The 114,124-nt window shown below is 71.8% G+C and carries 104 protein-coding genes (2 of these 104 only partly in view); 31 read left to right on the forward strand and 73 right to left on the reverse strand.

The genetic code is table 11. The features are described from left to right. The 3 genes from OG408_RS09520 to OG408_RS09530 form a co-directional block, all read right to left on the reverse strand. Positions 1-900, reverse strand: partial view of a Tox-REase-5 domain-containing protein gene (locus tag OG408_RS09520; protein WP_266777269.1) — the beginning only. Its footprint begins 1,665 nt before the window's first position; the window shows 900 of its 2,565 coding nt (coding positions 1-900); the start codon lies at positions 898-900; the stop codon falls past the left edge of the window. Positions 901-1,050: 150 nt separating this feature from the next. After that, entirely contained in the window at positions 1,051-1,512 is a 462-nt protein-coding gene (locus tag OG408_RS09525; RefSeq protein ID WP_326669343.1) for a GNAT family N-acetyltransferase, read from the reverse strand. Between the two features lie 20 nt (positions 1,513-1,532). Next, positions 1,533-2,504, reverse strand: coding sequence for a GlxA family transcriptional regulator (locus OG408_RS09530; protein WP_326669344.1), 972 nt, complete (start codon positions 2,502-2,504; stop codon positions 1,533-1,535). A 70-nt stretch (positions 2,505-2,574) separates the two neighbouring features. On the opposite strand from OG408_RS09530, the gene OG408_RS09535 reads away from it, so the two are divergent. Next, positions 2,575-4,023, forward strand: coding sequence for an MFS transporter (locus OG408_RS09535; protein WP_326669346.1), 1,449 nt, complete (start codon positions 2,575-2,577; stop codon positions 4,021-4,023). Positions 4,024-4,121: 98 nt separating this feature from the next. Here OG408_RS09535 and OG408_RS09540 read toward each other — a convergent pair whose 3' ends face one another. Further along, a complete protein-coding gene (locus tag OG408_RS09540) occupies positions 4,122-4,850 on the reverse strand; it encodes a hypothetical protein (RefSeq protein ID WP_266777277.1) in 729 nt (242 codons plus the stop codon). A gap of 139 nt (positions 4,851-4,989) precedes the next feature. Between OG408_RS09540 and OG408_RS09545 the strand changes: the two genes are divergently transcribed. Next, positions 4,990-5,676, forward strand: a complete 687-nt coding sequence (locus OG408_RS09545; protein ID WP_266777279.1) for a hypothetical protein — start codon at positions 4,990-4,992, stop codon at positions 5,674-5,676. Positions 5,677-5,748: 72 nt separating this feature from the next. On the opposite strand, the gene OG408_RS09550 is transcribed toward OG408_RS09545, so the two are convergent. Together OG408_RS09550 and OG408_RS09555 are read right to left on the reverse strand one after the other, a co-directional pair. Next, positions 5,749-6,360: a DUF1349 domain-containing protein gene (locus OG408_RS09550; RefSeq protein ID WP_266777281.1), complete on the reverse strand. Its 612-nt coding sequence runs from the start codon at positions 6,358-6,360 to the stop codon at positions 5,749-5,751. Then, positions 6,357-7,877, reverse strand: a complete 1,521-nt coding sequence (locus tag OG408_RS09555; RefSeq protein WP_266777283.1) for an aldehyde dehydrogenase (NADP(+)) — start codon at positions 7,875-7,877, stop codon at positions 6,357-6,359. The genes OG408_RS09550 and OG408_RS09555 overlap by 4 nt, the downstream gene beginning before the upstream one ends. Positions 7,878-8,032: 155 nt before the next feature. Between OG408_RS09555 and OG408_RS09560 the strand changes: the two genes are divergently transcribed. From OG408_RS09560 to OG408_RS09600, 9 genes are all read left to right on the forward strand, one after another. After that, positions 8,033-8,803, forward strand: a complete 771-nt coding sequence (locus OG408_RS09560) for an IclR family transcriptional regulator (protein WP_219569419.1) — start codon at positions 8,033-8,035, stop codon at positions 8,801-8,803. A 529-nt stretch (positions 8,804-9,332) separates the two neighbouring features. Further along, positions 9,333-10,595 carry a phosphatase PAP2 family protein gene (locus OG408_RS09565; protein WP_266786062.1) on the forward strand — a complete coding sequence of 421 codons (1,263 nt, stop codon included), beginning with the start codon at positions 9,333-9,335 and terminating at the stop codon, positions 10,593-10,595. A 93-nt stretch (positions 10,596-10,688) separates the two neighbouring features. Then, positions 10,689-11,699, forward strand: a complete 1,011-nt coding sequence (locus OG408_RS09570) for a hypothetical protein (protein WP_326669349.1) — start codon at positions 10,689-10,691, stop codon at positions 11,697-11,699. After that, a complete protein-coding gene (locus OG408_RS09575; RefSeq protein ID WP_285573989.1) occupies positions 11,696-12,946 on the forward strand; it encodes a sensor histidine kinase in 1,251 nt (416 codons plus the stop codon). Before OG408_RS09570 ends, OG408_RS09575 begins: the two co-directional genes overlap by 4 nt. Beyond that, on the forward strand, positions 12,943-13,602 hold the full coding sequence (locus OG408_RS09580; RefSeq protein ID WP_266777292.1) for a response regulator transcription factor: 660 nt from the start codon (positions 12,943-12,945) through the stop codon (positions 13,600-13,602). Before OG408_RS09575 ends, OG408_RS09580 begins: the two co-directional genes overlap by 4 nt. 91 nt (positions 13,603-13,693) lie before the next feature. Then, the gene (locus OG408_RS09585) at positions 13,694-15,145 is read left to right on the forward strand and encodes a peptidoglycan D,D-transpeptidase FtsI family protein (protein WP_326669353.1); all 1,452 of its coding nucleotides are present in this window, start codon (positions 13,694-13,696) and stop codon (positions 15,143-15,145) included. A 236-nt stretch (positions 15,146-15,381) separates the two neighbouring features. Next, the gene (locus OG408_RS09590; protein ID WP_266777296.1) at positions 15,382-15,960 is read left to right on the forward strand and encodes a SigE family RNA polymerase sigma factor; all 579 of its coding nucleotides are present in this window, start codon (positions 15,382-15,384) and stop codon (positions 15,958-15,960) included. Beyond that, on the forward strand, positions 15,957-16,694 hold the full coding sequence (locus OG408_RS09595) for a hypothetical protein (protein WP_266777298.1): 738 nt from the start codon (positions 15,957-15,959) through the stop codon (positions 16,692-16,694). Before OG408_RS09590 ends, OG408_RS09595 begins: the two co-directional genes overlap by 4 nt. Before the next feature lie 104 nt (positions 16,695-16,798). Continuing rightward, entirely contained in the window at positions 16,799-17,647 is an 849-nt protein-coding gene (locus OG408_RS09600; RefSeq protein WP_266777300.1) for a pectate lyase, read from the forward strand. 72 nt (positions 17,648-17,719) lie between these two features. On the opposite strand, the gene OG408_RS09605 is transcribed toward OG408_RS09600, so the two are convergent. The 12 genes from OG408_RS09605 to OG408_RS09660 all read right to left on the reverse strand — a co-directional run bounded on the left by OG408_RS09605 (position 17,720) and on the right by OG408_RS09660 (position 31,578). After that, on the reverse strand, positions 17,720-18,826 hold the full coding sequence (locus OG408_RS09605; RefSeq protein WP_266777302.1) for a pectinesterase family protein: 1,107 nt from the start codon (positions 18,824-18,826) through the stop codon (positions 17,720-17,722). Positions 18,827-18,929: 103 nt separating this feature from the next. Beyond that, on the reverse strand, positions 18,930-20,267 hold the full coding sequence (locus tag OG408_RS09610) for a pectate lyase family protein (protein WP_266777304.1): 1,338 nt from the start codon (positions 20,265-20,267) through the stop codon (positions 18,930-18,932). A 65-nt stretch (positions 20,268-20,332) separates the two neighbouring features. Continuing rightward, on the reverse strand, positions 20,333-21,151 hold the full coding sequence (locus tag OG408_RS09615) for a rhamnogalacturonan acetylesterase (protein ID WP_266777306.1): 819 nt from the start codon (positions 21,149-21,151) through the stop codon (positions 20,333-20,335). Between the two features lie 153 nt (positions 21,152-21,304). Next, complete coding sequence (locus OG408_RS09620) at positions 21,305-22,639, reverse strand: ABC transporter substrate-binding protein (protein ID WP_266777308.1); 1,335 nt, start codon at positions 22,637-22,639, stop codon at positions 21,305-21,307. Beyond that, the gene (locus tag OG408_RS09625) at positions 22,636-24,279 is read right to left on the reverse strand and encodes a glycoside hydrolase family 43 protein (RefSeq protein ID WP_326669359.1); all 1,644 of its coding nucleotides are present in this window, start codon (positions 24,277-24,279) and stop codon (positions 22,636-22,638) included. Before OG408_RS09625 ends, OG408_RS09620 begins: the two co-directional genes overlap by 4 nt. Continuing rightward, positions 24,276-25,103, reverse strand: a complete 828-nt coding sequence (locus OG408_RS09630) for a PmoA family protein (RefSeq protein ID WP_266777312.1) — start codon at positions 25,101-25,103, stop codon at positions 24,276-24,278. The genes OG408_RS09625 and OG408_RS09630 overlap by 4 nt, the downstream gene beginning before the upstream one ends. Continuing rightward, positions 25,100-26,284: a Gfo/Idh/MocA family protein gene (locus OG408_RS09635; RefSeq protein ID WP_266777314.1), complete on the reverse strand. Its 1,185-nt coding sequence runs from the start codon at positions 26,282-26,284 to the stop codon at positions 25,100-25,102. Before OG408_RS09635 ends, OG408_RS09630 begins: the two co-directional genes overlap by 4 nt. A 5-nt stretch (positions 26,285-26,289) precedes the next feature. Further along, a complete protein-coding gene (locus OG408_RS09640) occupies positions 26,290-27,213 on the reverse strand; it encodes a carbohydrate ABC transporter permease (protein ID WP_326669361.1) in 924 nt (307 codons plus the stop codon). Further along, a complete protein-coding gene (locus OG408_RS09645; protein ID WP_266777318.1) occupies positions 27,210-28,139 on the reverse strand; it encodes a carbohydrate ABC transporter permease in 930 nt (309 codons plus the stop codon). The genes OG408_RS09640 and OG408_RS09645 overlap by 4 nt, the downstream gene beginning before the upstream one ends. A 126-nt stretch (positions 28,140-28,265) precedes the next feature. Next, entirely contained in the window at positions 28,266-29,993 is a 1,728-nt protein-coding gene (araD, locus tag OG408_RS09650) for an L-arabinonate dehydratase (protein WP_266777320.1), read from the reverse strand. Then, on the reverse strand, positions 29,990-30,892 hold the full coding sequence (locus OG408_RS09655) for a dihydrodipicolinate synthase family protein (RefSeq protein ID WP_266777322.1): 903 nt from the start codon (positions 30,890-30,892) through the stop codon (positions 29,990-29,992). The genes araD and OG408_RS09655 overlap by 4 nt, the downstream gene beginning before the upstream one ends. A gap of 29 nt (positions 30,893-30,921) precedes the next feature. Then, positions 30,922-31,578: a GntR family transcriptional regulator gene (locus OG408_RS09660; protein WP_266777324.1), complete on the reverse strand. Its 657-nt coding sequence runs from the start codon at positions 31,576-31,578 to the stop codon at positions 30,922-30,924. Positions 31,579-31,834: 256 nt separating this feature from the next. Between OG408_RS09660 and OG408_RS09665 the strand changes: the two genes are divergently transcribed. Continuing rightward, positions 31,835-33,055 carry an MFS transporter gene (locus OG408_RS09665; protein ID WP_326669365.1) on the forward strand — a complete coding sequence of 407 codons (1,221 nt, stop codon included), beginning with the start codon at positions 31,835-31,837 and terminating at the stop codon, positions 33,053-33,055. On the opposite strand, the gene OG408_RS09670 is transcribed toward OG408_RS09665, so the two are convergent. Together OG408_RS09670 and OG408_RS09675 are read right to left on the reverse strand one after the other, a co-directional pair. Continuing rightward, entirely contained in the window at positions 33,038-34,216 is a 1,179-nt protein-coding gene (locus OG408_RS09670; protein WP_326669367.1) for a hypothetical protein, read from the reverse strand. The genes OG408_RS09665 and OG408_RS09670 overlap by 18 nt on opposite strands. Continuing rightward, positions 34,213-35,154 carry a 5-dehydro-4-deoxyglucarate dehydratase gene (locus tag OG408_RS09675; RefSeq protein WP_266777330.1) on the reverse strand — a complete coding sequence of 314 codons (942 nt, stop codon included), beginning with the start codon at positions 35,152-35,154 and terminating at the stop codon, positions 34,213-34,215. The genes OG408_RS09670 and OG408_RS09675 overlap by 4 nt, the downstream gene beginning before the upstream one ends. 623 nt (positions 35,155-35,777) lie before the next feature. Between OG408_RS09675 and OG408_RS09680 the strand changes: the two genes are divergently transcribed. Both OG408_RS09680 and OG408_RS09685 read left to right on the forward strand, forming a co-directional pair. Then, a complete protein-coding gene (locus tag OG408_RS09680; protein ID WP_326669370.1) occupies positions 35,778-36,587 on the forward strand; it encodes an NAD-dependent epimerase/dehydratase family protein in 810 nt (269 codons plus the stop codon). A 77-nt stretch (positions 36,588-36,664) separates the two neighbouring features. Next, positions 36,665-37,885: a TerD family protein gene (locus OG408_RS09685; RefSeq protein WP_326669372.1), complete on the forward strand. Its 1,221-nt coding sequence runs from the start codon at positions 36,665-36,667 to the stop codon at positions 37,883-37,885. 100 nt (positions 37,886-37,985) lie between these two features. On the opposite strand, the gene OG408_RS09690 is transcribed toward OG408_RS09685, so the two are convergent. The 4 genes from OG408_RS09690 to OG408_RS09705 form a co-directional block, all read right to left on the reverse strand. Next, positions 37,986-38,216, reverse strand: a complete 231-nt coding sequence (locus OG408_RS09690; protein WP_037711258.1) for a hypothetical protein — start codon at positions 38,214-38,216, stop codon at positions 37,986-37,988. Between the two features lie 146 nt (positions 38,217-38,362). After that, positions 38,363-39,859: an alkaline phosphatase PhoX gene (locus OG408_RS09695; RefSeq protein WP_326674504.1), complete on the reverse strand. Its 1,497-nt coding sequence runs from the start codon at positions 39,857-39,859 to the stop codon at positions 38,363-38,365. 168 nt (positions 39,860-40,027) lie between these two features. Continuing rightward, entirely contained in the window at positions 40,028-41,512 is a 1,485-nt protein-coding gene (locus OG408_RS09700) for a hypothetical protein (RefSeq protein WP_326669374.1), read from the reverse strand. A 181-nt stretch (positions 41,513-41,693) separates the two neighbouring features. Next, positions 41,694-42,398 (reverse strand): antibiotic biosynthesis monooxygenase, encoded by a 705-nt coding sequence (locus tag OG408_RS09705; protein ID WP_326669376.1) that lies wholly within the window; start codon positions 42,396-42,398, stop codon positions 41,694-41,696. 136 nt (positions 42,399-42,534) lie between these two features. On the opposite strand from OG408_RS09705, the gene OG408_RS09710 reads away from it, so the two are divergent. The 3 genes from OG408_RS09710 to OG408_RS09720 are packed head-to-tail and all read left to right on the forward strand — an operon-like array spanning position 42,535 to position 44,965. After that, positions 42,535-43,656, forward strand: a complete 1,122-nt coding sequence (locus tag OG408_RS09710) for a lipid II:glycine glycyltransferase FemX (RefSeq protein WP_326669378.1) — start codon at positions 42,535-42,537, stop codon at positions 43,654-43,656. Positions 43,657-43,705: 49 nt separating this feature from the next. Continuing rightward, the gene (locus OG408_RS09715) at positions 43,706-44,491 is read left to right on the forward strand and encodes a phosphodiesterase (RefSeq protein WP_326669380.1); all 786 of its coding nucleotides are present in this window, start codon (positions 43,706-43,708) and stop codon (positions 44,489-44,491) included. Positions 44,492-44,524: 33 nt separating this feature from the next. Continuing rightward, positions 44,525-44,965, forward strand: coding sequence for a GNAT family N-acetyltransferase (locus OG408_RS09720; RefSeq protein WP_266786066.1), 441 nt, complete (start codon positions 44,525-44,527; stop codon positions 44,963-44,965). A gap of 18 nt (positions 44,966-44,983) precedes the next feature. Here the strand turns inward: OG408_RS09720 and OG408_RS09725 are convergent, their stop codons facing one another. Next, positions 44,984-45,655 carry a DUF4232 domain-containing protein gene (locus tag OG408_RS09725; protein WP_266777344.1) on the reverse strand — a complete coding sequence of 224 codons (672 nt, stop codon included), beginning with the start codon at positions 45,653-45,655 and terminating at the stop codon, positions 44,984-44,986. 141 nt (positions 45,656-45,796) lie between these two features. Here OG408_RS09725 and dapA point away from each other — a divergent pair, with 141 nt between their 5' ends. Beyond that, positions 45,797-46,690 (forward strand): 4-hydroxy-tetrahydrodipicolinate synthase, encoded by an 894-nt coding sequence (gene dapA / locus OG408_RS09730; protein WP_326669383.1) that lies wholly within the window; start codon positions 45,797-45,799, stop codon positions 46,688-46,690. On the opposite strand, the gene dapD is transcribed toward dapA, so the two are convergent. From dapD to OG408_RS09755, 5 genes are all read right to left on the reverse strand, one after another. Beyond that, positions 46,687-47,676, reverse strand: a complete 990-nt coding sequence (gene dapD / locus OG408_RS09735) for a 2,3,4,5-tetrahydropyridine-2,6-dicarboxylate N-succinyltransferase (protein ID WP_266777348.1) — start codon at positions 47,674-47,676, stop codon at positions 46,687-46,689. The genes dapA and dapD overlap by 4 nt on opposite strands. A 179-nt stretch (positions 47,677-47,855) precedes the next feature. Then, positions 47,856-48,731 carry a CU044_5270 family protein gene (locus OG408_RS09740; protein ID WP_326669385.1) on the reverse strand — a complete coding sequence of 292 codons (876 nt, stop codon included), beginning with the start codon at positions 48,729-48,731 and terminating at the stop codon, positions 47,856-47,858. Beyond that, on the reverse strand, positions 48,718-49,317 hold the full coding sequence (locus OG408_RS09745) for an RNA polymerase sigma factor (protein WP_285572634.1): 600 nt from the start codon (positions 49,315-49,317) through the stop codon (positions 48,718-48,720). Before OG408_RS09745 ends, OG408_RS09740 begins: the two co-directional genes overlap by 14 nt. A gap of 98 nt (positions 49,318-49,415) precedes the next feature. Beyond that, on the reverse strand, positions 49,416-49,952 hold the full coding sequence (locus OG408_RS09750) for a TetR/AcrR family transcriptional regulator (protein WP_266777354.1): 537 nt from the start codon (positions 49,950-49,952) through the stop codon (positions 49,416-49,418). Further along, entirely contained in the window at positions 49,952-50,272 is a 321-nt protein-coding gene (locus OG408_RS09755; protein ID WP_266777356.1) for a DMT family transporter, read from the reverse strand. The genes OG408_RS09750 and OG408_RS09755 overlap by 1 nt, the downstream gene beginning before the upstream one ends. A gap of 216 nt (positions 50,273-50,488) precedes the next feature. On the opposite strand from OG408_RS09755, the gene OG408_RS09760 reads away from it, so the two are divergent. After that, positions 50,489-51,508 (forward strand): DUF7847 domain-containing protein, encoded by a 1,020-nt coding sequence (locus tag OG408_RS09760; RefSeq protein WP_266777358.1) that lies wholly within the window; start codon positions 50,489-50,491, stop codon positions 51,506-51,508. A gap of 26 nt (positions 51,509-51,534) precedes the next feature. Here the strand turns inward: OG408_RS09760 and OG408_RS09765 are convergent, their stop codons facing one another. From OG408_RS09765 to OG408_RS09810, 10 genes are all read right to left on the reverse strand, one after another. Further along, on the reverse strand, positions 51,535-51,900 hold the full coding sequence (locus OG408_RS09765) for a VOC family protein (protein WP_266777360.1): 366 nt from the start codon (positions 51,898-51,900) through the stop codon (positions 51,535-51,537). A 65-nt stretch (positions 51,901-51,965) separates the two neighbouring features. After that, positions 51,966-53,360: a DUF3616 domain-containing protein gene (locus OG408_RS09770; RefSeq protein WP_285572629.1), complete on the reverse strand. Its 1,395-nt coding sequence runs from the start codon at positions 53,358-53,360 to the stop codon at positions 51,966-51,968. 150 nt (positions 53,361-53,510) lie between these two features. Further along, positions 53,511-53,849, reverse strand: a complete 339-nt coding sequence (locus tag OG408_RS09775; RefSeq protein ID WP_014156915.1) for a metal-sulfur cluster assembly factor — start codon at positions 53,847-53,849, stop codon at positions 53,511-53,513. After that, positions 53,846-54,301: a Fe-S cluster assembly sulfur transfer protein SufU gene (gene sufU, locus OG408_RS09780; RefSeq protein WP_024492621.1), complete on the reverse strand. Its 456-nt coding sequence runs from the start codon at positions 54,299-54,301 to the stop codon at positions 53,846-53,848. Before sufU ends, OG408_RS09775 begins: the two co-directional genes overlap by 4 nt. Before the next feature lie 21 nt (positions 54,302-54,322). Next, entirely contained in the window at positions 54,323-55,579 is a 1,257-nt protein-coding gene (locus OG408_RS09785) for a cysteine desulfurase (RefSeq protein ID WP_266777365.1), read from the reverse strand. Continuing rightward, positions 55,576-56,340 (reverse strand): Fe-S cluster assembly ATPase SufC, encoded by a 765-nt coding sequence (gene sufC, locus OG408_RS09790; RefSeq protein ID WP_266777367.1) that lies wholly within the window; start codon positions 56,338-56,340, stop codon positions 55,576-55,578. The genes OG408_RS09785 and sufC overlap by 4 nt, the downstream gene beginning before the upstream one ends. Positions 56,341-56,347: 7 nt before the next feature. Next, positions 56,348-56,665 (reverse strand): bifunctional 3-phenylpropionate/cinnamic acid dioxygenase ferredoxin subunit, encoded by a 318-nt coding sequence (locus tag OG408_RS09795; RefSeq protein ID WP_136328637.1) that lies wholly within the window; start codon positions 56,663-56,665, stop codon positions 56,348-56,350. Then, positions 56,665-57,846 (reverse strand): Fe-S cluster assembly protein SufD, encoded by a 1,182-nt coding sequence (gene sufD, locus OG408_RS09800; protein ID WP_266777370.1) that lies wholly within the window; start codon positions 57,844-57,846, stop codon positions 56,665-56,667. Before sufD ends, OG408_RS09795 begins: the two co-directional genes overlap by 1 nt. Before the next feature lie 64 nt (positions 57,847-57,910). Then, positions 57,911-59,332: a Fe-S cluster assembly protein SufB gene (gene sufB, locus OG408_RS09805; protein ID WP_266777372.1), complete on the reverse strand. Its 1,422-nt coding sequence runs from the start codon at positions 59,330-59,332 to the stop codon at positions 57,911-57,913. Beyond that, entirely contained in the window at positions 59,329-60,069 is a 741-nt protein-coding gene (locus tag OG408_RS09810; protein WP_266777374.1) for a helix-turn-helix transcriptional regulator, read from the reverse strand. Before OG408_RS09810 ends, sufB begins: the two co-directional genes overlap by 4 nt. A 136-nt stretch (positions 60,070-60,205) precedes the next feature. Here OG408_RS09810 and OG408_RS09815 point away from each other — a divergent pair, with 136 nt between their 5' ends. From OG408_RS09815 to OG408_RS09825, 3 genes are all read left to right on the forward strand, one after another. After that, positions 60,206-61,153, forward strand: coding sequence for an ABC transporter ATP-binding protein (locus OG408_RS09815; RefSeq protein WP_326669391.1), 948 nt, complete (start codon positions 60,206-60,208; stop codon positions 61,151-61,153). After that, positions 61,150-61,917, forward strand: coding sequence for an ABC transporter permease (locus OG408_RS09820; RefSeq protein ID WP_285572614.1), 768 nt, complete (start codon positions 61,150-61,152; stop codon positions 61,915-61,917). The genes OG408_RS09815 and OG408_RS09820 overlap by 4 nt, the downstream gene beginning before the upstream one ends. Positions 61,918-61,981: 64 nt before the next feature. Continuing rightward, entirely contained in the window at positions 61,982-62,995 is a 1,014-nt protein-coding gene (locus tag OG408_RS09825) for a COX15/CtaA family protein (protein ID WP_266777380.1), read from the forward strand. Positions 62,996-63,112: 117 nt separating this feature from the next. On the opposite strand, the gene OG408_RS09830 is transcribed toward OG408_RS09825, so the two are convergent. The 15 genes from OG408_RS09830 to OG408_RS09900 form a co-directional block, all read right to left on the reverse strand. Beyond that, positions 63,113-66,772: a discoidin domain-containing protein gene (locus OG408_RS09830; protein WP_442806127.1), complete on the reverse strand. Its 3,660-nt coding sequence runs from the start codon at positions 66,770-66,772 to the stop codon at positions 63,113-63,115. Positions 66,773-67,134: 362 nt separating this feature from the next. After that, the gene (locus tag OG408_RS09835) at positions 67,135-68,115 is read right to left on the reverse strand and encodes a sugar kinase (RefSeq protein ID WP_326669397.1); all 981 of its coding nucleotides are present in this window, start codon (positions 68,113-68,115) and stop codon (positions 67,135-67,137) included. Then, positions 68,112-68,981: an SMP-30/gluconolactonase/LRE family protein gene (locus tag OG408_RS09840; protein WP_326669399.1), complete on the reverse strand. Its 870-nt coding sequence runs from the start codon at positions 68,979-68,981 to the stop codon at positions 68,112-68,114. The genes OG408_RS09835 and OG408_RS09840 overlap by 4 nt, the downstream gene beginning before the upstream one ends. Beyond that, the gene (locus OG408_RS09845) at positions 68,978-69,619 is read right to left on the reverse strand and encodes a bifunctional 4-hydroxy-2-oxoglutarate aldolase/2-dehydro-3-deoxy-phosphogluconate aldolase (protein WP_266777388.1); all 642 of its coding nucleotides are present in this window, start codon (positions 69,617-69,619) and stop codon (positions 68,978-68,980) included. The genes OG408_RS09840 and OG408_RS09845 overlap by 4 nt, the downstream gene beginning before the upstream one ends. A gap of 15 nt (positions 69,620-69,634) precedes the next feature. Next, positions 69,635-70,423: a hypothetical protein gene (locus tag OG408_RS09850; RefSeq protein WP_326669401.1), complete on the reverse strand. Its 789-nt coding sequence runs from the start codon at positions 70,421-70,423 to the stop codon at positions 69,635-69,637. Positions 70,424-70,428: 5 nt separating this feature from the next. Continuing rightward, complete coding sequence (gene dgoD, locus OG408_RS09855) at positions 70,429-71,574, reverse strand: galactonate dehydratase (RefSeq protein WP_326669403.1); 1,146 nt, start codon at positions 71,572-71,574, stop codon at positions 70,429-70,431. After that, a complete protein-coding gene (locus OG408_RS09860; RefSeq protein ID WP_285572600.1) occupies positions 71,571-72,314 on the reverse strand; it encodes a FadR/GntR family transcriptional regulator in 744 nt (247 codons plus the stop codon). Before OG408_RS09860 ends, dgoD begins: the two co-directional genes overlap by 4 nt. Positions 72,315-72,357: 43 nt before the next feature. Beyond that, a complete protein-coding gene (locus tag OG408_RS09865) occupies positions 72,358-73,116 on the reverse strand; it encodes an SDR family NAD(P)-dependent oxidoreductase (protein WP_326669406.1) in 759 nt (252 codons plus the stop codon). Between the two features lie 70 nt (positions 73,117-73,186). Further along, on the reverse strand, positions 73,187-75,289 hold the full coding sequence (locus tag OG408_RS09870; protein ID WP_326669408.1) for an alpha-galactosidase: 2,103 nt from the start codon (positions 75,287-75,289) through the stop codon (positions 73,187-73,189). Continuing rightward, complete coding sequence (locus OG408_RS09875) at positions 75,286-76,152, reverse strand: carbohydrate ABC transporter permease (RefSeq protein WP_266777399.1); 867 nt, start codon at positions 76,150-76,152, stop codon at positions 75,286-75,288. Before OG408_RS09875 ends, OG408_RS09870 begins: the two co-directional genes overlap by 4 nt. Then, positions 76,149-77,087: a carbohydrate ABC transporter permease gene (locus OG408_RS09880; RefSeq protein WP_326669411.1), complete on the reverse strand. Its 939-nt coding sequence runs from the start codon at positions 77,085-77,087 to the stop codon at positions 76,149-76,151. The genes OG408_RS09875 and OG408_RS09880 overlap by 4 nt, the downstream gene beginning before the upstream one ends. A gap of 1 nt (position 77,088) precedes the next feature. Then, on the reverse strand, positions 77,089-78,378 hold the full coding sequence (locus tag OG408_RS09885) for an ABC transporter substrate-binding protein (protein WP_266777403.1): 1,290 nt from the start codon (positions 78,376-78,378) through the stop codon (positions 77,089-77,091). 161 nt (positions 78,379-78,539) lie between these two features. Continuing rightward, the gene (locus OG408_RS09890) at positions 78,540-80,651 is read right to left on the reverse strand and encodes a glycoside hydrolase family 27 protein (protein ID WP_326669414.1); all 2,112 of its coding nucleotides are present in this window, start codon (positions 80,649-80,651) and stop codon (positions 78,540-78,542) included. A gap of 264 nt (positions 80,652-80,915) precedes the next feature. Further along, a complete protein-coding gene (locus OG408_RS09895; protein ID WP_266777407.1) occupies positions 80,916-81,272 on the reverse strand; it encodes a hypothetical protein in 357 nt (118 codons plus the stop codon). 98 nt (positions 81,273-81,370) lie between these two features. Then, positions 81,371-82,324 (reverse strand): heme o synthase, encoded by a 954-nt coding sequence (locus tag OG408_RS09900; protein ID WP_266777409.1) that lies wholly within the window; start codon positions 82,322-82,324, stop codon positions 81,371-81,373. Positions 82,325-82,758: 434 nt separating this feature from the next. On the opposite strand from OG408_RS09900, the gene tkt reads away from it, so the two are divergent. The 6 genes from tkt to OG408_RS09930 all read left to right on the forward strand — a co-directional run bounded on the left by tkt (position 82,759) and on the right by OG408_RS09930 (position 89,810). Continuing rightward, a complete protein-coding gene (gene tkt / locus OG408_RS09905) occupies positions 82,759-84,861 on the forward strand; it encodes a transketolase (protein WP_285565398.1) in 2,103 nt (700 codons plus the stop codon). A 52-nt stretch (positions 84,862-84,913) separates the two neighbouring features. Continuing rightward, on the forward strand, positions 84,914-86,032 hold the full coding sequence (tal, locus tag OG408_RS09910; RefSeq protein ID WP_266777413.1) for a transaldolase: 1,119 nt from the start codon (positions 84,914-84,916) through the stop codon (positions 86,030-86,032). A gap of 5 nt (positions 86,033-86,037) precedes the next feature. Beyond that, positions 86,038-87,570 carry a glucose-6-phosphate dehydrogenase gene (zwf, locus tag OG408_RS09915; protein WP_266777415.1) on the forward strand — a complete coding sequence of 511 codons (1,533 nt, stop codon included), beginning with the start codon at positions 86,038-86,040 and terminating at the stop codon, positions 87,568-87,570. Then, positions 87,567-88,592 carry a glucose-6-phosphate dehydrogenase assembly protein OpcA gene (gene opcA, locus OG408_RS09920; RefSeq protein ID WP_266777417.1) on the forward strand — a complete coding sequence of 342 codons (1,026 nt, stop codon included), beginning with the start codon at positions 87,567-87,569 and terminating at the stop codon, positions 88,590-88,592. Before zwf ends, opcA begins: the two co-directional genes overlap by 4 nt. Beyond that, positions 88,589-89,374 carry a 6-phosphogluconolactonase gene (gene pgl, locus OG408_RS09925; RefSeq protein WP_266777419.1) on the forward strand — a complete coding sequence of 262 codons (786 nt, stop codon included), beginning with the start codon at positions 88,589-88,591 and terminating at the stop codon, positions 89,372-89,374. The genes opcA and pgl overlap by 4 nt, the downstream gene beginning before the upstream one ends. 79 nt (positions 89,375-89,453) lie before the next feature. After that, on the forward strand, positions 89,454-89,810 hold the full coding sequence (locus tag OG408_RS09930; protein WP_266777421.1) for a VOC family protein: 357 nt from the start codon (positions 89,454-89,456) through the stop codon (positions 89,808-89,810). 7 nt (positions 89,811-89,817) lie between these two features. On the opposite strand, the gene OG408_RS09935 is transcribed toward OG408_RS09930, so the two are convergent. From OG408_RS09935 to OG408_RS10000, 14 genes are all read right to left on the reverse strand, one after another. After that, complete coding sequence (locus tag OG408_RS09935; RefSeq protein ID WP_266777423.1) at positions 89,818-91,335, reverse strand: PH domain-containing protein; 1,518 nt, start codon at positions 91,333-91,335, stop codon at positions 89,818-89,820. After that, a complete protein-coding gene (locus OG408_RS09940) occupies positions 91,332-91,835 on the reverse strand; it encodes a PH domain-containing protein (RefSeq protein WP_326669424.1) in 504 nt (167 codons plus the stop codon). Before OG408_RS09940 ends, OG408_RS09935 begins: the two co-directional genes overlap by 4 nt. A gap of 4 nt (positions 91,836-91,839) precedes the next feature. Further along, positions 91,840-93,492 carry a glucose-6-phosphate isomerase gene (gene pgi / locus OG408_RS09945; RefSeq protein WP_285565396.1) on the reverse strand — a complete coding sequence of 551 codons (1,653 nt, stop codon included), beginning with the start codon at positions 93,490-93,492 and terminating at the stop codon, positions 91,840-91,842. A 172-nt stretch (positions 93,493-93,664) separates the two neighbouring features. Next, positions 93,665-94,000, reverse strand: coding sequence for an RNA polymerase-binding protein RbpA (locus OG408_RS09950; RefSeq protein WP_078622699.1), 336 nt, complete (start codon positions 93,998-94,000; stop codon positions 93,665-93,667). Positions 94,001-94,108: 108 nt separating this feature from the next. After that, positions 94,109-94,345 (reverse strand): preprotein translocase subunit SecG, encoded by a 237-nt coding sequence (gene secG / locus OG408_RS09955; protein WP_161207408.1) that lies wholly within the window; start codon positions 94,343-94,345, stop codon positions 94,109-94,111. Between the two features lie 109 nt (positions 94,346-94,454). Beyond that, a complete protein-coding gene (tpiA, locus tag OG408_RS09960; protein WP_285565395.1) occupies positions 94,455-95,243 on the reverse strand; it encodes a triose-phosphate isomerase in 789 nt (262 codons plus the stop codon). A gap of 6 nt (positions 95,244-95,249) precedes the next feature. Beyond that, positions 95,250-96,461 carry a phosphoglycerate kinase gene (locus OG408_RS09965; RefSeq protein ID WP_326669428.1) on the reverse strand — a complete coding sequence of 404 codons (1,212 nt, stop codon included), beginning with the start codon at positions 96,459-96,461 and terminating at the stop codon, positions 95,250-95,252. 108 nt (positions 96,462-96,569) lie between these two features. Further along, a complete protein-coding gene (gap, locus tag OG408_RS09970) occupies positions 96,570-97,580 on the reverse strand; it encodes a type I glyceraldehyde-3-phosphate dehydrogenase (protein ID WP_219573458.1) in 1,011 nt (336 codons plus the stop codon). A 258-nt stretch (positions 97,581-97,838) separates the two neighbouring features. Further along, positions 97,839-98,828, reverse strand: a complete 990-nt coding sequence (whiA, locus tag OG408_RS09975; protein WP_024494235.1) for a DNA-binding protein WhiA — start codon at positions 98,826-98,828, stop codon at positions 97,839-97,841. Then, positions 98,819-99,853: a gluconeogenesis factor YvcK family protein gene (locus OG408_RS09980; protein ID WP_266777440.1), complete on the reverse strand. Its 1,035-nt coding sequence runs from the start codon at positions 99,851-99,853 to the stop codon at positions 98,819-98,821. The genes whiA and OG408_RS09980 overlap by 10 nt, the downstream gene beginning before the upstream one ends. Beyond that, positions 99,850-100,830, reverse strand: a complete 981-nt coding sequence (gene rapZ / locus OG408_RS09985; protein ID WP_266777442.1) for an RNase adapter RapZ — start codon at positions 100,828-100,830, stop codon at positions 99,850-99,852. Before rapZ ends, OG408_RS09980 begins: the two co-directional genes overlap by 4 nt. Further along, positions 100,827-102,881, reverse strand: a complete 2,055-nt coding sequence (gene uvrC, locus OG408_RS09990; RefSeq protein WP_266777444.1) for an excinuclease ABC subunit UvrC — start codon at positions 102,879-102,881, stop codon at positions 100,827-100,829. The genes rapZ and uvrC overlap by 4 nt, the downstream gene beginning before the upstream one ends. A 124-nt stretch (positions 102,882-103,005) precedes the next feature. Continuing rightward, on the reverse strand, positions 103,006-103,908 hold the full coding sequence (locus OG408_RS09995) for a hypothetical protein (RefSeq protein WP_266777446.1): 903 nt from the start codon (positions 103,906-103,908) through the stop codon (positions 103,006-103,008). Positions 103,909-103,912: 4 nt separating this feature from the next. Then, positions 103,913-104,530 carry a papain-like cysteine protease family protein gene (locus OG408_RS10000; RefSeq protein ID WP_326669432.1) on the reverse strand — a complete coding sequence of 206 codons (618 nt, stop codon included), beginning with the start codon at positions 104,528-104,530 and terminating at the stop codon, positions 103,913-103,915. Between the two features lie 226 nt (positions 104,531-104,756). Here OG408_RS10000 and OG408_RS10005 point away from each other — a divergent pair, with 226 nt between their 5' ends. Further along, on the forward strand, positions 104,757-105,683 hold the full coding sequence (locus OG408_RS10005; RefSeq protein WP_266777450.1) for a hypothetical protein: 927 nt from the start codon (positions 104,757-104,759) through the stop codon (positions 105,681-105,683). Positions 105,684-105,759: 76 nt separating this feature from the next. On the opposite strand, the gene OG408_RS10010 is transcribed toward OG408_RS10005, so the two are convergent. Next, positions 105,760-106,188 carry a Rieske (2Fe-2S) protein gene (locus OG408_RS10010; protein ID WP_266777452.1) on the reverse strand — a complete coding sequence of 143 codons (429 nt, stop codon included), beginning with the start codon at positions 106,186-106,188 and terminating at the stop codon, positions 105,760-105,762. 278 nt (positions 106,189-106,466) lie between these two features. Then, positions 106,467-109,538, reverse strand: coding sequence for an excinuclease ABC subunit UvrA (uvrA, locus tag OG408_RS10015; RefSeq protein ID WP_326669435.1), 3,072 nt, complete (start codon positions 109,536-109,538; stop codon positions 106,467-106,469). A 175-nt stretch (positions 109,539-109,713) separates the two neighbouring features. Here uvrA and OG408_RS10020 point away from each other — a divergent pair, with 175 nt between their 5' ends. Together OG408_RS10020 and OG408_RS10025 are read left to right on the forward strand one after the other, a co-directional pair. Beyond that, on the forward strand, positions 109,714-110,403 hold the full coding sequence (locus tag OG408_RS10020; RefSeq protein WP_266777456.1) for a maleylpyruvate isomerase family mycothiol-dependent enzyme: 690 nt from the start codon (positions 109,714-109,716) through the stop codon (positions 110,401-110,403). 10 nt (positions 110,404-110,413) lie between these two features. Further along, positions 110,414-111,070, forward strand: a complete 657-nt coding sequence (locus OG408_RS10025) for an MBL fold metallo-hydrolase (RefSeq protein WP_266777458.1) — start codon at positions 110,414-110,416, stop codon at positions 111,068-111,070. A gap of 55 nt (positions 111,071-111,125) precedes the next feature. On the opposite strand, the gene OG408_RS10030 is transcribed toward OG408_RS10025, so the two are convergent. Together OG408_RS10030 and OG408_RS10035 are read right to left on the reverse strand one after the other, a co-directional pair. Then, on the reverse strand, positions 111,126-112,139 hold the full coding sequence (locus OG408_RS10030; protein ID WP_285565391.1) for a TerC family protein: 1,014 nt from the start codon (positions 112,137-112,139) through the stop codon (positions 111,126-111,128). A 263-nt stretch (positions 112,140-112,402) separates the two neighbouring features. After that, positions 112,403-114,124: the 3' portion of a TerD family protein gene (locus tag OG408_RS10035; RefSeq protein WP_326669437.1), read on the reverse strand. 234 nt of this gene lie beyond the right edge of the window; only the last 1,722 of its 1,956 coding nucleotides appear in the window; its start codon lies beyond the right edge, outside the window — the gene reads right to left on this strand; the stop codon is at positions 112,403-112,405.

Raw genomic sequence — 114,124 nt, forward strand, 5'->3', positions numbered from 1 at the left:
GTTCGCACCACCGGAACTGCCATCGGCGCCACCGGCGCCGCCGTTCGCACCCCCGGCCGCACCATTCGCACCACCGGCGCCGCCGTTCGCACCACCAGCGCCACCGTTGGCGCCGCCGTTCGCACCACCGGCGCCGCCGTTCTCGCCTCCCCCGTCCGCGCCGCCGACGACCGTGGCGCCCGCGTCGGCGCCCCCGGTCTCCGCGCCGCCCGCGGTCGCGCCGCCCGCGGAGTCGCCCGCGTTCACCGTTCCGCTGCCCTTGGCCGGGCAGGACGTGCCCGTGACGGAGCAGACGGCGGCCTGGAAGCGGTCCGCCATCGGGCCGCCCACGCCGCTCAGCAGCAACGCCACCACGATGGCCGCGACGAGCATGACCAGGCCCACGTACTCCAGGGCCGACTGTCCACGGTCGCGGCGCCACGTGATCATGTGCGGGAGCGAGAAGTCCGGCTTGTCCTCGCGTTCGCGCGCCGACAGGCGGAACCACGCGCGGCTGTCCGGCCGGCTCAGGAACACCAGGATCAGCACCGGCAGGAATATCTGGGTGAAGCCGTGCATCGACCCGTCGGCGGCGTTGGCCGCGCCACCGATGATCAACCACGCCTGTACGGCGACGAGTCCGCCCCAGACGCCCCGGCCACCGGTCCACACCCGCCGCGAGAGCAGCCAGCCCACGACACCGGGCACGGCCCCGTACAGCAGCAGCCCGACCACGACGCCGTCCAGCGCGTCGGCGGCGAGCGCGGACCCCGCCAGGCCGACGGCGCCCAGCAGGGTGGCGCCGAACAGCACATGCAGCAGCAGCCGTGCCGCCCCCATGGCGCGCGGCAGCTCACGGCGCCCCGCCCCGGGAGCGGGTCCTACGCCTCCGTACGCGGATATGCCACCTGTCGCAGACATGCTTCGCTCCCCAACCAGCACTGCCCGCAGGCAGAATGACGATTTCTCAGCCTACGGACCCGGGGCCGCGCCGTCATGGGCCCCAGGACCCAACCCGGGTCCCAGAGCCTCTGGGCCTGCGCCTGTCCGCACGGAGGAGCCGGGGCAGGGTCAGGGCAGAAGAATCAGCATCAGGTGGCTGCCCGTCCGGGAGCGGTCCGGGTCGGGTGTCCAGCCGCGCGCGGCGTAGAAGGCCTGGGCCCGGAGGTTGTGGACGAAGACCTCAAGCCGGGCCTCCGCCACCCCGTCCCGCCGCCAGGCGGCCACGCACGCGTCGTGCAGGGCGGTCCCGACCCCCTTGCGCCAGTGGGCCGGTGACACATGGAGCTGGCTGAGGTGCATCGCACCGTCGCGCGGGGCGTAGGCCGCGATGCCCGTGAGGGTCCCGTCCTGTTCGGCGCAGAGCACGGTGGCGTCCGCGCGGTCGATGGCGCGGGCCCAGCCGCCCCTGCTGCGGCCGGCCTCGCCCGCGTACTCCTCCTCGGGCAGGTGCCCGCTGTAGTACGTGGCCCGGGCCTCGGCGTGCAGGCGGACCATGGCGTCGAGATCGGCGGGGGTCGCGGTTCGGATCATGGTGGAGGGGACGCGCCCGTTCAGCCGGAGGTTGCGGCGGCGGCCACCCTGCTGAACGAGGTCCGGTAGGCGCTCGGCGTGAGGCCCAGCCTGCGCTGGATGTGCTGGCGCATCGAGTCGGCCGTGCCGAGGCCGCTCGCCCGCGCCACCTGGTCCATGGGAAGGGTGGTGGTCTCCAGGAGTTCCCTGGCCCGCTCGATGCGCTGGTGCAGGAGCCACTGGAGGGGGCTGAGGCCGGTCTCGGCGTGGAAGCGGCGCGAGAGCGTACGGATGGAGACGCCGCCGTTGCGGGCCAGGTCGGTCAGGGTCAGCGGCTCGTCGAGGTGCTGCATCGCCCAGGCGCGGGTGCCGGCGAACGAGACCCCGCGCTCGGGCGGCAGCGGGGTGTCGGTGAACTGCGTCTGCCCGCCCGGCCGCACGGGGGCGACGAGCGTGAGCCGGCCGACGTGGTTGGCGACGGCGGCCCCGTAGTCGGTACGGATGATGTGGAGGCACAGATCGATGCCGGCCGCGTATCCGGACGAGGTGAGGACCCGACCGTCCTGGACGAACAGGACGTCCTTCTGCAGGTCGACGGAAGGGTAGCGGTCGCCGAGTTCGCCGGTGTACGTCCAGTAGGTGGTGGCGGCCCGCCCGTCGAGAAGACCGGCCTCGGCGAGGGCGAAGGCGCCGGTGCAGATGGACGCGATGCGCCGGCCGTCGGCCGAGGCCCGGCGCAGGGCGGCCAGGATGCGCGGGTCGGGCTCCTCGCGCGAGCCGGCGCCCGCCAGGATCACCGTGTCGGCCGACTCGATGAGGCCGAGTCCGCCCTCGATCTGCACGTCGAGCCCGCCGCTGGTCCGGACGGGCCCGGGGTCCGGGGTGCAGTAGACCGTCTCGTATCCCGGCTCGCCGTCGATCTCGACCTTGCTGAACAGCATCTCGGGAATGGCGATGTTGAACATGGACACGGGCGGTGTGGAGATGACGACGACTCGGTGTGCGGGCGGCATGGCCAGAACCTCCGGAGGTATGGCATTCGGGCCACTACTCTATCCCGGCGCCGGCCGCGAGGCTGAGGTCATGCCCACAGAGAAGACCAGACAAGCTCCCGCGATCGGACCCGAGTTGAGCGCCCAGCGGCCCGCACCGGCCCCCGCGCTCACCCTCCTCGCCTCACTCCTCGGCTTCGCGCTGATCATGCTCGACGCCTCGGTGGTGAACGTGGCGCTCCCCTCGATGGGGGCGGACCTGGGCGGCGGAATGTCCGGGCTGCAGTGGGTGGTAGACGCGTACACGATCGCGTTCGCCGCGCTGCTGCTGTCCACCGGCGCGCTCTCCGACCGGATCGGCGCCACCCGCGCGTACACGCTCGGGATCGCGCTCTTCACCCTCGCGTCCGCCGCCTGCGGGCTGGCTCCGAACCTGCCTTCGCTCATCGGCTTCCGGGTGGTCCAGGGCGTGGCCGCGGCGATCGTGCTGCCGACGACGCTCGCCCTGGTCCGCCAGGCGTACACCGGTCCCGCGCAGCGCGGGCGTGCCGTGTCGCTGTGGGCGGCGGGCGGCACGACGGCCGCGGCGCTGGGCCCGGTCGTCGGCGGCGCGCTCACCACAGCCTGGGACTGGCGGGCCATCTTCTTCATCAACCTGCCGCTGGGCCTGTTCGCACTGGCGCTCACCTTCCGGCTGCCGCGTTCCCCGCGGCGCCCTGCCCCGCTGGACCTGCCCGGTCAGCTGACCGCCGTACTGACCCTGGCCGCCCTCGCCTTCGCCGTGATCGAGAAGGGACCGGTCGCCCTGACCGCCCTGGGCGTCGCGGTGGCCGGCCTGGCCGGCTTCCTCCGCATCGAGTCCCGCCACCCCCACCCGGTGGTGCCGCTCGGCCTCTTCCGCAACCGGACCGCGGCGGTGGCGGTCGCCGCCGGGTCCGCGCTCAGCCTGGCCTTCTACGGGATGATCTTCGTCTTCAGCATCTACTTCCAGCAGGTACGCGGCCAGTCGGCGCTGACCGCGGGGCTGATGTTCCTGCCGATGACCGGGCTGCTGGTGGTGGTGAACATCCTGTCCGGCAGGCTCGCGAACCGGTACGGCCCCCGGCTGCCGATGCTGACCGGCCAACTGGTCTCGGTGGCCGGCCTGTTGCTCCTGCTGTTCGTCGGCCCGGACACCTCGCTGGTCCTGACGGCCGTCCTCCTGGTGCCGCTGGCCCTGGGCGCGGGTCTGGCCCTGCCGCCGCTGACCGCGGCGATGATGGAGACCGTGCCGACCGAGCGGGCCGGGGTCGCCGCGGGCGTACTCAACGCCGCCCGCCAGGTCTCCGGCGGGCTGGGCGTGGCGGCGTTCGGCGCCCTGGTCGCGGGCGGCTTCGGGACGGGACTCCGTACGAGCCTGCTGATCAGCGCGGCCCTCCTCGCCCTCACCGCCCTGGCCACGACAAGGCTGCCGCGGGGCGTGGCACGGCAGGCGGCCCCGGCCGAGGTGGGCCGGCCTCGCGCGGATGCCGCCCCGGAGCCGTCCCGTACGCCCGCCTGAACGCCTCGGCGATGGTGAACTCCGGGGTGGGGCCGGTGCCTTGCGTGACCGTGCGGAAGCCGAAGGCGCCCGCACGGTCACGCAAGGCACCGGCCCCCTCAGGCGGTGAGCACGTCCCCGGCCCGGAAGGCCCGCACGGTGACGGAACCGGCCGGCTCCGCGCCCCGTACGAGATGCACCTGCCCGGCCCCGGCCACCACCGCACGGCCGTCGCCCCCCACGGTCAGCAGCGTGTTCTCGTCCAGGGCGACCCCGGAATCCGCGTCACCGCGGGCAACGGCTGCGACCAGGCGGGCGAGCGTCCCCCACTGGGCGGCGTGCACGTCGACGGTGTACGGGACGAGCCCGAGGCCGTCGCGGACCTCGATCTCCTCGATGTCCTCGGCGGCGTCGTCGGGGCACACCGGAACACCGCGGTCCAGCCACCCGCCGACCAGCGCCCGTCGTGCGGCGACGACGGCGCCGGCGGAGAAGCCCGCGTACGGCAGTGGGCGCACGTCCAGCGCCCGCCCCACGGCGGCCGCCACCGGTCCGAGCGCGTCCTGGTAGGCGGGCGTGAGACCGCCGCCGACCAGCAGCCCGTCCAGACCGGCGAGCGCCTCGGGCGCGAACACCCCGCCCACCGGCACGAACAGCGGCACCGGCCTGCACCGCGGCGCCACCCCGCGCAACACGGCGTCGTAGCGGGCGAACTGCTCCGCGCCGTCCCCCTCGTCGACCAGCAGACACCCCACCGCGCCCTCGTGCCCCGCCTCGGCGAGGAACGGCCCGTAGACGAGCGGTGCGACGTCCTCGTCCCAGCCGCCCCCGATCAGATGCACAGCCATGACGTGTTTCTCCCCCAATGGTTCGGCAGCCGGCCGACGGCAGGGTCTCACGGGCGGCGGCGCACGAGCGACGCCGAGGGCCGGAACAGACGGGAACGCGATCGACAACCGGCTCGCTCCTCCAGGACAATCAGCCGCCATGCCGAAGAACAGAGTCATGGTGCGCGCCCTGGTGGGCGTCCTGCTGCTCTCGAATGCCGTCCTGCTGGCGTTCCTGATCAGCTCCGACGCCTTCTCCGACGACGAGGTCGCGATAGGCGAGGCCGCTCCCCGGGACGGGACCATCGCCCTTCCCGAGATCGGGGACGGGGCGGTCCTGGACGCGAACCGGTGGCCGGACGCGTGCTCGTTCGTGAACCAGGAGGAGATCGAGGCCATCTTCCCCGGCGTCAAGGACATCGAGCACGAGAGCCGCGCGATCAGTTCCTCGTCGGTCAAGGACTTCGCCGCGGACTCCACGTGGAAGGCGAGTGACAGGGCCGGGTCCGGCCAGTGCCTCTACAGCATGCGGCTTCCCGGCGAGACCTACAGCGCCACCCAGTTCTGGGTCCGCATCGATGCCGTGGCCGACCCGGAACTGATCGTGCGCTACGCCGACCGCCTCGTGCCGGGAACCGGCACCAACCAGGGCGCGCAGGGCGCGGACCGCTGCGTCATCACGGGTCTCGCCGAAGGCAGTTGGAACTGCCGCAAGGGCCCGCTGCTGTTCACCGTGGGCGGGCAGACCACCGTGACCTTCAAGGGCAAGCCGGCCCCGGCGCCCTTCGTGTGGCGGGACGATGTGCTCCCCGAGTTCGTCCGGACCATCACCGCGAAGATCGAATAGACGATGCCCCCGCCTTCCTGTCGCGGAAGGCGGGGGCACCCCCGGCGTGCGGGTGCGCGGCTGTGCGCCCGGTCAGCTGCCGTCGCGGAGGTCGGCGATGCCCGTCGGGCGGTACGCGATCCGGTCGAAGGTGACCTCGCAGCCCTCGCCCGTGGGCGACTGCGCCAGGAAGCCGATGGACGCGGCGGCCGCCCGCTCCCGGTCTCCCAGGGCGAAGACGCGGACGAAGGTCCACTTCTCGCCGTCGGGTGAGGCGTGGCAGGCGAAGGCGTTGCCGGTGCGGCTCAGGCGCAGCCAGTAGGTGTCGCCGTCCACGACGAAGGAGTTGACGTCGTCGGAGTGGCCGCGGGTGACGACGGTGCAGATAGTGGGCCGGTCCGGGGAGAGCTCCAGGCAGATCTTGGCCCATTCGCGGTCGCCGACGTGGAGGTAGAGCACCCCCGCGTCGAAGGCACCGGCGAAGGCGACCTTGACCCGGGCGATCAGCTGGAAGTCGCCCTCGGGCGCGGCACCGAGCAGCCGGGGCGCGTCGCTGACGGAGTCGAGGCTCTCGCCGCCCGGCGGGACGAACCGGTCCTGGCGGGCGCCCGCGCGGCCGGTGAGGACGCCGGCCTCGTAGGCCCAGTCCGTCGCGGGTCCGAACGGCTCCAGGCCGAAGGGGAGTTCGGGCAGGTGCAGGGTCATGCGGGGTGTCCGTCCACGCGGCGGGGCAGGTTCTGGGGGTTGTCCTCGCGGAGTTCCGGCGGAAGCAGCGCCTCGGGGACCGTCTGGTAGCTGACCGGGCGCAGCCAGCGCTCGATCGCGGTGGCGCCGACCGAGGTGGAGGTGGAGGTGGTGGCCGGGTAGGGGCCCCCGTGGTGCTGGGCGGGGGCGACGGCGACACCGGTCGGCCAGCCGTTGACCAGGACGCGGCCGGCCAGCGGGGTGAGCGCGGCCAGGAGTCCTGCGGCGCTGCCGTCGGCCTCCTCGGTGGCGATCTGGAGGGTGGCGGTGAGGTTGCCGGGGAGCCGGGACAGCACCGCGGCGATCTCGTCCTCGGAGGTGTAGCGGGCGACGACGGTGACCGGGCCGAAGCACTCCTCCAGGAGCGCGTCGTGCGCGCCCTCGGTGGTGAGCAGCCGGGCCGGCACGGTCAGGAAGCCGGCCGCGACCGTGTGTTCGCTGCCCGCTCCGGGGGTGACCGGGGCTTCCACTTCGGGAAGTCCGGCGCGCTCGCGCACCCCCGCGAGGAAGGCGTCGCGCATCCGGTGGTCGAGGAGCACCCCGGCCTCGGTGTCGCTGACCGCTTCGGTGAGGGACTTCAGGAGCCGGTCGCCGGTCTCGCCCGCGGGGGCGAGGACGAAGCCGGGCTTGGTGCAGAACTGGCCCGCGCCCATGGTCATCGAGCCCGCGAGGCCCGCACCGATCTGCTCGCCGCGCTCGGCGGCGGCCGCCTCGGTGACGACGACGGGGTTGAGGGAGCCGAGTTCGCCGTGGAACGGGATGGGGGCGGGCCGGGCCGCCGCCGCGTCGAACAGGGCGCGGCCGCCGCGCACCGAGCCGGTGAAGCCGGCGGCGCCGACGAGGGGGTGCCTGACCAGTTCGACGCCCGCCTCGAAGCCGTGCACCAGGGTGACGACGTCCTCGGGCAGTCCGTGCTGCGCCGCGGCCCTGCGCAGCACGGAGGCGCACAGTTCGGAGGTCGCGGGGTGGTCGGGGTGGGCCTTGACGACGACCGGGCAGCCTGCCGCGAGGGCGCTCGCGGTGTCGCCGCCGGGTACGGAGAAGGCGAGCGGGAAGTTGCTGGCCGCGTAGACGGCGACGACGCCGAGCGGGATCTTGTAGCGCCGCAGGTCGGGCCACGGCGGGGTGCGGGTGGCGTCCGCGTGGTCGATGTGGATGTCGAGGTACGCGCCCTCGTCGACGACCTCGGCGAAGGCCCGCAGCTGGGCCGCGGTGCGGGCGAGTTCGCCGGTCAGCCGGGCCGGGCCGAGCGCCGTCTCGGCGTCGGCGGCCTCGATGACGTGTTCGCCGGCCTCGGTGAGCAGATCGGCCGCGGTGCGCAGGAACGCGGCGCGCACGGTGCGGTCGGCGAGGGAGCCGCGTACGGCGTGAGCGGCCCGGACCACGCGGTCGACCTCCTCCGCTGTAGCCTCCACCGCAACCTGCTCACGCGGGTTCCCGGTGCGGGGGTCGACGCTCCAGACTGGTGCTGCTGCCACCGTGTTTCCTTCCGCTCCACTGCCACACATCAGAAGTTGTTCGGTATTCTGAACAGAGTTCCTGATCGTGAATATGAAGCGACTCTATTTCCGGGCGTTCGGTGTTGGCAAGAAGTCGCAGGGTTTCGTAAGTGGGCTGGAAGGGGCGTAGGGCGATGTCGGTTGCCGAGTCTGGTGGGGCACAGGTCAAGTCCGCGGTACGGACGGTGGAGCTGCTGGAGTACTTCGCCGGGCGGCCGGGCATGCACTCGCTCGCCGCGGTGCAGGAAGCGGTCGGATACCCCAAGTCCAGCCTCTACATGCTGCTGCGCACCCTGGTCGAGCTGGGCTGGGTGGAGACGGACGCGACCGGGACCCGGTACGGGATCGGGGTGCGGGCGCTGCTGGTCGGCACCTCGTACATCGACGGCGACGAGGTGGTCGCGGCGGCCCGCCCCACCCTGGACCGGCTCTCCGACGACACCACGGAGACCATCCACCTCGCCCGTCTCGACGGGACGAACGTGGTGTACCTCGCCACCCGGCAGTCCCAGCACTACCTGCGCCCCTTCACCCGCGTCGGCCGCCGGCTGCCCGCGCACTCGACCTCGCTCGGCAAGGCCCTGCTGGCCACCCACAGCGACGAGCAGGTGCGCAAGATGCTGCCCGAGACGCTGCCCGCGCTCACCGAACACACCCTGACGGACCGGGAGAAGCTCATCGAGGAGCTGCACCTGATCCGCGAGCAGGGCTACGCCGTGGACCGCGAGGAGAACACGCTGGGGCTGCGCTGCTTCGGCGTCGCCGTCCCGTACCGCACCCCGGCCCGTGACGCCATCAGCTGCTCGGTGCCGGTCGCCCGGCTGACCCCCGCGCACGAACAGATGGTCAAGGACGCCCTGTTCGACGCGCGCGACCGGCTGACCCTCGCGACCCGGAGGCTCTGACCCTGGAAGCGGGTCTGCGCGAGGCGCGGGAGAGCGGCCTGCCGCTGTTCTCCGTCCGGATGTCCGGCCCCGAGCCGGTCCCCGCGTCCGCCTTCACCGGCGAGGGCCCCGGCGGCCGCCCCTGAGGCGGCGCGCGCCGGTCACCCCTGAAGCGGCGGGACCGCGCGGCGTGTGTCGTCGCTCACGGGTCCGCCCTGCGCCGACGGGCCCCGGCGGCCCCGACTCGCTTGTCCGGACGGCCGATCCGGACTGTCGGGCTCCGCCCCGGTCCGCCCTCGTACCGCCCGTGACCAGGGCCCCCGCGGACCGCTCCGATAACATGCTCGAATTCATGGGCGACCGCCCTCATCGCCCGCTCCGCACCGGAAAAACGTACGGTCCGACGCCAAGTGCGACCTATCCGACCACAACTAACAAATCGGCCAAACACTTGATACCTATAGCATCGCGGGTGTTTTCGCGAATAACCAGCCGAAATGCGTTCACCTCATGGCGTCGGCCGCAAGCGGCGCTGTGGGCCGCGGCGGCGGTGGTGGGCATCGGATTCCTCGTCGCCCTGGAATTCGCCGCACGCCACTACGGTCTGCCGGGACCCATCGCCAGCCAGGCGCGCGAGGTGATATTCGCCCCCGCCTCGGGGTTCCTGCTGTACGCCAGCATGGGGCTGATGCTGGTGGTGCTCACCTGGCGGCAGCGGTTCATCGCGGTGGGGACCGCGATCGGCATCGACCTCGTGATCCTGCTGGTGCGCTGGGTGGCCGACGCCCCGGTGACCCAGGGCCATCCCTTCGGGAACGGCGCGCTGTGGGTGATCCTGGGGTGCGCGGTGATCGCCGTCACACGCCGCACCGGTCGCGAACGCGTCCTGCTGCTCAAGGGCGTCGGACTGGGCCTGCTGCTGGTGACCGGCCGCAAGACCGGTGACACCTGGCTGCTCATCACCTCGAAGACCCGCCCGCTGGTGCTCGACCAGTACGTGGCGACCGCCGACCACGCGCTGGGCAACCCCTCGTGGCTGGTGGGCCGGATGGTCCGGGCGACCGGATCGTTCGGCGAGCACTTCCTCAACTCCGTCTACACCCAGCTCGCGGTGGCCGCGGTCGTCGTCGCGCTCTACCAGCTGCGCAACGTGGCGGACGAGCGCCGCTTCCCGTCCCACCACCTGGTGCGCACCTTCCTGGTGATAGGCCTCCTCGGACCGGCCATCTACATGATCTTCCCGGTCGTCGGACCGGTCTTCGCCTACGGCGCGGACGGCGGGCAGTGGGCCATGGCCAACATCTGGCCCGACACGATGCCGCCGCACGGCGTTCCGCAGCACATGCCGTTCGACGGCATCACCCCGCGCAACTGCATGCCCAGCCTGCACACGGCCTGGGCCACCACGATCTTCATCCACTCCCGCAAGGGCCCCTGGTACCTGCGGTTCGCGGGCGCGTTCTGGCTGGTCGCCACGCTCGCCGCGACACTGGGCTTCGGCTACCACTACGGCATCGACATCATCACCGGCGTGATCTTCACCGTCACGATCGAGACGGCCCTGCGCTCGCTCGAACGCGGCTGGGACCGGTCCGCGACCCGGCTGGTCGCCTACGGCACCACGGTCTTCGCCGCGATCCTGGTGGCCACCCGCTATCTGCCGACCCAACTGGGCGACCACCCGTGGCTGTCCGGCCCGCTGCTCATGCTCGCGACGGCCTCGGTGGTCTACGGGTACGTGCGGACCACCAGGCAGTGGGAACCGAAGGCGGCGCCGGTGCGCCGGCCGGAGCTGCAGCCCGAACTCGTCTGAGGTCTCCTCGGCGATCCGTCTCCGCCGCGCGGCGGAGACGGATCGTCGCCCGGCATGACGTGCCGGGAGCGGCCGCGCGGAAGCGTGGGTGTCATGACACAGACACCGCTCGCGCCGGCTCCCGCACCGGCGGCCCACCGTCTCCGCGCCGTGCTCCGCACCGTCGCGATCGTCGCCTGCCTGCCCTACATCGTCCTCAAGGCCGCCTGGATCTGCGGCAGTCACGTGGGGATTCCGTCCGGCAGCACACTCCTCGACCACCGCACCACGATGGCCGTCGCGAACGGTGCGTCGGTCCTGATGGACAGCGCGGTCGTGGTCATCGCCCTGCTGCTCACCCGGCCCTGGGGCCGGCGCGTACCCGCCTGGCTGCTCGTCCTGCCGATGTGGGTGGCGACCGGACTGCTGCTGCCGATCATGACCGGCTACCCGCTCCAACTGCTGGTCCAGGCCCTCGGCGGGACGGCCGCGAACAAGGGCGAGGCTAGCCGCCCCTTCCTGGACGAGTGGGTCTTCGGCGTCGTCTACACCGGCTTCATCATCCAGGGCCTGGCCCTCGGCACCCTGTTCGCGCTGTACGCAAGGGACCGCTGGGGCCACCTCTGGCAGGGCACACTGCGCGAACTCCCGGACAGCCCCACCGCTCCCGCGCTGCGGGCCGCCGCCGTCGCCGCCTCGCTGACCGCCCTGGTCCCCGGCACCCTGCACCTGCTCTGGGCCGCCGGGTCGACCACCGGCCTCTGCGAGGGCTGGATCGAGGACCGCACCAGCGGGACCCAGGTCCTCGACGCCGTCTACGTCCTCTTCGTCGTCGCCGCCGTCGCCGGAGCCCTGCTCCTCGCCTTCCGCCGCGACTCCGCGCTGCCGCTGCGGCTGCCGCTCGCCCTGGCCTGGGGCGGCTCCGGAACGACGGCCTGCTGGGGCGGCTGGATGAGCATCGCCTCGCTGGGCAACGTCGACGACCTCGCCGACCGGCCCACCGCCGCCATGGTGCTCGTCTACGCTGTGCAGATGCTGGTCGGGACGCTGGTGATGACCCTGGGCGCCTACTTCCTGGTGGAGCGCGCGGCGCGGACCCGGCCGCGCCCCGGCCACCGGACGTGACCCCGCTCATCGGGCGGCGGGCCCGGCTGCGCTGGCTGCACCTGATCATCGGCGGCGCCCTGCTGATGCCGTACTTCCTCGTCGGCACGGTCATCGTCGGCGCGTCCAGCCCGGACGCCGACGTCTTCACCTCACCGGTCAGCCAGCTGACCGCGTTCGCCTTCGCCCTGCCGATGGCCGCGGTCACCGCGCTCCTCCCGCTCGCCCGGCCGCTCTCGGCGGCCGTCGCCCGCGCCCTGTGCGGCCTGCCGCCGGACCGGCAGCTCGCCGACGGGCCGGCCAGGACCCGGCAGGCCCGGGTCCGCTCGGCCGCCTGGTTCACCCTGCACGTCATGCTCGGCGGCATCATCAGCGGCATGACGCTGGCTCTGACCCCGTTCGCGGTGGGGGTCATCGGGCTGCCGCTCCTCACGGCCGTGCGGGACTCGCCGGTGCGGGGCCTGCCCGAGGCGCTGGACCGGACCTGGGTGATCGCCCTGGCGCCGCTCGCCGGGATCGCGATGCTGGTGGCGCTGGCCTGCTGCGCGGCGGCGGCCGGGGCGCTGCTGGCGGACCGGGCGCCGGCGCTGCTCGGCCCGACGCCCGACGACCGGCTGGCCGCCGCCGAACGCCGCGCGGCCGGCCTCGCGGTCCGCAACCGGCTGGCCCGGGAACTGCACGACTCGGTCGGCCACGCGCTGAGCGCCGTCACCCTCCAGGCCGGCGCCGCCCGCCGGGTGCTGGACAGCGACCCGGAGTTCGTCCGGGCCGCGCTGACCGCGATCGAGGAGACGACGCGGCGCACGGTCGGCGAACTCGACACCGTCCTGGGCCTGCTGCGCAAGGACGACGGGACACCGGACACGGCGTCGGGGCCGGGGCTCGACGCGCTGGACGGACTGCTGGCGCACTGCGGGCTGCCCGTCTCCCGCACCACCGAGGGCGATCCGGGCGCCGTCCCCGCGGCGGTGTCGCGCGAGGCGTACCGGATCGTGCAGGAGGGGCTGAGCAACGCGCTGCGGCACGGCGGGCGCGGAAAGCCGGTGCGGCTGCGGATCACGGTCCGCGCCACGGAACTGGAGATCGTCATGACCAGCCCGCTGACCGGGCGGCCGCCGGTGGTGCGTCCCGGCGGCGGCCGCGGGCTGCGCGGCATCGCCGAACGGGCGGTCCTGCTCGGCGGCCGTACCGAGGCCGGAGAACACGAGGGCCACTGGCGGCTGACCGCCCTCGTCCCCCTGCACACCCCCGCACAGGAGCAGCGATGAGCACAACGGTCCGGATCGTCCTCGCCGACGACGAACGCATGGTCCGCACCGCCCTGCGGGTGATCCTGGACGCGGAGGAGGGACTGGAGGTCGTGGGCGAGGCGGCGACCGGCGCCGAGGCCGTCTCCGTGGTGCGCGCGCTGCGCCCCGACGTGGTGCTGATGGACGTGCGGATGCCGGAGACCGACGGGATCCGCGCCACCGAACAGATCCTGGCCACGCTCGACCCGGCGCCCCGCGTCGTCGTCGTCACCACCTTCGAGAACGACGCGTACGTGTACGAGGCCCTGCGGGCCGGGGCTGCGGGTTTCCTGCTGAAGCGGGCGGCGGCCGAGGACCTGGTGCAGGCGGTGCGCCTGGTCGCCCGCAGCGACTCGCTGCTCTTCCCCGCGGCGGTGCGGGGTCTGGCGGCCGAGTACGGGAAGCGGCAGCCGTCCGCCGCGCCGCGCTGGGCGGCCAGGCTCACCGACCGGGAGGCGGACGTGCTGCGGCTGATGGCGGCCGGGCTCACCAACGCGGAGATCGCCGCCCGGCTGCGGGTGGGCCCGGCGACGGCGAAGAGCCATGTGGCGGGCGTGCTGGCGAAGACCGGCACCCGCGACCGGACCCAGGCGGTCATCGCCGCGTACGAGTCGGGATTCATCACCCCGGGGTGACCCCGGCGGCCCGGCCGGCCTCGATGAGGAATGGGTGAGAAGCGGCACAACCGGGAACGGAGCGCGGCGTCCCGCTCGTCCCTCCAGCGGGATGAACAAGACGATCAGGCGCGCCTCGGTCTTCTCCCTGCTGCTGGTCCTCGCCCTTCTGGGGCGGGCGACCTGGGTGCAGGCGTACCAGGCCCGGGCGCTCGCAGACGACGACCACAACCGGCGGAACACCATCGCGCAGTACGCGCAGCCGCTCGGGGACATCATCGTGGCCGGCTCCCCGGTCACCGGATCGAAGAGGACGGAGGGCAGCGATCTCGCGTACAAGCGCAGCTACAAGGACGGCGACCTCTACTCGGCCGTCACCGGCTACAGCTCCCAGGCCTACGGCTCGACGCAGCTGGAGGGGATCTACAGCCATGTGCTGGACGGCACCGACGACCGGCTCAAGAACCCGCTGAACGCGCTGACCGGCAAGCAGAACGCACCCGGCAGTGTGCTCACGACGATCGACCCGGCCGTCCAGAAGGCGGCGGCCGACGCGCTCGGGGACGACAAGGGCGCGGCCGTCGCGATCGACCCGAAGAGCGGGCAGATCCTCGGCATGGTCTCCTCTCCGTCGTACGACCCCTCGGACATCAGCGGGACGACGGACGGCGACGCCTGGAAGAAACTGCTCGCCGATCCGGACAAGCCGCTGGTCAACCGGGCGCTGCGGCAGCCGCTGGCGCCGGGTTCGACGTTCAAGCTGGTGGTGGCGTCGGCCGCGCTGGAGGACGGGCTGTACGGCTCGGTCGACGAGCCGACCAGGAGCCCGATGCCGTACACACTGCCCGGCACCAGCACCCCCCTGAAGAACGAGAGCGCCTCCGCACCCTGCGAGAACGCCACGCTGCGGGTGGCGCTCCAGTACTCCTGCAACAACGTCTTCGGCAAGGTCGCCGCCGATCTCGGCCAGGACAAGGTGCGGGCGATGGCGGAGAAGTTCGGCTTCAACACCGAGAAGCTCGATGTGCCGGTCCGGGCGTCGAAGAGCATCTACCCGACCGGGATGGACAAGGCGCAGACCGCGCTGACGGGCATCGGCCAGTTCGAGGTCACCGCGACGCCGATGCAGATCGCGATGGTCTCGGCGGCCCTCGCCAACGACGGCGAGCTGGCGGCACCGCACATGGTCTCCAAGGTGACGGACGCCGAGGGCGGCACACTGGAGGACTTCGAGGACGGCGACATGACACGGATCGTGTCCTCGTCCACGGCGAAGCAGCTGCGCAGCGCGATGGTGACCGTCGTGGAGGACGGCACCGGCACCAACGCCCGGATCGCCGGCGCCGAGGTCGGTGGCAAGACGGGCACCGCGGAGAACGGTGTGGACAACAGCAACACCCCGTACGCGTGGTTCACCTCGTACGCGAAGGACGACTCCAGCGGCCAGGAGGTCGCCGTCGCCGTGATCGTGGAGGACTCGGGTTCGTCGGCCTCGGAGGTCAGCGGCAACGGCCTCGCGGCCCCGATCGCCCAGAAGATGATGAAGGCCGCGCTGCAGCGGTGACCGGCGGGACGCGAACGCCCCGGCACCCCCTTTTCGGGGTGCCGGGGCGTTCGCCGTGTCCCGGGCCCTTCACGTTTTGGCCGTGTTACGCCTTACTTGGATACGCACCCGTGTCGAAGCGCTTCCGTGGAGCGCTGGTACGCTCTCGCCCCGCCCGCCCCATCGGGCGGCGGATGGGAACGTACACAGTCGGGACGACGCGTGCACCGGGATTCGAGCGCAGGGATGAGGTAGCTGTGGGCCAGCCCGTCGAAGCCGGCGACACCGATGCCGCTGCCGCCGAGTTCCACGCGTTCTTCGAGGCGCACTACGCCGAACTCGCCCGGCTGGCGCACCTGCTGACCGGTGAGGCCGATGCCGCGGACGATCTGGCGGCCGACGCCCTGCTGGCGCTCTGGCACCGCTGGGACCGGGTCCGCGACGCCGACCATCCGGTGGCGTACGCGCGCGGTGTGGTCGCCAACCTGGCGCGGAGCCGGATTCGCAGCGCGGTGCGGGAGCGCCGCCGGATCGCCCTGTTCTGGGCGCCGCGCGGCGGCGGGGACGCGGTCGACGATCCGGACGTCTCGGCGGTGGTCGATGTCCAGGGGGCGCTGCGCAGGCTGCCGTTCCGCAAGCGGGCCTGTGTGGTGCTGCGGCATGCTTTCGACCTCTCGGAGCGGGACACCTCGCTGGTGCTCGGGATCTCGGTGGGTACGGTGAAGAGCCAGACCTCGCGTGCCGTCGCGGAACTGCAGCGGCTGCTGGGTCCCGACACGCCCGCCGCGCATGTGCGGGTGGCCGTCGCGGCGCAGCGCAGCGGAGGAAGTCAGTGAAGAATGAGGAGCTGCCGGGGCGGCTGCGGGAGGCCGCCGAGGCGCACCGCCCCGACCGGGAGCGGATGCTGGCCCGGGTCGGGCGCGGCATGGCCGGGGCCCGTCCGCCGGCCCGGGGCGTCGTGCGCCCGCCGCGTGCCGCGACGCCGTGGCTGCGCGTGGCGGGGGCGACGGCCGCGGTCTGCGGGGTGCTGGCGCTCGGCGCGTTCGCCGTCACCTCCGCGGGCGACGGCGGACCGCGCGGGGAGCGGTTGGCGGCCGCGCCGTCCTCCCCGGCCCACCCCTCCTCCCCCGCCGCCGCCGGTTCACCGCCCGCGCCGCCCGGCTCGCTGCGCACCGCGGACGGCCCGCTGTGGACGGACGGCGTGGTCGATCCGCACAGCAACGCGTACTGGGCGCAGAGCAATGTGACGCTGCGGACGGACGAGCCGTTGTCCTCGCTCACGGTCGAGCTGCGGATCGCCCTCACCGGCGGGGTGAACAGCACCGGTTCCTGGCGTTCGCTGCCGGAGGAGGACTTCACCGTGTCGGCGACCGAGGGCGGCGGCTATCTCGTCTACCGCTGGGCGCTGAAGCCGGGACGGACGGTGCCGGCGGGGACGTACACGTTCGCCGGGCAGTACAACCACGCGGAGGGCGGCCGGGACGCGACGGGCGACTACCTGACCGCGCACGCGGTCCGCGTCTCCGGTGAACGGGCCTCGGTGGGCGACCGCTTCGGCTCCGGTCACTGACCCGCGCCGGAAAAAAGAAGCGCGGAACCCGGCAACCCTTGTCCCCCGCGGTGGCGACCAGAGAGCGCAACGCTCCCCCCACCACCGAGGAACGGGACACCGACATGATGAAACGAGCCGCACCGCACGGCAGCCACGCCCGGCGCACCGGCCGCCGCCGCATGCTCACCGCTTCGACGACCGCGCTGGCGCTCACCGGCGCCGCGCTCACCACCGGGCTCCTGGTCCAGTCCGCCGGCGCCGCCCCCGCGGCCGCCGCGGCAGCCGCCTGGCCGACCCCTTCGGGTTCGCAGGCCGTCTCGGCGACCATCAAGGTCTCGGGGACGTACGACGGCGGACTGAAGCGCTTCTACGGAAGCGGGGATCTGGGCGACGGCGGCCAGGACGAGGGCCAGGACCCGATCTTCGAGCTGGCCGACGGAGCCGTCCTGAAGAACGTCGTCGTGGGCTCGCCGGCCGCCGACGGCATCCACTGCAAGGGCAGCTGCACCCTCCAGAACGTCTGGTGGGAGGACGTCGGCGAGGACGCGGCGTCCTTCAAGGGCACCTCGTCCGGCGCCACGTACAAGGTGACCGGCGGCGGCGCCCGGAAGGCCGAGGACAAGGTCTTCCAGTTCAACGGGGCGGGCACGCTGACCATCAGCGGGTTCCAGGTGTCGGACTTCGGCAAGCTCGTCCGCTCGTGCGGCAACTGCTCCAAGCAGTACAAGCGCACGATCGCGGTCAGCGACGTCGATGTGACGGCGCCCGGCAAGGCCCTGGTCGGGATCAACACCAACTACGGCGACACCGCGACGCTGAAGTCCGTCCGCATCCACGGCGACAGCAGCAAGAAGATCAAGCCGTGCGTCCGCTACACGGGCAACGACGACGGGGACGAGCCGACGGAGACGGGCAGCGGTCCCGACGGCACGTACTGCAAGTACAGCAGCTCGGACGTCAGTTACGACTGAGCGGCGGCCCGACAGCCAGGGGCGCCCCGCCGGACGGGACCGGCGGGGCGCCCCTCGCGTGGTGGCCGCGCCTCACGCGCGGGGACGCCAGTCGCCGAACCAGGAGGCCGGGGTGTGCAGGCGTGCCTCGGACGCGGTCAGCAGCGGGCGGTTCGCGGGGACCGTGACGCGGGCGCCGGGACCCGTGTTGCGGTACTCGGCGAACCGCTGGTCCTGCCAGGGGAAGCCGGCGGACATGGTCCCGTAGGGCTCGTCCGTGTCGATCCCGGCGCCGAGCCGGCTGTCGCGCACGGTCAGCATCGGGTGTGCGGTGAGGTCGGACGACGGCACCCAGGGACGGGCCAGCTTGAAGTACCCGTCGGGGGCGGTGGTGGTGATGCGGGAGTGCCGCACCAGATAGCCGTGCGGGTTGGCTCCCGCGGTGCTGGGCGCGAAGACGAAGCCGTACGGCGGGGCCGCCAGGTCGGTGCGGGTCAGGGTGCGGAAGTGGCACCGGTCCAGGACGGCCGTGGCGCGGCCGAAGACGAAGTCGACGTCCCCTTCGACGTAACAGTCGCGGTAGTACTGGCGGGCGAATTCGGTGAGGGCGGGCGAGTCGGCGTACAGGGTGTCCTGGTGGCCCAGGAAGCGGCAGCCGTAGAAGGCCGAACGGTCGCCCGTCACCTTGATGGCGACGGCCTGGGTGCCGGTGTAGTCGGGGTGGTCGGCGCGCAGCCAGTCGTTGGCGAAGGTCAGGCCGCGGGCGGTGAGTCCGGCGGGCCGGGCGGTGACGGTGGCGGATCCGCTGGTGCCGTACGTCCCCGAACCGTCGGGCCTGGGTGTGCCGTTGGCGTTGGCGTACACGATGACGGTGTCGTGCGGGTCGTCGCTCGCGCCGATGAGGGTGAGGCCGGTGCGGTCGGCCGGGATGTCGACGGTCTCGCGGTAGGTGCCGGGGGCGATCACCAGGGTGCGGCCGGTGCCGGTCGCGGCGTCCACGGCGGCCTGGACGCTTCTGTGGTCGCCCCTGCCGCGGGCGTCGACGTACAGGGTCGCGGCGTCGAGGCGGCGGGCCGGTGAGCCGTGGCGGCCGAAGGGGCGGTGGGTGCCGGGCCGGGCGCGGGCGGCGGGGGCCGCTCCGAGGACGAGGGCGGCGCTGCCGCCGGCGAGCAGGGTCAGGGCACTGCGTCTGCTGGGCATGGGCGGTACTTCCTTACGCGGAGGGCTCGACGGGGCGCGCGGCCTCCCCGCCGGTGCGCAGCGGCACCGGCGGGGAGGCCGCCGGACACGGGACGGCCGGCGGTCAGGCGCCGGGGATCCGGCCGGCGCCGGCCTTGAGGCCGACGAGCAGGGGCACGAGCAGCGGGTGGTCGACCTTGGTGCGCAGGGTCGGCGTCCAGCCGGCGCCGGTGGTGAGCTGCTCCGCGGGGACGCCCGCGTTGTGGACGGCGACGAGGTCCGTGCGGCGGCCGTTGACGTAGTTGTCCGCGGCGGTGAGCGAGGACTCGGACCACTTCTTGAGGATCGTCGCCTTGTCGAACTCGCCGCCGAGGGTGAACGCGTTGTGCTCGGCGACCAGCTGGGACTCGGCGCCTATGCCGTACGTGTAGCCGTAGACGCTGCCCTTGGTGGCGACGAAGTGGTTGTTGTAGGAGTCGACCTGGCCGAAGCGGACCCGGGGGGCGCGCTCGTTGACGTCCTTGAAGAGGTTGTGGTGCAGCGTGACGCGCAGCTTGCCGCGGTCGCTCGCCCCGGCGCCGTCGCTGTTGCCGATGAGCATCGTCTTGTCGTGGTCCTTGAGGACGTTCCACGAGGCGGTGACCAGGTCGGCGCCCTTGACGATGTCGAACAGCCCGTCGTGCTGCTGGTAGCGCTCGTTGAAGTAGAGCGGCTGGCCGGCGTCGGGGCGGTCGCCGTCGCTGAAGGTGTTGTGGTCGACCCAGACGTGGTCGGAGCCGTAGACGACGAGGTTGTCGTACTCGGAGTTCCAGTGCCCGGTCTCGCCGTCGGTGGGGTCCCACTGGGGGAAGCAGTCGTAGGTGTCCTCGAACGAGATGTTCCGGACGATGACGTTGGAGACGTTCTGGATCTGGATGCTGGCGCCGATGACCGTCGCGTCCTTCCCGACCCCGATGATCGTGGTGTTGGACGGGACGTAGACGTTCACCGCGGCCTTCTGCAGCTTGGCGGAGGCGAGGCGGGCGTCCTCCAGGGGCCCGGACGGAACCTCCTCGCGGCCCCAGGTCGCCGGGTCGTAGGCGGCGAGGTACTTGTCCAGGGTGTAGCCGTCGGTCTCGTACTCCTCGCAGCCGATCGGGGTGCCCGCGGCGTCGGAGTTCCCGTGGACGGTGCCGTCGATCCTGATGATCTTCGGTGCGTCGCCCGCGTCCTCGAAGGCGGCGATGAGTTCGGCCCGGTTGGTCACGGTGTAGACGTGGTCGGGGGTGGCGGCGGCGCCGCCGGTGGTGGAGCCCTCGGCGGAGGCCCAGCCGTCGCCCTTGGCGAGGACGGCGCGCTCGGCACCGCGGCCGGGGCCCTGGTGGTGTCCGGTGGCCTGGGCGGGGACGGAGACGGCGAGCGCCAGGGAGGCACAGCCCATCACCAGCGCAATGGCACGAGCATGACAGATGCGTGCGGGCATGACGGATCCTTCGGTGGTGAGGAGGAAGCGGTGGAGTGAGGTGAGGAGAACAGGGACGGCCGGGGTCAGGCCTGCGGCCAGGTGATCCATTCGAGCGGGATCGCGGAATCGGTGCGCCGTACGTCGCGCGGGGCGAGCACCTTCCCGGCCACCAGGGCGCGGGCGACGAGCCGCGCGGCCTCGACGGCGCCGCGGGGCTGGAAGTGCGTGTTGTCCTGCTGCCCGTCGGGGTAGTTGGGCGACTGCCCCGGCTCCAGCCAGTTGAAGTACGCCTGGGTGCCGTCGGGGCCGAGCTCCTGCCAGCGGGCGAGGGTGAGGGCCTGGAGGTCGAGCAGGGGCACGCGCTCCTCGGCGGCCAGCGCGCGCATCGCGGCCGGGTACTCGCCGTGACTGGGCCTCGCCGTGCCGTCGGCGGCGAAGCGGCGGCGCTCCACCGGGGTGAGCAGGACCGGCAGCGCCCGGCGGGCCCGTGCGGCGCGCACGTACTGGCGCAGATGGTCCTGATAGGTGGTGTAGGGGTCGGTGCCGCGGGCCGGGTCCTCGGTCTTCTCGTCGTTGTGCCCGAACTGGATCAGCAGGAGGTCGCCGTCACGGACCTCCGGCAGCAGGGCGGCGAGCAGCCCCTCGTCGATGAAGCTCTTCGAACTGCGGCCGTTCATCGCGTGGTTGGCGACGTCCAGGGTCCGGCCGAGAAAGAACGGCAGGGCCATCCCCCAGCCGGTCTCGGGCGCCGCGTCGGCGTACTTCTGCGCGGCGGTCGAATCGCCGGCGATGTGCACGGTACGGGGGCGGCCGCCCGGGCCGTGTGCGGCGGCGGGGGTGGCGGCGAGTGCGAGGGGCAGCGCGGCGATGGCCGCCACGGTCTGCCTGCGGGTGAGTGACACGGTGAAGCTGCCTCTCTCATGGATGCGCAACGGGGCGTACGTGCGGACACGTACGGCGGTACGGAGTGCACGGAGGAGAGGACCGGCGGCGGGACGGAACCCGGGCCGCCACCGGCCCCTGTCACCGGGGTACCGGCCTGGCTGGAGGCCGGATCAGCCGTTGCCGAGCTCCTTCCACTCCTTCTGGGCCTTGTTCAGCTCGTCGGCGATCTTGTCCAGGAAGGCCTTGGCCGTGACCTTGCCGAGCAGCAGCTTCTGGAACTCAGGCTCGTTGTCCGCCTTGCTGATGTTGTTCCAGTCCGGCAGGTAGTACGGCAGCTGCACGATCTTGGTGGAGCCGTCGGTGAGGGCCTTCGCGGCGAGTTCGGTCGGCTCGGTGGCGCTGATCCACGGGTCCTTGGCGGCCTCGGTGTTGGCCGGGATGGCGCCCGCGGACTCGTTCCACTTGCTGTTGGAGGCGTGCGAGGCGGCGAACTCGATGAACTTCCAGGCGGCCGTCTTGTTCTTGCTCGACCGGAAGAGGCCGAGGCCGTCGACCGGGTTGGAGACCTGGACGCGCGTGCCGCCGTCACCGACCGGGTTCGGTATGCCGGCGAACTTCTCCTTGCCCAGGGCCTTCAGGTGGTCCTGGTAGGAGCCGAGGTTGTGGCTCAGCATGCCGATGGTGCCGGTGTCCCACTGGGCGACCATCTTGGTGAAGTCGTTGTTGACGTCGGCGGCGGGCGTCGTCTTCTTGTACAGCGCCGCGTACTTCTCCAGCGCGGCGACGTTCTTCGGGTCGTTGAGGGTCGTCTTGTCGCCGCTCCAGAACTCCGTGATGCCGGACTGGCCGTACGCCGCGTCGATCGCCTGGGCGATGGAGCCGGCGCCGCCGCGGATGGTGTAGCCGAACTTGTTGTCCTTGGCGGCGGTGAGCTTCTCGGCCGCCGTGTAGAAGCTGGCCCAGGTGGTGGGCGCTTCGAGGCCCGCGGCCTTGAACAGGTCGGTGCGGTACCAGAGCGCCCCGTTGTTCGCGGAGGTCGGCACGGAGTACATGTCGTCGCCCCGGCCGCCCGCGTCCTTGACGCTCGCGACCATGCCCTCGACGAGCTTGCCGTTGAGCGAGGAGTCCTTGATCCGGTCGTTGAGCGGGTCCAGGGCCTCCTGCGACACCATGTTGGCGAGGTAGGCGGTGCCGACTCCGCCGACGTCCGGCAGTCCGCCGCCGGCGATGGCCGTGTCGTACTTGGACTGCACGTCCGCGATCGGGATCGGCACGTACTTGACCTTGATGTCCGGGTACTTCTTCTCGAAGTCCTTGATGATCTCGGTCCACACGGCGGTGCGCGGGCCGCCGTTGTTGTCCCAGAAGGTGATCTCGCCCTTGCCGCTGCCCTCGGTGCCGCTGTCGCTTCCGTCGTCACCGCAGGCGGTCGCGGTCAGTGCGAGCACCGCGGCCAGGGAGACGGCGGCCGCGGCACGCCCCCGCTGCGTCTTCGAGATGTTCATGATCGGCTCTTCTCTCTCGGTTGTCTCGGTTGGTGCGCATGAGTGGGGGGTTCGGTGGGATCCGGTGCCGCCCCGGCCGGGGCGGTTCGGGCGGTGGTGCGGAAGCCGGTGAAGCAGGCCGTCCCGGCCGGCCCCGTCCCGGCGGGTGCGGTGGCGAAGAGTCCGAGCAGGGCACCGACCCAGCGCCACGGTGCGGCGGCGAAGACCTGGCCCGAGGGCCGGAATCCGGTGCCGTCCCCGGTGTCGGCGTGGAAGCGGCAGCGGGCGCCGGGGGCGACCTCGATCCGGAGCCGGACCCGTCCGTCGGGGGCCGGCCTGCTGTGCTCGGCGTCCCGTTCGTGTGCGGCGGCCGACTCGGCGTACCGGTGCACGAGCCGTGTCCCGCCGTCCGCCGACCGCTCCAGGCCGATCCAGCTGAACGCGTCCCCGAGCACGGCGAGGCCGGCCTTGGCCCCCGCCACCTCGCTGCCGAGGGCGAGCCCGGTCTCGACGGTGAACGTCTCGGCGGGCAGCCGCTGGACCAGCACGTTGGGCAGGGCCCGCAGATCGTGCGCGTACGCGGTCCGTACGCAGCTGAGCCGCAGCCCGTCCCCGCCGTGTTCGACGGTCCAGCCGGGGCGCGGGTTGGCGGTCCACTGCCACTGCCGGCCGTGGCGCCCGCCCGGGAAGCTGTCGCCGCCGGCCGGGGCGGCGGCGGACTGCTCGGGCGTGGCCGGTTTGGTGTGGACGGAGACGGGTTCACCCCGGTCGCCGATGACCGGCCAGCCGCCGTCCTCGGCGTCCCAGCGCATCGGCTGGAGGTGGACGACCCGCCCGTACGCCCCGCGCTCCTGGAAGTGCAGGAACCAGTCCTCGCCCGCCGCGGTGGTGACCCAGGCGCCCTGGTGCGGTCCGTTGACCCCGGTACGGCCCTGGGCGAGGACGACGCGCTCCTCGTACGGTCCGGAGAACTCCCGGGAGCGGAAGGCGCCCTGCCAGCCGGTGGTCACCCCGCCGGCCGGGGCGAGGATCCAGAACTCGCCGTTGCGCCGGTAGAGCTTGGGGCCCTCCAGGGTGAACCAGCCGGGGATCGTGTCGGCGTCGACCAGGGTCTTGCCCTCGTCGAGGAGTTCCCGTCCGTCGGGGCTCATCCGGTGGCCGGTGAGCCGGTTCTTGATGCCGGAGCGGGACTTGGCCCAGGCGTGCACCAGATAGGCCTCGCCGGTCTCCTCGTCCCACAGCGGGCAGGGGTCGATCAGCCCTTTGCCGGCCTTGATCAGACGGGGCGCGCTCCACGGGCCGCGGACGTCCTCGGCGTTGATCTGCTGGATGCCGTGGTCGGGGTCGCCCCAGAAGATCCAGAACCGTCCGGCGTGGTGCCGCAGCGACGGCGCCCACACCCCGCGGTCGTGCCGGGGCACGGCGAAGTCCGCGGCCGGTTCCAGCCGGTCCAGGGCGTGACCGATGAGGGTCCAGTTGACGAGGTCGCGCGAGTGCAGCAGCGGCAGTCCGGGGACCCGGCCGAAGCTGGAGGCGGTGAGGTAGAAGTCCTCGCCGACCCGGATCACGTCGGGATCGGACCAGTCGGCGTTGAGCACCGGGTTCCGGTAGGTGCCGTCGCCGAGGTCGGCGGTCCAGGGGCGGTCGCCCGCGCCGCTCACGCGGTCACCGCCCGGCGGACGTAGGCGGCGGCCGCGGCCCGGTCGAGCCGGCCGTCCGCGATGACGGTGACGACGCGGCGCACGACCGTGGCGCCCGCGGGGACGGGGAGCCGGCGGTCGGCGGCGAGGGACGAGCCGACGCCCGGGTACTCGGTGGTCCGCACGAACCACGGGTCGCGGCGGGTCTCCTCGGTCGCCCCGGCGAAGACCAGCGTCCAGCCGTCGCCGCTCATCGCCACCCAGTCCGCGACCTGCCCGTGCACGGCCTCCTCGCCGTCCCCGAGACCGCTGAACACGGCGGGCGCGGCGGGTTCCTTGGGGGCGCGCCAGAAGAAGCCGCCGTATCCGGCACCCGGCCGGCCGTTGGTGGCGGGGCTGCCGATCGACAGGTCCGAGGTGCCGCGGTTGGTGAGCGAGAAGGAGAAGTCCAGGGCCCAGGCGGTGGCGGAGAGTTCGGCGGTGGCGACGGTGCGGTGCTCCCGCAGGAGTTCGGTGTCGCCGGCCTCCCAGCTGAGCTCCTCGACGAATCCGTCCGGGTCGCGGAGCTTCCAGCCGAGGTGGCGCTGGACGCCGTGGTTGTCGAGCGCGGTGGGGCCCTGGTCGCGGACGAAGGTGCGGCCGCCCCAGAAGTTGTGCCCGGCGACGTCCGGAACGGCGACGGAGGTGCCCAGGTGGTGGAGGTGGTCGGCCGGGTGCTCCTCGGTGACGGGGAGACCGCCGAGGGTGGTGACCGGGTGGAGGTAGGGGCGGCCTCCGGGGGCGGGGAGGTAGGTGTAGCGGCCGACCGGGCGGCCGGCGCAGCTCAGCAGTGCGGTGGTCGTCACGATGAACTCACCTCGGTGGGGAGCGCCGCCCAGGGGACGCCGAGTTCGGAGAAGAGCGTGAGGGTGTCGGCGCCCGCGGCGACGAGCCCGTCGATCCCGCGCACCACCCGGCGGGTGGTGGCGGAGCCGGCCGCGGGTGCGGTGTACCAGGCGTCGGCCGGCAGGGCGCGCGGTTCGGGGGCGGTGCGCACCGCCTCGACGACCTCCATGAACGCGCCGGTGCGGTGCGGCGGTACGAGGAGCGGCGCGTCCCGCACCAGGTGGTCGACGAGGTTCTCCAGGAGGTCGGTCCGCCCGTGCACCGCCTCCTCCGGGCCGTGTCCGGCGCGCTGGACGAGGACCCGGTCCTGCTTGTACCAGAAGGTGATCCGGCCGCGGTCGCCGTGGACGATCACATAGGGCTCCCCGGCCTCCTCCGCGCAGAGGGTGACGGCTGCGGTGACCGGGACGCCGGACGCGGTGGTGATGCGGACGCAGGAGGTGTCGTCGGCCTCGATGTCGTGGGCGCGGAAGAGCTCGGCCTCGACGGCGACGACGTCCTGGGCCGTGCCGCTGCCGGCGAGTTCGAGGGCGGTCGCGACGGCGTGGGCGAGCGGGTTGGTCAGGACGCCGTCGACGACGTCGGTGTCACCGATCCGGCGCCGCCCCGCCCAGGGCGCCCGCCGGTAGTAGGCGTCGTCCCGGACCCAGGCGCCCGCGGCCCCGTAGCCCCGGACGGTGCCGATGGCGCCGGTGCGCACGAGGTCGCGGATGGCGGGCACGGCGTGCGAGCCGAAGGACTGGAAGCCCACCTGGCAGGCGATGCCGGCGTGCCGCACCCCGGCCAGGATGCGTGCGAAGTCGGCTCGGGTCGCCGCGGGCGGCTTCTCCAGCAGGAGGTGGACGCCGCGGGCCGCGGCGGTGAGCGCCAGTCCGGTGTGGGTCTGGATCGGGGTGCAGATGACGGCGGCGCGGGCGCCGGTGGAGTCCAGCAGTGCGCCGAAGTCGGCGGACTGCTCGGGGAGTTCCCCGGCGAAGGCACCGAGTTCGCCGTCGTCGAGCGGCTTGAGCTCGCAGACCCCGGCGAGCCGGACGAGCCCCTGGTGCTGGAGGCGGCGGATGTTGGCGAGGTGCCAGCGTCCGTGGCCGCGGGCGCCCGCGAGGACGATCGGGACGGGTGTGGTCGTGGGCAGGGACGGCATGTCCGTCACCCCTTCACTGCGCCGGCGCTGAAGCCGGTGATCAGCCACTTCTGGATGAAGGCGAAGACGATCACCACGGGGACCGCGGCGATGACTCCGCCCGCGGCGAGCGCGCCCAGGTCGACGCTGTCCGCGCCGATGAGGGTGTTCAGGCCGACCGGGATCGTCTGCTTGTCCTGCTCGCTGAGGAACATCAGGGCGAACAGGAAGTGGTTCCAGCTGTGCACGAAGGCGAAGGAGCCGACCGCGATGAGGCCCGGCCGCAGCAGCGGCAGCACCACCACGCAGAAGGCCCGGAAGCGCGAGCAGCCGTCCACCCAGGCCGCCTCCTCCAGGGAGGCCGGCACGTTCTTGATGAATCCGCTGATCAGGATGATGGAGAGCGGCAGCTGGAAGACCGTCTCGGCGATGACCACGCTCCCCAGGGAGTTGATCATCTGGAGGTTCTTGAAGATCTCGAAGAGCGGTACGAGCATCAGCGCGCCCGGGATGAACTGCGAGCAGAGCAGCGCCAGCATGAAGGCGTTCTTGATCTTGAAGTCGAACCGGGCGAGGGCGTAGCCGCCGGCCAGCGCGACGAGCGTCGTACTGACCAGGGTGCAGACCCCGACGATCATGCTGTTCTGGAAGAAGACGGCGAAGCTGCGCTCGTTCCAGACCTTGGAGAAGTGCTCCCCGGTCATCGGCCACGGCACCAGCGAGGTGGAGCCCGCGGGGCGCACGGCGAACAGGAACATCCAGTAGAACGGGATGAGGGTGAAGACGAGGTAGATGCCGAGCGGTACGTAGATCTGCCAGCGCGGCACGTCGTCGAAGGCGCGTTCGCGGCCGGGCTTGCGGCGACGCCGGTGCGCGGCGGGTGGGGAGCCGTCCCGGACGGCCGGCCGTGCGGCGTCGGTTCCGTGCTTCTCGGCCAGTGCTGCGGTCACTTGTGATCGCCTCCGAACTTGCTCAGGCGCAGATAGACGATCGAGCAGAAGAGGAGGATCACGAAGGCGACGGTGGTGAGCGCGGAGGCGTACCCGAAGTCGTGGCCCTCGATGCCGGTGTTGGCGACGTAGAGCGGCAGGGTGGTGGTCTCGCCGGCCGGTCCGCCGCCGGTGAGGGTGTAGAGGAGGTCGACGTTGTTGAACTCCCAGACGCCGCGCAGCAGCGTGGACAGGATGATCGCGTCCCGCAGATGGGGCAGGGTGATGTGGAAGAACTGGCGCAGCCGCCCGGCGCCGTCGACGGACGCCGCCTCGTACAGCTCCTTGGAGACGGACTGCAGGTCGGCGAGGATGAGGATGGCGAAGAAGGGGACCCCGCGCCAGAGTTCGGCGACGGTCGCGGCCCAGAAGACGGTTCCGGTGTCGGAGAGCACCGAGGTGCCGTAGTCACCGATTCCGGCGTCCGCGAGGTAACGGCTGAACCCCGTCGAGGAGTTGTAGAGCAGGATCCAGATGGTGCTGGTCAGCACGCCGGAGACGGCCCACGGGGAGAAGACCATGGCGCGGGAGATGCCGCGGCCGATGAAGCTCTGGTTGACGATCAGGGCGAGCGCGAGGCCGAGGGTGAGCTGGAGCGCGACCTGGGTGACCACCCACTGGGCGCTGAAGCCCAGCGTGGTCCAGAACTGGTCGTCCTCGGTGAAGATCCGGGTGAAGTTGTCGAAGCCCGCGAAGCCGTTCCGCCACGGCTTGGTGACGTTGTAGTTCTGCAGGCTGTAGTAGAAGACGCTGATCACCGGGTAGGCGATGAAGCCCAGCATCAGCAGCCCCGCGGGGGCGATCAGCAGATACGGCAGTCGGCGGGGGCTCGCGGAGCGGCGCCTGGGCACCTTGGGCGGTGTGGCCACAGCGGCGGCTTGGGCCATGACACGTCTCCGTTCTCTGGAGGTACGGGGGTGCGGGGTGCGGGTGATGCGTGTACTGCGCAAGCGCTTGCCGCATGGCGTTCGGTATACCGAACGAGGCGGGGCGCCGGAATTCCGGTGGGCCGTTCAGCCGGCGTACGGGTCGGGCACTTCTCCCGGCCGGGCCAGGAAGGCGAAGTCGCAGCCGGTGTCGGCCTGGGTGATCTGGTCGTGGTACAGCGCCCCGTAGCCGCGCTCGTACCGGGTGGGAGGCGGGGTCCACTCGGCCCTGCGCTTCTCCAACTCCTCTTCCGTCACGTCGAGATGGAGCAGGCGCGCCTCGACGTCCAGGGTGATCGCGTCACCGGTGCGCACCAGGGCGAGGGGCCCGCCGACGTAGGACTCGGGGGCGACGTGCAGGACGCAGGCGCCGTAACTGGTGCCGCTCATCCGGGCGTCGGAGATCCGCACCATGTCCCGGACACCCTGCTTCAGCAGGTAGTCGGGGATCGGCAGCATGCCGTACTCGGGCATCCCGGGGCCGCCCTTGGGTCCGGCGTTGCGGAGCACCAGCACATGGTCAGGGGTGAGGGCCAGCGCCGGGTCGTTGATGGTGCGCTGCATCTCCCGGTAGTCGTCGAAGACGACCGCGGGACCGGTGTGACGCAGCAGTTGCGGCTCGGCGGCGATGTGCTTGATGACCGCCCCGTCCGGGCAGAGGTTGCCACGCAGCACCGCCACACCGCCCTCGTCGGCCAGCGGGTTGTCGCGCTCCCTGATGACATCGCTGTTGTGCACGAGAGCGCCGTCGATCTGCTCACGCAGGGTGTCGTGCGCGACCGTGGGCCGGTCCAGGTGCAGTACGTCGGTCAGCCGGGCCAGGAACCCGGGCAGCCCGCCGGCGAAGTGGAAGTCCTCCATGAGGTACTTCCCGCCGGGCCGCAGGTTGGCCAGCACCGGCACGGTGCGGGCGATCCGGTCGAAGTCGTCGAGGGTGAGCTTGATACCGGAGCGGCCCGCCATCGCGATCAGGTGGATGACGGCGTTGGTGGAGCCGCCGAGCGCGAGGACGGTGGCCACGGCGTCCTCGTACGCCTCCGCGGTGAGGATCGACGACAGCTTCCGCTGCTGCCACACCAGTTCGACGATGCGGAGGCCCGACTGCGCGGCCATCCGGTCATGACCGGAGTCGACGGCCGGGATGGAGGAGGCGCCGGGGACGGTCACGCCGAGCGCCTCGGCCGCGGCGGTGAGGGTCGAGGCGGTGCCCATCGTCATGCAGTGGCCGGGTGAGCGGGCGAGCCCGTTCTCCAGCTCGTCCATCTCGCAGTCGCCGATGAGGCCGGCCCGCTTGTCGTCCCAGTACTTCCACATGTCGGTACCGGAACCCAGCACCTCGTTGCGCCAGTGCCCCGGCAGCATCGGCCCGGCGGGCACGAAGACGGCCGGCAGGTCCACGGAGGCCGCGCCCATCAACAGCGCGGGCGTCGACTTGTCGCAGCCGCCCAGCAGCACCGCACCGTCGACGGGGTACGAGCGCAGCAGCTCCTCCGTCTCCATCGCCAGCATGTTGCGGTAGAGCATCGGGGTCGGCTTCTGGAACGTCTCCGAGAGGGTGGAGACCGGGAACTCCAGCGGGAATCCGCCGGCCTGCCAGACACCACGCTTGACCGCCTGCGCGCGGTCGCGCAGATGGACGTGGCACGGATTGATGTCCGACCAGGTGTTGAGGATCGCGACGACCGGCTTGCCGAGGTGCTCCTCGGGGAGGTAGCCCAGCTGGCGGGTGCGGGCGCGGTGGCTGAAGGAGCGCAGCCCGTCGGTGCCGTACCACTGGTGGCTGCGCAGATCCCCGGGGGCGATGCGGCCGGTCATATGGACCACCCCGCGACCTGGTCGGCGACCTCGGCGCGCTGCGCCTCGGGCAGCACCCGGCTGGGCGGGCGCACGTCGCGGCCGCACAGCCCGAGCGAGGCCAGGGCCTCCTTGACGACCGTCACGTTGTTCGCGGACTGCCGGTCGGCGCGCAGTTCCTCGAAGCGGCGGATCTGCTCCCAGACCTTCATGGCGGCCGGGTGGTCACCGGCCCGCAGCGCCTCCAGCATGGCCAGCGAGACACCGGGGGCGACGTTGACGAGACCCGAGGTGAACCCGGTGGCGCCCGCGGAGAAGTAGGCGGGGGCGTACAGCTCGGCGAGGCCCGCGACCCAGACGAAGCGGTCCAGGCCGGCGTCCCGGGCGAAGGCGGCGAAGCGCGCGGCGTCCGGGACGGCGTACTTGACGCCGATGACGTTGGGGCAGCTGTCGGCGAGGACCGCCAGGCACTCCCCGTCGAGGTGCGGGTTGCGGATGTAGGGCACGACACCGAGTCCGGGGACGGCCTCGGCGATGGCCCGGTGGTAGTCGATCCAGCCGTCCTGCGAGACGTACGGGTGGACGGGCTGGTGCACCATCACCATCTCGGCGCCGGCGTCCCTGGCGTGCTCGGCGGCGGCGACGGCGGTCGGCACGTCGTGCCCGACCCCGACCAGGATCGTCGCGCGGCCGCCGGCCTCCTCCACGGTCAGCTCGGTGACGGTGCGGCGCTCCTCGGGGGTGAGGGCGTAGAACTCACCGGTGTTGCCGTTCGGGGTGAGGATGCGCACGCCGCCGTCGAGCAGCCTGCGCAACAGGGCGCGGTGCGCCGCCGTGTCGATGGTCCCGTCCTCGGCGAACGGGGTGACCGGGATCGCCACGACATCTGCGAGGGCCGCCTTCAGCGGTGTGAGGTCCATGCGGACAGGCCTTTCTTCGGTGTGCCGGTTCACGCCGCGTCACCCCCGTCTTCGTCGTCGGGGAAGGCGCGGCGGACGAACGACGCGATGTGGTCGTGCAGAGCCCCGGCCGCCGCGTCCGCGTCGTCGGCGAGCGCGAGCCGCAGGATCTCCCGGTGCTCGGCCGCCTCCCGCTCCCAGGACGGGATGGTCGCCCACGCCACGGTCGACACGAGCGCCGCCTGGTCCCGGACCTCGTCGAGCATCCTGGCCAGCAGCGGGTTGCCGCAGGGGAGGTAGAGCGCCCGGTGGAAGTCCCGGTTGGCGAGCGACCGGTCGGCCTTGTCGCCCGCCGAGTCGGCGCGCTCCAGGGCCTCCTGGGCCGCGTCGAGCGAGGCCTTCCGGGTGATGGAGCGGCGCAGCGCCTCCGGTTCGAGCAGCAGCCGCACGTCGTACACCTCGCGGGCCATGGTCGCGTCGACCAGCCGCACGATGGCGCCCTTGTACTGGCTCATGACGACGAGCCCGGTACCGGCGAGCGTCTTGAGCGCCTCACGGACGGGGGTCTTGGAGACCCCGAACTGTGCGGCCAGTTCGGTCTCGACGAGCGCCTGCCCTGGTCTCAGCTGCGCCGTGAGGATCGCGTGCTTGATCGCCTCCAGCACGTACTGGGTGCGGGACGGAATCGGGGTGGGCGCAAAGGTCATGGGTGAAGGGCTCTCGCATCTCGCGTATCGCGTCTCATATATGACGTACGAAGTACGACGCGATGAAGCTAGAGGCGCCGTGAATGTTTCGTCAACGCTTCTGACAGAAGAACTTCGACGGCTTAGGACATGTGCCGTACACCGGCCTCGGCGACGGGCCGCCCCCACCGGTCCCGTACGGCATCCTCCCGATGCCCGGTGACGGCCTTACCGGCCAGCCTGACGGCGTAACACAGGCGCAGGTCAGGGAGGTTCGGTGGGCGCACGGGCAGGGTGGGCGACGGGGCGGGTACTGCGGGACCGGACGGCGGGGCTGTTCCTGGCAGCGGTCGTCGTGTCCGGTTTCGGCAGCTCCGCGATGTCGCTGGCGGCAGGGGTCTGGGTCAAGTCGCTGACCGGGTCGGACAGTCTGGCGGCGCTCGCCCTCTTCACCGTCTGGCTGCCGGTGCTCTTCGGCCCGGTCCTCGGGGCGTTGGCCGACCGGCTGCCCGGGAAGCCGCTGCTGGTCGGCTCCGGCATCGTCATGGCGCTGCTGCTGACCACCCTGACCGCGGTGGATTCGGCGGGACGGGTCTGGATCCTCTTCGCGGTCCTCGTGGTCTACGGGATCAGCTACGTCCTGACGGACTCCGCCGAATCGGCCCTGGTCGCCCGGGCCGTTGACCCCGGCCTGCTCGGCGACTTCAACGGCCTGCGGATGATGGCGAACGAGGGCATGAAACTGGTGGCCCCGCTCACCGGCGCGGCGCTGTACACCCGCTTCGGAGGCGCGTCGGTGGCCCTGCTGGACGCGGTCTCCTTCGCCCTGGCCGCCGGGCTCTACGGACTGCTGCACGTGCGCACGCCCGATCCCGCGACGGGGTCCGGGACCGGCGGCGGGATACGGCAGGTGTGGACCTCACCGGTGCTGCGGCCGCTGGTGCTCGCCGGATCCGTCACGATGCTGTGCGCCGGACTCAACGGGGCGACGCTGTACGCCGTCGTGGACAGGACACTCGGCCACTCCCCCGCGTACGCGGGCGTGCTCTCCGCGGTCCAGGGCGTCGGGTCCGTCACCATCGGGCTGCTCGCCGGGCCGTTGCTGCGGAGGCTGCCGGAACGGGTCTTCACGGCGGCGGGGATCGCCGTGTTCGCGGTCGCGGTGGGACTGCGCGCGGTGCCGTACGACGCGGTCGCGCTGGTGGCGTGCGGACTGATCGGGGCAGGTCTGCCGTGCGTGCTGATCGCCGCGATGACGGCGGTGCAGCGGGAGACGCCGGACGCCCTGCTGGGGCGCACGGCGGCGACCGCCAACACGCTGATGTTCGCGCCCAACGCGGTGGCGCTGGCGCTGGGCGCGGGCCTGGTCGCCCTGGTGGACGTCCAGGTGCTGCTGCCCCTGGTCGGCGCCGTGGCACTCGCGGCCGCGGTGGTGCTGGTCACGGGCCGGCGGCGAAGGATCCCCGCCGGCCCGCTCCCCTCATCCGCCGAGGCGTGAGAGCGCTTCGGCGACGGTCCGCAGATCCGGGTCCGATGCCAGTCCCGCGTGGTACAGGCGCAGTTGGTTCGCACCGAGCGAGGCCGCGTGGGCGGCGTCGCGCTCCAGCGTGCCGGGGCTGCCGCCCATCCCCCGCACCACGGTCAGATTGGCCGCGAGGACACCCGCACGGCCGGCGAACGGGCGGAGCACCGCCTCGCGCGCCGCGTCACCGCCGGTGCAGGGCAGCACCACACCGTCCGCCACGGACAGGATGTGCTCCGCTTCGACACCCACGTTCGCACCGGAGCGGTACGGCGCGGGGTCGGCGTGCAGCAGCACCTGGAAGCCCGGGGCCGCGACCGCCCGCACCGCGGCGACCACCGACTCCTGGAGCCCTCGCGCCACCTCGGTGCGCCACCGGAGCGTGGCGGCGGCCAGGTCGGCGCCGAGCAGCTTCTCGACACCGTCCCATCCCGCCTCCGGGGCACCGGCGCCGGCCCAGACCGGCTCCAGCGCCCGGCGCACGGCCCGGCCCAGCTCCTCCGGGTCCAGCCCCTGGCCGCCGTAACCGGCCCGGCAGGCGGCGCAGAAACAGAGCGACATCAGGTACTGCGCCGCGTCACCGAGGCCGACGCCCGCGATCTTGTCGTGGGCGTGCAGGTGCGCGAAGCCGTACCAGCCGCACGACTCCAGCTCGGTGCCGCCGGCCCCGCCCCGTACCGCCGCCTCCGCTGCCAGGTCCACCAGATACGTACGGACCTCGGGCTGCGCGATGCAGGGAGCCCACGGATAGCGGTCCCCGTAGGCGTTGACCACGGAGGTGTCCGGATGCTCCGCGCCCAGCCGGGAGTTGTGCGCGAGCACCACCCAGCTGTGCACGTCGAGCCCGGCACCGGCCAGCGTCTCGGCGGCCTCCGCGTAGGCATCGCCCGAGTCCACCCAGGACTGCTCGTACGGACGCAGCCGGCGCCCCGCCCAGCGGCCGGCGTCCGGCGGGTAGAGCACCGCGGCGTGCTCGGCCGTGACGATGCGGCGGACGGGATGGCGCGGGGTCAGCGCCCGGGTCGAGTGATAGGCGGCGGCGAGCGTCACCTGCGCCACCCCCAGCTCCGCGACCCGGGCGGCCGCGCCGGGGTCCCCGACGACGTCCCAGGGATAGAGGAAGGCGGACGTCCTCATCCGCGCTCCAGCAGCGCGCGGCCGGCCCCGATGATCTCGGTCAGCTCCTTGATGTGCGCGGCCGGCGGCTCGGTGAGCGGGCTGCGCACCTCACCGACGTCCAGGCCCTGGAGCCGGACGGCCGCCTTGACCAGGGAGACGGCGTAGCCGCGGCCCTTGGCGCGCAGTTCGACGAGCGGGCGGTAGAAGGTGTCGAGCAGTGCGTTGACGAGGTCGTCGTCGCCCGACTCCATCGCCCGGTAGAAGGCCAGCGCGATGTCCGGTGCGAAGGCGAAGACGGCGGAGGAGTAGAGCGTGACACCGATGCCCCGGTAGGCGAGGCCGGTGAGCTCGGCGGTGGGCAGCCCGTTGAAGTACAGGAACTCCCGGCCGGGCAGCCCGGTGCGGACGGCGCTGACGATGCGCTGCATCAGGTCGAGGTCGCCGTAGCCGTCCTTGAGACCGATGATGCCCGGCGTCTGCGCCAGCGCCACCACGGTCTCGGGGGCGAAGACGGCGTTGTCGCGCTGGTAGACGATCGTCTCCAGCCGGGTGGCCGCCGCCAGTGCCGTGTAGTGGGCGAGCAGTCCCTCCTGGTCGGCGACGACCAGGTACGGGGGCATGGCGAGGAGCCCGTCCGCGCCGGCCTCCTCGGCGAGCTTCGCGAACTGGACCGCCAGCGCGGTGCCGTAGCCGGCACCCGCCACGACGGGCACCTCACCGGCGGTCTCCTCGACGGCCGCGGCGACGACGAGGCGGAACTCCTCCGGCGTCAGGGCATGGAACTCCCCCGTGCCGCAGCAGGCGAACACGGCCGCCGCGCCGGCGTCGATGCCCTTGCGCACGTGCGCGCGGAAGACGTCGAGATCGACGGAACCGTCCGGTCCGTAGGCGGTGACGGGGAAGAAGAGCGGCCCGGCGACAGCGGTGAGTCGGGCGGCAAGTGGGGCTGAGGTCACGGGCGCTCCCTGAGCGGATTCAGGCGTGCACAATTCTGATTGGCGTCCATATTCATGAACACTCCTTACGCTAAGGCAGCGGATCGTCGCGGGTCAAGGCGGGTGCCCCGGGGTTCGCCTCTGTCCGGTGGGTGGGGGTGGGGGCCCTCCGGGGCGTCTCCTCAAAAACTGGCGTGGCAACCGGAGACGTTGCGGGGGCCGGGTATTACGCCATTTTTCTGCGGGGACGCCCCTGCACGCCCCCACCCACTCTGACGTGCGTCTGAACACCGGCGACACGAACGCCGCAGACGCAAGGCGGCCGGGTCCGGGGCCGTGCAGGGGAGTCCCCGCAGGACGACGAACGGATTCCGGGCTCCCGCTGCGTGGGACTGGAAACGTTCGTCGTTTGAGGAGACGCCCCGGAGGGGCACCGGACCCCCACCCACCGGGGAACGGCGCACCCCGCGGGGAACCCGCACACACCAAGCCCGTCCGGCGATTGAGGACGGAACCCCGCGCCCCGGACCGGGGGCAACCCCCTTGACGCACCCCCCCACCGCTCCATAACTTGTCCACGCATGTGAACCCCATCCAAGGACCCGGCGAGCGAAGCCGCCCCCCGTACCGAGGAGATCCCGCGAATGCCCGCTCCCCGCACCGTCCTGCTCACCGGCGCCGCCGGCGGTCTCGGCACCCTGATGCGCGGGCTGCTGCCCGCCCACGGCTACGAGCTCCGCCTGTTCGACATGTTCCCCATCGAGGGCGAGCCGGACGCGATCACCGCCGATCTCGGCGACAAGGACGCGCTGCGCGAGGCCGTGCGGGGTGTCGACGCGATCATCCACCTTGCGGGCATCTCCCTGGAAGCCTCTTTCGACAAGATCCTCAAGGCGAACATCGAGGGCACCTACAACCTCTACGAGGCCGCCCTCGCGGAGGGCGTGCGGCGGATCGTCTTCGCCTCGTCCAACCACGCCGTCGGGTTCACGCCCCGCCCGCTCCCGGGCGACCCGCTGATCCCCATCGGCACCCCGCGCCGCCCGGACACCTTCTACGGGCTCTCCAAGTCGTTCGGCGAGGACCTCGCCCAGCTGTACTGGGACCGGCACGGACTGGAGACCGTCTCGGTGCGCATCGGCTCCTGCTTCCCCGAGCCGACGTCGGTTCGGATGCTGTCCGTGTGGATGAGCCCGGGCGACGGCGCCCGGCTGTTCGACGCCGCACTCACCGCCGAGAACGTGGGGCACACCGTCATCCACGGGTCCTCGGACAACACCCGGCTGTGGTGGGACCTGACGTCGGCACGTTCGCTCGGCTACGAGCCGCAGGACGACTCGGAGGAGTACGCGGCGAAGCTCATCGCCGAGCAGGGTGAGCTCGACCCGGAGAACCCCGACCACGCCCACCTCGGCGGTCACTTCTGCACCAACCCGCCGATCTGGCCGTACTGAACGGACGACACCGCCGTACGGGCGAAGCCGGCGGAAGGTAAGGGAACGGCAAAGCCGGGTCATTCGTTACCCCGTGCATGACCGCTATGACACCCGGCTCGAACATCCCTCTCTCCGCCGCCCGCGTGGCGGTGGACGTCGCCGCCCCCGTGCGGCTCGACGTCTCGGGCCTGCTGCTCACCGCCGACGGCAAGGTGCGCTCCGACGACGACTTCATCTTCTACAACCAGCCCACCGGCCCGGGTGTGACGTACCGCTCCGGCGGCGGCACCGCGCCCGACGCGATCGTGGTGGACACCGCGGCGGTGCCGCCCGGCATCGAGAAGATCGTCGTCACGGCGAGCCCGGACGGAGCGGGTCAGACCTTCCAGGGCGTCGAGCCCACCGCCACCGTGCGCAACGCGGACGACGGCAGCGCGCTCGCCACGTTCACGCCGCCGCGGCTGGGCACCGAGACCGCCCTCGTGGTCATCGAGGTCTACCGGCGGGGCGGCGCCTGGAAGGCCCGCGCGGTCGGTCAGGGCTATGCCAACGGGCTGGCGGGCATCGCCACCGACTTCGGCGTGTCGGTCGAGGACGAGCCCGCCGCCGCACCCGCCCCGGCCGCCGCTCCGGCGCCCGTCGCCGCACCGGTGGACCCCCGGGTCGCCGCACCCCCGGTGGCAGCCGCGCCCCCCGCACCCCCGGCACCCCCGGCGCCCGCCGCACCCCCCGCCTCCGGGAAGATCAACCTGGACAAGGGCCGCGTCAGCCTCCAGAAGAACCAGACGGTGTCGCTGGTCAAGGGCGGCCGTCCGCTGCTCTCGCAGGTCAAGATGGGCCTCGGCTGGGAGCCCGCGTTCCGCGGCAAGGACATCGACCTCGACGCCTCGGTGATCGCCTACGGCCCGAACCGCAACCACCTGGACAGCTGCTACTTCGGCAAGCTCTCCATCCTGGACGGCGCCATCAAGCACTCGGGCGACAACCTCACGGGTGAGGGCGCCGGCGACGACGAGGTGATCGTCGTGGACCTGGGCCGGATCCCCCCGGAGGCGACAGGTCTGGTGTTCACGGTCAACTCGTTCACCGGCCAGAAGTTCACCGAGGTGGCGAAGGCCTACTGCCGGCTGATCGACGCGGCCACCGGCGAGGAGCTGGTCCGCTTCGATCTGACCGGGGCCGAGGCGCAGACCGGCGTGATGATGGCGAAGCTGATCAAGCAGTTCTCCGGCGAATGGGAAATGACCGCGATGGGTGACTTCGTGAAGTCGCGCACCGTCCGCGGCATGGTCAAGCCCGCCGCCCAGTCCCTGTAGGGACGGGAAACGTCTTCAGGGGCACCCGGCTGCTGCGGGTGCCCCTGAAGGCGGTCGGCGAGAGAGATACGGCGTACGCGGCGCGTGCTCGTCGCTTCTCTCAGAGCTTGGTCAGCTTGGAGTACGGGCTCAGGATCCTCCCCTGTCGCCCCGAGAAGTCGATGAGCACTGCGTCGTTGTCGCCCTCGACAGCAAGGACTCGGCCGAGTCCGAACTGGTCGTGCGACACCCTGTCGCCCACATCGAACAATTCGACCGGTGGGGCCGCCTGGGCCGGGCGGTTGAAGGGACTGGAAGGCAGGTGACGCCGGGATCCGGCTGACTGTTTCATTACCTTGAGTATGCGCCCTGGAAACGCCCGACGCCATGCCCGACCACTCCTGGGGGCCCACTGATGCCGGATTCGTAATCAGCGGTTCCGGCACCGGTGGGTGCCCGGGCCCGCTCGGGGCCCCGGCGCCCACCGGCCGAAAGGGCTTACTGCTCCCGGTGCGACTGGCGCTTCCACGGGCCGGTGATCGCCAGCATGATGCCGGGTGTCTGGATGTTGGCGTAGAGCGTCCTGCCGTCGGGCGAGAAGGTGACGCCGGTGAACTCGCTGTACGACGGCTCGGCCTCGGTGCCGGCGTTCAGCTCGTTGCGCGCGATGGGGTAGGTGCGGCCGCTCTCGGTCGCTCCGAAGAGGTGCTGGATGCCCTCGCCGTCCTCGGAGATGACCAGGCCGCCGTAGGGCGAGACGGTGATGTTGTCCGGGCCGTCGAAGGCGCCGTCCTTGGAGGGGTCGGCGTTGACGCCGAGGAGGACCTTCAGGGTCAGCGTGCGGCGCTTCGGGTCGTAGAACCAGACCTGGCCGTCGTGCTGGACGGGGCTCTCCCCGCGGGCGAACGAGGAGACGATGTACGCGCCGCCGTCGCCCCACCACATGCCTTCGAGCTTGCGGGCACGGGTGACGTCCTTGTCGCCGAACTGCTTGCGCACGGAGACGGTCCTGGCGTCACGGTCGGGGACGTCGACCCAGTCCACGCCGTAGACGGTGCCGATCTTCGTGGCGCGGGAGAGGTCGTCGACGAACTTTCCGCTCTTGTCGAAGCACTTGGTGGCCTGGAGGACTCCGGCGTCGTCGGCGAGGGTGCGGAGCTTGCCGCGGCCGTGCCGGAAGCCGTGCGGCGGGACCCAGCGGTAGAGCAGTCCGTTGGGGCCGGACGCATCCTCGGTGAGGTAGGCGTGGCCCTGCTTGGGGTCGATGACGACGGCCTCGTGGGCGTACCGGCCGAACGCCTTGACGGGGCGCGGGGCGCGGTTGGCGCGCTTGTCGTACGGGTCGACCTCGAAGACGTAGCCGTGGTCCTTGAGCAGACCGTTCTTGCCGGCCTTGTCCTCGGTCTCCTCGCAGGTCAGCCAGGTGCCCCACGGGGTGGAGCCGCCGGCGCAGTTGGTGGAGGTGCCGGAGATGCCGACCCACTCGGCGGTGCGCCCGTCGCGGCGGGTCTCCACCACGGTGCAGCCGCCCGCCGCGACCGCGTCGTAGACGAGACCGTCGGTGAGCGGGACCGGGTGCTCCCAGTCGGCGCGGACGCCGGCCAGCTCGTGGTTGTTCACCAGCAGGGTGACGCCGCGGGCGCCCTCGAAGGTGGCCGTGCCGTCGTGGTTGGAGGGGGTGTACTCGCCGGTCTCCAGCTTGGTGACGCCACTGTGCGTGATGACCTTGTACGAGAATCCGGCGGGCAGCGCGAGTATGCCCTTCGGGTCGGGGAGCAGCGGTCCGTAGCCCGGCTCGTGACTGTGCCCGTGTCCGTGGCCGTGGCCGTGACCGTCGTGGTCGTGACCGTGGCCGTGGTCGTCGTGGCCGTGCTTCGAGTCACCGGCGGCGAGGGCGCCGGGTGCGGTGGCCAGCGCGGCAACGGTTCCGGTGAGGGCGATGCCGGCACCGGTGAGGGCGGACTGTCTGGTGAATTCCCTGCGCGTGAAGGCCATCACGTACTCCTGGTGCAGCTGGGGCGGGTTGTTGGCCCGCTCACCGTCCCGCTCCTGCCCCAACACCAGTTGAACTGAGGACGACTTCGAAGGAATCCCTTCCGTGAACATCCTCGGCCGCGGGCGGCCGGGCACCCCGGTCCGGCCGCCCGCGGATCCGGGCGCGGCTCAGCCGGCCGAGCCGGACCGGGAGCGGGCCTTGAAGGCGGCCTTGCGGGCGTCCTTGGCCTGCTTCTTGTCGCTGTGCAGCCGCCCCATCGCCTCCAGGACGTCCGCCGTCGCGGGGTGGTCCACCCGCCACGCCTCGTCGAAGAAGCCGCTGTGCTGGCCGGACAGCCCCTCGACCAGGCCCTGGAGCTCGTCCAGGTCGCCGTCGGCCTCCAGCTGCGCGGCGATCGTGTCGATGGCGAGCCAGAAGATCATCGCCTCCGAGGGGGCGGGTACGTCGGCGGCGCCCCGCTCGGCGAGCCAGACCCGGGCGAGTCCGCCCAGCTGCGGGTCGCCCAGCACCGCGCGGACGGCCGGTTCGGCCTCCGCGCCGACGAGGGCGAGCGCCTGCTGGCAGTGCAGCCGGCGCAGGGGTGCCTGCGGGTCCTCGCCGCGGGCGGCGTCCAGGAGTTCACCGGCCGCCCCGTCGGCGCCGTGCCGGGCGAGCCACAGCTCGATCTCGCCGCGGGCCGCCGCCTCGGGGTAGTACGCGATGCCGCCGAGGAGCACGTCGGCTCCCTTGTCCGCCAGGTCGCCGATGGCCGGGGCGTCCACTCCGGCCTCCAGCATCCGGGCCCGGATGCCGTAGACGCCGAGCGGGGTGAGCTTGACCATCCCGTACCGGGTGACGTCCTCGTCGTCGGCGGGCGGCACGGTTTCCTCGCCCTCCTCGGCCAGCAACGCCTCGTCCACCGGCCGGTATTCGACGATGCCGATGGGCTCCAGGACCCGGAACTGGTCGTCGAGGCGCATCATCGCGTCCGAGACCTGCTCCAGGACGTCGTCGGTGGGCTCGCCCATGTCGTCGGGCACGATCATCGACGCGGCCAGCGCGGGCAGCGGCACGGGCGCGTCGCCCGCGCCCTCGCCGACGGTGAGCAGGTAAAGGTTGCCGAGCACCCCGTCGAGGAACTCCGCCTCGGTCTCCGGGTCCCAGTCCAGTGCGTCGAAGTCGACCGAACCGTCCTCGCCGACGAGGTCGGCGAAGTCGTCGAAGACCGGGGCGGTGGCGTCGGCGTGGGCGGCCTCCAGGCCGTCGAGCCAGATCGCCAGGACGTCCTGCGGTGAACCGCCGGTCAGCAGCGCCAGGTTCTCGCCCGCGGTGACGGTCCCCTCCGCGTCGCCGCCGAAGCCCTCCTCGTCGAGATCGGCGTCCGCCTCCGGCGTCGGGTCCTCGACCTCGACGAGGCCGGTGTCGACCGCGAGCCGCCACGCCTCGCTGGCCTCCGCCGCGCCGTCCTCGTCCGCGGCGAGGCCGAGGTGCTCGGCCGCCGCGGGCAGCTGTGCCTCGGCGAGTTCGCCGCCGGCGCCGACTCTGGTGTCCGGCCCGGCCCAGCGGGCGAGCCGGACGGCGCGGGCCAGCAGCGGCGCGGCAAGCGCGTCCCGTGCCAGCTCCGCCTCGGTGTGCAGCCGGGTCGGCGGCAGGGTGGGGCGCTCTGCGGACATCAGGGGGTCTCCTCGGAACGTGCGGGGCGTATGCGTCGCCGGGCCGTGGCTCCGTGCGCATACGGGGTCAGGCGGCCCAAGCCTAGACGCATTTCTCCCGGTGCCGCCCGGCACTCGGAACAGAAGGCGGCCCTACCCCCCGGGGCGGCGCGCGGAGGCGGCCCCCGGGGTCCGGGAGGGCCTACGCTCCCTGGCCGGGGCGCAGGCTCAGCGCCGGGGTGTAGCGGTGCACGCCGCCGCCGGTGACGCCCGGGTAGGTCTGCACCCGTTGCCACTGCGGTGTCCGTGACCCGACGCCGTCGCCGGGTCCGGCCAGGGCGTCGACGTGGGCCTGCGCGCTCTCCCACTCCGCGTAGTTGAGCACCCGGGTCCCGTCGGTGCCGACGTGGAAGTGCGCGGCGATCCCGCCGGGCGGCAGGGCCGGATCCGTGCCGAGCGCCTCGAAGACTCCGTCCACCCAGTCGCGTTGGCGGGCGCGGTCCGCGCCGTCGAACTCGACGTCGACGACCACGACGCAGCCCGGTTCCCGGCCGCCGGGCGACGAGGAGCGGTAGAGCTCGTAGGTGTGCGGGGCATGCCGCTCGATGCCCGGGACCGCCGCGTCCACCTCGGCGTCGCGCCCGTCCCCGCCGCTGTTGGCGAAGTCCCGGTAGCTCTCCTCGCCGGTCCACTGCGCGTAGTGGAAGAGCGTCCTGTCGTCCTCCCCCACGTGCACGCTGTACGAGAGCAGCCCCGGGTGCGGCCACGGCCTGTCCGCCCACGCGGACCGGATGGCCTCCACCGTCCGCCGCCGGCGCTCCGGCGTACCGGCGTCCCAGGTGCCCGCCCTGGCGATGCCCGCATCCGCACGGGTGACATCGGGCCGGGACACGAACTCCACTGTCATGACCACTCCCCTCACCGGCGCACCCTTGCGGTGCGCCCGTGCCTGACACCCTGATACGTCAAGTCCGCTTGAGGTCAACCGCGGCTCGCGGGCCTCTCACTAGGCTGACGAAATCGGACAACGAACGGAGTACCGCATGACGCTGCGGGTCGAGGAGATCACCCGGGACCAGCACCTGGCGTTCGTCGCCGAGCGGGGCTCGGCCAGTCATATGCAGGTTCCGTCGTGGGGCGGGGTGAAACCCGACTGGCGGGCCGAGAGCATCGGCTGGTTCGACGGCGGTGGGCGGATCGTCGGTGCAGGTCTGGTGCTGTACCGCCCGATTCCCCGGGTGAAGCGGTATCTGGCATACCTGCCGGAGGGTCCGGTGATCCCCTGGCACGAGGGCGAGATGCGCCCCTGGCTGGATCCGCTGGTGGCCCACGCCAGGTCCCGGGGCGCGTTCACGGTGCGGATGGGCCCGCCCGTGACCGCCCGCCGCTGGGAGGCGCAGACGGTCAAGGACGCCGTGGCGGACCCGGCGGCGGCCCGGCTGCGCGACGTCGAGGCGGACGCGACCGACCCCCGGGCCGCCGAGGTCGTGGCGGAGCTGCGCCGGCTGGGCTGGCGGCCGGCCGGGGAAGGGGACGGTTCGGGGTTCAGCGCCGGTCAGCCCCGGTACGTGTTCCAGGTGCCGTTCGCCGGACGGTCGCTGGAGGAGATCCACAGCGGGCTGAACCAGCAGTGGCGGCGCAACATCAAGAAGGCGGAGAAGGCGGGCGTGAAGGTGGTCGAGGGCGGCCTCGACGACCTTCCGGTCTTCTACGAGCTGTACCGGGAGACCGCCGGACGTGACCGCTTCATCCCCCGCCCGCTCTCCTACTTCCAGCGCATGTGGACCTCGCTGCGGGCCGAGGACCCGGACCGGATGCGGCTCTATCTCGCCCACCACGACGGGGAGGTGCTCTCCGCGGCGACGATGCTGACCGTCGGCTCCCATGTCTGGTACTCCTACGGCGCCTCCACGAGCCGCCGCCGCGAGGTGCAGCCCAGCAACGCGATCCAGTGGCGGATGATGAGCGACGCGCACGCGGGGGGTGCCGCCGTGTACGACCTGCGCGGGATCACCGACACCCTCGACGAGGGCAACCACCTGGTGGGTCTGCTGCGGTTCAAGGCGGGCACCGGCGGTCTGGCCGCCGAGTACGTCGGCGAGTGGGACTATCCGGTCAGCAAGGTGCTGCACAAGGCGTTCGGTCTGTACATGGCGCGGCGATAGGGGCGGCACGGCCGTGTGACCGGCCCCGGGTCCTGGGCAGGCTGTCGGGATGACCGTCTCCGTGGCCCACCTCAGCGACCCGCATCTGATCACCGGCGCCCTCGCCGCCGAGCCCGCGGCCGGCCTCGACCGCGCCCTGCGCCGGGTGCTCGCACTCGACCCGCGGCCCGTCTGCGTGGTGATCACCGGCGATCTGGCGGACCGGGGTACGCCCGCGGAGTACGCGCTGCTGCGCGAGGTGACCGGCCGGTTCCCGCTGCCCGTGCACCTGGTGACGGGCAATCACGACGATCCGGCGGCGCTGCTGGAGGCGTTCGGCGGGACGGCGTTCCTGGGCGGGGGCGAGGACACGTACTACGCGGTGGACCACCCGGAGGTCACGGTGGCCGTCCTGGACTCGAAGGTGGCCGGGTCGTCCGGAGGGATGCTGGGGGCGGACCAGTTGGCGTGGCTGGACGGCGTGCTCGCCCGCAGGCCCGGTGTGCCGGCGTTCGTGTGTCTGCACCATCCGCCGGCGCCGGTGGGCATCCCCTTCCTGGACGGGATGCGGCTGGCGGACGGTGACGCGCTGGCCGCGGTGGTCGCCGCGCATCCGAACGTCGTACGGGTGCTGGCCGGTCATGTGCACCGCCCGGTCACCGCCGCGTTCGCGGGCAGTGTGCTGGCCGTGGCGCCGAGCACGTACCGGCAGAGCGGTCTGGCGCTGCGGGAGGGCCTGCCCGGCTATCTGCCCGAGCCGACGTCCTTCCTGCTGCATCTGCTCGCCGGTGACGCCTGGGTCACCCACACCGTGGCGGTCAGCCATGCGGCCGCGGTGCTGGCCGGCGGGTTCTGACGGGCCCGCCCACGTGCCAGAATCCGGGCTGTGATGCTGCGTACCGCCACCCGCCAGGACCTGCCCGCCGTGCTCGCCCTCCTCGCCGACGAGGAGAGGGTCGTCGACCCCGGTTCGGTCGTCGTGGACGAGGCCTACGAGAGGGCGTTCGACGCCATCGCGGCCGATCCGCGCAACGAGATCCTGGTGCTGGCCGACGGGGACACGGTGGTGGGGTGCCTGCAGGCCACGTACGTTCCCGGGCTCGGGAAGCACGGTGCCGAGCGGGCGCTGATCGAGGCCGTGCGCATCAGGGCGGACCGCCGGGGCGGCGGGCTCGGCCGGGAGCTGATGGAGCGAACCGTCGAGCGCGCGCGGCAGCGGGGGTGCGCCCTGGTCCAGCTGACCAGTGGCAAGCCGCGCACGGACGCGCACCGCTTCTACGTCTCGCTGGGGTTCGCCGCGAGCCACGAGGGTTTCAAGCTCACCCTCTGAAGCACCCCTGCGCGCCGGTCACCCGGGCGTCGCGGTCCGCCAGCCCGTCATGTTGAACTCGTCGAGCAGCCGCACGTCGCTGCCCTCCAGCGGGAAGCTGCGCGCCTCCAGTCCGGGGGCCGGGGCGATCTCCAGCGCGTCGCCCTCGATCAGGTCGCCGCCGGTAGGGGTGGAGACCCAGACGAGGAGCGAGCGCATGGTCTTCCCGGGGGCCAGCATGACCTCCTCGGGGCCCTTGTCGGCCCCGAAGTACGACGAGCCCGGGTTGACCTTGACGGGGAGCGCGTCGCCCTTCTCGTCGACGGCCTGGACCGAGGGGTAGCCGTCGACCCGGTGGGGTGCGTCGCCGCAGTTGGTCAGGGTCAGCCCCACCGCCCGGTGCCCGAGTGCGGCTTCCACCGGTCCCATGGAGACGACGAGGCCCGAGGACGGACAGCCGCCGGTGGCGGTCGGCGAGGGGGCCTGCCGGGCGGGGGCTCCCGGGCGGTCGGCCGGGGCGGTCGCGATGTCCGGTGGGCTCGGGGGCGTGACCGGCGCCGGGCCGGTGGCGGCGGGTGACCGGCTCGGTCCCGGCTCGCCCTCGCCGGCCGGCACCAGGAAGCCCGAGCATCCCGCCAGGCCGAGCGCCCCGGCCAGCACCAGGGCCGCCGTGACCGGTCCGCGTATACCCGTGCCCGCCCGTGCCCGCATCTTCCCGCACCCCGCCCCGCGTCGCCCCGCCCGTCTGTGCGGCCGATCATGCCAGAGCACCGCGATACTTGAGTCCTGCTTCACCTTCACCCGAAGCAGATCTAAGTGGACCTTCACGGTCCGAGAGCCGACACTTCGGACATGACGCCGCCCGCACCCTCTCGCCCGCGCCCCTTCGGCCGCACCCTCTGCGCCATGATCACGCCGTTCACCGATGCCGGTGACCTGGACCCGGACGCCGCCGCCGGCCACGCCGCGAAGCTGGTCGCCGCCGGCTGCGACGGTCTGGTGCTCAGCGGGACCACCGGCGAGTCCCCCACCACGTCCGACGCCGAGAAGACCGCCCTGCTGCGCGCGGTGCGGGAGGCGGCCGGTCCGGACGTGGTGATCGTCGCGGGCGTCGGCAGCGCGGACACCCGGCACACCGTGGAGCTGGCCGGACAGGCGGAGCGGGCCGGCGCCGACGGACTGCTGGTCGTCACCCCGTACTACAGCCGGCCCCCGCAGGCCGCCGTCGAGGCGCACTTCCTGCGCGTCGCCGGAGCGACCGGTCTCCCGGTCATGCTGTACGACATCCCCGGCCGCACCGGCACCCGCATCGAGCCGGAGACGATGCTCCGGCTGGCGGAGCACCCGCGCATCGTCGCGGTGAAGGACTGCTCGCAGGACCTGCTGGCCGCGACCCGGGTGATCGCCGCCACCGGTCTCGGGTACTACTCGGGCTGCGAGGAGCTGAACCTGCCGCTGTACGCGGTGGGCGGCGCGGGCTACGTCAGCACGGTGGCCAATGTGGCGCCCGGCCCGCTGCGGGCCGTCCTGGACGCGTTCGACGACGGGGACACCGCGGGCGCGGCCCGGCTGAACGGTCTCCTGGCCCCGCTGACGGAGCTGATGATGGCGTCCGGACTGCCGGGCACGGTGACGGCGAAGGCGCTGCTGGGCGCGGGGCCGGTCCGGGAACCGCTGCAGCCCGCCGGGCGCGAGGCGGCCGACGGGCTGCGGAGGGCGTACGAGCAACTGCTCGCCGCTTGTTAGTCGTTGTGGTGCAGGATGTCGTTGAGGCCGCCCCAGACCGAGTTGTTCGGGCGGGCCTCGACGGTGCCGGTCACCGAGTTGCGGCGGAAGAGGATGTTCGAGGCGCCGGAGAGCTCGCGCGCCTTGACGACCTGACCGTCCGGCAGGGTGACCCGGGTGCCGGCGGTGACGTACAGACCGGCCTCGACGACGCACTCGTCGCCGAGCGCGATCCCGACCCCGGCCTCCGCGCCGACGAGGCAGCGCTCGCCGATCACGATGCGCTCCTTGCCGCCGCCGGAGAGCGTGCCCATCGTGGAGGCGCCGCCGCCGATGTCGGAGCCGTCGCCGACGACGACGCCCGCGGAGATGCGGCCCTCGACCATCGACGTGCCGAGTGTTCCGGCGTTGAAGTTGACGAAGCCCTCGTGCATGACGGTGGTGCCGGCGGCGAGGTGCGCGCCGAGCCGCACCCGGTCGGCGTCGGCGATCCGGACGCCCTTCGGCGCGACGTAGTCCGTCATGCGCGGGAACTTGTCGACCGAGGTGACCTGGAGGTGCAGGCCCTCGGCGCGGGCGTTGAGCCGCACCCGCTCCAGGTCGTCGACCGCGACCGGGCCGAGCGAGGTCCAGGCGACGTTGGTGAGGAGGCCGAACACGCCGTCCAGGTTCTGGCCGTGCGGCTGCACGAGGCAGTGCGAGAGCAGGTGCAGGCGCAGGTACGCGTCGTGCGCGTCGAGCGGCTTGTCGTCCAGCGAGGCGATGACCGTGCGGACGGCGACGACCTCGACTCCGCGGCGGGCGTCCACGCCGATGGCCTTGGCCGCGCCCTCACCGAGGAGGTTGACGGCACGGTCGGGGGTCAGCCGCTCGGTTCCGGCCGGCCCGGGCTCGGCGGTGAGCTCGGGGGCGGGGAACCAGGTGTCGAGAACGGAACCGTCGCCTGCGATGGTGGCGAGGCCGGCGGCGACGGCGCCGGTGGTGCGGGTGGAAGTCGTGTCGGTCATGACCAGAACCTAACCGGAGGGGGCCCGCCCGGGCCAACCGGTCTCAGCGTGCGTCCCGCACACCGCGCGGACGGCCCACCCGCCGGACGGCCCCGGGCCCCGCACCCGGACCCCGGGCCGCCGCACGGGAACACCCCCGTGTCCCCCGCGGGGCGGCCGGCCGGGGCTCCCGGGCCGGGTCAGGAGCGCGCGCCCTTCCGGTCGACCAGTGCGGTCTTCAGTACGGCGCTGACGCCGTCCGCCGTCGGTGAGTCCAGGGAGCCCCAGCCGGCGAACCTCATGGTCTGCGCGTCCAGGAGGAACAGATCGCGGTCCCCGGGGTACTGGACCCCGATGACCGGCCGGTTCAGCGCGTCCTGGGTCTGGACGGCCGTGAGCCCGGGAACGGTGGCCATCGCCCGGTAGACCGCGGCGATCCCCTTCGGGTCGGCGGGATACGACATCGCCAGCATCGTCAGCGCCCGGTACTCGTGCCGGGCCGCGGTCTCGCCGTCGCCCGGGTAGAAGGCGCGGGCGCGCTTCTTCACCTGGGCCGGGTCGGACGGCAGCCCCGCCAGGAGCTGGAACCGCTCACGGGCCGAGTGGTCGTCGCCCGACTTGCCGTTCTCGGACTCCGGGTCCGCGTACCGGTACCAGTGTTCGGTCTCGCGCGGTCCGCCGGCCTCCTCGCCGGGGCCGTCCTCCTGCGCGCGGATCTCCAGGTCCTTGGTGTAGACCCACTGATCCGTCCTCGGCGCAGGCGCCTGATCGTCCGCGACCTCGGCGGCCGCGTCGCGCAGCACCGGTGCGGCGGCGCCGATCCGGAACGCGGAGGCGGGGGCACCCTGCTGGACGCCGGTGCCCTGACCGCCGCCGGTGAGCTGGGTGCCGATGACGGCCGCCATGGTGATCGCCGCGGCGGACGCCACCGCGGCGAGCCGCCAGTCGGCGCGCGGTCCGCGGCGGGGTCCCGCGGCCTCGGTCAGCCGCTGCCGCCCCCCGGCCAGGTCCGCCCGGCCGGGTGCCGGTGCGTCGGCGCGCAGTTCACGTACCAGCGACATCTCATCCGTGCCCATGAGCAACCTCCAGGCTTTCCGTGACGACCGTGGGGTCGGAGCCGAGGGCCTGGCGCACCTTGCGCCGGGCCCGGTTGAGCCGTGAGCGGACCGTGCCGACGGGCAGCGAGAGCGCGTCGGCCACCTCCTGGTAGCTGAGGTCGGCCCAGGCGATCAGCAGCAGGACGTGCCGGTCGCCGGCGGACAGTGCGGCCAGCGCGCCCGCGATCTCGGTGTGGGCGGCCTGGGCGCTGACCCTCTGGTCGGCGCGTTCGGTCCAGGACTCGGCCACCGGGTCGATGCCGGTGCGGGCGAGCGCGCGCAGCGCCCTGACCTCGGTGCGGCGGTGCCGGCCGATGAGGTTGGCCGCGATCCCGTAGAGCCAGGGCCGGGCGCTCTCCCGGCCGGTGTCGAAGCGGGCGCGGCCGCGGAAGGCGATGAGGAAGGTGTCGGCGGTGATGTCGTCGGCGGCGCCCTCGCCGAGCCGGCGGGCCGCGTAGCGGTGGATGTCGGCGGCGTACCGGTCGTAGAGCAGCGCGAAGGTCTCGGGCCTTTCCAGCGACTGGCCGACCACGGCCGCGTCGTCGTTACTCGGTGGTCCGGTCACAGTGTCTCCGTCTTCTTCGGCAGCTCCGTACGAGGTGTGTCACCTCCTGTTGCCCGCAGTGGCCCTGCGGGTTCACGGGCGGAGCCGGCCGGGACGGCTCAGGCGCTGATGCGGCCCAGCATCTCCCGCGCGAAGGCCTCGTCATAGGCCCCGCCGGTGAGGAGCACCTGCAGACAGATGCCGTCCATCAGGGCGACCAGGGCCCGTGCGGTGGCCGGGTCGGTGCGCGGTGCGAGGAGGGCGGCCGTGGCGTCGGTCCACTCGGCGGCGACCGGCCGCAGCGCGGGCCGGCGCAGGGCGGCGAGGTAGAGCTCGTACTCCAGCTCGGCCCGGCCGCGGCCGGCGCCGAAGAACTCGCCGAGCAGCCGGGCGAGTTCGGCGGCGAGGCAGGATCCGGGGTCGGCGAGGGCCGTGCTCTCGCGCATGAGCGCGGCGAAGTTCTCGTTCGACCTGCGCAGGGCGGCGATCAGCAGTTCGTCCAGCGAGGCGAAGTGGTACGTCGTCGAGCCGAGCGGCACATCGGCCTCGGCGGCGACGGAGCGGTGGCTGAGTCCGGCGATGCCCTTGGCGCCGACGACCCGGATCGCCGCGTCGATGATCCGCTCGCGCCGCTCGGGGTCGTATCTGCGGGCCATCAGTGCGCTCCGCCGAGGTTGAGGACCACCACACCGGCGATGACCAGGGCGATGCCCGCCGCCTTGACCGGGCTGCCGGACTCCCCCATGAACAGCATGCCGATGACGGCGACTGCGGCGGTGCCGATGCCGGCCCAGATCGCGTACGCCGTGCCCATCGACATCGTCTTGAGGGTCTGGGCGAGCAGCGAGAAGGCGAGGAGGTATCCGGCGACGGTGATCAGCGAGGGCCACAGCCGGGTGAATCCCTCGCTGTACTTCATGGCGGTCGTCCCGGCCACCTCGGCAGCGATGGCCGCGGCCAGCAGTCCATATCCCATGTGTACGAGTGTACGCATCGCCGGGGCGGGAGGCCCGGGTCCAGCGGGGTGCCGGGGGCGCTACCGTGGTCCGTCCAGTACATGCCAGTTCATGATCGACCGACCGACGGAGCAGCAGTGGCGCAGGACGCGGGGTGGGGCGGCGGTGCGTACGGGGGCGCGCCGTACGGAGGACCCGGGGGGCCGCCCGGATGGGGCGGCTGGGGCGGTGGCTGGATGCCGCCGAAGCCAGGGGTGATACCCCTGGGGCCACTGCGTCTCGGGGATGTCCTCGGCGGCGCGTTCGCCACCTTGGGCCGCTATGCCAAGCAGGTGCTGGGCGTCGGCGCGGCCGCGTACGGCGGGGCGCTGGCGGTGGTGCTGGCGGCCGGTGCGATCGCGTACTCCGCCGTCGCGGACCATCTGGATCTGATGCTGTCGCTGGAGGGCGACGAGAACCCCCGCTCGGAGGACTGGGTCCCGGTGGCGGTCGCCTTCGGTCTGGTCGCGCTGCTGGGTCTGCTCGCCGTCGTGGTCTCCACGGCCCTGATCTACACGGCCGTGCCGGTGATCCTCCAGGAGGCGGTACTCGGCCGCCCGACCACGTTCTCCGCCGTCTGGCGGCGGGCCTGGTCGCGGATGCCGGCGGTGATCGGGACGGTCCTGCTGACCTGGCTGATCGCGATGATCCCGCTGCTGCTCGCCTGGGCCGGTTTCATCGCCTTCGTGATCGGCGTCGTCAGCATGGACGGCGGCAGCGGTCCGGTCGTCCTGATCATGATCGGTTTCCTGGGCGCTCTGGCGACGGCCCCGCTGGCGGTCTGGCTCTGGGTGAAGTTCAGCCTGGCCCCCTCGGCCGTCGTCTTCGAGAACCAGGGCCCGATCGCCGCGATGCGCCGCTCCTCGCAGCTGGTGCGCGGGGACTGGTGGCGGATCCTCGGGATCTCCCTGCTGGCCGGCGGCATGGCGGCGGTGGCGAGCTACGTGATCCAGCTGCCGTTCTCGGTGCTCGGCATGTTCTCCGGGATGCTCGGCTCGATGAATCTGGGCACCGACCCGAGTCCGGCCTCTGTCGTCGTCGCCATGAGCGGCTACGTGGGAGCGCTGCTGCTGGGCCAGCTCATCGGCCAGCTGATCGTGTCCACCTTCCCGCCGCTGGTGACGGGGCTGCTGTACGTGGACCGCAGGATCCGCACCGAGAACCTGGGCCCGGTCCTGGCCGAGGCCGCCGCGGTGCCCCCGCAGTACACGGCGTAGCCCCGGACAGGGAACGCGCCCGGTCGTCAGTCGATGAGCGAGTTCTTCGGGGACAGCACACAGAACTCGTTGCCCTCGGGGTCCTCCAGCACCACGAAGGTCGCGTCCGCCGCCTGGCCGACGTCGGTGCGGCGGGCCCCGAGTGCGAGGATGCGCGCCACCTCGACGTCCTGGTCGTCGGGTGCGAGGTCGATGTGCAGCCGGTTCTTGGTCTGCTTCCGCTCGGGCACGGGGACGAAGGTGATGCCCGGCAGGGCGTTCTTGTCGGTGCCGATGACGATCTCGTCCTCGGCGTCGTAGAGCACCTTCCAGTCGAGCACCCCGCACCAGAACCGGGCGAGCGAGGGAAGGTCGTGGGCGTCGACGACGACGCTGTAAAAGGAAACGGCCATGCCCGCCAGTCTGCCCGGCGGGCACGGCCGTACCGGTGTGATTCGGCGGGAGTCGCCGGACCGGTTCAGCCGTTGACGGTGAACCAGGTGGCGCGGGACTTCTTCCACTCGTCGTGGTCGAGGTCCTTGGCCTCCGTACCGTCGCCGTAGAGGTCGGCCGAGCCCGCGTCCGTGATCAGCTGGGCGCGTGCTCCGGGCGTGTTCAGGTCGGGTACCTCGACGACGGCCTCCCAGCCGCCCGGGTCGGTGGTCGGCAGGTCGAGCCGCTTCACCGGTGCGTGTCCGGCGACGCCGTCCCAGGAGTAGAGGGCGTACGGGTCGGAGTTGTCGTCCGCGGCCCAGGAACCGGCGACGATCAGGTACTGGTCGGCGGCGTTCTTGCGGATGTCACGGATGCTGAGCCCGCCGAGGTCCAGCTCGACGGGGGTGCCGATGACCGCCTTGCTCCCGGAGCCGGCCACCTTGTCGAAGTTGGTGACGGGCACGATCAGCGCCTTGCCGCCCTCCTTCGGCGGGACGAGCGGGGCCCGGAAGCCGAGGTAGGCGGTGCTGGTGGAGCCGGGGGCGAATTCGAGGCCCTCGATGTTGAAGCCGTCGATCTGCTTGGGGACCTCGCCGTCCTTCGTGCCCGCGGCGAAGCCGTACCGGTTGCCGTTGGCCTTGTCCCAGGCGACGAGGTCGTCGCGGAGCTTCTTGTACGAGCCGCCGACCGTGAGCTGCGTCGACGCGCCGGAACCGCTCACCGTGGTCGTGAAGACGGTGTTGCGGTCGGACTTGTACTCGCCGTCCTTGTTGTTGCCCAGCGATCCGGTCCAGTAGACCGTGTTGCCGACCCGGGTGGCGCCCTCGATGTCGATCTCCTTGGACACCCCGAGCTTCGAGGCGACGTCCCAGGTCCGCACGGGCGCGCCGGAGACCGAACGGTCGTAGAGGCGCAGGGTGTTGGACTCGTCGTCGGCGACGATCACGTAGCCGCCGCCGGCGTCGACCGCGGCGGACGCGTCCGAGGAGCCGGTGAGGTAGCGGGTGTCGGCGGCGTTCTGCACAGCGGCCGACGCGGCGAAGTGCAGGGTCTTGGTGGCGGTCTTCCCGCCGAGTCCGGTGACCTTGACGGTGAGGTCGGTGTAGCCGCGGGCGTGCGCGGCGACGCGCAGCTGCCGGGTGGCGCCGGTGCCGGTCACGGTCACGTCCCCGGTGGCGGCGACGGACGGCTTGGAGCTGGCGGAGGCGGCCACACCGAGCGCGGTGACGTCGGCGCCGCTCTGCGCGACGGTGACCGTCACCACCGGGTCGGCCGTGGCGCCCGCCGCGCCGGAGAGATAGCCGGCGGACAGCGCGATCGTCGGCGTTCCGTAGCTCGCGGCGTGCGCGGGCACGCCGAGGCCCAGAGCGGCCAGCGCCAGGGCGCCTCCCGCCGCGGCGACGGTCCGGCGGTGGCGGAGTACAGGGGGGTGCGGCACGGCGTACCTCTCGTCGGCGTGGTGTCGAGGAGTAGGTTCCGGTTCGTGGGCCAACGGGCGGCACACGCCAGGGGTACACCGCGCGAACAACGGCGAACGGCCCCCGGCGGTGCCGGGGGCCGTTCCTGTCCGTACGGGGTACGGGGATGCTCAGACGTTGAAGCCCAGCGCGCGCAGCTGCTCGCGGCCGTCGTCCGTGATCTTGTCCGGGCCCCACGGCGGCATCCAGACCCAGTTGATCCGGAGTTCGTTGACGATGCCGTCGGTGGCGGACTTCGCCTGGTCCTCGATGACATCGGTCAGCGGGCAGGCCGCGGACGTCAGGGTCATGTCGAGGGTCGCGATGTTGGCGTCGTCGATGTGGATGCCGTAGATGAGGCCCAGATTGACGACGTCGATACCCAGCTCGGGGTCGACGACGTCGTACAGCGCCTCGCGGACCTCCTCCTCGGAGGCCGGCTTGGTGGTGAGAGTCTCGTTTTCGCTCATGCCGTCTTCCCTTCGGACAGCGCCTTCGCCGTCGCGTCCTTCCACGCCATCCAGCTGAGCAGCGCGCACTTGACCCGGGCCGGGTACTTGGAGACACCGGCGAACGCGACCGCGTCCTCCAGCACCTCCTCCATCGCGTCGTCCGGCTCCAGCTGGCCCTTGGACTGCATCAGTTCCAGGAACGCGGCCTGGATCTTCTGCGCCTCGCCCAGTTCCTTGCCGACCAGCAGCTCGTTCAGCACGGAGGCGCTGGCCTGGCTGATGGAGCAGCCCTGGCCCTCGTAACTCACATCGGCGATGGTCTCGCCGTCGTACCGCACCCGCAACGTGATCTCGTCACCGCACGTCGGATTGACGTGATGCACCTCGGCGTCGCCGTCCCGCAGGCCGCGCCCGTGGGGGTGCTTGTAGTGGTCCAGGATCACTTCCTGGTACATGGAATCAAGCTTCACGAGTCAATCCTCAGCCGCTGTCTAACCGAAAAAGTTCCGGACGTGTTCCAGGCCGTCCACCAGGGCGTCGACCTCGGCGGGCGTGGAGTACAGATAGAACGACGCTCGCGTCGTCGCAGGAATTCCGTACCGCAGGCATACCGGCCGTGCGCAGTGGTGTCCGACCCGGACCGCGATGCCCTGCTCGTCGAGGACCTGGCCCACGTCGTGCGGGTGGATGTCGCCGAGCGTGAAGGAGATCGTGGCGCCGCGGTCCTCCGCGGTGGCCGGACCGATGATCTTCAGGTCCGGGACCTCCAGCAGGCGCTTCACCGCGTACGCGGTGATGGCCTGCTCGTGGCGGTGGATGTTCTCCATGCCGATCGCCGAGAGGTAGTCCACGGCCGCGCCGAGGCCGACGGCCTGGGCGATCGGGGGCGTACCGGCCTCGAACTTGTGCGGCGCGGGGGCGTACGTCGACGAGTGCATCGACACGGTCTCGATCATCTCGCCGCCGCCGAGGAACGGCGGCAGGTCCTCCAGGAGCTCCTGCCGTCCCCAGAGCACGCCGATGCCGGTCGGGCCGACCATCTTGTGGCCGGTGAAGGCCACGAAGTCGGCCTGCAGCGCCTGCACGTCGAGCACCATGTGCGGGGCGGCCTGCGAGGCGTCGATGCAGACGAGCGCGCCGACTTCCTGGGCGCGCCGGACGATCTGCTCGACCGGGTTGATCGTGCCCATGATGTTCGAGACCAGCGTGAAGGAGACGATCTTCGTCTTCTCGGTGATGATCTCGTTGATGTTGGACAGGTCGAGCCGGCCGTCGTCCGTGATGCCGAACCACTTCAGCTTCGCGCCCGTGCGCTGCGAGAGCAGCTGCCACGGCACGATGTTGGAGTGGTGCTCCATCTCCGTGGTGACGATCTCGGTCTCGTGGTCGACCCGGTAGGGCTCATCGGCCCAGCCGAGCATGTTGGCCACGAGGTTGAGCGACTCCGAGGCGTTCTTGGTGAAGATCACCTCGTTGCGGCTGGGCGCGTTGATGAACGCGGCGACCTTGTCACGGGCGCCCTCGTACAGCGCCGTGGCCTCCTCCGCGATCGTGTACACGCCGCGGTGCACATTGGCGTTGTGCCGCTCGTAGTACTCGTTGAGGGCGTCGAGTACCTGGCGCGGCTTCTGCGAGGTCGCCGCGCTGTCCAGGTAAACGATCTTCTTCCCGTCATGGACCGTACGATCCAGCAGGGGGAAGTCCTTGCGGATCGCCTCGGTGTCGAGGAGGCCCGGCAGCTGTGTCACGCGGAAGCGCCACCCTTCGTGTAGGCCTCGTAGCCCTCGTCCTCCAGCTTGTCCGCGAGCTCGGCGCCGCCGGACTCGGCGATGCGGCCGTTGGCGAAGACGTGCACGAAGTCGGGCTTGATGTAGCGGAGGATCCGGGTGTAGTGCGTGATCAGCAGGGTGCCGACCTCGCCGGACTCGCGGACCCGGTTGACTCCTTCGGAGACGGTCTTCAGCGCGTCGACGTCCAGGCCGGAGTCGGTCTCGTCGAGGATCGCGATCTTCGGCTTGAGGAGCTCCAGCTGAAGGATCTCGTGGCGCTTCTTCTCACCGCCGGAGAAGCCCTCGTTGACGTTGCGCTCGGCGAAGGACGGGTCCATCTGGAGGCCGGCCATCGTCTCCTTGACCTCCTTCACCCAGGTACGCAGCTTGGGCGCCTCGCCGCGGACGGCGGTGGCGGAGGTGCGCAGGAAGTTGGAGACCGAGACACCGGGGATCTCGACCGGGTACTGCATGGCGAGGAACAGGCCGGCTCGGGCGCGCTCGTCGACGGTCATGTCCAGGACGTTCTCGCCGTCCAGGGTCACCGTGCCACTGGTGATCGTGTACTTGGGGTGGCCTGCGAGGGAGTAGGCGAGGGTGGACTTGCCGGACCCGTTGGGGCCCATGATGGCGTGGGTCTCGCCCTGCTTCACGGTCAGGTCGACGCCCTTGAGGATCTCCTTCGTGGCGTTGTCGGCCTCGACGGTGACGTGCAGGTCGCGGATTTCAAGCGTTGCCATGGGTGACTCAGGACTCCTGGGTGACGGAGACGAGCACATCGTCCCCTTCGATCTTGACGGGGTATACGGGGACGGGGCGCGTCGCGGGAAGGCCGGACGGCTTGCCGGTGCGGAGGTCGAAGCTCGATCCGTGCAGCCAGCACTCGATCATGCAGTCCTCGACCTCGCCCTCGGACAGGGAGACGTTCGCGTGCGAGCAGATGTCGTTGATCGCGAACACCTCGCCCTCGGTGCGGACGACGGACACCGGCGTGCCGTCGAGCTCCACCCGCTTGGGGGTGTCGTCCTCCAGCTCGCTCAGCGCGCACGCCTTGACGAAGGTCATCAGACCGACGCCTTCAGCTCGGTCTCGATCTTGTCGAGGAGACGGGCTTCGACGTCCGGCAGACCGATCTGCTGGACCAGCTCCGCGAAGAAGCCGCGCACGACCAGGCGGCGGGCCTCCTCGGCGGGGATGCCGCGGGACTGGAGGTAGAACAGCTGCTCGTCGTCGAAGCGGCCGGTCGCGGAGGCGTGGCCGGCGCCGACGATCTCGCCGGTCTCGATCTCCAGGTTCGGCACCGAGTCGACCCGAGCGCCGTCCGTGAGGACCAGGTTGCGGTTCATCTCGTAGGTGTCGGTGCCCTCGGCAGCGGCCTGGATGAGGACGTCGCCGATCCAGACGGCGTGGGCGCCGTCGCCCTGCAGTGCGCCCTTGTAGGCCACGTTGGACTTGCAGTGCGGGGTGTTGTGGTCGACCAGGAGGCGGTGCTCCTGGTGCTGGCCCTTGTCGGTGAAGTACAGGCCGAAGAGCTCGGCCTCGCCACCGGTGCCCGCGTAGGCGATCCGCGGGTGGAGCCGGACCACGTCGCCGCCGAAGGTGACGACGATGGACTTGAAGGAGGCGTCGCGGCCGATCAGCGCGTTGTGCTGACCGACGTGGACGGCCTGCTCGTCCCAGTCCTGGACGGAGACGACGGTCAGCTTCGCGCCGTCGCCCACGACGTAGTCGACGTTGGCGGCGAGGACCGCGTCACCGGTGTGGTCGATGACGACGACGGCCTCGGCGAAGGCGCCCAGCTCGACGACCTGGTGGCCGTAGGCCACACCGCCCTCGCCGTGCACCGCGATCCGGATCGGCTCGGTGAGCACGGCTTCCTTGGCGACGGTGACGACGGATGCCTGCTCGAAGGACGAGTACGCCTGCGCGGCGACCCGGTCCACCGGCGTGCCGGCCTTGCCCAGCCGGGCGTCGTCACGGCCCACGGTCTCGACCGTGACGCCCGCGGGCGCCTCGATGGCGACCTTCACACCGCTGCCGGTGGCGACGGCGGTGCCGTCGTGGAGCCCACGCAGCCGCTCCAGCGGCGTGAAGCGCCACTCCTCCTCACGGCCGTGCGGTACCGGGAAGTCCGTGACGTCGAAGGACGGGGGCGCGCTCATGCGCGTGGCGACGGTCGACTCGGCGGCCACCGCGATGGAGCCGGCGGTGGTGGATCCCGCCGGGATGTTCTGAGCCTCAGCCATGGCTGTCGTAGTGCTCGCTTTCTCTGTCGGACAGATGTCAGGGGGAGATTCGGCCGTCGGCGTACTAGCCGACCGAGCCCTCCATCTGCAGCTCGATCAGCCGGTTGAGTTCGAGGGCGTACTCCATCGGGAGCTCCTTCGCGATCGGCTCGACGAAGCCGCGCACGATCATCGCCATCGCCTCGAACTCGGTCATGCCGCGGCTCATCAGGTAGAAGAGCTGGTCCTCGGAGACCTTGGAGACCGTCGCCTCGTGGCCCATCGACACGTCGTCCTCGCGGACGTCGACGTACGGGTAGGTGTCCGAGCGCGAGATGGTGTCGACCAGCAGCGCGTCGCAGAGCACGTTGGACTTCGCGCCGGGCGCGCCCTCGCCGATCTCGATCAGACCGCGGTAGGAGGTGCGGCCGCCGCCTCGTGCCACCGACTTGGAGACGATGTTGGACGAGGTGTTCGGAGCCATGTGGACCATCTTGGCGCCGGCGTCCTGGTGCTGGCCCTCGCCCGCGAAGGCGATGGACAGGGTCTCGCCCTTGGCGTGCTCGCCCATCAGGTAGACGGCCGGGTACTTCATGGTGACCTTGGAGCCGATGTTGCCGTCGACCCACTCCATCGTCGCGCCCTCGTAGGCGACGGCGCGCTTGGTCACCAGGTTGTAGACGTTGTTCGACCAGTTCTGGATCGTCGTGTAGCGGCAGCGGCCGCCCTTCTTCACGATGATCTCGACGACCGCGGAGTGCAGGGAGTCCGAGGAGTAGATCGGCGCGGTGCAGCCCTCGACGTAGTGGACGTAGGCGTCCTCGTCGACGATGATCAGCGTCCGCTCGAACTGGCCCATGTTCTCCGTGTTGATACGGAAGTAGGCCTGGAGCGGGATCTCGACGTGCACGCCCTTCGGCACGTAGATGAACGAGCCACCGGACCACACGGCCGAGTTCAGCGAGGCGAACTTGTTGTCACCGACCGGGATGACGGTGCCGAAGTACTCCTTGAAGAGCTCCGGGTGCTCCTTCAGCGCGGTGTCGGTGTCCATGAAGATGACACCCTGCGCCTCCAACTCCTCGTTGATCTGGTGGTAGACGACCTCGGACTCGTACTGCGCGGCGACACCGGCGACGAGGCGCTGCTTCTCCGCCTCCGGGATGCCGAGCTTGTCGTACGTGTTCTTGATGTCCTCGGGCAGGTCCTCCCAGGACTCCGCCTGCTTCTCCGTGGAACGCACGAAGTACTTGATGTTGTCGAAGTCGATGCCCGACAGGTCCGAGCCCCAGTTCGGCATGGGCTTCTTGCCGAAGAGCTTGAGGCCCTTGAGCCGCAGCTTCAGCATCCAGTCGGGCTCGTTCTTCTTCTCCGAGATGTCGCGGACGACGGCCTCGGAGAGGCCGCGCTTGGCCGCCGCGCCTGCCGCGTCGGAGTCGGCCCAGCCGAATTCGTACGTGCCCAGGCCGTCGAGCTCAGGGTGGGCAGTCTCCGTAGGGAGCGTCATGCGGGGTTCCTCCCGGACTTGCTGGTGGATGCTGAATCAGTGGTCTGTGGGGTGGGGTGGCCGCTGCGCGGAATGTACGTCGTACACACCCCGTCGCCGTGGGCGATGGTGGCCAGACGCTGCACATGGGTCCCCAGGAGGCTGGAGAAGAACTCCGTCTCCGCCTCGCACAGCTGCGGGTACTGCTCGGCGACATGTGCGACCGGGCAGTGGTGCTGACACAACTGCTCACCCTGTTGCGGGCCCGGCGCGCTGCGCGCCGTAGCAGCGTACCCGTCGGCGGACAAGGCCTTGGCCAGCGCCTCCGTACGGGCTTCGGGCGCCGCGGCGTCGATCACGGCGCGGTACGCGGCCGACTGGCCGGCGACCCTGGCCCGGGCGAACGCCATGACCGCTTCGTCGCCCGTGGTCTCGGCGATCCAGCGCAGTGCGTCCGCGGCGAGCGTGTCGTACGACTGGTCGAAGGCGTCCCGGCCGCAGTCGGTCAGGGCGAACACCTTGGCCGGACGGCCACGGGTCCGTGCCCCGTACACCCGCTGCTCGCGGGCCTCGACGACCTCGTCGGAGACGAGTGCGTCGAGATGGCGGCGGACGGCGGCCTGGGTGAGGCCCAGGCGCTTCGCCAGGTCGGCGACGGTGGACGGGCCATGGTCCAGGATGGAGCGCGCGACCCGGTTGCGCGTCGAGCGCTCACCGGTCGCGAGTTCCTCCTGCGGAGCCTCGCCAACGTATTTCACAACGCCATTGTTGCGTAATTCCCTCGGCCCTGACAACCACGGTCCGAAACGATCAAGGGTGCAATCCATCACTTAGGGTTACCTAATCAAGCCCCCGGGCCAGGGCGCCCGAGGCGGCTGCCTAGACTCACTTCCTATGAATAGCCCTCCCGTTTCGCCCCCTTCCGGCCCGGCTGTCCAGGTCCGCGGCCTGGTGAAGCGGTACGGCAGCAAGACCGCGGTGGACGGCCTCGATCTGGACGTCCCGGCCGGCGCGGTCACCGCGGTCCTCGGCCCCAACGGCGCCGGCAAGACCACCACGGTCGAGACCTGCGAGGGATACCGCCGTCCGGACGACGGAACGGTCCGTGTCCTCGGTCTCGACCCCGTCACCGACGCCGCGCGGCTGCGCCCGCGGATCGGTGTGATGCTCCAGTCCGGCGGCGTCTACTCCGGCGCCCGCGCCGACGAGATGCTCCGCCACATGGCGAAACTCCACGCCCACCCACTGGATGTGGACGCCCTCATCGAGCGCCTGGGCCTGGGCGGCTGCGGCCGCACCACCTACCGCCGGCTCTCCGGCGGCCAGCAGCAGCGGCTCGCCCTGGCGATGGCCGTCGTCGGCCGGCCCGAGCTGGTCTTCCTCGACGAGCCCACCGCCGGCCTCGACCCGCAGGCCCGCCGCTCCACCTGGGAGCTCGTCCGGGAGCTGCGCGCCGACGGCGTGTCCGTCGTCCTCACCACCCACTTCATGGACGAGGCCGAGGAGCTCGCCGACGAAGTCGCCGTCATCGACGCCGGCCGGGTCATCGCCCACGGCAGCCCCGAGGCGCTGTGCCGCGGCGGCGCCGAGAACACCCTGCGGTTCACCGGCCGCCCCGGCCTCGACCTCGGCTCCCTGCTGAAGGCGCTGCCCGACGGCTCCGAGGCCGCCGAGCTCGCCACCGGCGCGTACAGCATCACCGGGGACATCGACCCGCAGCTGCTGGCCACCGTCACCTCCTGGTGCGCGCAGAACGGCGTGATGCCCTCGGGCATCTCGGTCGAGCGCCACACCCTGGAGGACGTCTTCCTCGAACTGACCGGCAAGGAGCTGCGCGCATGAGCGCCGGTACGTACGCCCCCCGGCCGGGCGCCGCCCCGCTGCCCCGCATGATCGCCGCGCAGACCGCGCTGGAGACCCGGATGCTGCTGCGCAACGGCGAGCAGCTGCTGCTGACGGTGATCATCCCGACGCTGCTGCTGGTGCTGTTCAGCGCGGTCGACATCGTGGACACCGGCTCGGGCGAGTCGGTCGACTTCCTGACCCCCGGCATCCTGGCGCTGGCCGTGATGTCCACGGCCTTCACCGGCCAGGCCATCGCCACCGGCTTCGAGCGCCGCTACGGGGTGCTCAAGCGGCTCGCGGCCTCGCCGCTGCCCCGCTGGGGGCTGATGACCGCGAAGACCCTCGCGGTCCTGGTCACCGAGGTGCTCCAGGTCGTCCTGCTGACCGTCATCGCGTTCGCGCTGGGCTGGTCGCCGCACGGCAACCCGTTCGCCGTCCTGCTGCTGCTCGTGCTGGGCACCGCCGCGTTCTCCGGGCTCGGTCTGCTGATGGCCGGGACGCTGAAGGCGGAGGCGACGCTGGCCGCCGCCAACCTGGTCTTCCTGCTGCTGCTGGTCGGCGGCGGGGTCATCGTGCCGCTGGACAAGTTCCCGGACGCGGTGCAGTCGGTGCTGGGGCTGCTGCCGATCGCGGCCCTGTCGGACGGACTGCGGGACGTGCTCCAGCACGGCGCCGCGATGCCGTGGGGCGACCTGGGCATCCTGGCGGTCTGGGCGGTGCTGGGCCTGGGAGCGGCGGCGCGGTTCTTCCGCTGGGAGTGACCCCGGACACCCGCGGGGCACCATTCGTCCCCCTCGTGAAAGCTTGCACAAGCGGCCGCCTACGATGGTGCGCGTGCCCAAGCTGACCCGAGCCGAAGTCGCTCAAGCCGTGCGGAACCCGCTCCAGTACATCGCCGACCGGTGGACCCCGTCCCCCCGGACGGTCCGCCGCGCCGCGCTGTCGGCCGTCGTCATGGCCGTCGCCATCGTCGTCACCGGCGGTGCCGTACGGCTGACCGGCTCCGGTCTCGGCTGCCCGACCTGGCCCAAGTGCACCGACGAGAGCCTGACGGCGACGAGCGCGATGGGCTTCCACGGCGCCATCGAGTTCGGCAACCGGATGCTGACGTACGTCCTGTGCGCGGCGGTCGGATGGGCGATCATCGCCGCCCGGTCCGCCAAGCCCTGGCGGCGCAGTCTCACCCGGCTCGGCTGGACGCAGTTCTGGGTGGTCATGGGCAACGCCGTCCTCGGCGGCGTCGTCGTCCTGGTCGGCCTCAACCCGTACACGGTCGCGGCGCACTTCCTGCTCTCCAGCGCGCTGCTCGCGATCGCCCTGGTGACGTGGCAGCGGGTCCGGGAGGGCGACGAGGAGCCGCGTCCGCTGGTGGGCAGGGCCGTCTCGCAGCTCACCTGGCTGCTGGCGGTCGCCGCCGGGCTGCTGATCGCGGTCGGCACGGTCGTGACGGGGGCCGGGCGGCACGCCGGCGACTCCAGCGACGTCCACCGCATCCCGATCGACTGGAAGATGATCGCCCAGCTGCACGCCGACCTGGCCTGGGTCGTCGTGGCGCTGACGGTCGCGCTCTGGTTCGTCCTGAAGGCGGTCGACGCTCCCGTCGGACCCCTGCACCGCGCCCGCGACCTCTTCCTGATCCTGATGGCGCAGGGCGTCATCGGGTACGTGCAGTACTTCACCGACACGCCGGAGATCCTGGTCGGGCTGCACATGTTCGGCTCGTGCCTCGTGTGGATCGGCGTGGTGCGGGTGCTGCTGTCGCAGCGGGAGCGGCCGGTGGCCGTGGCCCCGGTGCCCGGCCCGGCGGCCGAGCAGCCCGAGCCCGCCGCGGCGGGCTGAGCCCCGCCCCGGGAACCCTGTTCACGAGGTCCGGCCCGTACCCCCGCTCGGGGGCACGGGCCGGACCTCTTCCGGTCCCCGCGCAGCCTGACCTGCCCGGGGACCGGCGTCCGAGCGCTATCCGGTGACCGAGCGCGACACGTTGTAGCCCTCCACCACGAGCCGGGGGCGGGCCCGGCCCTCGGTGTCGTGGCTCCACTCGGCATCGATCTCGCGCTCCTCGCCGGGCAGCAGCCAGAGGTAGTTGTCGCTGACGTAGGCCGGCAGCACGCGCCGGTCCGTGCGCCGGTCGCGCAGCGAGAGCCGCACCATGGCGGCGACGGTGGCACCGTCGTTGCGGACGACCGCCTTCAGCTTCCCGCCCGGACCGTGGCCGTGGCCGGAGGCGTCCCGCACCGAACGGACCGTGACCCGGGTGCGGGCCAGCTTGTTCAGCGCGCCGAGATCGGTGGTCTCGCGGTAGCGCCAGTAGGTGTTGCGCGACAGCAGCGAGCCGTGCGCGTCCCGCAGCTCCAGGCGCAGCAGGTGCAGTGCGGGCAGCGCGTCGCCGAAGGCAACGACGTCCCCGGACGCCGCGGCCGACGGGGCGAGGTCGACGGTGCTGTGCACCGGCTTGCCCAGGCGCTGGCCGCGCAGGTCGTACAGGGTCGCGGTGACGGTCGCGCCCTTGACGGCACGGGTGGTGTGGTTGACCGCGCCGGTACGCCAGTCGACCGGGTTCACCTGGACGTGCACGGGCTCGGTGCCCTTGCGGACGCCGTGGTAGAAGCCGTTGACGTCCAGGTCGTAGTCGTACGTCTGCCAGACCGTGCTGTGCCACGCGGGGTGGGACATCCACAGCAGGAGCCCGGAGGCATTGTCCCAGAGGCGGGTGTTCCACGCCTCGAACATCGCGCGGCCGTTCTCGTAGTTGATCAGCTGGGCCTTGCGGGTGAAGTCCGCGAGGCCGGTCGCCGTCCCCAGCCGTTCCTCGATCGCCGCCTGGTAGCCCTGCGGCTGCTGGTTGCCCTTGCGGGCCCAGTCGTGGGCGCCCCACACGTCGCCGACGGGCCAGGCCGGCTCGTCGCCGACGAGGTTCTTCATCGACTCCTCGACGGGCAGGACGGGCATGCCGATCTCGGTGTGGAAGCCGAAGTCGCCGGTGCGGAAGTACGAGGCGGGGTCGACCCAGTTGTAGGGGCCGCGGCCCTTGACCACGCCGTCGGCCGAGCTGCCCATGTAGAGGATGCCCGGCGCCTCGGCGGCGACCAGCTCCCGCACACCGGTGTCGATGTCGGCGGGCGGGGTGCCCTCGTTGGAACCGCACCACACCACGATGCTGGGGTGGTGGCGGTAGGCGCGGACGGTGTCGCGGGCGTTGCGCAGGTACTCCGGGTGGTCCGGCGGGTCCATGGACCAGCCGTTCCAGAAGTCGTTCCAGACGAGCAGGCCGTTCTCGTCGCAGGCGGCGAAGAACTCCTCGCGGTTGCTGCTGCCCACCCAGTTGCGGATCATCGTGAAGTTCATGTCACGGTGCATCCGCACGGTGTCCTCGGTGCGGCCGTCCAGGGCGCGGCGCAGCAGTTCGTCGTAGCCCCAGTTCCCGCCGCGGCAGAACACCCGGGTGCCGTTGACGGTGATCTGGAGCTGGCGGACCGGCGGCTGTTCGACGCTCTTGGCCTCCGTCCACTCCTGGCCGTCCGCCGAGACCTGGATGACGAACTTCCTGGCGTAGGCGGTCTCCCAGTCGATCACCACCCGGTTCACCGAGGCCGCGGTGCCGAGGTCGGCCTGGATCCACTCCCCGTCGGCGAACTCGGAGGCCCAGCGGGTCGTGCGGTCGCCGTCGAACACGCTGGAGGCGGGGCCGGTGCCGTCCGACGAGGAGGCATCGGCCTTCGCGTCCCGGGCCAGGTCCTTGTCGGGGTCGGCGTCGCCGTACACCGAGAGCGACCAGAGGGACATGCCCCAGTCGGTCGCCCGCTCGGTCCCGACCAGGCGCACGTAGCGGGCCTGCCGGGCGTCGAACTCCACGGTCTGGCTGCCGTGTCCGGCGACGAAGTCGACCGGCATGCCGTAGGTGTAGCCGAACTGCCTGATGCCGAAGCGCAGGGCGCGGCGGTCGGTGACCGCACCGCCGGTCTCCGCCTTCAGCGTGAGGTCGTACAGGTCGGGGCTGCCGTAGCCGTTGGGCCACCAGAGCTTCGGCCGCCGCACCCGCAGGGCGGGGAACTCCTCGGGCGTCAGGACGGCGTCGGCGCTCTTCCCGGCCGGCACGGTGACGGTCTTCGCGACGCGCACGTCGCCGAACGCGGCGCGCACGGTGACCCGCAGCGCCTCGGTGCCGGTGTTGCGGACCGGCACGGTGAGGCCGACCTCGGCCACGTCGAGCGCGGGCAGGTCCGGCAGCGTCGTGGTGATCTGCGGGTCGCCCAGGACGGCACCGCCGGTGGAGCGCAGCCGTACGTGGTTCCAGATGCCGGCGGCACGGTCACGCACCGGCGGCATCCAGTCCCAGCCGGAGACGGAGAGGTACGTCGGTCCGTTGCGCATCATCATCGTGGCGCCGGCGTCCAGCCAGGACTCGCCGCCGGGGCCCTTGTCGGCCGGGCTGCCCGGCAGGGGCATGGGGCTGATCCGTACGGCCAGGACGTTGTCCGTGCGCGCGTCGTCGTGCAGCGCGTCGGTGATGTCGAAGGACTCCCGGGCGAAGGGGTGGCTCATGGAGCCGACCCGGGTGCCGTTGAGCCAGATCTGCGCCGCGTGGTTGACCCCGTCGAACTCCAGCCGGATCCGGCGGCCGCGGCCGGTGTCGAGACCGCGCGGCAGCCGGAACGCGCGCCGGTACCACCAGGAGTGCCGGGACAGGGCCTCGGGCACCTTGAGGTTGTTGAGGCCGGTCACCGGGTCGGGCAGGTGCTTCTGCTCGACGAGCGAGGCCAGGACCGTGCCGGGGACGGTGGCCGGGAGCCAGTCCGCGATGTCGACGCCCGAGCCGGAGACGACCTTGCCGTCGTCGGCGGGTGCGAAGTCGTCCATGGTGAGCGCCCAGCCGGATTCGAGCGGCACGGTGCCGTCGGCCGCGACCGCCAGGGCGGGCGCGGGGGTGCGGGGCATCGACCAGTCGGTCCAGCTCTCCGCTGCGGGGCGCCTGCCCGTGGTGCGGCCGTGGATCCGGAAGCCGTTGAGGCCGAGCGGATTGTCGTTGGAGCGCTTCGTGACGGTCAGCCGGACCCAGCGGGCGGTGGCCGGCTTGTCGAGCGCGATGGTCATGGCGCCGCCGCGGCCGTCGGTGGCGCGGTGCACGGTGGTCCAGGTCCGCTCGTCCTCGGACACCTCAAGGGTGAAGGCGACCGCACAGCTGGAGAGGATCTCGCTGCCGTCCGTGCCGTCGCGGGGGTTGCCGCCCGTGCCGGGGACGAAGGGCGGGTCGTCGACGGCGGCCTCGAAGACCAGCTCCACCGACTCCACGGAGCACCGGGCCTGGAGGTCCACGGAGATCCACTGCGGGTCGCCGGGCCCGGCCCGCCAGCCGGTTCCCCGGACACCGGGTACGGCGATGCCGTCGACGGCGAACTCGGGCGCGGTGGCGGCGTACGCGGTGGACGAGACCTTGACCGGGCGGGCCGCCGCGAGTTCGGCCGCGGCCCCGCCGGGCCGGCCCTTGCCGTCGGCCGCGGCGGCGAGGGAGGCGGGCAGCGCGGCGCTGATCCCGAAGGCCGCCAGCACCGTGGTGTTGGCCGCCAGGAAGCGGCGCCGGGAGAACGGGGAGACGCGCTCCGCCGCGGGGGTGTCCACTGCTGGCCCGGCATCGCTGTCCAGAGGTGTGTCAGCGGGTTGTTCCGGCACTCCGGCCTCCTGGCTGAAGGAATGGGACGAGGACTGAAGACGGCATGACAACGTTGTCAGACTTCAGGGGCAGGCCCTGAGGTCATGGGCGGGAGTGAGTGGGCCGGTCGGCCCGGCCGGCGCCGGCCGGGCCCCGGTGAGGGCCGCCGACCGCCGGACGATGAAGCTGTGGCACGGCGATCCGCGGGTGGGGGCCGGGGCCCTGGGGGACCGTCCGGTACCGGCTGCGCCGTGTGCCCCATTAAAGATCGATTGCCGAGCGCTTGTAAAGAGTTCGCAACGTGGCGGTTACCCGGCAGCCCCCGTCGTCTTCACCTCCCGTCCGTTCCCGCGGCCCATTCGGCCGCCCCCGCGTCCAGCAGCGCGGCCAGCCGGTCCCGGTCCGGCAGCGGTCCGTGGTCACCGGTGACCCGCAGCGCGGCGCCCGCGGTGAGGTGTCCGAGCCGCAGCGCCCGTACGGTGTCCTCGCCGCGCAGCAGCCCGGCGAGGTACCCGGCGGCGAACGCGTCACCGGCGCCCACCGGTTCGACGACCCCGGCCCGGGGCGCGGGCACCGTGTGGACCCGGTCGCCGTCGAACGCGGTGGCCGCCCGGCCGCCGTCCTTGACCACGAGGACGCGGGGCCCGGGCAGCAGCTCGCGCACGGCGGCCGCGTCGGCCAGGTGCCCGCCCCACAGGGCCTGGGCCTCGTCCAGGCCGACGAAGGTGATGTCCGCCCGCCGCGCGAAGCCGAGCAGCACGGTCGCGGCCGTGCCCTCCGGCCAGAGGGCGGGCCGGTGGTTGACGTCGAAGCTGACGGGGCACGGCCGTTCGTCCGCCGGGGGTTCCAGCAGCGCGGCGACCAGCTCGTGGCAGCTCGCCGAGAGGGCCGGGGTGATGCCGCTGAGGTGGATGAGCCCGGCGGTGCGCACGGCCTCGTCCTCCAGCAGCTCCGGGGTCAGCGCCGAGGCGGCGGAGCCGCGGCGGTAGTAGTGCACCCGGGTGCCGTCGGGGCCGGGGTCCTTGACGAGGAGTCCGGTCGGGCGGTGCGGGTCGGTGCGCACCCCGCTGACGTCGACACCGGACGCGGCGACCTCACCGCGGATGCGGCGGCCGAACGGGTCGTCGCCGAGGGAGGAGACCCAGCGGGCGGGGATCCCGTGGTCGGCGAGGTACACCGCCACGTTGGACTCGGCGCCTGCGATCCGTACCCCGAGCCGGTCGGACCCCTCCAGCGGGGCGGCCGGTTCCGGCACCAGTGCGGCCATGGTCTCGCCGATGCAGGTGACCGGGGGCCGGGCGGTCGCGGTCATGTGGCACTCCCCTGCCGGTAGGCGGCGGCCGGCGGGCCCGGCACCTCGACGCGCACGGCGAACACCGCGCCGTCCAGCGGTCCGGGTGCGGCCAGTCCGTGCCGGGCGCTGGTGATGTACAGGGTGTCCCCGTCGAGGCAGAGCCCGGCGGGCTGCGATGCGGGGAGCCGGATCTGCCGGTCGGGCGTTCCGTCGGCGCGGTAGCGGTGGACGGTGCCGGTGCCCCAGACCGCGGTCCACAGGGCGCCCTCGTCGTCGACCGTCATACCGTCCGGGCTGCCCTCGCCGAACGAGGCGAAGGTGTCCGGCGCCCCCGGCAGACCGCCGGCCGGGTCCACCGGGTAGCGGCGGATGACGCCCTTCGCGCTGTCGGCGAGGTACATCACGGTGCCGTCCGCCGTGAACGCCGGGCCGTTGGGCACGGTCAGGCCGTCCAGCACCCGGGTCACGGAGCCGTCGTGGCCCGTCCGGTAGAGGGAGCCCGCGCCCTCGTCCGCGTCGTAGGACATGCTGCCCGCCCAGAACCGGCCCTGCGGATCGGCGGTGGCGTCGTTCATCCGCATCGCCGTGGCGGCCCCGTCCTCGGGGCGGGCGAGCCACTCGGGGCTGCCGTCCGGGGCGATCAGGCAGACGCCCGTTCCGGCGGCGGCGATCCAGTGGCCGGGGCGGCCGTGGACCGGGGCGACGGCGCCCAGGGGGGTGTCGAGCCGGGCCAGTTCGGTGAGCGGGGCCGTGCCGTCGCCGGGGCCGGACAGCAGCCGTCCGGTGAGGATGTCGACGAGGACGATGCGGCCGTCGACCGCGCGGATGCCCTCGCCGAGCCCGAGCCGGTCGGCCCACCGCACGGCCGGTGTGCCGGCGGTCATCGTCCGCTGTCCGCGGGGAGGCGCACGGCGTCGAGGAAGGCCCGGGTGCGTGCCCGCAGCGCGTCGGTGCTGCCGCCGTCGGCCGCGTCGCCGATCAGCGGGGAGCCGACGCCCACGGCGGTCGCGCCCAGGGCGAGGTAGTCGCGGGCCGCCCCGTCGTCCACTCCCCCGACCGGTACGAACGGCAGGTCCGGGAACGGTCCCCGCAGCGCCTTCAAATAGCCCGGGCCGCCGGCCTGCGCGGCCGGGAAGAGTTTGTACGCGTCGGCGCCGAGCCGCCGCGCGGCGACGATGTCGCTCGGCGTCATCACGCCGGCCAGCACGGGCAGCCCGAGCCGTTTCGCCTCGGTGACGCCTTCGCAGACGGCCGGGGTGACGACGAAGTCGGCCCCCGCCTCGTGCACCGCGGCCGCGTCCCCGGCGGTCAGGACGGTGCCGGCCCCGAGGGGTGCGGACGGTCCGAGTGCGGCGCGGGCCCGGCGGATGACGTCGAGCGCGTCCTTGCCGCTGAGGGAGACCTCGATGAGGGGCAGTCCCTCCTCGGCCAGGGTGAGTACGGTCCTGAGTGCGGCGTCCGCGTCGTCGCCGCGCACGATGGCGACGATCCGGTGGGTGCGCAGCTCGGTCAGCAACTCCACGTGCGGGTTCCCTTCCTATCGGTTCTGTACGGCGGTTGTGGTGTCCGCGGTCACGGTGAGGCGCCAGCGGACCTCGCCGCCGGCCGGGACGACAGCGGCGTCGCCCTCGCCGGCGGCCGCCAGGCCGAAGACCCGGCCCAGCATCGGTTCGACCCCGACCGAGCGGTACGGCTCCTGCTCGGGGAAGCCCCCGAGGTTGCGCCACAGGGCGACGGACACCGGCTGCCCCTCGGCCTCCACGGCCATCCGCAGCACGGCTGTTCCGTCGTGGACGCTCACCTGCCGGGTCTCGACGACCGCGCCGACGGCGGTGCCGTCGTCCGGGCCGAGCCGGTCGAGGCCGGCGGGCCAGGAGCAGGGCGTCCAGTCCGCGCCGCCGTCCGGGTAGCGGCGGACCGGGGTGCCGTCCGGGATTCCGATGCGGGCACCCGGAGCGAGGTCGAGCAGGGCGTGGGCGGCCCACAGGAAACGGTAACCGGGTGCGGCCGTGAGCCGGTAGTCGGCCACCGCCCGGTGCCCGTCGGTCCGGATCCGCCGGCCGAGCCGGAAGTCGGGGCAGTCGACGGACTCGGTGCCGTCGGCCCCCCGCCGCCAGGGCCGGGCCCAGGCGTCGCCGTGGTCGGGGGTGCCGCGCACGGTCGGTACGCACTCCTCCAGACCCCCGGCGTCCGCGAACGCGTCGCCGGGACGGACACCGGCGCGGCGCGGCTCCGGACGCTGCCAGAGCCATTCGCGTCCGGCCGCGTACAGGGAGGTCCACCGGCCGCCGTGTACCGGGTCGGTCCCGATCCGCAGGGGGGCCATGGCGCTCACCACTCGGCGAAGGCGCCGTCGTCGTGCCGCCACACCGGGTTGCGCCAGGCGTGTCCGGTCCGGTCGGCCGCGCGTACGGCGTTCTCGTCGACGGTGATGCCCAGCCCCGGCAGGACGCCGCGCCGGGCGTGCCCGTCCTCGAAGCGGAAGGGTTCGGTGTCGACGACGTAGCTGAGCAGGTCGGCGTCCTTGTTGTAGTGGATGCCGCGGCTCTGTTCCTGGATGAGGAAGTTCGGGGTGGCGAAGGCGATCTGGAGGCTGGCGGCGAGGGCGATCGGGCCGAGGGGGCAGTGCGGGGCGAGCTGCACCCCGTAGGTCTCGGCGAGCGAGCCGATGCGGTGGACCTCGGAGATGCCTCCGGCGTGCGAGAGGTCCGGCTGGGCGACCGCGATCCCGGCCGTCAGCGCGGGCAGGAAGTCGGCGCGTCCGTAGAGCCGTTCGCCGGTGGCGATGGGGACGGAGGTGGCGCCGACGAGGGCGGGCAGCAGGTGGCCCAGCTCGGGCAGGAGGGGTTCCTCCACGAAGAGCGGGTGCAGCGGTTCGATGGCCTGGAGGACCCGGCGGGCCCCGGCCGGGCCGAACCGGCCGTGCATGTCGATGGCGACGTCGCGGCCGGGTCCGAGCGCCTCGCGGGCGGCGGCGACCCGTTCGACGACGGCGGCGGTCTCGGCGGGGGTGTCCAGGGGGGCGGTGCGGCCCGCCGCGTTCATCTTGACGGCGGTGAAGCCGGCCTCGACCTGGGCGGTGATCTCCTCGGTGAGCCGGGCGGGTTCGTCGCCGCCGACCCAGGCGTAGACGCGGACCCGGTCGCGCACGGGGCCGCCGAGCAGGGCGTGCACGGGGGCGCCGTAAGTCTTCCCGGCGATGTCCCACAGCGCCTGGTCGATTCCGGCGACGGCACTGGAGAGGACCGGCCCGCCGCGGTAGAAGCCGCCCTTGCTGAGGACCTGCCAGTGGTCCTGGATGCGCAGCGGGTCCTGGCCGACGAGGTATTCGGCGAGGACGTCGACGGCGGCCCGGACCACTTCGGCGCGGCCCTCGACGACGGGTTCGCCCCAGCCGACGACGCCCTCGTCGGTCTCGATCCGGCAGAACAGCCAGCGCGGCGGTACGAGGAAGGTCTCGATACGGGTGATCTTCACCGGTCCGCGTTCCCCTCGTCGGTGGCCGCTCCGGTGCCGTGCACCCGGTCGAGGTCGCGTACGGCCTGGTCGAGCAGGGCCCGCATGGCGTGTTCCGCGGCGTCCGGGTCCCGGTCGCGCACGGCGTCGAGGACGGCCCGGTGGCTGGGTACGGGGTCCTCGCCGTGCTGGGAGCTGTGCACGATCTCGTCGCGGTGGGCGAGGCCGGACTCGATGACCATCTCCATGCGTTCCAGCAGTTCGTTGTGGGTGGCGGCGAGGAGTGCGCGGTGGAAGGCGAGGTCGGCCTCGACCGCGTGGGCCGCGCCGCCCTCCTGCTCGCCCATCGCGGTGATGGCGGCTTCCAGGGTGACCAGGTCCTCCTCGGTGCGCCGGGCGGCGGCGAGCCGGACGGCGGCCGGCTCGATGATGCCGCGGACCTCGCCGAGGTTGCGCAGCAGTGCCAGGTCGGCGCCGGACTCGGTGCCGCCGGCGAACTGCCAGCGCAGTACGTCCGCGTCGAGCAGATTCCAGTCCGCGCGGGCCCTGACGAAGGTGCCGCGCTTCTGGCGCGCGTCGACGATCCCCTTGGCCGCGAGGACCTTCAGGGACTCCCGCAGGGCGGTCAGGCTGACGTCGAGCTCGCCCTGGAGCGCCACGAGGTCGAGCGTCGCCCCTTCGGGGATCTCGCCGCTCAGGACCCGGCGCGCGAGAGTCTCCACGGTCTGGCCGTGCACTCCGCGGCGCGCGTATGGCGTCATGTCTGTGTGCCTTTCTGCTGTGCGATGGGGGCTGGGGCGGCGGTCAGGCCGAGGACTTGACGACGGACCAGCCGCCGTCGACGAGCAGGCTCGATCCGGTGATGTAGGACGCCTCGTCGGCGGCGAGGAAGGCGATGGCCGCGGCCGCCTCCTCGGGGGTGCCGAAGCGGCCGGCGGCCGTCTCGGCGACGCTCTGGCGCCGGTCCTCCTCCCCCACCCGGTCCCAGGCCGCGGTCAGGATGGGTCCGGGCAGCACGGCGTTGACCCGCACCTCGGGCCCGTACTCCACCGCGAGCTGTCCGCACAGGGAGAGCAGCGCACCCTTGGAGGCCGCGTAGGCGGGGTGTCCGGGGATGCCCTTGTGGGCGTGGACCGAGGAGGTGAGGACGGCGGCGCCGCGCTGTGCGCGCAGGTCGGGCAGGACCGCCCGGAAGCCGAGGAAGGCGCCGGTGAGGTTCACCGCGAGCTGCCGCTCCCAGGAGGCCACGGTCATCTCGTGGGCGGGGGTGACGTCGACCGTGTAGGCGTTGCTCACCAGGACGCCGACGGGTCCGAAGGTGTGCGCGGCGTCCACGGTCCGCTGCCAGTCGGCCTCGTCGGAGACGTCCGTACGCACGAAGAGGGCCCGGCCCCCGTCGGCGCGGATGCCGGCGGCGACGCGCTCGCCGGGGTCCGGTGCGATGTCCGCGAGGATCACCGCGGCGCCCTCGGCGGCGAGGCGTTCCGCGGTGGCCGCGCCGATGCCCGAGGCGGCTCCGGTGACCACGGCCACCTTGTCGGCGAAGCGGGGGTTTCCGTTCATGGGGCGGCTCGACTCCTCGGGTTCGTGCGTGTTCTCGGCGACTCTAGTGACGGTGCGTCGGACGGGCGGGCTACTGCCGGATCAGGACGGTGAGTTCGGCGTCGTACCGGGCGGTCCAGGCGAACGGCAGTCCGTAGTGCCGCAGATGGGCGCCGCTGTGGACGGCCCCGGTCTGCTGGTCGGTGTAGCGGGCGGCCGGGTCCAGGCCGCGCAGGCGCAGCCGGGCGGGGCGTCCCGGGACGAGCGGCGCCCCGTCCAGGCGGCCGGTGTTCCAGGCGGTGACGGCGATCCGGGCGCCGCCGTGTTCCACGTACTGGACTCCGCAGGTGGCGTCGGCGGGGGTGCCGAGGAGGTGGACCTCGCCGTGGTGGACGACGTCGCGGATCTCCTTGTAGCGGTTCACCCAGACGGCCGCCTCGGCGCGCTGCTCGGCGGACCAGGTGCGGATGTCGGCGCCGATGCCCAGGACCCCGGCCATGGCGGTGACGAAGCGGAAGGCCAGGGAGCGGGGGCGCGGGTCGAAGACGCCGGGTGCGTCGGTGACCCACGAGCTCATGGTGTGCGGGGCGTGCGCGTGCAGATAGCCGAACTGGATGGCGAGACGGTCCAGCGGGGCGGTGTTGTCGCTGGGCCACATCACGTCGGTGCGGGCGAGGGTGGCGTGCTCGATGCGGCCGCCGCCTCCGGCGCAGCCCTCGACCGTGACGTGCGGGTGGTGGTCGCGCAGGTGGTCGAGGACGCGCAGGTATCCGGCGACGTGCCCTGCGTCCAGGTCCTGCGCCCCGGCGGGTCCTGCGCCGGGCCGGCCGCGCTCGGTGGGCGGGCGGTTCATGTCCCACTTGAGGTAGCTGATGGCGTGGTCGCCGAGCAGCCGGTCGAAGGTGGCGATGACGAAGTCCTGGACGTCCCGGCGGCCGAGGTCGAGGAGCAGCTGCTCGCGCACGAGCGTGGCGGGGCGGCCGTCGATCCGGTAGACCCAGTCGGGGTGTTCGGCGTAGAGCGCGGACGCCGGGCTGACCGACTCGGGTTCGACCCAGAGGCCGAAGTCCATTCCGGTGGCGCGGACCTCGTCGATGAAGTGGTCGAAGCCGTCGGGGAAGTTCGCCGGGTCGGGGTGCCAGTCGCCCAGTCCGCCCTTCTCGTCGTGCCGTCCGGTGAACCAGCCGTCGTCGACGACGAACAGTTCGGCGCCCATGCCGGCGGCGATCCGGGCGAGTTCGAGCTGGGCGGCGGCGTCGACGTCGAAACCGGTCGCCTCCCAGGAGTTGTAGAGGACCTTGCGGGTGCGGTCCATCCGGCCGCCGCTCAGCCGGCGCTCGTAGCGGTGCCAGACCCGGGCCAGGCCGTCGAGGCCGTCCGGGCTGAACGCGCAGGCCAGCCGGGGGGTGGTGAGGGTGTCGCCCGGGGTGAGCCGGACGGCGCCCTCGTGGGGCACCCGCCCGGCCGCGATCCGTACCGCGCCGCCGGGTTCGGCGTCGGCGGTCAGGTGCCAGTTGCCGGACCACTCCAGCGCGACGCCGTACGTCGGAGTGTCGTGGCCGTCCGGGGCGGCGGCGTCCTGGACGGCGAGCCAGGGCACGTAGGCGTGGCCGGGGACGCCCTGGGTGGAGGCCATCTCGAAGCGGCCGCGGGTCAGTTCGAGCTGGGTACGGGTGAACTCCTGGGACCACTGCCCGGTGAGGTAGGTGAGCCGGGCTCCGTCGGTGACGGGGACGGTGACGGCCGCGGAGTCGATGCGTTCCAGCCGCAGTTCCCCGTCGCCGGTGCAGCTCAGCTCGGTCCAGCGCAGGATCACGTCGGTGCCGGGCACGGTCTCGTAGCAGAGGACCGCGCGCAGTCCCTGCAGCTCGTCGGTGAAGGCGAGGCGCAGGGCGTGGTCGCCGTCCGCGGTGGCGGAGTCGAAGGTCCACCAGGTGCCGCGGTCCTGGCCGTGGCGGCCGGCGACGAGTTCGGCGCCGGTGAAGGGGCGCATCCCGTACGGCAGGTACTCCGCGGGGGCGGCGTCGGCGGGGGTGATGAAGTGGGTGCGGTGCGGGTGCGCGAAGGGCGACTCGCCCGTCTCGACGCCGTGCGGGCCCCAGGCGGTGAGCTCGGCCCAGCGGCCCTCGCCGGCGATCCGTACCGCGTAGGTGGTGTTCTCGGTGCGCAGCAGCCACCGGTCGTGCGGGGTCACTTGACTGCTCCCAGATTGAGGCCGGCCACGAAGTGGCGCTGGAACTTGAGGAAGACGATGACGGTCGGGGCCGCGGCGATGACGGAACCGGCCGCGATGACGTTCCACATGGAGACGTACTGGCCCTGGAGTCCGATGAGCGAGGCGGTGATGGGCATCCGGGTGTCGGTGCGCAGCACGGTGATGGCCCACAGCAGGTCGTTGAAGATCCAGGTGAACGACAGGGCGCTGAGCGCGGCCATGGCGGGCTTGGCGAGCGGCAGGATGATCCGGGTGTAGATCTGCCAGGGGCCTGCGCCGTCGATGACGGCGGCCTGCTGGATCTCCGGCGGGATGGACCGCATGAAGCCGTGCAGCACGAAGACGTAGAAGCCGATGCCGAAGCCGACCTGGACGCCGATGAGGGCGTACAGCGAGTCGTACAGGCCCAGCAGTTCGCTGAGTTTGGAGACCGGGACCAGCAGGATCTGCGGGGGCAGCAGGTTGCCGCCGAGCATGAGCAGCAGGAGCGTGCGGCGCAGCGGCACGTCGTAGCGGCTGAGCGCGAACGCGGCCGTCGAGGCGAGCAGCAGCGACAGCAGCACCGACGGGATGGTGACCAGCAGGCTGTTGATCAGTGCGCGCTGCTGGCCGCCGTCCACCCAGGCCTGGCGGAAGCCGTCCAGGGTGAAGGAGTGCGGCAGGCTGCCGACTCCGTGGGCGGCGACGTCGTCGAAGGACCGGACGCTGGTGACGAGGACCAGCGCGATGGGCAGCAGCCAGAGCACCGCGAGCAGTCCGGCACTGGCATGGAAGCCGGCGGTGCCCCAGATCCGTCGCCGTCCCGGTCCGGTGCGCGGGGTCGGGGTGTGGGTGGCGGTCATGCGTCGGCCTCCCGGAAGGCGCGGACGAGGTAGGACGCGATCACCCCGAAGGCGAGCAGGAAGATCACGACCGCGAGGGCGGAGCCGTAGCCGAGTCGCAGCGACTGGAAGGCGGTGGAGTACATGTAGGTGCTGAGAAGTTCGGAGGAGTGGTACGGGCCGCCGCGGGTGAGCGCCCACACCACGTCGAAGGAGCGCAGCGAGTCGATGACGATCACCGACAGGACGACGGCGTTGACGCTGCTGAGCTGCGGGAGCGTGATGTGGCGGAACTGCTGCCAGCGGGTGGCGCCGTCCACCTTCGCCGCCTCGTAGAGCACCGGGTCGATGCCCTTGAGGCCGGCGAGGTACAGCACCATCACGTAGCCGATCTGGCGCCACAGCGCGGGCACGATCACGGCGTACAGGGCGGTGTCCTGGTCGGCGAGCCAGGCGTGGGTGAGGCCGGAGAGCCCGACCGCTTCGAGGGTCTTGTTGATCAGCCCGTCGGGCTGGTACATCGCCTGCCAGACCAGCGCGGTGGCCACCAGCGAGAACACCACGGGCAGGAAGAGCGCGGCACGGTAGAAGCCGACGCCGCGCCGTTCCTGCTGGAGCAGCAGGGCCGCGCCGAGGCCGAGGGCGGCGGAGAGGCCGCCGAAGAGCAGCAGCCAGATCACGGTGTCCAGGGCGGCGGTCCGGAAGACCGCGTCGCCGAACATCTCGCGGAAGTTGCCGAGTCCGATGAACTCCGGGGCGGAGACCCCGTCCCACTTGGTGAAGGCGAGGTAGAAGCCCTGGAGCGCCGGCCAGAACACCCAGAAGGCCTCGGCGAGCAGCGGTACGAGGACGAAGGCGAGGACGACGGGCGGGACCCGGGTGGCCCGCTTGCGGGCCGGGGGCCGGTGCCCGGTGTGCTCCCGGGTCTCCTTCCGGGGTGCGGTGAGTACCGCCATGTCACTGGCTCCAGATCTTCTGCGCGTCCCGCTGCCACGTGGTGAGGATCGAGCCGATCTCCTTGGGCTTGGCCAGGAAGCGGGTGAGTGCGGTGTCGGCGGTGGGTGCGAGGGCGTCGCTGGAGTCGCGGTTGAAGAACTGCGTGATGTCCGCGGCGCTCTCGATCAGCTTGCGGCCCTTGATGACGAGCGGGGTTCCGCTGTCCTTCGCGTCCGGGTGGGTGGGCAGCGAGGTGCCGGAGGAGCCCTTGAGGTAGATCTCCTGGGCCTCGGCGGTGGCGAGGTAGCGCAGGAGTTCCTTGGTCTCGTCCTTGCGGCCGGTCCGGGCGCTGGCGAAGTAGCCGTCGGTCGGGGCCTCTTCGGCGAGCGGGACCTTCGGGTCGATGACCGGGAAGCGGAAGAAGTCGATGTCGCCGAGCTGCTCCTTGGGCGTGGCGTCGGCGAAGAAGGTGCCGATGAGCATCATGCCGGTGCGGCCCTGGAGCAGCGCGGTCGTCGCGTCCTGGAAGGGCAGCGCGGTCGAGTTGGGGTCGAAGTAGGGCAGTGCCTCGCTCCACCGGTCGAAGACCTTGCGGACCTCGGGGTCGTCGAAGCGGTGCTTTCCGGCGAGCAGGTCGCGGTGGTAGGCCGCGCCGTTGATCCGGATGTTGAGGTAGTCGAACCAGGAGGAGGCGACCCATGGGGTGTTGCCGCCGGCGCCGAGGCCGATCGGGGCGACGCCCTTGCTCTTGAGCTTGTCGCACAGGTCGAGGAACTCGTCCCAGGTCTTCGGCTCCTTCACACCCCACTTGGCGAAGTGGGACTTCCGGTAGAAGACGCCCCACCAGTAGTAGGTGGTCGGGACGAAGACCTTCTTGCCGGCCGAGTCGGTGCAGAGCTTCTTCTGCGCGTCGGAGTAGCCGGCCAGTTCGGGCTTCTGCCAGATGTCGCTGACGTCGAGCAGCAGGTCCTTCTTGGCGTACGACTCCGCGACGGATCCGGGGTACCAGGTGTAGAGGTCCGGCGGGTTGGCCGAGGTGAGGTAGGTCGGCAGCTGGGTGCGGAAGGTCTCCGAGGCGACGGTGTTGAGCGAGCCCGTCGCGCCGCCCTTCTTGTTGAAGGCGTCGACGACCTCCTTCATCGCGGACTTCGCCTGCGGTGCGGAGAGGTTGGACTGCAGGGTGACCGCACCCCCCGAGCTCCCCTTCCCGCCGCTGGACGAGGAGGCGACGCAGCCGCTCGTCACCGCGGCGGCGCCGACGGCCGCGGCACCGGCGAGGAAGGTACGGCGGCTCTTTGCTGTGGTGTTCATGGGACTCCCTGTGCGCCCACGGAACGGGGCCCGGCCCCCTGACGGCCGGGCCCTCGTTCGGCTGATACAGACTGACGGGGCGAGTGAGCCACCGTCAAGATTAATTACTAATTTATTTATTCTTATGTGGTCCGCGGCCCCTGATCAGGCAGCGTCCACACTCAGACCGAGCCCTGCCGGACGAGCCCGCCGACACCGCGGAAGGCCGTCAGCACTCCGCCGTCGGGCCCTGCCACGGCGGCGAGTTCCCCGTCGAAGGCCCCGCTGGCGAAGGTCTTCTCCTGAGACCAGTCGCCCCAGCCGCCGGTCGCGGTGTGGGTGCGCTGCCAGAGGGTGTAGTCGCCGGCGCGGACGTAGAGCCGGACCTGTCCCCCGGTGGCGACGAGCGTGGGACTGCCGCTCACGGTGCCGCCCAGCGAGGACCAGTCCGACCAGTGGCCGGAGGCGTCCCGCACCCGGGTGCGCACCGAGTCGTCGTCGGCCCGCACGGCCAGATGGGTGCTCCCCGCCGCGTCGGTGGCGGCCGCTGGGCGCCCGTACAGCGCCGTCCCCCCGGGCGCGTCGAACGCCGTCCAGCCGGTCGCGGCGTCACGGCTGTGGATCCGTCCGTCGGTGCCCCTGGCGAACAGGGTCCAGCGTCCCGATCCGTCGTACGCGGCGGCCGGGGTGTCGGCGAGCGCGCCGCCGAGCTTCTGCCAGCGGTCCCAGCGGCCGTCGGCGTACGAGATCCGGTAGGCCGCGTCATCGGTGCCGCGGGCGAAGACGTCGATCCGGCCGCGCCCGGCGGCGTAGGCGGCGGGCTCCCCCACGATCCTGCCGTGCGTCGGTCCGCCGAGGCCGGTGGCCCGGGCGTTCCAGTGCCCGTCGCGCCCTTCGCGCTGCTGGAGCGATCCGTCGGCGCCCCGGGTGAACACGCTCAGCAGGTCGCCGTCCCGCACCAGCGCGGGACTCGCGTCGGACCGGGTGCCCAGCGAGGTGCCCGGCGCCTCGTCCCGGCCGTTCAGCGCGAGGAAGGCGGTGCCGTGCGCGGGCACCCGGACGGTGTACGAACCGGTGTGCGTGCCGCGGCCCTTCCTGGCCCGCAGGTCCCGCACGCCCACCGGACCGCCCAGTCCGGCGTCGGCGAAGCTCACGGTGCGCTCGGCGGCCCGGTCGGACCGGTTGAGGAGCACCACGGCCCGCTTGCCGGTGCCCTTGAGCACCTTGCTGTAGACGTCCCCGGTGGCGTCGGTGGCGACGCGCACGCCCTGGATCGCCAGGGGGTCCTGGTCGACCGCGATGATCTCCGGGTTGCGCAGGGCGTCGGTCATCTCCCGCGGCAGGGTGCGCGGGTCCGAGCCGATGACCAGCGGGGAACTCATCTCGGCCCACATCACCAGCTGCGTGGTGGACTCCTCCGGCGTCAGCTCGTACGAGCCGTCCGCCAGCTTGCGCGTGGGGATCAGGTAGTCGGGGTCGTTGTAGTGACCCGGCCCCTGAGCCTCCGGATGCCGGGCGTTCGCGTCCAGGCTGCGCAGGATGTTCGGCCACTGGCCGGCGGTCGGGGTGCCCCAGGCGATGTCGGTGCCGGTCCGCCATGAGTCGCCCGTGGTCGGGCCGTAGACGTAGGCGTTGTGGGCGTCCTGTGCCGGGGTGTGCGGCAGGCCCCAGTCGTCGGTCAGCGGGTTGCAGAGATTGAGCAGCATGCGCCGGCCGGACTTGGCGACGGCGTCGCTGAACTCCTTGAACGCGGGCCCGGGATCGATCTTCTCGGTGATCCCGCAGAGGAAGTCGACCTTGATCGCGTCGACCTTCCAGCCGGCGAACTGCTCGGCGTCCTCGCGGTAGTGGCCGCGGCTGCCGAGCCCGCAGGTCTTGCCGCCGTCGTAGGTCCCGGCGTCGGTGTAGATACCGGCCCGCAGCCCGCGCTCGTGCAGATAGTCCACCAGGGCGGGGATGCCGGAGGGGAACCGGCCGGGGTGGGCGACCAGCCGCCCCCGGTCGTCCCGCGGGTCGTCGGCCTGCCAGCCGCCGTCCAGCCAGACGATGTCGTAGCCGCTGTCCTTGAGGCCGCTGCTGACCAGATGGTCGGCGACCGACCTGACCTGGTCCTCGGTGGGGGCGCCCAGGCCGTAGTAGGTGTTCCAGCCCATGTACGGGGTCGGCGCGAGGCCGCTGTCGTAGTACGGCGGAGCGGCCGGGCCGGGCCGCTGGCCGGCGTGTGCGGCCGGCGCCGACACGGCGACCAGTACCGCGGCACCCAGAACGGCCGCGGCGCGCCGGGCAGGCGTCATCCTTGCACCATGCGAAATCAACTGATTCTCCCAGAAGTTGGGGATATCCGGCGCCCGGCCTCCGGAGATCACGGGGCGGCGCCACGCACAGGACTGTGACGGCTCACCCATCCCTCCGTCAAGATTAATTACTAATTAAGTGAAAGTTAGGTTCCCGGACGGGCGTCCGGCCCGGCCGGGAACGGAGACAGCACGGCGGAGGCCGGTCGGACATCTGTCCGACCGGCCTCCGCCGTGCTGTTCGCGGCGTCCGTGCCGCCGCCGTCAGGCCTTGTTCGCCGGGCCGCCGATCTGGATGCCGGCCATGCGGGTCCACTCGTACGGACCCGTGTGGACCTTCGCCGCGAACTCGCCGTCGAAGGACTCGTGCATGGTGATCCCGGACTTCCGCGCGGCGCTCTCGGCGACCGCGTACGAGGGGGCCACCAGGTCGCCCCAGCCGCCGTCCTCGCCGACGAGGACGATGCGGGTGCCCGTCTGCCCGATGTAGGCGAGCTGCCCCTCGGCTCCGCCGTGCGCCTTCGCGAAGGCACCGATCTGCTTGGCCAGCCGGGCCGCCCTGCGCTCCGCGCGCGCCGCCTGCCTGCCGTCCACCTGCTGGGTCTCAGCCGTCTCTGCCATGCACAGGATGCTACCGAGCGGTAGATCCACGTGCGACGGGCGGGGAGCGTGGCGTGGGCCACGCTCCCCGCCCGTCGGCAGGTCGAACAGAGGGGGTGCTACCGCAGGAAGGGGTCCACCGCCACGGCGACGAAGAGCAGCGAGACGTAGGTGATCGACCAGTGGAACAGCCGCATCTCCTTGAGCTTCCCGCCGGTCACGCCGGCCTTGGCCCGGTTCAGCAGGCCGTGCGCCTCCCAGAGCCAGAAGCCGCCGGTCAGCAGCGCCACCACCGTGTAGAACCAGCCGGTGTAGCCCAGCGGGGTCAGCAGCAGCGAGACGGCGACCATCACCCAGCTGTAGAGGACGATCTGGCGGGCGACCACCCGATTGGAGGCGATGACCGGGAGCATCGGGACGCCGACCCGCGCGTAGTCGTCCTTCACCTTCATGGAGAGCGGCCAGTAGTGCGGCGGCGTCCAGAAGAAGATGACGGCGAAGAGGATCACCGCGGCCCACGACATCGAGTTCGTCACGGCCGACCAGCCGATGAGCACCGGCATGCAGCCCGCGATGCCGCCCCAGACGATGTTCTGCGACGTACGGCGCTTGAGCAGCATCGTGTACACGACGACGTAGAACAGCAGGGCGCCGAGCGACAGGGCCGCCGACAGCCAGTTCACCAGCAGCCCGAACCAGACCGTCGAGACCACCGCGAGGGCGATGCCGAAGGCCAGGCACTCCCGCGGGCTCACCATGCCGGTGACCAGCGGGCGCTGCGACGTACGGTCCATCAACGCGTCGATGTCGCGGTCGATGTACATGTTCAGTGCATTGGCACCGCCGGCGGACAGGTATCCGCCGATGGTGGTAGTGAGCACGAGCCACAGGTCGGGTACACCCTGAGCGGCCAGGAACATCACCGGAACAGTGGTGATCAGCAACAGCTCGATGATCCGAGGCTTGGTCAGTGCCACGAATGCCTTGACACGGGCCCCGAATGGGCGATGGCCCCCTGGGCTCGGAGTCAAGGCGACCCCTGCGGGTCGGGACTCGACGGCCGTCACGCACACCCCTGACAGAGAAATCCCAGCAAGCTCCGGGCGTGAAGGCCCAGTAAAGACTTGCGCGAACCAGACCACTGTAGACGTTGGGGACAGGCCCTCCTTCGCGGGGGTCGGTCGTGTTGATGTGGCGCTCGGCGTTGCTGCGGCACACAAGCGAACCGACTCCCGCGTCCCAGCGGCGCGCCGGTCCGCACGAGGTCTCGAACCACTCGCGCAGGTGTGCGCCGGCGCGCTCACCGAGCGGCCTCAGGAGTGAGCCCGCACGCTCATCGGAGTGACCCATCAGAGGGGCCCGGCGCTCATACGGGAGGCGGATTCGACGGGCCGCCCGCACCCTGGAAGGACCCGGAAATCACGGGTCCGGACGGGGGTAGGCTCGACAACGCCCGGTGCGGTCACAGTCACCGGTTTACGACAGTGGAGAGGAGCCCTGACTCAGGGTGAGCACCAAGCCGACCACCACAGACCTCCAGTGGACCGAATTGGACCAGCGGGCCGTGGACACCGTCCGCGTCCTCGCCGCGGACGCCGTACAGAAGGTCGGAAACGGCCACCCGGGTACGGCCATGAGCCTGGCTCCCGCCGCGTACACCATCTTCCAGAAGGTGATGCGGCACGACCCCGCCGACGCGGAGTGGACCGGCCGCGACCGGTTCGTCCTCTCGGTGGGCCACAGCAGCCTGACCCTCTACATCCAGCTCTACCTGGCCGGGTACGGCCTGGAGCTCGATGACCTGAAGGCCTTCCGCACCTGGGGCTCGAAGACCCCGGGGCACCCGGAGTACGGCCACACCACCGGCGTGGAGACGACGACCGGCCCGCTGGGCCAGGGCGTCGCCAACGCGGTGGGCATGGCCATGGCCGCCCGCTACGAACGCGGCCTGTTCGACCCGGAGGCCGCCCCCGGCACCTCCCCCTTCGACCACATGGTGTGGGCCATCGCCGGTGACGGCTGCCTCCAGGAGGGCATCTCCGCGGAGGCGTCCTCGCTGGCCGGGCACCAGAAGCTGGGCAACCTGGTCCTGCTGTGGGACGACAACCACATCTCCATCGAGGGCGACACGGAGACCGCGGTCTCCGAGGACACCCTGAAGCGCTACGAGGCGTACGGCTGGCACGTCCAGCGCGTCGCGCAGCTGCCCAGCGGCGACCTGGACCCCGCGGGTCTGTACAAGGCGCTCCAGGCCGCCAAGGCCGAGACCACGCGGCCGTCGTTCATCGCGGCCCGCTCGATCATCGCCTGGCCCGCCCCGCACGCCCAGAACACCGAGGCCGCGCACGGCTCGGCGCTCGGCGACGACGAGGTCGCCGCGACCAAGAAGGTGCTGGGCTTCGACCCGGAGAAGTCCTTCCAGGTCGCCGACGAGGTCATCGCGCACACCCGTGAGGCGCTGGACCGCGGCCGCGAGGCCAGGGCCGAGTGGGAGAAGACGTTCGCCGCGTGGCGCACCGCCAACCCGGAGCGCGCCGCCGAGTTCGACCGGATCTCCGCGGGCGAGCTGCCCGCGGGCTGGGAGGACAAGCTCCCGGTCTTCGAGCCCGGCAAGGACGTCGCCACCCGCGCGGCCTCCGGCAAGGTGCTCCAGGCGCTCGGCGAGATCGTGCCCGAGCTGTGGGGCGGCTCCGCCGACCTCGCGGGCTCGAACAACACCACGATCGACAAGACGTCGTCGTTCCTCCCGGCGGGCAACCCGCTGCCGGGCGCGGACCCGTACGGCCGCACGATCCACTTCGGCATCCGCGAGCACGCCATGGCCGCGGCCATGAACGGCATCGCGCTGCACGGCAACACCCGCATCTACGGCGGCACCTTCCTGGTGTTCTCCGACTACATGCGCAACGCGGTGCGGCTGTCCGCGCTGATGCACGCGCCGGTGACGTACGTGTGGACGCACGACTCGATCGGTCTCGGCGAGGACGGCCCGACCCACCAGCCGGTGGAGCACCTGGCCTCGCTGCGCGCCATCCCGGGCCTGAACGTCGTGCGCCCGGCCGACGCCAACGAGACCTCCCTCGCCTGGCGCGAGGTCCTGCGCCGCTACACCAAGGTGTTCGGCAAGGGCGCTCCGCACGGTCTGGCGCTGACCCGCCAGGGCGTGCCGACGTACGAGGCGAACGAGAACACGGCCAAGGGCGGCTACGTCCTCTTCGATGCCGAGACGCCCGATGGGAACAGCGCGGCGCCCCAGGTCCTGCTGATCGGTACCGGCTCCGAGGTGCACCTCGCCGTCGAGGCGCGCGAGGAGCTCCAGGCCGCCGGCATTCCGACCCGTGTGGTGTCGATGCCGTGTGTCGAGTGGTTCGACGAGCAGGACCAGGCGTACAAGGACAGCGTTCTGCCGCCGTCCGTGAAGGCCCGGGTCGCCGTCGAGGCGGGCATCGGCCTGACCTGGTACCGGTTCGTCGGGGACGCCGGCCGGATCGTCTCGCTGGAGCACTTCGGTGCATCGGCCGACGCCAAGGTCCTGTTCCGCGAGTTCGGCTTCACCGGCGAGGCCGTCGCGGCCGCCGCCCGGGAATCTCTCGCCGCCGTCACGCGCTGACGCCGTTACACGCGCTGACGCCGTTATACGACTAGTAGGAGATGCAATTCTCATGACAGACGCACTCAAGCGCCTCTCCGACGAGGGCGTGGCGATCTGGCTCGACGACCTTTCGCGCAAGCGGATCACCTCGGGCAACCTCGCCGAGCTGATCGACCAGAGCCACGTCGTGGGTGTCACCACCAACCCCTCGATCTTCCAGAAGGCGATCTCGCACGGCGACGGTTACGAGCAGCAGCTCACCGACCTCGCCACCCGCAAGGTCACCGTGGACGAGGCCATCCGCATGATCACCACGGCGGACGTCCGTGACGCCGCCGACATCCTGCGCCCGGTCTTCGACACCACGGACGGCCAGGACGGCCGGGTCTCCATCGAGGTCGACCCGCGTCTGGCCCACCACACGGCGGCCACGGTCGCCGAGGCGAAGCAGCTGGCCTGGCTGGTGGACCGGCCGAACACGCTCATCAAGATCCCGGCGACGAAGGCCGGCCTGCCGGCGATCACCGAGGTCATCGGCAAGGGCATCAGCGTCAACGTCACGCTGATCTTCTCGCTGGAGCGCTACCGCGAGGTCATGGACGCCTACCTGGCGGGCCTGGAGAAGGCGAAGGCCGCGGGCCTGGACCTCTCCAAGATCCACTCGGTGGCCTCGTTCTTCGTGTCCCGTGTGGACTCCGAGATCGACAAGCGGCTCGACGCGGTCGGCACCGACGAGGCCAAGGCGCTCAAGGGTAAGGCGGCTCTCGCCAACGCCCGGCTCGCCTACCAGGCGTTCGAGGAGGTCTTCTCCTCGGACCGCTGGGCCGCGCTGGAGAAGGCGCACGCCAACAAGCAGCGTCCGCTGTGGGCCTCCACCGGTGTGAAGGACCCCGCGTACAAGGACACCCTGTACGTGGACGACCTGGTCGCCCCCGGCACGGTGAACACCATGCCCGAGGCCACCCTGGACGCCACCGCGGACCACGGGCAGATCACCGGCAACACCATCGCCGGTACCTACGAGCAGGCCCGCGCCGAGCTCGACGCCATCGGCGGCCTCGGCGTCTCGTACGACGACGTCGTGCAGCTGCTCGAGGACGAGGGCGTCGACAAGTTCGAGGCGGCCTGGATCGACCTGCTCAACTCGACCGAGGCGGAGCTCAAGCGCCTCGCCCCTTCGGAGGGCTGACCACTTTGTCTGGTGTTCCCGGAGCCAACCCGCTCCGTGACGCCCAGGATCGACGGCTCCCGCGCATCGCGGGGCCGTCGGGCCTGGTCATCTTTGGCGTCACGGGCGATTTGTCCCGTAAAAAGCTGATGCCCGCCGTCTACGACCTGGCCAACCGCGGCCTGCTGCCGCCGGGCTTCTCGCTCATCGGTTTCGCACGCCGCGAGTGGCAGGACGAGGACTTCGCACAGGAGGTCCACGACGCCGTCAAGCAGCATGCCCGTACCCCGTTCCGTGAAGAGGTCTGGCAGCAGCTCATCCAGGGGATGCGCTTCGTCCAGGGCGACTTCGACGACGACGACGCCTTCGAGACCCTGAAGGCGACCATCCAGGAGCTCGACAAGGCACAGGGGACGGGCGGCAACTTCGCCTTCTACCTCTCCGTGCCGCCGAAGTTCTTCCCCCAGGTCGTCCAGCAGCTCAAGAAGCACGGGCTCGCGGACCAGAAGGAGGGCTCCTGGCGGCGTGCCGTCATCGAGAAGCCCTTCGGTCACGACCTCAAGAGCGCGCAGGAGCTCAACCAGCTCGTGCACGACGTGTTCCCGCCCAACGAGGTCTTCCGGATCGACCACTACCTGGGCAAGGAGACGGTCCAGAACATCCTGGCGCTGCGGTTCGCCAACACGATGTTCGAGCCGATCTGGAACCGGTCCTACGTGGACCACGTCCAGATCACGATGGCCGAGGACATCGGCATCGGCGGCCGGGCCGGCTACTACGACGGCATCGGCGCAGCCCGTGACGTCATCCAGAACCACCTGCTCCAGCTGCTGGCGCTGACCGCGATGGAGGAGCCCGGCTCCTTCCACCCGAAGGCCCTGGTCGCCGAGAAGCTCAAGGTGCTCACCGCCGTCGAGCTGCCGGAGGACCTCGGCAAGCACACCGTGCGCGGCCAGTACGCGCACGCGTGGCAGGGCGGCGAGGAGGTCCTCGGCTATCTGGAGGAGGACGGTATCGACCCCAAGTCGAAGACCGACACCTTCGCCGCGATCAAGCTGACGATCAACAACCGCCGCTGGGCGGGCGTTCCGTTCTACCTCCGTACCGGAAAGCGGCTCGGCCGCCGGGTCACGGAGATCGCGATCGTCTTCAAGCGCGCCCCCTACCTCCCGTTCGAGTCCGGGGCGACCGAGGAGCTGGGCAGCAACGCCCTGGTCATCCGGGTCCAGCCGGACGAGGGCGTGACCGTGCGGTTCGGCTCCAAGGTGCCCGGCACCTCGATGGAGGTCCGCGACGTCACGATGGACTTCGCCTACGGCGAGTCCTTCACGGAGTCCAGCCCGGAGGCCTACGAGCGGCTCATCCTCGATGTGCTGCTCGGCGACGCCAACCTCTTCCCCCGCCACCAGGAGGTCGAACTCTCCTGGGACATCCTCGACCCGATCGAGGAGTACTGGGACAAGCACGGCAAGCCCGCGCAGTACCCGTCGGGCACCTGGGGCCCGGCCGAGGCGGACGAGATGCTCGCACGAGACGGACGGAGCTGGCGCCGGCCATGAAGATCGATCTCACGGAAACCACGTCCAGCAAGATCAACCAGGCCCTGGTGTCGGCCCGCCGCGCCATCGGCACCCCGGCGATCGGCATGGTCCTCACGCTGGTCATCGTCACCGACGAGGAGAACGCGTACGACGCGCTCAAGTCGGCGGGCGACGCCTCGCGCGAGCACCCCTCGCGGATCATCGCGGTGATCAAGCGGGTCAGCCGCTCGCCGCGCAGCCGGCGCGACGCCCGGCTGGACGCCGAGGTCCGGGTCGGCTCGGACGCGGGCACCGGCGAGACCGTGGTGCTGCGGCTCCACGGCGAGCTGGCCAACCACGCCCAGTCGGTCGTCCTGCCGCTGCTGCTGCCGGACGCCCCGGTCGTCGTCTGGTGGCCCGAGGGCGCGCCCGCCGATCCGGCGAAGGACCCGTTGGGCGCACTCGCCCAGCGCCGGATCACGGACACCTATTCGGCGGAGCACCCGATCGACGAGCTGGCGGTGCGCGCGAAGACGTACACCCCCGGCGACACCGATCTGGCCTGGACCCGGATCACGCCCTGGCGCTCGATGCTGGCGGCAGCGCTCGACCAGCAGGCCGTGGACGTCCTCTCGGCGACGGTCGAGGGCGAGTCCGAGAACCCGAGCTGCGAGCTGCTGGCCATGTGGCTCGCCGACCGGCTCCAGGTCCCGGTCGAGCGCACCATGTCGGGCGGTCCCGGTCTGACGGCCGTCCGGATGGAGACGAAGAACGGCACGATCGTGCTGGACCGGGCCGACGGCTCGCTGGCCACGCTCTCCATGGTGGGACAGCCGGACCGTGCGGTGGCGCTCAAGCGCCGGGAGACCGCGGAGCTGCTCGCCGAGGAGCTGCGCCGGCTCGACCCGGACAACACCTACGAGTCCTCGGTGAAGTTCGGCGTGGACCGGCTCGGCGAGACGGCGAAGCCCAAGGCTGCCGCGGCGGCCAAGCCGGCCGACGCGGCCGCTCCCGCCGCCAAGAAGGCGACGGCACCGGCGAAGAAGGCGGCGTCGAAGTGACCGTCGTCCCGCAGCTCGTCGTGCACCGCGACAAGGAGCTGATGGCGCAGGCCGCGGCGGCCCGGCTGATCACGAAGATCGTGGACGCCCAGGCCGCGCGCGGGGACGCCTCGGTGGTGCTCACCGGCGGGCGCAACGGCAACGGTCTGCTGGCCGCGCTCGCCGGGGCGCCCGCGCGGGACGCGGTCGACTGGTCGCGGCTCGACCTGTGGTGGGGCGACGAGCGGTTCCTGCCGGAGGGCGATCCGGAGCGCAATGTCACGCAGGCCCGCGAGGCCCTGCTGGACTCGGTGCCGCTGGACCCGTCCCGGGTGCACGCGATGCCGGCGTCGGACGGGCCGCACGGCCCGGACGTCGACGCGGCTGCGGCCGCGTACGCCGCCGAACTGGCCGCCGCCTCCCGCCCGGAGGACCACGGGCCGGTGCCGGTGTTCGACGTGCTGATGCTGGGTGTCGGGCCCGACACCCATGTCGCCTCACTCTTCCCCGAGCTGCCCGCGGTACGGGAGACCGAGCGCACCGTCGTCGGTGTGCACGGGGCGCCCAAGCCGCCGCCCGTCCGCGTCACGCTCACGCTGCCCGCCATCCGGGCGGCGCGCGAGGTGTGGCTGCTCGCGGCGGGCGAGGACAAGGCGGAGGCCGCGGCCATCGCCCTGTCGGGGGCCGGTGAGATCCAGGCCCCTGCGGCGGGTGCGTACGGCCGCAGCCGCACGCTGTGGCTGCTGGACGCGGCGGCGGCCTCGCGGCTGCCGCGCGCCCTGTACCCGCCTGCGTCCGCCTGATCCGTCGTCAGCGGTACGCCTCACAGGCCCGGTTCGCTCCTCGGAGCGGGCCGGGCCTGAGGCGTGAAAGGCTCGGCCCATGCATATCGGAAGCGTGGTGATGGGCGCGTCGGACGTACGGCGTGCGGCGGCGTTCTGGAAGGCGGCGCTCGGTTACGTCGAGCGCGAACCGCTCACCGAGGACTGGGTCGTGCTGGTCCCCGCCGACGGGTCCGGGCCGGGGGTGTCGCTGGGCCGGAGCGATGTTCCGGTGCAGGAGGTCCCCCGGGTCCACCTCGACCTGTACACCGAGGAGCAGGACGCCGAGGTGGCCCGGCTGATCGGGCTCGGCGCCGTCGGGACCGACTGGAAGCTGTACCCCGAGGACCCGGACTTCGTGGTCCTCGCGGACACCGAGGGCAACCGCTTCTGCGTCATCGACACGACGCACGGCTGACCGGGGCTCATTCGCCCGCCGGGGCCCGCTCCAGGAAGGGTTCGAGCAGGCCGGGGACGGCCTCGGCGGCGAAGGCGAGGCCCTCGGACGCGCCGGCGTCGTACACGGTGTACGCACCGGCCCCCGCGGCCGTCGTCGCGGTGACGTTCAGCACCCCGGCCCGGCGCTGGAAGTACGACTGCCGCACCGTCCAGCCGATCACCCCGGCCCGCTCCAGCGCGGCGGTGGAGCGGCGCAGGGCGCCCGAGCGGGTCACCAGGTAGTCGCCGCTGATTGCGTGGCCGAGCCCGCGGTACGCGTCGCGGGCCAGCAGCACGCCGACGGGCAGCCCCACGGCGGCGCAGCCGAGCGCGATCCAGAGCAGGACCGGGGTCAGCAGGGCGCCGAGCAGGGCAAGGACCAGGACGGGCCCCAGGACCGCCCAGCACGCCCTGCGGAGCCTCCGGCCGCGTGCGGCGGGCGGGTGGGCGGTCAGCGCGGCACCGGTCGGGGACACCGTCGCGCGCAGCACGGCGGCGGCGACGTCGTCGGCGACCGGCCGGGGCGCGGGCGGCAGCAGGGTGTTGTGGTCGCCGTGCTGCTCCTCGTCGTCCTTGGCCAGTCCGGTGGTGATGGCGTCGACCCGGGCGGCGCCCAGCAGCCGGACCCCGAGCGGTTCGACGAGGTCGACGCCGCGCAGCCGGCGCTCCTCGATGGAGACGGAGCGGGAGGTGAGCAGCCCGCGCCGGATCCGCAGGGTGCCGCCCGGTTCGCGTTCGAGGCGGTAGTTCCACCACATCTCGACCCAGAGCCCGAGGGCGCCGGCGGTCCCGCAGAGCGCCGCGCCGACGACGAGGAGCACGATCACCGTGGCCAGTGAGGAGTCCCGGTACTGCTCGCCGACCCATTCGATGACCTGGCCCTGCGCCCCGAACCAGTCGCTGACCTGCATCACGGCTCCGGCCGCCGCGCCGGCGAGCGCGGGGGCGACGAACGAGACCGGTGCGTAGCGGATCCAGCGCGGGTCGAGCGCGACGAGGTCGCCCTCGCGGTGGCTGCCGGACGCCTCCGCGGGCCCGCGTTCCAGGAGCGCGCGGCGCAGCCGTTCGCCCTCGGCGCGCAGGACCGGGTCGAGCTCCAGGGTGGACTCGCCGCCGGTGTGCTCGCCGGTGCCGATCCGGACGGTGACCAGGCCGAGGACGCGCTGGAGCAGGTGGGCGGTGAGGTCGACGCTGCGGATGCGCTCGCGGGCCAGGGAGCGCTTCTTGACCAGCAGGAGGCCGGTGTGGAGTTCGACCCGGTCGGCGCCGACGCGGTAGCGGGTGCGGCGCCAGCGGACGTGGTCGGCGCCGGCGCTGCCCGCGATCAGGAGGGCCGCGCCCGCCAGCACCCAGGCGACGGCGGGGCCGAACCCGAAGCGGCCGGAGAGCCCGAGCGTGACCGGTACGGCGGCACCGGCCGCCACTCCGGCGGTGACGAGGGCGGTGAGCCAGACCGTGCGCCGGTCGAGCGACCGCCAGTCCCCGGGCGGGGCGGCGGTGCTCATGTGGCGTCGCCCGGGGTGTCCTGGGTGATCCGGGTCAGCCGCTCGGCGAGCTCGGCCGCCAGTTCGTGGTCGAGGCCCTCGATCCGGACGGCGCCCTTGGCCGATGCGGTGGTGACGGTGACCGTGGCGAGCCTGTAGAGCTGTTCGAGGGGGCCGCGCACGGTGTCCACGGTCTGGATCCGGGACATCGGCGCGATCCGCCACTCCTGCCACAGCACCCCCGTCCGGACGTACACCGCCTCGTCGGTGACCTCCCAGCGGTGGGTGCGGAACCACCAGAGGGGGACGAGGACGGCGCAGCCCGCGCCGAGGACCGCGAGGACCGCGGCGGGCAGCAGCAGCCAGAACCTGGCGGACGCGAGGAACGCGCCCAGCACCGCCAGCACCACCACCGGCACCGCCGTCAGCAGCAGCCACCGCGCCCGCCACCAGCCGACGGCCCGCGGGTCCAGCGTGTGGACCGGCGGCCGCAGCCGCACGGCCCCCTCCCCCCTGGTCACGGTCTCAGCGCCCCCGGAGCTCGCGGTACGCGGCGACGAGCGCGGCGGTCGAACTGTCCAGCTGCTCGGCGCCCTTGCCCTCCGTCAGCACCGGCTCGATCCGCTTCGCGAGGACCTTGCCGAGCTCGACGCCCCACTGGTCGAAGGAGTCGATGTTCCAGACCGCGCCCTGGACGAAGACCTTGTGCTCGTACAGCGCGATCAGCTGGCCGAGCACGGACGGGGTCAGCCGGTCGGCGAGGAGCGTCGTCGTCGGGTGGCTGCCGCGGAACGTCTTGTGCGGCACCAGTTCCTCGGGGACCCCCTCGGCGCGCACCTCTTCGGGTGTCTTGCCGAAGGCCAGCGCCTGCGTCTGGGCGAAGAAGTTGGCCATCAGCAGGTCGTGCTGGGCGACCAGTCCGGGCAGCAGGCCCTCGACCGGCTCGGCGAAACCGATGAAGTCGGCCGGGATGACCTTGGTGCCCTGGTGGATCAGCTGGTAGTAGGCGTGCTGGCCATTGGTGCCGGGGGTGCCCCAGACGACCGGACCGGTCTGCCAGTCGACCGGACTGCCGTCCCGGTCCACGGACTTGCCGTTGGACTCCATGTCCAGCTGCTGCAAGTACGCCGTGAACTTGGACAGGTAGTGGCTGTAGGGCAGCACGGCGTGCGACTGGGCGTCGAAGAACGCGCCGTACCAGACACCGAGCAGGCCCAGCAGCAGCGGGACGTTCTCCTCGGCCGGGGCGGTGCGGAAGTGCTCGTCGACGAGGTGGAAGCCGTCGAGCATCTCGCGGAACCGGTCCGGGCCGATGGCGATCATCAGCGAGAGGCCGATGGCCGAGTCGAACGAGTAGCGGCCGCCGACCCAGTCCCAGAACTCGAACATGTTGGCGGTGTCGATACCGAAGTCGGCGACCTTCTCCGCATTGGTCGACAGGGCCACGAAGTGCTTGGCCACCGCGTCCTGACCGGCACTCAGACCGGTCAGCAGCCAGTCGCGCGCCGAGGTGGCGTTGGTGATCGTCTCGATCGTGGTGAAGGTCTTCGACGCGATGACGAAGAGCGTCTCGGCCGGGTCGAGGCCGTGCAGCGCCTCGTGCAGGTCGGCGCCGTCGACGTTGGAGACGAAGCGGACGGTCAGCGAGCGGTCCGTGAAGGAGCGCAGCACCTCGTACGCCATGGCGGGGCCGAGGTCGGAGCCGCCGATGCCGATGTTGACGATGTTCTTGATCGGCCTGCCGGTGTGACCGGTCCACTCCCCCGACCTGACGCGCTCGGAGAACGCGGTCATCTTGTCGAGCACGGCGTGCACGGCGGGCACCACGTTCTCGCCGTCGACCTCGATCACGGCGTCCCGCGGGGCGCGCAGCGCGGTGTGCAGGACGGCGCGGTCCTCGGTGGTGTTGATCTTGTCGCCACGGAACATCGCGTCGCGCAGGGCGGCGACTCCGGTGGCGCCGGCGAGCTCACGGAGCAGCCGGAGCGTCTCGTCGGTGACCAGGTGCTTGGAGTAGTCGACGTAGAGGTCGCCGACCCGCAGGGCGTATCCGGTGCCCCGCTCCGGATCGTCCGCGAACAGCTGCCGGAGCTGTGTCGCCCCGAGCTCCTCGCGGTGCTTGCCCAGTGCGGTCCATTCCGGCATCTGGTTGAGCCTGGTTCGGCTTCGTGCGTTCATCCCGGACATCAGCCCACTTCTTCTCGTAACCGCAGTTCCCCGCTGCCCCTCCAACTTAATTGATCAGGGCGGCGGACGGGACAACGGCGGGCTGCGGCACGGCAGAAGCGTTCCGGCCGGACACCCTGGGGGTGTCCGGCCGGTGAACAGCTTCTACTGAGGCACGAGGGTGTCAGATCTCGCCGCGGAGTTTCGCCAGGGCCTCGGCGAGGATCGCCTCACCGTCCGCGTCGCTGCGCCGCTCCCGTACGTACGCCAGATGCGTCTTGTACGGTTCGGTGCGCGGCGGGTCCGGCGGGCTGTCCCGGTCCTGGCCGGCCGGGAATCCACAGCGCGGGCAGTCCCAGGTCTCCGGTACCTGCGCGTCATGGGCGAAGCTCGGCTGCGTCTCGTGCCCGTTCGAGCACCAGAAGGAGATGCGGGCCCGTGGCGCGGACTCGCCGCGCTCGGCCTCCCCCATCGGCCCCGCTCCGACCCGGCTTCCCCGGATCGCGTTGCCACTTGCCACGGTCGTAACTCCCTGCGTGATGGTGCTCGAAGATGCCCCAGTCTACGTAAGGCCCAACGCGCGTCCAGTGATTGGAGTTACACCCTCACCGGAATCGCGTACGACGGGTCAGCTGTCCAGCTTGATGAGCAGACCGAGCACCACGATGCATGCGAACCAGCCGAGGCCGACCACGACGGTGATGCGGTCGAGGTTGCGCTCGGCGACCGAGGAACCGCCGACGGAGGACTGCATGCCGCCACCGAACATGTCGGAAAGACCGCCGCCCTTCCCCTTGTGCATCAGCACCAGCAGCATCAGCAGCAGGCTGAAGACGATCAGGGCGATCTCGAACCCCAAAATCACGGCTGGTCCCTACTTTCCGGAATTCCTGACTGCATGTGCGAACAACGGGGGCCGGGAGGCTGCCCTCCTGGCCCCCGCTAGGGTACGACGGATCCGCGCTACCGCATACTCACTGGTCGCGGAAGCGGACGATCTTGACGAACTCGTCGGCGTCCAGTGCGGCACCGCCGATCAGCGCGCCGTCCACATCGGGCTGCGCCATGATCGCGGCCACGTTGCCGGACTTCACCGAGCCGCCGTACTGGATGCGGACCGCGTCGGCCAGCTCCTGCGAGTACAGCTCGGCGAGGCGGACGCGGATCGCACCGCAGACCTCCTGCGCGTCCTCGGGGGTGGCGACCTCGCCGGTCCCGATGGCCCAGACCGGCTCGTAGGCGACCACGATGGTCTCGGCCTGCTCGGCCGGGATGTCCTTCAGCGCACCGTCGAGCTGCGCCAGGGTGTACGCGACCTGGTCACCGGCCTTGCGGATGTCCAGGCCCTCGCCGACGCAGAGGATCGGGGTCAGGCCGTGCTTGTACGCGGCCTTCACCTTGGCGTTGCAGACCTCGTCGGTCTCCGCGTGGTACTGGCGGCGCTCGCTGTGGCCGACGGCGACGAAGGTGCACTTCAGCTTGGCGAGCATCGGGCCGGAGATCTCACCGGTGTACGCGCCGGAGTCGTGCGCCGAGATGTCCTGGGCGCCGTACTTGATCTTCAGCTTGTCGCCGTCGACCAGCGTCTGCACGGAGCGCAGGTCGGTGAAGGGCGGCAGGACGGCGACCTCGACGGCGTCGTAGTCCTTGTCGGCCAGGGCGAAGGCGAGCTTCTGGACGTGCGCGATGGCCTCGAGGTGGTTGAGGTTCATCTTCCAGTTGCCCGCCATCAGCGGGGTCCGGCCTTGGGCGGTAGCAGTCATGAAAGGTCAGTCCTCCAGTGCGGCGAGGCCGGGAAGCGTCTTGCCCTCGAGGTATTCGAGGCTGGCGCCGCCACCGGTCGAGATGTGTCCGAACGCGTTCTCGTCGAAGCCCAGGATGCGGACCGCGGCGGCGGAGTCGCCACCGCCGACCACGCTGAAGCCGGACGAGTCGACGAGGGCCTGGGCGACGGCCCGGGTGCCCTCGGCGAAGTCGGGGTGCTCGAAGACGCCCATCGGGCCGTTCCAGAAGACGGTGGCCGCGTCGGCGAGCTTCGATGCGTAGAGCTTGTTGGTCTCCGGACCGTTGTCCAGACCCATCTGGCCGGCCGGCATGGCGTCGGCGGCGACGGTGGACGGGTCGGCCGGGGCCTTGGTCTTGAGGTCGGGGAACGCGGGGGCGACCACGACGTCGACGGGGAGCACGAACTCCACGCCCTTCTCCTCGGCGCGCTTGAGGTACTCCAGCACCACCGGGATCTGGTCCTCCTGCAGCAGCGAGCTGCCGACCTCGTGACCCTGGGCCTTGAGGAAGGTGTACGCCATGCCGCCGCCGATGAGGATGCGGTCGGCGCGCTCCAGGAGGTGGTCGATGACGCCGAGCTTGTCGGAGACCTTGGCGCCGCCGAGCACGACGGCGTAGGGCCGCTGCACGTCGTCGGTGAGCTTCTTCAGGACGCCGACCTCGGTGGCGATCAGGTCGCCCGCGGCGTGCGGGAGCCGGGCCGGGAGGTCGAAGACCGAGGCGTGCTTGCGGTGCACGGCGCCGAAGCCGTCGCCCACGTACACGTCGGCGAGCTCCGCGAGCCGGTCGGCGAACGCGCCGCGCTCGGCGTCGTCCTTCGACGTCTCGCCGGCGTTGAAGCGGAGGTTCTCGATGACGGCGACCTTGCCGTCGGCGAGCGCGGCGACCGTGGCGCGGGCGGACTCGCCGACCGTGTCGGTCGCGAAGGCCACGTCGGTCCCGAGCAGCTCACCGAGCCGGGTGGCCGCGGGGGCCAGCGAGAACGCCGGGTCCGGGGCACCCTTCGGGCGGCCCAGGTGCGAGGCGACGACGACCCGGGCGCCGGCCTCGGCCAGCTTGCGCACGGTCGGCTCGACGGCGCGGATGCGGCCGTCGTCGGTGATGGTGGTCCCGCTGAGCGGCACGTTGAGGTCGGCGCGGACGAATACGCGCTTGCCGGTGACCCCTTCGGCGAGAAGTTCGTCGATCGTCTTCATCTGTCTGGACTCCTTGGAGAACGAGGGAGCATGCAGCGGGGCTCGAACGGCGCTGCGTTGCGCTGTTCGAGCCCCGTGCTCACATCGAGGTGCCTGCCGATCCGAGGATCAGAGCTGGCCGCCGACGAAGACGGTCAGGTCGACGAGGCGGTTGGAGTAACCCCACTCGTTGTCGTACCAGCCGAGGATCTTCACCGTGTTGCCCTCCTGGACCATGGTCAGGGAGGAGTCGAAGGTGCAGGACGACGGGTCGCTGACGATGTCCGAGGAAACGATCGGGTCCTCGGTGTACGTCAGGAAGCCCTTGAGGTCGCCGTCGTCGGACGCCTTCTTGAACGCGGCGTTGACCTCGTCCTTGGTGACCTCGCGCTGCAGGGTCACGACGAGGTCGGTGGCGGAACCGGTCGGGACCGGGACGCGCATCGCGATGCCGTCGAGCTTGCCCTTGAGCTGCGGCAGGACCAGGGCGGTGGCCTTGGCGGCACCCGTCGTGGTCGGAATGATGTTCTCCGCGGCGGCGCGGGCGCGACGCAGGTCGGAGTGCGGGAAGTCCAGGATGCGCTGGTCGTTGGTGTACGCGTGGACCGTCGTCATCAGGCCCTTGACGATGCCGAAGTTCTCGTCGAGAACCTTGGCCATCGGCGCCACACAGTTGGTGGTGCAGGAGGCGTTGGAGATGACGTGGTGGTTGGCCGCGTCGTACTTGTCCTGGTTGACGCCCATCACGATGGTGATGTCCTCGTCCTTGGCCGGAGCCGAGATGAGGACCTTCTTGGCGCCACCCGCGATGTGCTTGGCTGCGTCGGCCTTCTTGGTGAAGATGCCGGTCGACTCGATGACGATGTCGACGCCCAGCTCACCCCACGGGATGTCCGCCGGGTTGCGCTCCGAGAGCACCTTGATGGTGTGACCGTCGACGGTGATGGTGTCGGCGGTGTGGCTCACCTCTGCCTTGAGACGACCCAGAATGGTGTCGTACTTCAGCAGGTGGGCCGTGGTCGCAGTGTCACCCAGGTCGTTGACAGCCACGATCTCGATGTCCGCACCCTGCTCCAGCAGCGCGCGGAAGTAGTTACGACCGATGCGGCCAAAGCCGTTGATGCCTACGCGGATCGTCACGAACCGATCTCCTCGTTAGGTACGCCGGTTTTCGACGCCGGCGAGTTGTATGGGATGTCCCCGACCGCCTCCGACCCTACCTCTCCGAAGCCGCCGGGGTGACATCGAGAGGGGCCGTACGCACGGCGGAGGCCCGTACTCCCCAGTAGGAGTACGGGCCTCCGGTTGTCCGGCCGCCCCCGCTGCGACGATTACGCAGCGTCAACACCCGCGGGTGCACGGGGTGTTCCCGCCGCGGCTGACCGGCGGGGGTGCGGATCAGCCGACCAGGCCGTCGGCCAGCTCTTCGCTGAGAGTGGACTCCGTGCTCGGGATGCCGAGGTCCTGGGCCCGCTTGTCGGCCATCGCGAGGAGCCGGCGGATGCGTCCGGCGACGGCGTCCTTGGTCAGCGGCGGGTCGGCGAGCGCGCCCAGCTCCTCCAGGGAGGCCTGCTTGTGCTCCATGCGCAGCCGTCCGGCCGCCGCGAGGTGCTCGGGGACCTCCTCGCCGAGGATCTCCAGCGCGCGCCCCACCCGGGCGCCCGCGGCCACGGCGGCGCGGGCCGAGCGGCGGAGGTTCGCGTCGTCGAAGTTGGCGAGCCGGTTGGCCGTGGCGCGGACCTCGCGCCGCATCCGGCGCTCCTCCCAGGCCAGCACCGACTCATGGGCGCCGAGCCGGGTCAGCAGGGCGCCGATCGCGTCGCCGTCCCGGACGACGACCCGGTCCACGCCGCGCACCTCGCGGGCCTTGGCCGCGATGGACAGCCTGCGGGCGGCGCCGACCAGCGCGAGCGCGGCCTCCGGGCCCGGGCAGGTCACCTCCAGCGAGGAGGAGCGTCCCGGCTCGGTCAGCGAGCCGTGGGCCAGGAAGGCGCCGCGCCAGGCCGCCTCGGCGTCGCAGGTGGCCCCCGAGACCACCTGCGGGGGCAGACCGCGGATGGGACGGCCGCGGCCGTCCACCAGGCCGGTCTGGCGGGCCAGCTGGTCGCCGCCCGCCACCACGCGCACGACGTAGCGCGAGCCGCGCCGCAGTCCGCCGGGCGCCATCACGATCAGCTCCGAGCTGTGCCCGAAGATCTCGAGGATGTCGCGCTTCAGCCGGCGCGCCGCCATCGCGGTGTCCAGCTCCGCCTCGATCACAATCCGGCCGCTCACCAGGTGCAGCCCACCCGCGAACCGAAGAATCGCCGAGACTTCTGCCTTCCTGCAGCAGGTCCGGGTTACGGGAAGCCGAGAGATTTCGTCCTTCACCGCTGGCGTCATCGCCATGGGCCGATCCTTCCATGCATCCGAAAAATACGGTCGTACGCGGCGGCCAACAGCTCCGGATCATGAATCGGAACGCCGTCGGGTGAGGCCACGGGCGCCAGCTCGACCGCGGCGCCGAGCCGTTTTGCGGCATCGGCGAGGGACTCGCGGTCGGGCACGGCGGCCTCGTCGGCCAGCACCACGTCCAGGGCGAGTTTAGGGGCGTGTCGTCCCAAAACCTCCAAATGACGCTGCGGAGAGAAGCCATCTGTTTCACCGGGTTGCGGTGCGAGGTTCAGCGAGAGGACCTTGCGGGCCTTCGTTTCGATCAGCGCGTCCAGCAGATCGGGGACGAGCAGATGCGGGATGACCGAGGAGAACCAGGACCCGGGGCCGAGCACCACCCAGTCCGCGTCCAGCACCGCCGCGACCGCCTCGGGGACGGCCGGCGGGTCGTGCGGGACGACGTGCACGGACTGGACCTCGCCCGGGGTGAGCGCCACGGTCGCCTGGCCGCGCACCGTGTCCACCTGGTCCGGACGGTCCGGGTCGTGGCCCTTCACGAGCGCCTGGAGCTCCAGCGGCACGGCGGACATCGGCAGCACCCGGCCGTGCGCGCCGAGGAGCTTGCCGACCAGGTCGAGGGCCTGGACGTGATCACCGAGCTGCTCCCACAGGGCGACGATCAGCAGATTGCCGACCGCGTGCTCGTGCAGGTCGCCCTTGGACTGGAAGCGGTGCTGGATGACCTGGGACCAGGTCCGGCCCCACTCGTCGTCGCCGCACAGGGCGGCGAGCGCCTTGCGCAGGTCGCCGGGCGGCAGGACGCCCAGCTCCTCGCGGAGCCGGCCGCTGGAGCCGCCGTCGTCGGCGACGGTGACCACCGCGGTCAGGTCGCCGGTGATCCGCCGCAGGGCGGTGAGGGAGGCGGACAGGCCCATGCCGCCGCCGAGCGCGACGACCTTGGGCTGTGCGCCGCCGCGCATGCGGCCGGACAGCGGGGTGCCCCTGCGCAGCCGGCGCAGACGCATGTTGCGACTGGTCACTCGCGCCCCATGTCCCGGTGTACGAGCACGGTCTCGATCCCCTCCGTGGCGAGCCGGGCCGCCAGCTTCTCCGACATGGCCACGGAACGGTGCTTGCCGCCCGTGCAGCCGACGGCGATGGTCACGTAGCGCTTGCCCTCGCGGCGGTAGCCGGCGGCGATGAGCTGGAGCAGTTCCGTGTACTGGTTGAGGAACTCCTTGGCGCCCGGCTGGTCGAACACGTAGTCGGAGACCTCCTCGTTGAGCCCGGTGAAGGGGCGCAGCTCGGGGACCCAGTGCGGGTTGGGCAGGAAGCGGCAGTCCACCACCAGGTCGGCGTCGACCGGAAGGCCGTACTTGAAGCCGAAGGACATCACCGTGGCGCGGAGCTCCGGCTCCTCGTCGCCCGCGAACTGGGCGTCCATCTTGGCGCGCAGTTCGTGCACGTTGAGGCTGGAGGTGTCGATGACCAGGTCGGCGTCGCCGCGCAGCTCGCGCAGCAGGTCGCGCTCGGCGGCGATGCCGTCGACGATGCGGCCGTCGCCCTGGAGGGGGTGCGGGCGGCGGACCGACTCGAAGCGGCGGACCAGCGCGTCGTCGGAGGACTCCAGGAAGACGATGCGCCGGGTGACGCCCTTGGCCTCCAGGTCGGCGAGGGACTCGCGCAGGTTGTCGAAGAAGCGGCGGCCCCGGACGTCGACGACGACGGCGATGCGTGCCACATTGCCCTGCGAGCGGGCGCCGAGCTCCACCATGGTGGGGATCAGCGCGGGCGGCAGGTTGTCGACGACGAACCAGCCGAGGTCCTCCAGACACTTGGCGGCCGTGCTGCGCCCGGCTCCCGACATGCCGGAGATGATCACCAGCTCGGGGATGGCCACCGTGCTGTCGCCCGTCTCGATCGAGGTGCCCGTACTCACGTGTGCTGCTCCGTCTGCTCGGTCTGTGCGGTCGTGCCCGTGTTCAGGTTCGCGTTCGGTCATGTCGTGCTCGGTCATGTCGTGCTGCCCCCGTCGTCCTCTTCAATGATCTCTCCTGTCGCCGTGTTCACGGCGGGCGTGGCCGGGGCGGCCGCGGCGAGGGCGACAGCCACTGATTCCGCCGTCCTGCGGCCTATTCCCGGAACCTCGCAGATCTCTTCGATTGTCGCCTGCTTCAGCTTCTTGACGGAGCCGAAATGCTTGATCAGCGCCTGTTTCCGGGTCTCGCCGAGGCCGGCGACCGCGTCCAGGGGGCTGGAGCGGATGCGCTTGGCGCGCTTGGCGCGCTGGTAGGTGATGGCGAAGCGGTGCGCCTCGTCACGGACGCGCTGGAGGAGGTAGAGGCCCTCGCTGGAGCGGGGCAGGACCACCGGGTCGTCGTCGTCGGGCAGCCAGACCTCCTCCAGGCGCTTGGCGAGGCCGCAGACCGCGATGTCGTCGATCCCCAGCTCGTCCAGGGCGCGCTTGGCCGCGGCGACCTGCGGCTGCCCGCCGTCGACGACGAGGAGCTGCGGCGGGTAGGCGAACCGCTTGGGCCGCCCGTCGTCCTCCCGGGGCTCGGTGGCGCCGTCGGCGGCGGGACCGGGATCGGCCGGTACGGGGCCGGAGGCGGCGGGGCCCGCGGGGGCGGGGGCCTGTGCGGCGTCCTCCTCCCACTCCCCCGTCCGTTCCTTCTCCTGGAGGTAGCGGCGGAAGCGCCGGCTGATCACCTCGTGCATCGAGCGGACGTCGTCCTGTCCCTCGAAGCCCTTGATCTGGAAGCGGCGGTACTCCCCCTTGCGGGCCAGACCGTCCTCGAAGACCACCATCGACGCCACCACGTCGTCACCCTGGAGGTGGGAGATGTCGAAGCACTCGATCCGCAGCGGGGCCGTGTCGAGGCCGAGCGCCTCGGCGATCTCCTCCAGGGCCCGGGAGCGGGTGGTGAGGTCGGAGGCGCGCTTGGTCTTGTGCAGTCCCAGGGCCTGCTGGGCGTTGCGCTGGACCGTGGCCATCAGGTCCTTCTTGTCGCCGCGCTGCGGGATGCGCAGGCTGACCTGGGAGCCCCGGCGGCCGGCCAGCCACTGGGAGACGGCGTCGGGGTCCTCGGGGAGGGCCGGGACGAGGACCTCCTTGGGGACCGAGTCGCCGGTCTCCTCGCCGTAGAGCTGCTGGAGCGCGTGCTCGACGAGGCCGGACGTGTCGACGTTCTCCACCTTGTCGGTCACCCAGCCGCGCTGGCCGCGCACCCGCCCGCCGCGGACGTGGAAGATCTGGACGGCGGCCTCCAGCTCGTCCTCCGCGACGGCGATCAGGTCGGCGTCGGTGGCGTCGGCGAGGACGACGGCGCTCTTCTCCATGGCGCGCCTGAGCGCCTCCACGTCGTCGCGCAGGCGGGCCGCGCGCTCGTACTCCATCTCCTCGGCCGCCGCCATCATGTCCTTCTCCAGGCGGCGGATGTACGTGCCGGTGCGGCCGGCCATGAAGTCGCAGAAGTCGTCCGCGAGTTCGCGGTGCTCCTCGGGGGTGACCCGGCCGACGCAGGGGGCCGAGCACTTGCCGATGTAGCCGAGGAGGCACGGACGGCCGGTCCTGGCGGCGTTCTTGAAGACGCCCGCGGAGCACGTGCGGACGGGGAAGACCCGGAGCATCAGGTCGACCGTCTCGCGGATCGCCCAGGCGTGCCCGTACGGACCGAAGTAGCGCACGCCCTTCTTCTTGGCTCCGCGCATCACCTGGACGCGCGGGAACTCCTCGTTGAGCGTGACCGCGAGATACGGATAGCTCTTGTCGTCGCGGTACTTGACGTTGAACCGGGGGTCGAACTCCTTGATCCAGGAGTACTCGAGCTGGAGCGCCTCGACCTCCGTGGAGACGACCGTCCACTCCACCGACGCGGCGGTGGTCACCATCGTGCGCGTGCGCGGATGGAGGCCGGACAGGTCCTGGAAGTAGTTGGCCAGGCGCTGGCGCAGGCTCTTCGCCTTCCCGACGTAGATCACCCGGCGGTGTTCGTCGCGGAATTTGTAGACCCCCGGGGAGTCGGGGATCTGTCCCGGCTTGGGGCGGTAGCTGGAGGGGTCTGCCATGCCTCCCACCCTACTGGCGGGCAGTGACAGCACGGGTGCCCGTGAGCGGCGCCGCGCTCCGGGACACGGGGTGGGGTCCCGTGTCCCGGAGCACGGGGTCATCGGGTCCGAAGGGCCTTCGCGGTCACCGGGTCCTGTTGCGGCCCCGGCGGCGCCGGGCGGTGATGCCGCAGAGGACGAGTACGGCGACGGCGCCCAGCGCCGCCGCCATGGAGGCCGCGCTCATGGCGGTGTCCGCGGTGGTGCCCGCGACCGCGTCCGCCGCGATGGCGGGCCCGGACCCTCCACCGGCGGGTTTCGCGCCCGAGGGCCCGTAGCCGCCCGCCCGGCCCTCGCGGGCGTAGCCGGAACCGGGGAGCTTGTCCGCGTACGCGGCCCGTACCCGGGTGCGGTAGGCGGCCAGCGTGGTGCCGTCCTTGCCGACGGCACGGACGGCGTCCGTGTCCAGCGGGAGCACCCGGCCGCCCTTCTGGACGTACCAGGCGTCGATCTGCGGTTCCCGGAAGACGATGCCGCCGGGCAGCTTGCGGGCACCGGCCGCCGTGTACCGGGCCTCGTCGTCGCCGGTGGCGATGTTCACCACCTGCCAGCTCCCGTCCTTGCCCGGTTCGGGAAGCGTCCAGAGGGACGCCTTCTGCCCGTCCGAGGAGACCGCCGTACTGGCGAGGTAATCCAGTGCGGCGACGGACGCCCCGGGGTCGCCCGCGACGAAGTCCGCGGACAGGGTGCGCACGGGCACGGCCCCGCCCTCGATCCGCGGTGCGGCGGCCGCCCTGCTGACGGCGCCCTCACGGGCGAAGAAGCGGGACAGCGTGTCCAGGGTCGTGGTGTCGGTGGCCGCCTCGTGGGCCGCCGCCAGGGCCGCGGGGGTGGCCGAGGGACCGGTGGCGGCGGCCGCCTGCGGGGCCGCGGTGAGCAGGGCGGCGCCTGCCAGCACGCCGCTCGCGGCGAGGGCCGCGGCGAAGGGACGCGCGCCGCGTGCGGTACGGGCGCCGGTGCGGGCCGGGGAACGGGTGGTGGAGGTCATGCCGTCACGCCCCGATCCGGTAGAGCGAGTGGGTCCAGGAGAACTCGCTGTTGTTCACGTACCAGGCGTGCGAGGCCCAGTTGTAGCGGTTGCTGGAGGGCCAGGGATCGCCCCAGTAGACCCAGCTGTTCGCGTCGTCGTACCCGTACAGGACGTGCATGTGCCCGCCGCCCGAGGACCACTGGATGCGGGTCTCCACCGGTCGTCCGGCGGCTATCTCGGCCTGCACGGTCGGGTAGCGCAGCCAGCCGGTGACGTACGAGCCGGGGTTGATGCCGGCCCAGTTCAGACCGTCCTGGACGTTGCCGAGCGAGGCCTGCGAGTTGGGGCACTCGTAGCCCTGGGTCCGGCCGAAGGCCGCGTTGCAGAACTGGTTCTGGGTGTAGTTCCGGCCGAACCAGGTGGCGATGGTGTTGCCGGCGGCGGCCCAGCACCAGTTCGTCTTCTGCTGCGCCTGCATGCTGATGTTCAGCCGCTGGGTGGCGGCAAGGGTGTCGGACGCCGCGGTGGCGGCGTGGTACTGGTCGGCGGCGGTGGCGGTCGCCGTGGGTGCGGCGAGCAGTACGGCGGCGAGTACGGCCGTCACCGACAGCCGGCCCGGCCGGATTCTTCGGTTGCGCATGGCGTTCCTCCCGGGGCGGGGGGTGGGGGATCCAAGAAGCGCGTCCGGACGCTGCGAGGAGCATCAACCGTTGTCCGGAACGGGTCAACACGCTTCAATGCGGGGGAACATCGCGGTGTGAACGCCGGTGGCGGGAGTGTGAACACTCCCCCCTGGCCACCTGCGGCCCCACCCCCGTCGACGCGGCCCGGCCGTCGCCCGCCGTGAACGTTCACCTGGAGGACCCATGCAGCACACCGAGGCCGAACTGGCGCAGGTGCTGCACACCGGCCCGTTCCACCTGGCCCTGCGCACGGCGCTCTCGGTACGCGGGCTGCCGCTGCAGCGGGTGCAGCACCATCTGGCGCACCGGGGGGTCAAGGTCGGCGTGACCAGCCTCAGTTACTGGCAGCAGGGCGCCCGGCGCCCGCAGCGCCCGGAGTCCCTGCGGGCCGTGAGGGCACTGGAGGAGGTACTGGAGCTGCCGGGGAACTCCCTGCTCGGGCTGCTGGGGGCCGACGGGTCCCGCGGTGACGCCGACCGCCCGCCGGCCCGCTCCTACCGCTCCCTGGTGGAGGCGTCCGGTGCGGTGGAGCGGCTGCTCGCCGCGATGGAGTCACCCACGGACGGCGGGCTGCACACGGTGGGGCATCAGGAGCGGGTACGGATCGGGCCCGGCCGTCAGATGCAGGACCGGAGCTCGCAGCACGTCGTGCGCGCCCACCGCGACGGCATCGACCGCTATCTCGCCGTGTACCGCGGCGATCCGGGCTGCGATCCGGCGCGGGTCGGGGTGAGCGCCCGGGAGAACTGCCGGACGGGCCGGGTCCGCTGGGACGCGGCGGCGGGGGTGCTGGTCGCCGAGCTGCTCTTCGACACCCGGCTGCGTGCGGGCGAGACGTACCTCTTCGGCTACGGCTTCGAGGACGGTACGGGCGGGCCCTGCGGCGAGTACGTCCGCGGTTTCAGCTTCGGTGGCGGGCAGTACGTGCTGCAGGTCCGGTTCGACGAGGAGGCCCTGCCGGTACGGTGCCGGCGATTCGCCCAGGTCTCCGCGGGGGCGCCGCGCGGGGGCCGGGCCGATCTCACGCTCACCGGCCGGCACCGGACCGTTCACCTGGTGGAACAGGGGGTACGGCCCGGCCTGGTCGGCATCGACTGGGACTGGGGGTGACGCGGGCCCGCGCACCGTCCGCTCGGCACGGCGCCGGCGGGCCGGTCGGCCGTCGGGTCAGGCGCTCGGCGCCGGATCAGGCGTCGGGGCCGGCGATCAGCTTTCCGCCCTCGACCCTGACCGGGACGGAGGGCAGCGGGACGGTCGCGGGGCCGTGCACGGCCTTGCCGGTCGTGGTGTCGAAGACGCTGCCGTGGCAGGGGCAGTGCCCCTCGTTGTTCTCGACCTTGTTCAGCAGGCAGCCCGCGTGGGTGCACTGGGCGCTGAACGCCTTGTACTGCCCCTTGGCCGGGCAGCTGACGATGACGCGCTGCTCGCTGTAGAGCTTGGACTCACCGACCGTCACCTCGTCCGGGGCGCCGAGCTCGACGGGTGCGGTGGGGGTCGGCGTCTCGGCGTGCCCGAGCTTCGAGTCGGTCGAGCAGGCGGCCACTCCGAGCCCGGCGACGCCCGCGAGAGCGGCGCCCTTCAGCACGGTACGGCGGGCGGCGGGCTGGCCGGACATGCGGTCTCCACGGGTCAGAGGGGCAGAGGTGCCAGGGCTGTCCGGGGCGCCTGGGGCGGCAGGGGCAGCGGTGACGTATCCGACGATACCGGCGGAGACGGACGCCCTCGCGCGCGGGCCGGTCGCACACGCTCGCGCCTGGTCCGCACGGGTGCAGGACAGCTGGTCAGCCCGGGTGCAGGACACGGTGACGGCCGAGGCGGCGGCCCCTCGGAAGGGGTCGCCGCCTCGGAGCGGGTATCGGGCCGGGCCGCCGGGGAGGGGCGCCGGCCGTCCCCTCAGGCCTTGCGCGCGCGGGTCACCTTCTTGGCCGCGGGCTTCTTCGCCGCAGCCGTACCCGCCTTCGCCGTCGCTGCCTTCGCCGTCGCTGCCTTCGCCGTCTTCGTCGCCGCGGCCTTCGCCGTGGCCGTCTTCCTGGCGGGGGCCGACTTCGCGGCGACGGCCTTCTTGGCCGCCGTCTTCCGGGCGGGCTTGCGCGCCGAGGGCACGGCGGCCTCGCTCACCCGGTCCGCGTCCAGGATGCCCTGGAGGAACTTTCCGGTGTGGCTTGCGGGGACACCCGCCACGAACTCCGGAGTGCCCTCGGCGATGACCAGTCCACCGCCGTTGCCCCCCTCGGGTCCCATGTCGATGACCCAGTCGGCGGTCTTGACGACATCGAGGTTGTGCTCGATGACGATCACCGAGTTGCCCTTGTCGACCAGGCCGGAGAGCACCTTGATCAGCTTGGAGATGTCCTCGAAGTGCAGACCGGTGGTCGGCTCGTCCAGCACATAGACCGTGCGTCCCGTCGAGCGCTTCTGGAGTTCGCTGGCCAGCTTCACGCGCTGGGCCTCGCCGCCGGAGAGCGTCGGCGCGGACTGCCCGAGCCTGACGTATCCGAGACCGACCTCGTTGAGCGTCCGCAGGTGACGGGCGATGGTCGGGACGGCCTCGAAGAAGTCCAGGCCCTCCTCGATCGGCATGTCCAGCACCTCGGCGATGGACTTGCCCTTGTAGTGGACCTCCAGGGTCTCCCGGTTGTAGCGCGCTCCGTGGCAGACCTCGCACGGGACGTACACGTCCGGCAGGAAGTTCATCTCGATCTTGATGGTGCCGTCGCCGGAGCAGTTCTCGCAGCGGCCGCCCTTGACGTTGAAGGAGAACCGGCCCGGCAGATAGCCGCGGACCTTGGCCTCCATCGTCTCCGCGAACAGCCGGCGGACGTGGTCGAAGACACCGGTGTACGTGGCCGGGTTGGACCGGGGTGTGCGGCCGATGGGCGACTGGTCGACGTGCACCACCTTGTCGACGAGGTCGTCGCCGTCGACCCGGGTGTGGCGGCCGGGCACCGACTTGGCGCCGTTCAGCTCGCGGGCCAGGTGGGTGTAGAGGATGTCGTTGACCAGGGTCGACTTGCCGGAGCCGGAGACGCCGGTCACGGCGGTCAGCACCCCGAGCGGGAAGGACACGTCGATGTCCTGGAGGTTGTTCTCCCGGGCGCCGTGGACCGTGAGCAGCCGCGCGGGGTCGACGGGACGCCTGATCTCGGGCATCTCGATCGACCGCTTGCCGGTCAGATACTGACCGGTGATCGACTTGTCGTTGGCCAGCAGCTCCTTGAGCGATCCGGAGTGGACCACCTTACCGCCGTGCTCGCCGGCGCCGGGGCCGATGTCGACGACCCAGTCGGCGACCTTGATGGTGTCCTCGTCGTGCTCGACGACGATGAGCGTGTTGCCCATGTCGCGGAGCCGGACCAGGGTCTCGATCAGCCGGTGGTTGTCGCGCTGGTGCAGGCCGATGGACGGCTCGTCCAGCACGTAGAGCACGCCGACCAGGCCGGAGCCGATCTGGGTGGCGAGCCGGATGCGCTGGGCCTCGCCGCCGGACAGGGTGCCCGCCGCGCGGTTCAGCGACAGATAGTCCAGGCCCACGTCGACCAGGAACTTCAGCCGCTCGTTGACCTCCTTGAGCACCCGCTCGGCGATCTTCTTGTCGCGGGCGTTCAGCTTCATCCGGCCGAGGAACTCGGCGCACTCGCTGATCGACATCGCGGCGACCTGGGCGATGGACTTCTCCATCACGGTGACCGCGAGGACGATCGGCTTGAGGCGGGTGCCCTCACAGGTGGGGCAGGGCACCTCGCGCATGTAGCCCTCGAAGCGCTCCCGGCTGGAGTCGCTCTCCGCCTCGGAGTGCCGCCTCTTGACGAACTGCACCGCACCTTCGAAGGAGGGCGTGGTGTAGGCGCGCTCGCGCCCGTAACGGTTGCGGTAGCGGACCTCGGTCTGGATCTTGTGCCCGAACAGCAGCGCCTTCTTGGCGCGCTGCGGCAGCCCGGCCCAGGGGATGTCCGTACGGAATCCGAGGGCTTCGGCCAGGGCGTTGATCTGGCGGCCGAAGTACTCCTTGGTGTGGCCGTGCGACCAGGGGTGGATCGCGCCCTCGTCGAGGGACTTCTCCTCGTCCGGGACGATCAGCTCGGGGTCGACCTCCATCCGCGTGCCGATGCCCGTGCAGTCGGGGCAGGCGCCGAAGGGGGAGTTGAAGGAGAAGGAGCGCGGCTCCAGCTCCTCGAAGGAGAGGTCGTCGTACGGGCAGTAGAGGTGCTCGGAGTACATCCGCTCGCGCTCGGGGTCGTCCTCGGGGAGGTCGACGAAGTCGAGCACGACCATGCCGCCGGAGAGGCCGAGCGCGGTCTCGACCGAGTCGGTCAGCCGGCGCTTGGCGCTGTCCTTCACCGTGAGGCGGTCGATGACCACCTCGATGGTGTGCTTCTCCTGCTTCTTGAGCGTGGGCGGCTCGGAGAGCTGGATGGTCGCGCCGTCGACCCTGGCCCTGCTGTACCCCTTGGTCTGGAGGTCGGCGAAGAGGTCCACGAACTCGCCCTTGCGCTCGCGCACCAGCGGCGAGAGCACCTGGAAGCGGCTGCCCTCGGGCAGGCCGAGGACCTTGTCCACGATGGCCTGCGGCGACTGGCGCGAGATCGGACGGCCGCACTCGGGGCAGTGCGGCTTGCCGATCCTGGCGAAGAGCAGCCGGAGGTAGTCGTAGACCTCGGTGATCGTGCCGACCGTCGAGCGCGGGTTGCGCGAGGTCGACTTCTGGTCGATGGAGACAGCGGGCGACAGGCCCTCGATGAAGTCGACGTCCGGCTTGTCCATCTGGCCGAGGAACTGCCGGGCGTACGAGGAGAGTGACTCCACGTAGCGCCGCTGGCCCTCGGCGAAGATCGTGTCGAACGCGAGCGACGACTTGCCCGACCCGGAGAGCCCGGTGAAGACGATGAGGGAGTCGCGGGGGAGGTCGAGCGAGACGTTCTTGAGGTTGTGCTCGCGAGCGCCACGGACGATGAGACGGTCGGCCACGCCGGTCCGCACCTTTCTAGAGAGAAGCGGGGGAACTGAGCCCCTGTCCCAGGGTATGGGGGGTGCCACAGCGGTGTACGAAGCTTTCGGCTTCGAGCGTATAGCACGCGCATTCGATTTACGGACGGCTGATGACTCCTTCACCCGAATGAGTGGCGGGGCTAGGCTCGGCCCCATGATTGATCACGCGCACGACCTGGCCGCACTGCGGCAAGCGACCGATCGACTGCTCAGCGCCACGGAGAAACTGGACGACGCGGCACTCGCCGAACCGTCGCGCCTGCCGGGCTGGAGCCGCGGTCATGTCGTCGCGCACCTTTCACGTAACGCCGACGCGCTGGTAAATGTTCTCCAGGGCCGGCCGATGTACGCAGACAGCGAAACCCGCGACCGCGACATCGAGCGGGACGCCCCCCGCCCGCGGGCGGAACAGCTCGCCGACCTGGGCGCGAGCGCGGACCGTTTCGTGGCCGCCGCCGCGGCCCCGGCCGACTGGTCACGCACGGTGGAGCTCCGCAACGGTGTGACGGACTCCGCGTCCCGGATTCCCTACCGCCGCCGCGTCGAGGTCGAACTGCACCATGTCGATCTGGGCATCGGCTACGAGCTGGAGGACCTGCCGGACGAGTTCACCACCCGGCAGATCGACTTCCTGGCCGAGCGCTTCGCCGGGCACGCCGACGTCGTCCCGACGGACGTGGCCGACGACGCGGGCCGGACCTGGACGACGGGCGGCGGCGCCGAGGGGGGCCCCACCACCGTCCGCGGCACGGCGTCCGAGCTGCTCGGCTGGCTCAGCGGGCGGCGCGACGGGTCCGCGCTGACCGTCGAAGGCGGCGCCCTGCCCGCACTGCCCCCGCTATAGGCTGAGACGTATGACGTACAGCGGAGCGGTCAAGGTCGGCGGGCGCGCGGACGTACACGAGTTGACGGATCTGATGATCTCCAAGGTCGCCGTCGGCCCGATGAACAACAACGCCTATCTGCTGCGCTGCCGGGCCACCGGCGAGCAGCTCCTGATCGACGCGGCCGCCGACGCCGCGACCCTGCTCCGGCTGATCGGTGACGACTCGATCGTCTCCGTCGTCACCACCCACCGGCACGGGGACCACTGGCAGGCGCTGGGCGAGGTGGTCGCGGCCACCGGCGCGCGCACCTATGCCGGGCGGTACGACGCCGAGGGCATCCCGGTCGCGACCGATGTGCTCGTCGAGGACGGCGACACGATCCGGGTCGGGCAGGTCGCGCTGACCGCCCGCCATCTGACCGGCCACACCCCGGGCTCGATCGCGCTCGTCTACGACGACCCGCACGGCGCTCCGCACCTGTTCACCGGGGACTGCCTCTTCCCGGGCGGGGTCGGCAACACGCACAAGGACCCCGAGGCGTTCGCGAGCCTGCTGCACGACGTGGAGACCAGGCTCTTCGCCCCGCTGCCCGACGAGACCTGGGTCTACCCGGGCCACGGCCACGACACGACGCTCGGCGACGAGCGTCCGCGGCTGCCGGAGTGGCGCGCCCGGGGCTGGTGACGACGGAGGCGGGGGTAGGGATGCGCGGCTCGCGCATCCCTACCCCCGCCGTCGCTCAGGCCTCGATGCCGGCGCCCTTGTCCGAGGCGTCCTCGGACTTCGCCGCCTCGGCCGCGGCGTCCGCCTCGGCCTGCTTCTTGTTGGCGATCAGGCTGGTGATCGTGGTGATCACCAGCACCCCGCAGATGACGCCGAGCGAGACCGGGATGGAGATCTCGGGGACGTGCACCCCGGACTCGTGCAGCGCGTGCAGCACCAGCTTGACGCCGATGAAGCCGAGGATGACCGAGAGCCCGTAGCTGAGGTGGACCAGCTTCTTGAGCAGGCCGCCGATCAGGAAGTACAGCTGCCGCAGCCCCATCAGCGCGAACGCGTTCGCGGTGAACACGATGTACGGGTCCTGGGTCAGGCCGAAGATCGCGGGGATGGAGTCCAGCGCGAACAGCACATCGGTGGTGCCGATGGCGAGCATGACGACCATCAGGGGCGTCAGGACGCGCTTGCCGTTGTTGCGGATGAACAGCTTGGTGCCGTGGTACCGGTCGGCGACGCCGAAGCGGCGCTCGATGTTCTTGAGGAGGCGGTTCTCCTCGAACTCCTCTTCCTCCTCGTCGGCCCGCGCCTCCTGGATGAGCTTCCAGGCGGTGTAGATCAGGAACGCGCCGAAGATGTAGAACACCCACGAGAAGTTGGCGATGACCGCGGCGCCCGCCGCGATGAAGATCGCTCGCAGCACCAGGGCGATCAGCACACCGATCAGCAGCACCCGCTGCTGGAGGTGGGAGGGCACCGAGAACTTCGCCATGATCAGCACGAAGACGAAGAGGTTGTCGACGCTCAGCGATTTCTCGGTGATGTAGCCGGCGAAGAACTCGCCCGAGGCCTGGCTCTCCCCGGAGACGAGCAGTCCGAGCCCGAAGAGGGCGGCCAGCGCGATCCAGACGATCGTCCAGATTCCGGCTTCCTTGGTCGACACGTCATGGGGCTTGCGCCCGATGAAGAAGTCGACGGCGATGAGGGCGCACAGACCAAAGATGGTCAGCGCCCAGAGGGTCCATGAAACGTCCACTGCGCCTCCGGCAGTTCGCTACGGCTACTGATCAGCGTCGTCGCTGCCGGAGGTCTCTTCCACCCGGGCGCACGGGATGCGCGCCTGGGCCGGCGCCCCGGGACCGGTCACAGTCCGTACTGACGGGCACGCCGCGTATGGGAGTACTCCCCTCCGCCCAAAGAACAGTACAGGGAACACCAAGGAAAGGTAAAGAGAAGGGTAAAGAAGCCTCAAAACGCCAGGTCGGTGAATAGGGCTGGGTGGGTAGAAGGGCAGGCGGCTCAGCGGTGGCCGGTGCGGCGCGCGGCGGCCACCCGGTCCAGCACCTGTTCCAGGACGCGGCTGCCGGGCGGGGTCCTGAGCGGCTCGTACGTCCAGGCGTGGCCGACCCAGGGATCGGCCAGATGGTCGTCGGCGACCGGGGTGATCCGGAGCAGCGACCGCCACAGCGGGTCGAGCACCGGCCCGTACGCGGAGGCGTCCTCCCGGTCCGCGACCATCAGGAGATGGACCCCGACGGAGGGGCCCTCGTCGGCGAGGTAGCGCAGCTGGGTGACGGCCCGGTCGTCGAAGCCGTGCGGGAAGTCGTTGACGATCAGGAGCTGCTCGGCCGGGTCCAGGTCGGGTGGCAACGAGTCCGCGGCCCCGGCCCTGAGCGCCATCTGCACCAGGTCGACGCGCCGGGTGAGATGGGCGAGGACCGAGGACACTCCCCCGGGCCCGGACGCGGGCGGGCCCGCCAGCACCCCGGAGGAGACCAGCGGGGCCAGTGCCGCGGCGGCGGAGCCCGCCGGGTCGATGACATGGACCGAGAACTCGTTGGCCGGGTAGACGGCCAGCAGCCGGGCCGCGTGCAGGACGGCGCTCTCCATGGCCAGCCGGCGCAGCTGGCCGGAATCGGTCAGCGCGGCGGCCTCGGAGGCCGTGCGGCCGCTGTCGATCCAGATCCCGCGCTCCAGCGGCAGCCGGACGAGCAGCGGAATGCGGATCCCGGTGGACTCCGGCAGATGCAGGTCACCGATCCGCAGCGCCATGGGGATCTCCATCGGGGCGCGGTAGCCGTGCCAGGAGGGGTTGTCCCAGCCCGCGTACGCGGCGGGCAGCGCGGGTTCCACCACGGCGGCCTCGGCGGCGAGCTGGGCGAGATCGCGGTCCAGTGCCTCGCGGGCCCGGCCGGTCAGCTCGTCGCGCTTGGCGCGGGCCTCTTCACGGGCCCGGTCGCCCGTGCCGCCGATCCGGCTGCGCGGGTCGGACAGGGTCCGCTCCAGCTCCTTGACCATCCGGGACTCGGCGAAGTCGACGGCGCTGCGGTACGCGGCGACGGCCCGGGCCAGGTCCTCGAACATGCCCCAGACCTGGTTGTAGAGCCGCTCGTCCATGGACCAGCCGGTGGCGTCCCCGGCGACGGGGGCCGCGGGCCGGCCCGGCTCGGCGGGCGGCGCGGTGGGCGGAGGCGGCGGGGGCGCCGTGGACTGGCGGCGCGGGTGCGCGTAGTCGATGGGCCCGCCCGCGGTCGGAGTGGCGGGGGCGACGGGTGTGGCCGGCTGTGTGGCGGGGTCGTCCAGAGGATCGGGCTGAGGGGCGGGCTGGGGCCGCCCACCGCCCTGGGACGGCGGCTGGCCGCCGGCGTGTCTGACCCGGTCGCCCTCCGCGGTGCGGGGCGGGGCGGGCGCCACCGAGCGGGCCAGACCGCGGGCGACCGCTTCCTGGATCGACCGGGCCAGTTCGGCCGCACCGGACACCCCCTGGTCGGCGAGCATCGCGGCGAGACCCCCGGCGTAGCCCTGGCCGACCGCGCGGACCTTCCAGGCTCCCTGCCTGCGGTAGAGCTCCAGGGCGGCGACCGCGGACTCGGTGTCCAGTCCGGTCAGGGTGAAGGTGGCGATCTCGGCGCCGTCGAGTCCGGTGACCGCGACGAAGGGCGAGGCGACGGCTCCGAACCTGGTCGGGCCGCCCGCCTCCAGCGGAAGCGCCAGCAGCAACGTGACGCGGTGCACGGCCTC

It is taken from the genome of Streptomyces sp. NBC_01257 (genome assembly GCF_035917255.1).
Taxonomy (GTDB): domain Bacteria; phylum Actinomycetota; class Actinomycetes; order Streptomycetales; family Streptomycetaceae; genus Streptomyces.

Bases quoted from the DNA above. Each gene is read 5' to 3' on its own strand.
- OG408_RS09525 (WP_326669343.1), bottom strand. From the start codon at position 1,512: ATGATCCGAACCGCGACCCCCGCCGATCTCGACGCCATGGTCCGCCTG.
- OG408_RS09530 (WP_326669344.1), bottom strand. From the start codon at position 2,504: ATGCCGCCCGCACACCGAGTCGTCGTCATCTCCACACCGCCCGTGTCC.
- OG408_RS09535 (WP_326669346.1), top strand. From the start codon at position 2,575: ATGCCCACAGAGAAGACCAGACAAGCTCCCGCGATCGGACCCGAGTTG.
- OG408_RS09540 (WP_266777277.1), bottom strand. From the start codon at position 4,850: ATGGCTGTGCATCTGATCGGGGGCGGCTGGGACGAGGACGTCGCACCG.
- OG408_RS09545 (WP_266777279.1), top strand. From the start codon at position 4,990: ATGCCGAAGAACAGAGTCATGGTGCGCGCCCTGGTGGGCGTCCTGCTG.
- OG408_RS09550 (WP_266777281.1), bottom strand. From the start codon at position 6,360: ATGACCCTGCACCTGCCCGAACTCCCCTTCGGCCTGGAGCCGTTCGGA.
- OG408_RS09560 (WP_219569419.1), top strand. From the start codon at position 8,033: ATGTCGGTTGCCGAGTCTGGTGGGGCACAGGTCAAGTCCGCGGTACGG.
- OG408_RS09570 (WP_326669349.1), top strand. From the start codon at position 10,689: ATGACACAGACACCGCTCGCGCCGGCTCCCGCACCGGCGGCCCACCGT.
- OG408_RS09580 (WP_266777292.1), top strand. From the start codon at position 12,943: ATGAGCACAACGGTCCGGATCGTCCTCGCCGACGACGAACGCATGGTC.
- OG408_RS09585 (WP_326669353.1), top strand. From the start codon at position 13,694: ATGAACAAGACGATCAGGCGCGCCTCGGTCTTCTCCCTGCTGCTGGTC.
- OG408_RS09600 (WP_266777300.1), top strand. From the start codon at position 16,799: ATGATGAAACGAGCCGCACCGCACGGCAGCCACGCCCGGCGCACCGGC.
- OG408_RS09605 (WP_266777302.1), bottom strand. From the start codon at position 18,826: ATGCCCAGCAGACGCAGTGCCCTGACCCTGCTCGCCGGCGGCAGCGCC.
- OG408_RS09610 (WP_266777304.1), bottom strand. From the start codon at position 20,267: ATGCCCGCACGCATCTGTCATGCTCGTGCCATTGCGCTGGTGATGGGC.
- OG408_RS09620 (WP_266777308.1), bottom strand. From the start codon at position 22,639: ATGAACATCTCGAAGACGCAGCGGGGGCGTGCCGCGGCCGCCGTCTCC.
- OG408_RS09635 (WP_266777314.1), bottom strand. From the start codon at position 26,284: ATGCCGTCCCTGCCCACGACCACACCCGTCCCGATCGTCCTCGCGGGC.
- OG408_RS09645 (WP_266777318.1), bottom strand. From the start codon at position 28,139: ATGGCCCAAGCCGCCGCTGTGGCCACACCGCCCAAGGTGCCCAGGCGC.
- araD (WP_266777320.1), bottom strand. From the start codon at position 29,993: ATGACCGGCCGCATCGCCCCCGGGGATCTGCGCAGCCACCAGTGGTAC.
- OG408_RS09655 (WP_266777322.1), bottom strand. From the start codon at position 30,892: ATGGACCTCACACCGCTGAAGGCGGCCCTCGCAGATGTCGTGGCGATC.
- OG408_RS09660 (WP_266777324.1), bottom strand. From the start codon at position 31,578: ATGACCTTTGCGCCCACCCCGATTCCGTCCCGCACCCAGTACGTGCTG.
- OG408_RS09670 (WP_326669367.1), bottom strand. From the start codon at position 34,216: ATGAGGACGTCCGCCTTCCTCTATCCCTGGGACGTCGTCGGGGACCCC.
- OG408_RS09680 (WP_326669370.1), top strand. From the start codon at position 35,778: ATGCCCGCTCCCCGCACCGTCCTGCTCACCGGCGCCGCCGGCGGTCTC.
- OG408_RS09685 (WP_326669372.1), top strand. From the start codon at position 36,665: ATGACCGCTATGACACCCGGCTCGAACATCCCTCTCTCCGCCGCCCGC.
- OG408_RS09690 (WP_037711258.1), bottom strand. From the start codon at position 38,216: ATGAAACAGTCAGCCGGATCCCGGCGTCACCTGCCTTCCAGTCCCTTC.
- OG408_RS09695 (WP_326674504.1), bottom strand. From the start codon at position 39,859: ATGGCCTTCACGCGCAGGGAATTCACCAGACAGTCCGCCCTCACCGGT.
- OG408_RS09700 (WP_326669374.1), bottom strand. From the start codon at position 41,512: ATGTCCGCAGAGCGCCCCACCCTGCCGCCGACCCGGCTGCACACCGAG.
- OG408_RS09705 (WP_326669376.1), bottom strand. From the start codon at position 42,398: ATGACAGTGGAGTTCGTGTCCCGGCCCGATGTCACCCGTGCGGATGCG.
- OG408_RS09710 (WP_326669378.1), top strand. From the start codon at position 42,535: ATGACGCTGCGGGTCGAGGAGATCACCCGGGACCAGCACCTGGCGTTC.
- OG408_RS09715 (WP_326669380.1), top strand. From the start codon at position 43,706: ATGACCGTCTCCGTGGCCCACCTCAGCGACCCGCATCTGATCACCGGC.
- OG408_RS09720 (WP_266786066.1), top strand. From the start codon at position 44,525: ATGCTGCGTACCGCCACCCGCCAGGACCTGCCCGCCGTGCTCGCCCTC.
- OG408_RS09725 (WP_266777344.1), bottom strand. From the start codon at position 45,655: ATGCGGGCACGGGCGGGCACGGGTATACGCGGACCGGTCACGGCGGCC.
- dapA (WP_326669383.1), top strand. From the start codon at position 45,797: ATGACGCCGCCCGCACCCTCTCGCCCGCGCCCCTTCGGCCGCACCCTC.
- dapD (WP_266777348.1), bottom strand. From the start codon at position 47,676: ATGACCGACACGACTTCCACCCGCACCACCGGCGCCGTCGCCGCCGGC.
- OG408_RS09740 (WP_326669385.1), bottom strand. From the start codon at position 48,731: ATGGGCACGGATGAGATGTCGCTGGTACGTGAACTGCGCGCCGACGCA.
- OG408_RS09750 (WP_266777354.1), bottom strand. From the start codon at position 49,952: ATGGCCCGCAGATACGACCCCGAGCGGCGCGAGCGGATCATCGACGCG.
- OG408_RS09755 (WP_266777356.1), bottom strand. From the start codon at position 50,272: ATGGGATATGGACTGCTGGCCGCGGCCATCGCTGCCGAGGTGGCCGGG.
- OG408_RS09760 (WP_266777358.1), top strand. From the start codon at position 50,489: ATGCCGCCGAAGCCAGGGGTGATACCCCTGGGGCCACTGCGTCTCGGG.
- OG408_RS09765 (WP_266777360.1), bottom strand. From the start codon at position 51,900: ATGGCCGTTTCCTTTTACAGCGTCGTCGTCGACGCCCACGACCTTCCC.
- OG408_RS09775 (WP_014156915.1), bottom strand. From the start codon at position 53,849: ATGAGCGAAAACGAGACTCTCACCACCAAGCCGGCCTCCGAGGAGGAG.
- sufC (WP_266777367.1), bottom strand. From the start codon at position 56,340: ATGGCAACGCTTGAAATCCGCGACCTGCACGTCACCGTCGAGGCCGAC.
- OG408_RS09795 (WP_136328637.1), bottom strand. From the start codon at position 56,665: ATGACCTTCGTCAAGGCGTGCGCGCTGAGCGAGCTGGAGGACGACACC.
- sufD (WP_266777370.1), bottom strand. From the start codon at position 57,846: ATGGCTGAGGCTCAGAACATCCCGGCGGGATCCACCACCGCCGGCTCC.
- sufB (WP_266777372.1), bottom strand. From the start codon at position 59,332: ATGACGCTCCCTACGGAGACTGCCCACCCTGAGCTCGACGGCCTGGGC.
- OG408_RS09815 (WP_326669391.1), top strand. From the start codon at position 60,206: ATGAATAGCCCTCCCGTTTCGCCCCCTTCCGGCCCGGCTGTCCAGGTC.
- OG408_RS09820 (WP_285572614.1), top strand. From the start codon at position 61,150: ATGAGCGCCGGTACGTACGCCCCCCGGCCGGGCGCCGCCCCGCTGCCC.
- OG408_RS09825 (WP_266777380.1), top strand. From the start codon at position 61,982: ATGGTGCGCGTGCCCAAGCTGACCCGAGCCGAAGTCGCTCAAGCCGTG.
- OG408_RS09835 (WP_326669397.1), bottom strand. From the start codon at position 68,115: ATGACCGCGACCGCCCGGCCCCCGGTCACCTGCATCGGCGAGACCATG.
- OG408_RS09840 (WP_326669399.1), bottom strand. From the start codon at position 68,981: ATGACCGCCGGCACACCGGCCGTGCGGTGGGCCGACCGGCTCGGGCTC.
- OG408_RS09850 (WP_326669401.1), bottom strand. From the start codon at position 70,423: ATGGCCCCCCTGCGGATCGGGACCGACCCGGTACACGGCGGCCGGTGG.
- OG408_RS09860 (WP_285572600.1), bottom strand. From the start codon at position 72,314: ATGACGCCATACGCGCGCCGCGGAGTGCACGGCCAGACCGTGGAGACT.
- OG408_RS09865 (WP_326669406.1), bottom strand. From the start codon at position 73,116: ATGAACGGAAACCCCCGCTTCGCCGACAAGGTGGCCGTGGTCACCGGA.
- OG408_RS09875 (WP_266777399.1), bottom strand. From the start codon at position 76,152: ATGACCGCCACCCACACCCCGACCCCGCGCACCGGACCGGGACGGCGA.
- OG408_RS09880 (WP_326669411.1), bottom strand. From the start codon at position 77,087: ATGGCGGTACTCACCGCACCCCGGAAGGAGACCCGGGAGCACACCGGG.
- OG408_RS09885 (WP_266777403.1), bottom strand. From the start codon at position 78,378: ATGAACACCACAGCAAAGAGCCGCCGTACCTTCCTCGCCGGTGCCGCG.
- OG408_RS09890 (WP_326669414.1), bottom strand. From the start codon at position 80,651: ATGACGCCTGCCCGGCGCGCCGCGGCCGTTCTGGGTGCCGCGGTACTG.
- OG408_RS09895 (WP_266777407.1), bottom strand. From the start codon at position 81,272: ATGGCAGAGACGGCTGAGACCCAGCAGGTGGACGGCAGGCAGGCGGCG.
- tal (WP_266777413.1), top strand. From the start codon at position 84,914: ATGACAGACGCACTCAAGCGCCTCTCCGACGAGGGCGTGGCGATCTGG.
- opcA (WP_266777417.1), top strand. From the start codon at position 87,567: ATGAAGATCGATCTCACGGAAACCACGTCCAGCAAGATCAACCAGGCC.
- OG408_RS09930 (WP_266777421.1), top strand. From the start codon at position 89,454: ATGCATATCGGAAGCGTGGTGATGGGCGCGTCGGACGTACGGCGTGCG.
- OG408_RS09935 (WP_266777423.1), bottom strand. From the start codon at position 91,335: ATGAGCACCGCCGCCCCGCCCGGGGACTGGCGGTCGCTCGACCGGCGC.
- pgi (WP_285565396.1), bottom strand. From the start codon at position 93,492: ATGAACGCACGAAGCCGAACCAGGCTCAACCAGATGCCGGAATGGACC.
- tpiA (WP_285565395.1), bottom strand. From the start codon at position 95,243: ATGACTGCTACCGCCCAAGGCCGGACCCCGCTGATGGCGGGCAACTGG.
- OG408_RS09965 (WP_326669428.1), bottom strand. From the start codon at position 96,461: ATGAAGACGATCGACGAACTTCTCGCCGAAGGGGTCACCGGCAAGCGC.
- whiA (WP_024494235.1), bottom strand. From the start codon at position 98,828: ATGGCGATGACGCCAGCGGTGAAGGACGAAATCTCTCGGCTTCCCGTA.
- rapZ (WP_266777442.1), bottom strand. From the start codon at position 100,830: ATGACCGAGCACGACATGACCGAACGCGAACCTGAACACGGGCACGAC.
- uvrC (WP_266777444.1), bottom strand. From the start codon at position 102,881: ATGGCAGACCCCTCCAGCTACCGCCCCAAGCCGGGACAGATCCCCGAC.
- OG408_RS09995 (WP_266777446.1), bottom strand. From the start codon at position 103,908: ATGACCTCCACCACCCGTTCCCCGGCCCGCACCGGCGCCCGTACCGCA.
- OG408_RS10000 (WP_326669432.1), bottom strand. From the start codon at position 104,530: ATGCGCAACCGAAGAATCCGGCCGGGCCGGCTGTCGGTGACGGCCGTA.
- OG408_RS10005 (WP_266777450.1), top strand. From the start codon at position 104,757: ATGCAGCACACCGAGGCCGAACTGGCGCAGGTGCTGCACACCGGCCCG.
- OG408_RS10010 (WP_266777452.1), bottom strand. From the start codon at position 106,188: ATGTCCGGCCAGCCCGCCGCCCGCCGTACCGTGCTGAAGGGCGCCGCT.
- OG408_RS10020 (WP_266777456.1), top strand. From the start codon at position 109,714: ATGATTGATCACGCGCACGACCTGGCCGCACTGCGGCAAGCGACCGAT.
- OG408_RS10025 (WP_266777458.1), top strand. From the start codon at position 110,414: ATGACGTACAGCGGAGCGGTCAAGGTCGGCGGGCGCGCGGACGTACAC.